The following is a 114,395-nucleotide window of genomic DNA, read 5'->3' on the forward strand; positions in this document are numbered from 1 at the left end:
CGACGTGCTGGGCGCGCTGAAGAGCCTCGGCCGCCAGCACATCCTGATCGAGGATACCGATCCCGCGACCAGCCAGCCGCGCGTGCGCGGCCTGTTCTCGGCCACCCACATCGGCCGCCTGCTCGGCGTGCCGGTGCTCGGTTTCGACCTGCCGCGCACCTTCGCCGAAATCGAGGCGGCGCTGGCGGAATGAAACTACGGCGGCCTGCTGCCGCAGGCCGTTTGTCTCACTCCTTCTGGTCAGTCTCCGGCACATAGATGAAGGAGCCGTCCTTCATCCGGTAGGCCACGCCCGCACGCGAGCCTTCGCCGGTGCCGATCTCGCCGCTGGCCTGGTAGTGCTCGATGACCTCGCCCTTCTTGACGACCATCTCCATGTTGGGCTGGCCGGGGTTCTTGATCACGGTGACGTCCTCCTGGACGAAGGGGTTCATCGGGTTGCTGGCGACCGCGAGCAGCAGCGCGGCGATGATCACCAGGAAGACGTCGATCAGGTTGACCACCGACAGGATCGGATCGTCGGCCTCGAGATCGTCCATCAGGCGCAGGCCGGCACGGCGGGGGCCGCCGGCACCACGTGCCCTGGCGGGCGGAAATGCCGCCGCAGGAGCATTCGGGCGGGCGCTCACAACACGCCCTCCGCAGCCAGCGGCGCGACGGGATCGTCGTGGCCCTCGTCGGGCAGGCTTTCGTGTTCGATCTCGGCCAGCTCGGTGGCCAGCCAGCGCCGCCGCACGCTGGCGATGCCGTAGGTGATCGCGGACGCGATCAGGGCCAGGATCACCGCCGAGAAGGCGACCATCAGGTTGCGGCTGACTTCCTGCAGCTGGCCGTCGGCCAGCGCCATCAGCGCCGGCCCCATCGGGATCATGGTGGCGACGAGGCCGAGCATCGGGCCGACCCGGCTGGCGATGCGCAGCATCTCGAGGCGCTTGACCGCGATCGCTTCGAGCGCGGTGAGATGCAGGCCGGGACGGTCGTTCAGCGCCGCACGCAGCTCGAAGGCACGCAAGTCACCCCGTTGCCGCTGCCTGGCCTGCACGACGAAGCAGCCGAGCGCATAAAACGCATAGAAGAACAGGGCGGCAACCAGCAGCAGCACCGGCAGCAGGAACAACTGGGACAGGCCATACATGGCCGATTCGACGATCTGGGACACGGTTCGTTTGTCTCCGGGAAAGGTTTGCGGTGAATGGAGGCAAGCCCGGCGGGGCAGCCTCCGTCGTCCTGTCAGCGGGCGCGCATCTGGCGCATGCCGCCGGCGGCGAAGGCCAGCAGGGTCAGCGCGGCGAGCAGCAGTTCCAGCCAGGGCGCGGGCGCGGCGCCCTGCTCGGCCTGGACCTGCTCCAGCACCTGGCCGGTGACCTGCGCCGGCGCGGCGGCCCCGGCAGCTTCGCCCTGCGCCGGGTCGCCGGCGGACCCGAGTCCGAAGCCGGCGGCGAGCGACTGCACGTAGTCGCCGACCATGCTGCTGGCAGGCTGGTAGTCGAGGCGTTCGACGGCGTCCCGGTACACCTCCACCAGCTTGCGCAGGGTCTGCTCGTCGGTGTTCCAGTATTCCTTGCGCGCCGCTTCCAGCATGCGCTCGGCGATCTGCGCCCTGGCGGTCGGGTTGTGCTGCTCGAACCACTCGTCCATCTTCATGTCGAGCGAATCGTCGAGATAGACGTCGAAGAAGCTCTGCCACTGGTCGTCGCGCACGATCTCGGGCGCCACCGCGGTCCAGCCCCAGAAGTTGTTGACGGTATCGACCACGTTCATCGTGCCGGCATGGCCTTCCTGCTGCATCGCGCCGATCCACTGCGGATGGAAGTAGCGCGAGCGCAGTTCGCCGGCGAGGAAGCGCGCGGCGGATTCCACCTTGCTGCTGTCGGCGTTGCGCAGGTTGCTGATGTACAGCTCGGGGCTCTTGCCGCCGAGATGGCGCACCGCCAGGCCGATGCCGCCGAGGTACTGGAAGGGATCGTCGGTGGTGAGCATGCCGTAGAGGTTGGACGAGCGCGCCAGCACCGCCGCCTCGACCTCGCGCAGTTGTTCGGCATACAGATTGACCTTCGCCGGCTTGCTGCCCCAGCGCGACTCGGTGGGGCCGAAGGCGTACTGCATGCGCTGCAGGTAGAGCTCGGCGAGCTTGCCTTCGTCCTCCCAGGTGTCGGTGGCCAGCGCGGCGTCTTCCAGGCCGGTGCCGTAGCTGCCGCTTTCGCCGGAGAAGATGCGGGTCAGCGCGTGCTCGCGCGCATCCTCGGCCGAGAAGCCCTGCTCCAGCAGGCGCTTTTCCAGCGCCAGGGTGTTGCTCCGCACCGCGTTGTCCGGCTCGTCGAGTTCGGCGACGAGTTCGACCGCGCGCGCCAGATGCAGCATCACGTTGGGGAAGTGGTCGCGGTACAGGCCGGTGGCGGACAGCACCACGTCGACGCGCGGACGGCCGAGTTCGGCACGCGGGATCACCTGGATGTCGCTGATGCGGCCGAAGCGGTCCCACACCGGCTTAACGCCAAGGGCGTGGAAAGCCTGGGCTTCGAGCACGCCGAGGTGGCGCATCGCTTCCACCGACCACAGCGAGAACGCCACCTTGCGCAATTCGCTGCCGTGCTGGGCGCGATGCGCGGCAAGCAGCTGGGCGAAGGCTTCGGCGCCGGCGGCATAGGCCTGCTCGGTGGGCAGGCGCGAGGGGTCGAAGCCGTACAGGTTGCGGCCGGTGGGCAGGCTTTCGGGGTTGCGCACCGGGTCGCCGCCGTACTGGGTGTCGATGAAGCGGCCGTCCAGCGCCGCCAGCAGGCCGGCGTGCTCGCCGGCGGCCGACAGCGCATCGAGATGGCTGCGGGCCTCGGCCAGCAGTTCGGCGAAGCCGGCATCGGCTGTCGGAGCACCAGCGTCCGCGGCACCGGCTGCCGCAGCCGGTGCCGCGTTCTGGCCGTCGCCTTCGAGCAGATGACGGGCGAGCAGGCGGTAGGACGGCGACTCCGCGAGCTTGCGGAAATCATCGACGAACAGCTCCTTGGGGTCGGCCAGGCCAAGCTTGCCGTACAGGCGTTCGCCCAGCATCTGCATCACCGTGCTCAGGCGATGCTCGGCCTGCGGCGCCTGGCCGAAGGTATGCAGGCCGAGCGGCTGGGCAGTCTGCGCCAAGGCGTGCAGCCAGTCGTGCAATTCGCGCTCGAAGGGCACGAAGTCGGCGCGGGCGCGCTCGGTCGTCCAGCCGATGTCCTCGATCAGGTTCAGCCGCGCGGCTTCGTCGACGACCGCGGTGATGGTGCGCTCCTTCACCGCGCCGTCGTCGAGCAGGCCGTATTCGTGCAGCAGGTCGTGCAGCGGCATCAGCTTCTCGTGCAGGCCTGCAGGGGCGAAGGACGGCGTCTGGTGGCTGATGATGGTGGCCCGTCCGCGGCGCTTGGCCTGGGTGGCCTCTCCGATGTTGTCGACGATGTAGGGGTAAACGATCGGCGTGTCGCCGAGCGTCAGGTAGGGGTCGTCGTGGATCGACAGCCCGCGCTCCTTGCCCGGCGTCCATTCCTGGCTGCCGTGGGTGCCGAAGTGGATCAGCGCGTCGGCGTCGAACTGCGTGCGGGCGTAGAGATAGGCAGCGAGGTAGAAATGGGTCAGCGGCACCTTGGTGTCGTGGTAGATGGCCTTCTCCGCCGGCTCGCCTGCACGGCCGCGCGGCGGCTGCGGCAGGATCACCAGCTTGCCCAGCTGCAGGCGTGGAATCACGAAAGCACGCTCGCCCTCGGCGCCGGTCAGCATCGGATCCGCGGCCGGCGCGCCCCAGTGCGCTTCGACGCGATTGCGCACCGCATCCGGCAGCGCGTCATACCAGGCGAGGTAGTCGGCCAGCGGCAGGCGCGCGGCCAGGTTGCGCGACACCAGTTCGTCCAGGCGGCGCGTGGCGTCGGCGCGGTAGAACGGCGCCAGCATGTCGGCGGCGGCATCGACCATGCCCTGCTCGGCCAGCGGCTCGACCGCGTAGCCGGCGCCGCGCAGCTTCTCGGTCAGCAGCGCCAGGCTGCGCGGCACGTTCATGAACGAGGCCGACAGGTTCTTCTCGCCTTCCGGGTAGTTGTAGAACATCAGCGCGACACGCTTGTCGGCATTGGCCTTGGTACGCAGGCGGATCAGCTTGAACACCTTGTCCACCAGCGCATCGGCCTGCTCGGGGATCAGCACCGCATCGCCGTCCTCGATGGCGGCGACCATCAGCGGATCGGTCAGCCCGGCGAACTCCGGGATCGCAAGGTAGAAGGGCACACCGCTGGTCGGCACGCCGACCGGGTCCGCGCGCCAGTCGTTCGCATCACCGCCGCGCCAGGTCAACGCCTGCAGCACCGGCACGCCGAGGCGCAGATAGTCCTCGCGCCGGCTGCCCTGGTACATCACCTGCAGGTTGACGATGAGGTCCACCGCCGGCTTGCCGTCCTCGCCGTACAGCAGGTCGAGCGCGCCGGCGCCCGCGGTGGCCGGATGGAAATACACCAGCGGCAGCGCGCCGCGCGCTTCGATCCGGCGCACCAGTTCGTCCACATGGGCCATGCCGAGGTTGCCGATGTAGGCGCGATGGATGGCGATGCCGACCGTCGGCCCGCCCGCGGCGCGCTCCGCGCCCAGCCAGCCGCGATAGGCCTCCAGGTCGGCGACCACCAGATCGGGATGGTCGGGGTGGTAGAAGCCGGCTTCCGGATAGATTGCCGGCGCCGGCACTTCGACGCCGCGCTGGCCCGCCAGATGGTGGCGCACATACGCGAACAGACCGGCGAAGTTGCGCTGGCCGCCGTTGCGGTAATAATCGTGCAGCGACTGGCCGTGGGCGGCATCGAGGCCGCCGCCGGCCTGCGGCCCGCGCGCCGACGACAGCAGCCACGGCACCTCCGCCTTTTCCAGCAGCGGCCCCATGCGTTCGAGCAGGCGCCGGCTGTCTTCCTCGCGCGGCGCGTCGATCAGCACCAGATCGGCTTTGCCCAGCGCCGCGCCGATGCGGGCGTCGTCGTCACGGTCGATATTGAGCGCATCCACGTCAACGCCGGCCGCCTTGCCGATCTCGCCCAGCGCGGTGAACTTGCCGGCAAGAACGAAATCGCTGCTCACCACTGCCACGTTCGGCGTGCGGGAGGCGACATTCGCGCCGTAGAAGGCCGCGGCGACGAGCAGCAGCACGGCGACGAATGCGTAAAGCTTGCCGCGGGAGGCCCGCTTGGGCGGATTCGGCTGTTCAGCGGGAGGACGTTGCGAGGATTCCGGATTCATGGGCTGGCAAGACTCGTAAACAAGGCAAAACCGGCGGACGGCTCAACGCGCATCCGCCGGCGGGATGGACGGGTCAGAACGAACCGTGCAGCGACACCCGCAGCGTGCGCGGCGTCTCGGAATAACTGAAGGCGTCGGACTTATCCACCAGGCGGACGTCGGTCAGGTTATCCACACCCAGGCTGACGCCCAGGTGTTCATTGATGCGGTAGCCGGCGCTGGCATGCAGCAGATTGTAGGACGGCGCACGGTCACCATCGAGATACTGGCGGCCGATGTGCTCGACACGCAGCACGGCATCCCACGGCCCCTGCTGCCAGCCCGCGCGGGCATTGAGCAGAAGGCGGGAACGGCCATCGAGCTCGTCGCCGGTCTCCTTGTCCTTGGTGTCGAGCCACTGCGCGTTGCCGCCCAGGTAGAAGCCGTGCCCGAGTTGCCACTTCGCCGCCGTTTCGATACCGATGATGCGCGCTTCGTCAACGTTGTCGTACAGATAGTGGCGCCGCGGGATCGGCAGCCCGCCCGAGGGCGGCGTGATATGAGTCAGCCGCGTGGTGATCAGATCCTTGACGTCGTTGTGGAACAGCGTCGCTTCCCATTCGAGGCGCTCGTCGGCATAGGCGACGCCGAACTCGACCGAGCGGCTGGTCTCCGGCCTGATGTCGGCATTGCCGTAGAAGGAGTGCGGCCCTTCGTGGCCTTCATAGATCGGCGAGATCTGCTTCAGCGTCGGCGCGCGGAAACCTTCGCCGTAGCCGCCGCGCACGGTCCAGCGCTCATCGACGTGCCACACCAGGTAGGCGCGCGGGCTGGTCTCGCCACCGAACATGCTGTGGCGGTCGTGGCGCACGCCGAGCGTCAGCATCACCGAGTCCGACAGGCCGATCTCGTCCTGCAGGTACAGCGCCTTGTGCGTGGCGTCGTCCTTGCCGCCGATCAGGCCGGCGTTCTTCATCTCCTCGTTGCGCACGTCGAAGCCGATCGTCAGGTGCTGGGCGCTGCCGATGCCGAAGCCGACGCGGCCGTCGATGCCGCGCTCCTCCATGCTCTGCGGCCGCGTCGGCGCCACGCCGTTGGTGCGCTTGCTCTTCACCGAGAAGTCCGACTCCCACACCCGCAGCTGGCTGTCGACTTCGCCCCAGTCGCCCTTCCAGGTGGCGATGGACTGGCTACGCTCGATGTCGTAGAGGTCCCTGTAGTAGCGGACGCCACTGATCTGCTGGCGGGTGCGCTCCTCGTCGGCGACGCGGTGCTCCAGGTCGAAGGTGTGGCCGGCCAGCGGCGCCCAGGACAGCAGCAGATGTCCGGCATCCATCTTGGTGCCCTCGATTTCCGACAACCGGCGGTTCTCCTTCAGCTTGAGCGGGTCGCGGTCGAGGTGGGTCGCCGACAGGCCGATGCGCAAGGTCTCGCCGAGCGGGCCGGACAGATGGACGCCGCCGCCCACCGCATCGCCGCCGCCGGCACCGCTTGCATCGCTGCCGGACAGGCGCACGCTGCCCTGCCAGTGGTCGGCAGGACGGCGGCTGATGGTGTTGACCACGCCGCCGAGCGCGTCCGAGCCATACAGCACCGACATCGGCCCGCGCACGACCTCGATGCGCTCGATGTCGTCGACCGGCGTCCAGTCGTACTGGTAGTCGGAGTGCCCGACCCAGTCGTCGGTGGCGATCACGCGCAGGCCGTCGACCAGATACAGCGTGTGCTTGCCGTCCATGCCGCGCAGCGACATCGTCTTGCGCCCGCCGACGCTGCGGCCGAGCAGGCCGATGCCGGGCGTCTCGCGGATCGCGCCGAGCACGTTGTCGGCGCCGCTGCTGCGGATATCCTCGCGCGACACCACCGAGGCGGCGGCCGGCACGTCGCGGATGGCCTGCTCGCGCTGGGTGGCGGTCACCACGATCTCGCCGAGGCGCTGGCCATCGCCGGCCGCCAGCCCGGCCGCAGGCGCCAGTCCGGCAAGGGCCAGCAGCGCGGCGTAGAGCGGCGCCGGGCGAACCGGCGCCTTCGAATCATCACGAGGCCCGGACGCGCGGGCAGACGACAGCTTCAGCATGGGTATCTCCATCGGAATCTGGCTGGCTGCCTAGCCACGTGGGCATCGGTTGCTTGCTGAAAAAATCGGATCGAAAGTTGCGCGCACGGCAGGTAAGGGATCACGCGGCCGAGCAGCTTCCCGTGTGCCGCACCGCATTTGGCAGGCGTCCCACGGAACGGCGTGATTATATCAATTAATGACAATCATTCTCATTTGATCAAAATCAATTCGGAGCTGGCGAATCAGTGCTTCCATTGACCTGGATCAACCCCGTGGAAGAGCCTCGCCAGCGATCTGGCCTACACTGAAAGCGCCCCACGGCACACTCCAGGAGGAAGTCCCATGAGCATGATGAAAGCAACCGTTTTCGTAGCCCCTGGCCGCATCGAACTGGTGGACAAGCCGATTCCCGACGTCGGCCCGAACGACGCCCTGATCCGCATCACCACCACCACGATCTGCGGAACCGACGTACATATCCTGAAAGGCGAATACCCGGTGAAGCCCGGCCTGACGATCGGCCACGAGCCGGTCGGCGTGATCGAGAAGCTCGGCAGCGCCGTGCAGGGCTACAGCGAAGGCCAGCGCGTGATCGCCGGCGCCATCTGCCCGAATTTCAACAGCTATGCCGCGCAGGACGGCTTCCCCTCGCAGGACGGCAGCTACCTCGTGCCCGGCGGCCAGTGCGGCTGCCACGGCTACAAGGCCACCGCCGGCTGGCGCTTCGGCAACATGATCGACGGCACCCAGGCCGAATACGTGCTGGTGCCCGACGCCCAGGCCAACCTCGCACCGATTCCCGACGGCCTCACCGACGAGCAGGTGCTGATGTGCCCGGACATCATGTCCACCGGCTTCAAGGGCGCCGAAAACGCCAACATCAAGCTCGGCGACACCGTGGTGGTGTTCGCCCAGGGCCCGATCGGCCTGTGCGCCACCGCCGGCGCGCGCCTGCTGGGCGCGACCACCATCATCGCCGTCGATGGCAACGACCACCGCCTCGGCATCGCCCGCACGATGGGCGCCGACGTGACGCTGAACTTCCGCAACTGCGACGTGGTGGACGAAGTCATGAAGCTCACCGGCGGCCGCGGTGCCGACAGCGCGATCGAGGCGCTGGGCACACAAGCGACTTGGGAGCAGTCGCTGAAAGTGCTGAAGCCGGGTGGCACGCTGTCCAGCCTGGGGGTGTATTCGGAAGACCTGAAGATCCCGATGGCCCACTTCGCCGCCGGCCTCGGCGACCACACCATCCGCACCGCGCTGTGCCCGGGCGGCAAGGAGCGCATGCGCCGGCTGATGAACGTGCTCGCCGCCGAACGCCTCGACCTCGGCGTGCTCGTCACCCACCAGTACAGGCTCGACGACATCGTCGCCGCCTACGAGCTGTTCGCCAACCAGCGCGACGGCGTGCTGAAGGTGGCGGTCAAGCCTTCCTGAGCCGCCGCAACCCGCAGCAAGGAAGCGTGCCCGCCCTCTCCAGGGGCGGGCATTTTTTCACCGCTTGCACCGCAAGCCTGGCATGAAGGCCAGGACAGCAGCCGGCACAGCGCCGATCACGTCCGGTCGATGCTCAACCCACCTTCGTCCCGAAAACGCCCCCGCACCGCAATCCAGGCGGCAAGGCTGCCGACGACACAGGCACAGCCGCCGGCCAGCAGGGCCGTGGACACGGCGAAGCGCCGGGCGACGTAGCCCATCTGCAGGCCGCCGAGCGCCGGCCCCAGCGCCGACTGCAGCAGCCAGAATGCCGACACCCGCCCGCGCAACGCATCCGGCGTGTGCTGCTGCAGCAGCGCGCCGCGCACGATGTCGCCGACGGTATCGGCGCTGCCGGCCAGCGCCAGACAAGCCAGCATCATCCACAGGCTGCCGGTGAGGCCGGCCGCGGCCACCGCCAAACCCCACAGCACCGCCATCGCCGCCAGGACGCGGCCCGGGCGGCGCAGCGTGCGCGTCCAGCCGGATGACAGCGCAGCCACCAGCGCGCCCAGCGCCGGCGCCGCATGCAGCACGCCGACCAGCGCCGCATCGCCGCCCAGCGTCTCGCTGGCGATCTGGGGCAGCAGCACGAAGGGCATCGCCAGCAGGCTGGCGATGAGGTCGAGCAGCAGCATGCCGGAGATCACCGGGCTGCGGCGGATGAAACGCAGGCCGTCGCGCCATTCCGCCAGCGCGCCCTGCCCGTTTTTTTGCCCCGATTCCTGTCCTTTGCCGGGCGGCTCATCGGCCGCCCGGGCGGCATTCAGCCGCGGCAGCCGCGCAAGCAGCAGCGGCGTGATCGCCGAGGCCGCCATCACCACCGCGTAGCAGCTCGCGAGCCCGGCGCCGGCGATCAGGAACCCGGCCACGATCGGGCCGACCAGCGCGGCAAGCTGCAGGGCGATGGCGCTCAGCGCGCCGGCCGCGGCAAGCTGCTCGCGCGCCACCAGCGACGGCAGCACCGCCATCAGCGCCGGCGCACCGATGCCGCTGCTGAAGCCGCCGGCCAGCGCCGCCAGGTAGATGAGGCCGAGCTGGGCCTGCGGCAGCAGAGTGTTGGCCAGCAGCAGGCCGACGACGCCGACATAGGCGATCCGGCTGCCGACCATCAGCATGCGCCGGTCGTGCCGGTCGGCCAGGCGGCCGCCGAACACCAGTCCGGCGAGCTGGCCGCCGGCCAGGCAGAAGCCGACCAGGGCAACATGCAGCGAGGACTGGGTGAGCGCATAGACCTGCCAGGCCACGGCGACGGCGTTGATGCCGTACACCATCAGCGCCACCGTCCGCGCCAGGTACAGCAGGCGGAAGCCCGGGCTGGTCCGCAGCGGGCCGATGTCCACCACGAATCGGGCCAGGCGCGGCCCGCCGGCCTGGGCCTTTGCAGGCCGGGCCTCACCCGGCAGGGTCTTTCCTGGTCGGAGCTTTTCTGGCCGGGCGCTGCCACCCGGCCCGGGACAGGATTCGCCCGCCGACTCGGGACAGGCGGTGCCCGCAGGCGAGGTGCATGGCGTCCTCGGTTCAGTCATCGGCAGGCACGTTCTTGAACTCGGTCTCGCTGCGCCCACGCCGCCAGTAGGCCACCACCAGATGTTCGGCCGGCGTGAGGCCGCGTTCCTTGCGCACGTACGCACGCACTGCACGGAAGGCGTCGAACTCCAGGCCGGCCCAGACGAACAGCCGCGTACCGGCTTCCGGCCAGGCCACGGCGCGCACGGCGTCCGGCAGCAGGGTCGTGGTGCCCGGCGCCTGTGAGCCGCGCAGCAGCCAGCGCAGTTCGATGCCGGCCGGCGCGCGCAACGCCTGGCGGTCGCTTGCGTCCTGGACTTCGACCAGCGCCACGCCGCGCGCGTCGGCCGGCAGGTTCTCCAGGATGCGTGCGATGGCCGGCAGCGCGGTCTCATCGCCGGCGAGCAGAGTCCAGTCGGCCTCGCGTGCGCCCAGGCCGCCCGGCCCGCGCATGCCGACCCGGTCGCCGGGGCGGGCGCGCTGCGCCCAGCTGCCGCCCGGGCCGGCAGGTTCATGCACCACCATGTCGATCTCCAGCGTGCCCGCCGCCGGGTCGATGTCGCGGATGGTGTAGGTGCGCATGTCCAGCCGCTTGTCGCCCTCCGGCATGCGCAGCAGGCCGTTGGCATCCAAGGTCGGCCATTCCGGCTCGGTGTTGCCCGGCTGCGGCAGCAGCAGCTTGCAGTGCAGATTGTCCAGGCCGGCATAACGTTCGAGCCGCTCGCCGCTCAGGGTGATGCGGCGCATGCGCGCAGTCAGGTCGCGCGCGGCGATCACCCGCAGCACACGGAAGGCCGGCGGCTCGCGCAACTGGCTGCCGTCGCCGTGCCAGCGAATCTCGACCGGCTGGGAAGAAAACTCCAGCAGGTGGCTCGCCACCACGACCTTGAGGTCGTACAGCGCATCCATCGCCGCGGCTTCGGCGCGGATGTCGAGCTGCTCGCCGTCGACGCGGATATGGATCAGGCCGCCGTGGATGGCGAGCTTCCAGTCGGCGCCGTCACGCTGGAATTCGAAACCGTGTTCGCGCATGTGTTCGCCCAGGCGCGTCAGGGTGTGTTCGGCTTCGGCCAGGCGCACCTGCGCCTGCGCAACAAGCTGGGTCATGATGAAGACTCCTCGGTCGAGGGGGGAAATGAATTCAGGCCGGCGGCGCTTCCGCGGGGCCATCGATCAGCACCATCGTGCGGCCACGCTCGCAGCGCTGCACGCGCGCTTCCACGCCGTAGACGGTGCGCAGCATCTCCGGCGTGATCGCGGCCTGGGGCGTGCCGCAGGCGTGCAGACGGCCCCGGTGTATCACCAGGATGTGGTCGGCCCACTGCGCCGCCAGGGCGAGGTCGTGCAGCACCGTGATCACCAGATGGCCGCTGTCGGCCAGCCTGCGCACCGTGTCCATGACCCGCCACTGGTGGCGCAGGTCGAGCGCGCTGGTGGGCTCGTCGAGCAGCAGGATGGGAGAGTCGCGCGCGATCGCCTGGGCCAGCGCGGCCACCTGGCGCTGGCCGCCGGACAGCTGGTCGAGCCGCCGCATCGCGAGGTCGTCGATGCCCAGGCGTTCGAGCACCGCCATCGCCGCGAGCTCTTCCTCGCGCGCCGGCAGGTCGCGGGCCTGCATCGCCGTCAGGGTGACTTCCAGCACGTTCAGCGCGGCGGTTTCCGGCAGGCTCTGCGGCATGTAGCCGATGGTGCGCGCCAGCGCGGCCGCTGGCATGGCGAGCAGGTCCTGGCCGTCCCAGCGTGCCTGGCCGCTGGCCGGCACCAGCCGAGCGAGCGCACGCAGCAGGGTGGATTTGCCGGTGGCATTGGGGCCGACCAGGGCCACCAGCTGGCCCGGCAGCAGCGGCGGCAGGCTCAGGTCGCCAAGCACGGTGTGGCTGCGATAGGACACCGTGAGGTGCTGGATTTCCAGCGCCGGCGCAGCATTCGTGGTGCTCATGAGCTCATCTCCGCCGGTGGCGCCGGGTGATCAGGGCCAGGAACACCGGCAGGCCGACCAGCGAGGTGGCGATACCCACCGGCATCAGCACGCCGGGCACCAGGGTCTTGCTGATCACCGACGCCAGCGACATCAGCAGCGCGCCGCAGACCACGCTGGCCGGCAGCAGGAAGCGGTGGTCCTCGCCGACCAGCAGGCGCGCCATGTGCGGCCCGACCAGGCCGACGAAGCCGATCGTGCCGACCAGCGCCACCGCCGTCGCCGCCAGCAGGCTGGCGCGCACCAGCGCCCACAGGCGCAGCCGGTCGACGTTGACGCCGAAGCTGCGCGCGCGATCGTCCCCCAGCCGCAGCGCGGTGAGGCGGCGCGCGGCGCGCCACGAGAACGGCATCGTCACGACCAGCACCGCGGCCAGCAGGCCGACGTTGGTCCAGTCGGCGCGCGCCAGGCTGCCCATGGTCCAGAACACCAGTTGCTGCAGCGCGTCCTCGCTGGCGACGAACTGCAGCAGCGACAGCAGCGCGCCGGCGGCGAAGCCGATGGTGATGCCGAACAGCACCAGCGTCTCCGGCCCGGCATGGTGGGTGCGCGCAAGCAGTTGCAGCAACATCAACGCGCCGAGCGCGAAGACGAAGGCGTTGGCCGGCACCAGCCAGGACAGATCCAGCCCGGGCACGCCCACGCCGAGCACGATCGCGAGCGCGGCGCCGAGCGCCGCCGACGAGGACACGCCGAGGGTGAAGGGCTCGGCCAGCGGATTGCCGAGGATGGTCTGCATCTCGACCCCGGCGAGCGCCAGCGCCATGCCGACCAGCACCGCCAGTACCGCGATCGGCAGGCGTACCTCCCACAGGATCACGCGCTGGCCGCGCCCCAGCGATTCGGCATCGAACAGCCCGCGCAGCGCATCCGCCACGCCGAGCGAGGACGGGCCGCTGACGAAGTCGGTCAGCGCGCTGGCCAGTGCAAGAACCAGCAGCAAGGCCACCAGGCCGCGGCGGCGCCAGGTCAGCCGGCGGTACTCGTCCAGCGTATCGAGCCCGGCCGTCGACACCATCACGGCCGGATGACAGGCCTCGCGCGTCATCGGCTGCTCCGGCCGGGAACGGCGAAACCGGCGGGCTGCCCCGGCCCGTTGGTCCAGAAGCTGCCGCGCAGCGGCGTGGCGAGGAAGCGGCCGTTGATCTCGTCCATCGTCGCCTGCGGGTCGATGTCGGCATACAAGTCGGGCAGCACCCATTTGGCGACGACTTCGAGCGCGACGATGCTCAGGCCGCCGGTGAGCGGAAACCAGATGCCGTGGGTGCGCCCGTCCTCGATCGCGCGCATGCCGGACATTCCCTTGCGCTGCAGTACCCGGCCCAGCGAGGCCTGCGCGGCGGCCGGCGTGGTATTCACGCCGAGCACCAGCCCGCCGCGCTCGGCGAGGTAGGCGCCGCCCGCACCGATATAGACCTCCGGGTCCTGGTCGAGCACGTATTCCAGGCTCAGCTGGCCGAACATGCCGGGCAGCACTTCCTCGCCGATGTGGCGCCCCCCGGCGATGGTGACGAGGTCGCCGATGCTCTCGCCGCTTCCCACCGAAGTGCAGCAGGCTGCACTGCCCGCGTGCGGTTCGAGCAGCACCACGGGGCGCCGCTGCACGGTCGCGGCGCGGCTGCGGATGCGCTCGAGACGCTCCTGGAAGAAAGCCACATAGGCGTCGGTCTGCTCGCTGCGGCCGATCAGCACGCCGAGCTGCTGCAGGCCGTCCAGCGGCCGCTCGCTGCGGAAGCTGGGCGTCAGGCGCAGGACCACCACGCCGATGCCGGCCGCCTCCAGTTGGCGGATCAGGCGTCCGACGGCCATGAAACGCGGATGCAGCACGACCAGGTCGGGTTTCAGCGCGATGACGCGTTCGAGCGGAAAGTTGTTCGGATCGTCGACGCTGAGCTGCAGGATGTCGTCGAAGGCGGGATCGGCCTCGCGCAGCGCGCCCAGCGTGTCCGCGTCCAGGCGCCAGCGGTTCCACGCCACCAGGCGCTGCGCCGGACGGTCGTCGATGAGGGCAAGGGTGATGAAGTCCGAGGTGTCGGTCAGCACGATGCGCTGCGCGGGCTGGGACAGCACCACGCGGCGGCCGGCCTGGTCGGTCACCGCCACTTCCGCCACCGCCGCCAGCGACAGCGCGGACAGCAGGCCGACCAGAACGGCACGCAGGGCCCGGCACAAGCGCCGCATGCCCATCAGAAGCCCGCGTTCAAGGCCACCCACAGGCGACGGCCCTCGTCCTGCATCCAGTTGCCGTCGAGGCCGGTGGTGCGCGTGCGGTTGTCGATCGCGACCATACGGTCGGTGACGTTGAGCAGCGCGGCCTTCAGCGTCAGCGTGGGGCTGAAGGCGTACTGCCCGCCGATGTCCAGCGTGGCCGAGGCCGGGCGCTCGCGCACGTTCGTCGCGCCGTTGCGGAAACCGGCGTAGTAGGACTTGCCGTAGTAGTTGGCGCGCAGCCAGCCGGAGAAGGCATCATTGGGCGTCCAGTCGAGCTGGGCCTTCAGCATGTGCCTGGGCGTCTTGTCCAGCGGCTTGCCGTCGAGCGAGCTGTTGTCGTAGGAGAACTCGCCGCCGCCCTCGCGCTCGGACTTCACGTAGGTGTAGTTGCCGTCGAAGCCCAGCGTGCGGGTGAGCGGAAAGTTCAGCGCCACTTCCAGGCCGCGGATGGTGACGTTGTCGATGTTGTCGTAGACGTAGATGCTGCGCGAGGGCATGCGCGGATCGTCCACCCCGGTGTCGTAGCTGGCGACCTTGTTCTTGAAGTCGTTGTTGAACACCGTCGCGCTGAGGCTGGAACCCGGCGCCCACTGCCAGGCCACGCCGAACTCCTGCGTCAGGCTGGTTTCCGGATCGAGGTTCGGGTTGCCGCACAGGTTGCCGCGCTTGGGCGTGTTGCCGCCGGTGGTCATGCAGTAGCCCGCCACGCTCTGGCGCAGCGTCGGCGCCTTGAAGCCGCTGGCGATGCCGCCGCGCAGGGTCCACGCCTCGTCGAGCTGATACACCCCGTACAGCCGCGGCGACCAGTGCGAACCGTAGAGTTCGTGGTGGTCGAGGCGCACGCCGGCCGTCAGCGTGAAGCGATCGCTGAAGAAGAAGTCGTCTTCCGCCGACAAGGCCCACGAATCGATGTCCACCTTGTCCACGTTCGGCGCCGGGAAGCCCGGAATGGAATCCTGCTGGCTGATGCCTTCGACGCTGCTGAGCTGATACTGGGCGCCGAGGCGCAGCAGGTGGCGGCTGAAGGGCAGCGACAGCTGGCCGTCGAACACGCGGTTGGTCACTTCCGGGCGGGCGACGTTGCGCACGCCGTTAGTGTAGTCGTTCTGCTTGCCGACTTCCTGGCTGAGCACGACGCGGGAGCTGCCGAAGGACCAGCGCCCTTCGTGCGTCAGCGAGATGTGGTCGCGGCTGTGGCGGGTCTCGGTGCCGTCCGCGGTGGCGGCGATGGAATGGCCCGGCTCGCGCAGATAGCTGAAGTCCTCGGTGCCCACGTCCAGGGTCAGGTCCTGGTTGTCGCTCAGCTTGGCGCTGAGCTTGGCGCCGATCGAGCGGTCGCGGCTGCCGTGGGCGCCGCTGACGAAAGGCAGGGGGTAGTAGATGTCGTCCTCGTAGCGGCGCACGTACTGGCCGTAGACCTGCAGGCCGAGCGCATCGGCCTTGATCGGGCCACCCGCCCAGAAGTCGGCCTGGCGGCTGTCGCCGAGATCGGAATGTTCCTGCTTGGTCGCCGACAGCGTGACCGAGCCGCGCCACGCGGTCGGCACCTTGCGGGTGATGATGTTGATCACGCCGCCCATCGCGTCGGCGCCGTACAAGGTGCCCATCGGGCCGCGCACCACCTCGATGCGCTCGATCGCATCGAGCGGCGGCAGGAAGTTGGCCTGCACGCCGCCGGTGCCGCGGTTCATGGTCTCGCGCGTGCCCTGCCGCTTGCCGTCCACCAGGATCAGGGTGTATTCGCCGGGCATGCCGCGGATCGAGATGTCGCTGGAATTGGGGCTGTCGCCATTGACGTTGACGCCTTCCAGGCGGTTGATGGCGTTCGACCGCGCTGCCGACCGGCAGCTTGTCGATCTCCTCGCGGGTGATCACGGAAATCGACGCCGGCGCGTCCTTGACCATTTGCTGCTTGCCGGCGGCGGAGACGACGACCGCGCTCAGCATGCTCTCTTCCTGAGCGTGGACGGAAGCGCTGCCCGCCATTGCCGCGATGGCGGCCAGGATGCAGCGGGCAAGCGGCAGGACGGAACGATGGGAATGGATGTCGGCGGTGGGTTTCATGGGCGTGGGCAGCTTCGGCTTCGGTAGGATCTGGAGTCGCGCACTGCGCGAACGACAGGCACGCACGGAACCCGAGCGTGCTTCGGCAGGCATTTCAGCATTCCATCGCCTCGCCGTGGTTTGCCGGACACGCACGAATGTTTGCCGGATGCGCTTTGCGGCCACAGCGCCGTTCAGATGCGTGCGCGCACCATCTTGGGCGACAGTCCGAAGCGGCGCTTGAAGGCCGTGGCGAAATTGGCGGCGCTGTTGTAGCCCGCCACATGGGCGGCCTGGGCCACGCTCGAGCCGCGCTGTTCCAGGTCGATGCGCGCCTTGTGCAGGCGCGCATCACGCCGGAACTCGACGATCGAAGTGCCGTAGGCGGCACGGAAGTGGCGCTGCAGCGCGCTGGCGCTGAGCCCCGCCCAGCGGGCGATCTCGTCCAGGCTCAGATCCAGCGCCGCATCGCTGGCGAGGAAATCGCGCAATCGAGCCAGGCGCTCGTGCTGGCATGGGCGCAACCCGGCATTGCCGGCATGCTCCGTCAGGCTGCCCAGCGCCTCGTGGGCCAGTTCGACCGCCCGGCTGTTGATCAGCAAGCGCCCCAGCGGTGCCGGGCCGGCCGTCAGTTGCATCAGTTGCTCGGCCAGCGCCACGGCGCGCGGCGACGGCCGCCAGGGCTGTGTCGCCAGATTGCGGTCGAGAAAGCTGCGCACGCGCGGGTCCGTCCCGGCATCGGCAAGGCCCTGCTGCTGCAGCCATTCGGACGACATGAACAGGCTCACCTTGCGCTCGAGCTTGCCCCGCTGCCAGCGGCGCTCGAAAGTCTCCTGCCGCGTGGTGCCGACCATCATGCCGCATGCGGTGGCTTGCCGCCGCCCCGCCGACAGATCGACGCACTGCGCGCCGAAGGACACATCGACGTTGCCGACCAGCAGTACCGTGACGCGCAAGCCCGGGGCCAGCGAGACCCGTGAGCGCAGGTCGCGAAGATCGCAGACCTGCGAGCAATGCACTTCGAGCCCGTCCTGCGCCCCCAGGCGAGACACCCGGCCGGCGAGCACCGGTTCGTCCGGCGTCATGCGTGCGCCGACGAAGTGGTAATCGCCTCCATTGAACTCGCCGGCCAGCATCATGCCCGGCGGCAGAACGAAATCACGGGCGATTGCCGCACCCATTGCTTGATTCGAGGTCATCCGTGCTTCCAATCGGATGAGCCAGACTCGCAGAACCGTCCGGAGGCTGGTCACTGAAGTTAGTAATGATGTCCATTATCATTTACTTTCACGGAGATCTCTGCAAGCCTTTTGTGCATTGCAACCAGCACGGCGCCTCAGCCTCGCGAGCAAGGCAGCATGACGTCCTGCTGCACGGACCGCGGCGGCGCTTCGCTGCTCAGCGCATGTCGCCGCGCCAGGCTTCGGCGACGACTTCCATCGCAGCGCCGATCGGCGGCTCCTTGACCCTGTCCTTGCGGCAGATGAAGCCCAGCGCCGCCGGCACCACCACGGCATCGGCGATCACCACGCCGTCGGCATGCGCGGCACGCAGCGCCAGGCTGTCGCGCGCCAGGGTCAGCGCGACGCCCGACCTGACCAGATCCATCATCGACGGCTCGAGGTCGACCTGCGCCACGACCTTGAACTCCACCTCCTCCGCCGCGGCAATGCGGCTCAGCAGGCGCTGATGGACCGACTCCGGCGGCGTCCAGATCCAGGGCAGCTGGGCCAGCGCCCGCCAGCCTTTGCCCCGCACCTGCCCACCCCAGCTCGGTGGCGCGACGACGCGGTAAACGAAACCCGTCAGCGCCATGACGTGGAAGCGGTCCTGCAGGTCTTCCAGGCCGGGCGCGCCCAGGGCAAAGGCAGCATCGAGACTGCCCGCCTCCACTTCACGCGCCATCGCACCCGACATGCCGTGGCGCAGCATGAAGGACACGCCAGGATGGCGCTCGGCCAGCAGACGCAGGCAGACACCCAGGCGCAGGAACTCGGGATCGACGATGGTCCCCAGGCGCAGCGTGCCCATCAGGCTGCCCTTGAGGTGGGCTGCCGCGGCCCGGAACTCCGCCGCCGTCGCCAGTGCCCGCTCGGCTGCCGGCAGTAACTGGCGGCCCGCCTGGGTCAGGCGGACTCCGCGCGGCAGACGCTCGAACAGCGTCAGGTCAAGGGATTCCTGCAGCTTCTTGAGCTGCAGGCTCAGGGCCGGCTGGGTGATGCACAGCCGCTCGGCCGCCCGCGTGAGGTTCCCCTCCTGGGCAGTCATCACGAAAGCCCGCAGGCCCGAATAGTCCATTTGATATTAGCAATCGAAATAACTAATCCAATGATAACTCATTGGACCGGATGGTTTTCGGCGGTTTTAAATCCCCCGCGCTGCACCCTTGCGCCCTTTCGCAATGAAGGGGGAATTTTCTTTCGTCATAACCAGAAGAGGAGATACCGTGAGTCTGCTGATCGTCATCGCGGCACTTGCCTTCCTGATGTTCGTGGCCTACCGCGGCTACAGCGTCATCCTGTTTGCCCCAGTCGCAGCGCTCGGCGCGGTGTTCCTGGTCGATCCATCCCTGGTGGCGCCGATGTTCTCCAGCGTCTTCATGGAAAAGATGGTGGGCTTCGTCAAGCTCTACTTCCCGGTCTTCCTGCTGGGCGCCATCTTCGGCAAGGTCATCGAGCTGTCGGGCTTTTCCAAATCGATCGTCTCCACGGTGATCGGACTCGTCGGCCAGAAGCGCGCAATCCTCTCCATCGTGCTGGTCTGCGCGCTGCTGACCTACGGCGGCGTGTCGATGTTCGTCGTCGTCTTCGCTGTCTATCCTTTCGCCGCCGAGATGTTCCGCCAGAGCAACATCCCCAAGCGCCTGATCCCGGGCACGATCGCGCTGGGCGGCTTCACCTTCACGATGGACGCGCTGCCCGGCTCGCCGCAGATCCAGAACATCATCCCCAGCACCTTCTTCAAGACCGACACCTGGTCCGCGCCCTGGCTCGGCGTCACCGGCGCGGTGTTCATCCTGGTCACCGGCCTGATCTACCTGGAAGTGCAGCGCCGCCGCGCCGCGGCCGCCAACGAAGGCTACGGCAGCAGCCTGGTGAACGAGCCCGAGCCCTTCGACCACCACAACCTGCCCCACCCCGCGATCGCGCTGCTGCCGCTGGTGATGGTCGGGGTGATGAACAAGGTCTTCACCAGCCTGATCCCGTGCTTCTACGGCGACACGCACGAGATGACCCTGGCGGGCGCCTCGACGTCGATAACGACCGACGTTTCCAAGGTCGTCGCCATCTGGGCGGTGGAAGCGGCCTTGCTGGTGGGCATCCTGACGGTGATGCTGTTCGCCTTCAAGACGGTGACCAAACACTTCGCCAAAGGCACCCAGCTCGCGATCGGCGGTTCGCTGCTGGCGACGATGAACACTGCATCCGAGTACGGCTTCGGCGCGGTCATCGCCGGCCTGCCCGGCTTCCTGGTGGTGGCAGAAGGGCTCAAGGCCATTTCCGACCCACTGATCAACCAGGCGGTCACGATCACCGCCCTGGCCGGCATCACCGGCTCGGCTTCCGGCGGCATGAGCATCGCACTCGCCGCCATGGCCGACACCTTCATCCAGAACGCGACGGCGGCGGGCATCCCGATGGAAGTCCTGCACCGGATCTCCGCCATGGCTTCCGGCGGCATGGACACCCTGCCGCACAACGGCGCCGTCATCACGCTGCTGGCCGTGACCGGCCTGACCCACCGCCAGTCCTACAAGGACATCTTCGCCATCACCGTCATCAAGACGATCGCGGCCTTCCTGGTCATCGCCGTGTTCTATACCTTCGGCATCGTCTGAGGCGCGTATTCGCGCCTGCCCCGGGGGCTGGCTCCAAAGGCTGGAGATATTAGCGATCAAAATATCGAATCTAATGATAAGTCATTGGACCGGTACCCCCGCAGCCGCTTTAATGCAAGGCTCCAAGCCCCCACACACCACAGCAGGAGAAATCGACATGAGTTTCACCTACGCATCGCCCCAAGGCCGCGTCGGCCACTGGATCGACAACGAATTCCGCCCCGGTGAAGGCGGCCAGGTCCCGGTTTACGATCCCGCCCTGGGCAGGATCTCGCGCCAGGTCGCGCTCGCCACCCGGGCCGAAGTCGATGCCGCGGTCGCCTCCGCCGCCGCCGCCCAGCCCGAGTGGGGCGCGCTGGCCGTCCAGCGCCGTGCCCGCGTGCTGTTCAAGATGAAGGAACTGGTCGAACGCCACACCGACGACCTCGCCCGCCTGATCACCCGCGAACACGGCAAGACCTTCCCCGACGCCCGCGGCGAAGTGCAGCGCGGCCTGGAAATCATCGAGTTCGCCTGCGGCATTCCGCAGCTGCTGAAGGGCCAGTACTCCGACAACGTCGGCGGCGGCATCTCCAACTGGAACCAGCGCATGCCGCTCGGCGTCACCGCCGGCATCACGCCGTTCAACTTCCCCGTCATGGTGCCGATGTGGATGGCGCCGGTGTCGATCGCATGCGGCAATGCCTTCGTGCTGAAGCCCTCCGAGCGCGACCCCTCGCCCTCGCTGCTGCTCGGCGAGCTGTTCCGCGAAGCCGGCCTGCCGGCAGGCGTGTTCAACGTCGTGCAGGGCGACAAGAGCGCGGTCGATGCGCTGCTGAACCACCCCGACGTGCAGGCGATCAGCTTCGTCGGCTCGACTCCGATCGCGAAATACATCTACGAGACCGCTGCCCGCAACGGCAAGCGTGCGCAGGCGCTGGGCGGCGCCAAGAACCACATGGTGGTGATGCCCGACGCCGACCTCGACCAGGCCGCCGACGCGCTGATCGGCGCCGCCTACGGCTCGGCCGGCGAGCGCTGCATGGCGATCTCGGTGGCGGTTGCGGTGGGCCACATCGCCGACGAGCTGATCGCCAAGGTGAAGAGCCGCGCCGAACAGCTCAAGGTCGACGACGGCGAAGCCGACGGCGCCGACATGGGCCCGGTGGTCACGCAGGAGGCCAAGGCGCGCATCGAGGGCTACATCGCCTCCGGCATCGAACAAGGCGCCAGCCTGGTGCTCGACGGCCGCAGCCTCGCCGTGCCCGGTCGCGAGCAAGGCTACTTCCTCGGCCCCACGCTGTTCGACGGCGTCAAGCCCGGCATGAAGATCTACGACGAGGAAATCTTCGGTCCGGTGCTGTGCGTGGTGCGAGTCGATACCTTCGCCGAGGCGGTGGCGATGATCAACGCCCACGCCTTCGGCAACGGCGTCGCCTGCTACACCCGCGACGGCCGCACCGCGCAGGAGTTCGCGCAGAAGATCCAGGTCGGCATGGTCGGCATCAACGTGCCGCTGCCGGTGCCGATGGCCTGGCATTCCTTCGGCGGCTGGAAGCAGAGCCTGTTCGGCGACCACCACAGCTACGGCGAGGAAGGCGTGCGCTTCTACACCCGCTACAAGAGCATCATGCAGCGCTGGCCCGACAGCGGCTCCAAGGGGCCCGAGTTCGTGATGCCGGTGAACTGATCCGGCAAGTCCCTCCTCAGCGGACCGCCCTTCGCCCCCAGGCGGAGGGCGCCACGAAATTCGACCCCCAGGAGTGCCCCATGAAAGACTTCGGTGAATTCGATTACATCGTGGTCGGCGGCGGCGCCGCCGGCTGCGTGCTGGCCAACCGCCTGTCGGCCGACCCCGACGTGACCGTGCTGCTGCTCGAAGCCGGCAACGACGAACAATGGATCTGGACCAGGATCCCGGTCGGCTACCTCTACTGCATCAACAACCCGCGCACCGACTGGTGCTACAAGACCGAGCCCGAGCCGGGCCTCAACGGCCGCTCCATCATCTATGCCCGCGGCAAGGGCCTGGGCGGCAGCACGCTGATCAACGCCATGCTCTACCTGCGCGGCCAAGCGCGCGACTACGATTCCTGGGCCGAAGCCACCGGCGACGCCGGCTGGGCCTGGAAGGAAGTCATGCCGGTGTTCAAGCGCGTCGAGGACCACTGGAGCGGCGGCAACGACCTCCACGGCGGCAATGGCGAATGGCGGGTGGAAAAGCAGCGCCTGCGCTGGGACATCCTCGACCGCTTCGCCGAGGCTGCGGCCCAGGCCGGCATTCCGGCCACGCCCGACTTCAATGGCGGCAACAACCTCGGCGTCAGCCAGTTCGAGGTGAACCAGAAGCGCGGCACGCGCTGGAGCAGCGCGCGCGGCTTCCTCGACCCTGTGCGCGGCCGCGCGAACCTGCGCATCGTCACCGGCGCACTTTCAGACAAGCTGGTGCTGGAAGGCCGCCAGGCGCGCGGCGTCGAATTCCGCCTCGGCAACGAGGCCTGCGTGGCACGCAGCCGCATCGAGGTCGTGCTCGCCGCCGGCGCCGTCGGCTCGCCGGCCATCCTGCAGCGCTCCGGCATCGGCGATCCGGCCCTGCTGCAAAAACTCGGCATTCCGGTAGTCCATGCCCTGCCCGGCGTCGGCCGCAACCTGCAGGACCACCTGCAGATCCGCAGCGTATACAAGGTACAGGGCATCAAGACGCTGAACCGCCAGGCCAACAGCCTGTGGGGCAAGGCCATGATGGGCCTGGAATACGCCCTCATGCGCAGCGGCCCGCTGACGATGGCGCCCAGCCAGCTCGGCCTCTTCGCGCATTCCGACCCTTCGATGCCGACGCCCGACCTGGAATACCACGTCCAGCCGCTGTCGCTGGACAAGTTCGGCGATCCGCTGCACACCTTCCCGGCCTTCACCGCCAGCGTCTGCGACCTGCGGCCGCAGTCCCGCGGCCATATCGACATCCGCGACCGCGACCCGGCCAGCGCGCCGAGGATCGCCCCCTGCTACCTCAGCCATGAGGCCGACCGCCAGAAAGCCGCCCGCGCGCTGCGCCTGACCCGCAAGATCGCCAGCCAGCCCGCGCTGGCGCCGTTCAAGCCGGTCGAGCACCTGCCGGGGCCGGACTTCACCACCGACGAGCAGTTGATCCACGCCGCCGGCAACATCGGCACCACCATCTTCCACCCGGTCGGCACCTGCAGGATGGGGCGCAGCGACGACGACGCGGCCGTCACCGACTCCGAACTGCGGCTGCGCGGCATCGCCGGCGTACGCGTGGTCGATGCCTCGATCATGCCGACCATCACCTCGGGCAACACCAGTTCGCCGACGATCATGATCGCCGAGCGGGGGGCCCAACTGATCCGCGCCGCCCGGCAGCGCTGAAGCACCGCCGCAACCGCCCGCGCCCGGCCTTCTCACGAGGGCCGGGCGCTTCCCGTTTCGGGTGCCGGCTTCAGTTGCAGCCCTGGCTGATGGCGTCCAGCGCCTTGGCGTCGATGATCTGCCAGTTGCGCCGCTTGCCGCTCACATACCCCTGGCGCAGCCAGTCCGACAGCAGGCGGTTCAAGGTCTCGGCCCGCAGGCCCAGGGTCGCCGCCAGTTGCCGCTGGTTCGGCCGCAATTCGATGGCCATGCCCTGCTGCTCGCGCTGCTGGAGCAGGTAGGCGGCAAGACGCTGGGCGCCCGATCCGCGCGCCATCAGCTCGACCTCGTCGATGCGCCGGCACAGACGCTGGCTCGCCCGCGCCAGCAGGCGCATGGCAACCCGGGGTTCGCGTTCGCACAACTGATGCAGCGACTCCCGCTTCATCTGGAACAGCAGGCACGCGCTGCGGGCGCGGATGCTGACCGGATAGCAGCCGGCCGGCGTGAACATCAGCACCTCCGCCACCAGGTCGGGCGCATTGCGGTGACCGAATATCCGCTCCTCGCCGTCGGCGCCATGGCGCATCGCCTCCAGCTCGCCTTCCAGCAACAGCCACCAGGCGCGGGCGCATTCCTTTTCTCGAAACAGGAATTCCTCGGACTCCAGACGGCGGAAAAAGCCGCTGTCCAGCAAGGGCAGCAGGGACGCTTCGGCAATGCCGGAGAACACCTCGTCCTGTTGCAAAACGGGAATCACGTTCTTGATCTGCATCATCGACAACTTGAGAAAAGTCATTTCTGTTTTCGGCAGCGGATGCCACCATGAGCCGCATGATAATCGTTATCACTTACAACTGGTGGTCTCAAATGCGGCATCAAAATTCGAAGCCCAGGTCCGCGCAAGCGGGTGCAGCGCTGCTGGCGCTGGGAACCTGCCTGACGAGCCCCTCGCAGGCGCAGGAAGCGACGGAAACGGTACTGGGCGTGACCGAAATCGTCACCGCCACGCGCTCGGGCGGCGCGGTGGATGATTCGCCGCGCGCAGTCAGCGTCGTGGATGGCGAAACGATCCGTGAGCGCCCTGCCGCTGCGGGCATCCAGGAACTGCTGGCGGAAGTGCCGGGCATCCAGTTCTCCCGTTCCGGCGGGCTGGGCGGGCAGATCGTCATGCGCGGCTTCAACTCCAACGCCACGCGCTCGATCGTGACCGTGGACGGCGACCGCTACCGCGGCCGCAGCACGCTTGAATTCAATATGTTCGACCCGAACGGCATCGAGCGCATCGAGGTGATCCGCGGCCCGGCGTCGGCGCTGTACGGCGCCGACGCGATGAACGGCGTCGTGAACATCGTCACCCGCCGCGCAAGGGTCGACCGTGACCAGCCCTTCGTGCTTGCGCCGCGCCTGCGCGCCCTCGAATACGCCAGCGTGAACGACCTGTGGGGCGGGCGCGTCGAGCTGGCGGGTGGCGGCCAGGGTTTCGACGTGCTCATCGGCGCCCACGCGCGCTCGGCCGGCGACTACGACACGCCGGTCGGCAAGGCATACAACAGCGCTTTCGAAACGAAGGGCGTGGATTTCAACATCGGCTACCGGCCCACGAACGAGTCGCGCTGGGAAATCTCCGGCCGCTACGAAAACGCAAAAACCGAACGGGCAGGCGGCCTGGGCGCCGCGCCCGGCGAACCGGTCCTGAGCGTCAGCGAAAAACCCATCACCGAACGCTATCTGCGCCTGGGCTACCAGGGACGCAACTTCGGCGCAGTGGCCGACAGCCTCGACGCCTCGATGTATGTGCGCAAGTTCGACACCCACATCTGGCAGACCAACCGCGCCAATCCGGCCATGACGGTGGACGCCCACATCCGGGTCGACGCGCCCACCGTGTGGGGCGGTCACCTGGTCGCGATGAAGGCGGTGGACGATCACCTGCTGAGCTACGGCGCGGACTTCTTCAGCGAGGACTTCGAGGGCCGCAACCGCCAGATCACCCGCAGCAACAACACCACCGGCACGGTGACGCCGCTGCCGTGGGAAAAGATCGACCGCGACTCCAAGACCACCAACATCGGAATCTTCGTCGCCGACGAATGGCGGGCGAACGAGCGTTGGGTGCTGTCCGGCGCCGTGCGCGGCGACTGGGTGAAGGCGGAAGTCGGCGGCGCGCTGGCGAACGAGAACGCCGCCCAACGGGCGGCTTACGGCCGCAATCCGGGCAGCACCGAAACGGCGCTGACCGGCAGCATGGGCGCGGTGTTCGCGCTGGACGAGGTGTGGAGCGTGGCCGCCAACCTGAGCCGCGGCTTCCGCGCGCCTTCCGGCATGGACATGACGATCACCTCGACCGCCGGCACCATCACCACGCTGCCGTCTCCCGACCTGTCGCCCGAGGTGAACCGCACGGTCGAACTCGGCCTGCGCTGGGCCTCGGCCCGCCACCAGGGCAGCGTCACAGCCTATCAGAGCAACTACCGCGACCTGATCACGACGACCGTGGTGTCGCCGACGCTGCGCCAGCGCCAGAACGTGTCGAAGGCCGTCATCCGCAGCCTGGAGCTGGAAGGGCGCAGCCTGCTCGACCGCAACTTCAGCCTGAACTACATGCTGACCGCGACCCGCGGCACGGACGAGTCCGAAAGCCGCCCGCTGCCGGGCATCGCCCCCTTGAGCGGCCGGCTCGCGCTGCGCTACACGCACGGCGGCTGGTACGCCGAAAGCGTGCTGCGCGGCTACAAGGGCCGCTCGCGGATCGACAAGACCCAGGAGCGCGGCACCGCGAGCTACGCGATGGTCGACCTCCATGCCGGCACCCGACTGGACGGCCTGCTGGGCGAAAGCTGGAAGGGCTGGAAGGTGGTCGCCGGCATCGAGAACCTGTTCGACCGCGCCGGACGCAACCCCACCGTGGCCGAGGACATCGCCTACCCGCGCGGCACGGTCGGCAATCCGCTGGTCGAGCCGGGCCGCAACTTCGCCATCAAGCTGAGTTCGGACTTCTGACATGGCCGCACTGCAAAGATACCTGGCCCCCGGCCTGCTTGCGGCCGCGCTCTGCGCGCCGGCCGCCGCCGCCACGATCACCGACCAGAACGGCCACGAGGTCGCCATCCCCGAACAGGTGCGCCAGCTCGTCGCGATTCCGATTCCGCTGGCCTCGATGGTGATGGCGGTCGACGGCGGCGTGGCCCGCCTGTCCGGCATCAACGCCGCCGCGCGCAGCGACATCGACGACGGCCTGCTGGGGAAGATGTTCCCCGGCGCCGCCCGCCTGCCGGCGCAGGTCGCCGGCGAGAACTTCGTGCCCAACGCCGAGGCGCTGGCCGCCGCCCGCCCCGATCTGGTCATCCAGTGGGGCGACCGCGGCGACGCCATCGTCGCCCCGATCCGCAATCTCGGCATGCCGGTGCTGACGCTGCGCTACGGCGACAGCCTGCTGGCGGCCGACTGGCTGCGCCTGACCGGCACGGCGCTGGGCAAACGCGAGCGCGGCGAAGCCCTGGCGAACTGGTTCGAGCGGCGCGTGGCGGAAATCGAACACCGGGCTGCCGCCATCCCCGAGCAGAAGCGGCCCCGCGTGCTCTACCTGATGCGCGCGCGCTCCGCCCTCCAGGTCGCCGGCAAGGGCACCAGCATGGACGGCGACATCCGCCGCGCCGGCGGCATCAACCCGGCCGCGGCGCTGCCGAACTTCGCCCAGGTCAGCATCGAGCAGATCCTGGCGTGGAACCCGGACGTGATCCTGCTCAACAACTTCGAGCCCGGCCTGATGCCGGCAGACCTGTTCCGGGACAGCCGTTTCGACGGCGTCGGGGCGATTTCCTCGCGCCGGGTCTATCTCTACCCGAGAGGCGGCTTCCGCTGGGATCCGCCGAGCCAGGAAACACCGCTCGCGGTCAACTGGATTTTCAGCATCCTGCACCCGGATAAGGCCGAACCCGGCCTGCGCCGGCGCATCACCGAGGCCTACCGCGAGCTTTACGGCCATCAAACCGGGGCGGCCGACCTCGACCGGGTGCTGCGGCTGACGGAGAACGGCGCCAGCGCCCGCTACCTGGAACTGTGCGGGCCGGCGCCATGATCGTGGATCATCGCCGTCACTGGCGCGCCAGCGCGTTGCTGCTGCTTGCGCTCGCCCTGTGCCTGCTGGCCGGCCTCGTCCTCGGCCGCTATTCCATCCCGCCGGGGCAGGTGCTGGACATCCTGCTTGCCGGCGGCGGCGCTGACGATCCGGTCGCGGTGCGCGTCATCGAGGCCGTGCGCCTGCCCCGCGTGCTGCTGGCGGCGCTGGTCGGCGCCGGACTGGCCGCCGCCGGCGCGGCGCTGCAAAGCCTGTTCCGCAACCCGCTGGCCGAGCCGCAGTTGCTCGGCGTGTCCTCGGGCGCGGCCTTCGGCGGCGTGCTGGGCATGATGATGCTGGGCGACGGCCCGCCAGTGGTCGCCGGCGCCCTGATCTGGGGCCTGCTGGCGCTGTTCGCGGTGTTCGCGCTGGCCGGGCGGCAGGCCGCCGGGCGCACCAGCGGCACGGTGCTGCTGGTGCTGGCAGGCATCGTCGTCAGCGGCGTGTTCGCCGCCGGGGTTTCGCTGGTCAAGCTCGTCGCCGATCCGCAGAACCAGCTTCCCGCCATCGTCTTCTGGCTGATGGGCAGCCTCGCCAACGCCAACCAGGACAGGATCCTGCTGGCCCTGCCCTGCATCGGCATCAGCCTGCTGCTGCTCTACGGCCTGCGCTTCCAGCTCATGGCGCTGTCGCTTGGCGAGGAAGACGCCCGCGGCCTCGGCATCCGCGTCGGCCGGGCGCGCTTTCTGGCGCTGGCCGCCGTCGGCCTGATCACCGCCGCCAGCGTCGCCGTGTGCGGCGTGGTGGGCTGGGTCGGGCTGGTGGTGCCGCACCTGGTGCGCATGGGCATCGGCACCGACCACCGCAGCTTCATGCTCAACGTGATGCTGGGCGGCGCGGCCTACCTGACCCTGGTCAACACCCTGTCGCGCACCGCCGCCGAGGTGGAAATTCCGCTGGGCGTGCTGACGGCCCTGCTCGGCGCGCCGCTGTTCGCTTTCCTCGTGCGCCGCATCGGCCACGGCCTGGAGCACTGACATGACGGACGACGCAAGAATCGTCATGCGCGCCCACGGCCTGGGCTACCGCCTCGCTACCGAGGATCGCTGGGTGCTGGACGGCGTGTCGCTGGAACTGGCGCACGGCGACCTGTGTGCCGTGCTCGGCCCCAACGGCGTCGGCAAGTCCACCCTGCTGCGCATGCTCGCCGGCGCCCAGCCGCCATCGGCGGGAGAGGTCGAACACCTGGGCCGCGTCGGCTATGTGCCCCAGGCCGTGCATCCGGCGCTGCCCTTGAGCGCGCTCGAAATGGTGCTGCTCGGCCGCGCCGGCGGCATTTCCCTGCTCGGCGCGCCGCGCCGCCGCGACTACGACGCCGCCCTCGCCGCGCTGGCCCGGGTCGAGGCCACGCATCTGGCCAAACGCCCGTTTCCCGCGCTGTCCGGCGGCGAACGCCAACTGGTGCTGATGGCCCGCGCGCTGGCGGCGGAGGCGGACATCCTGATCCTGGACGAACCCACCGCCGCGCTCGACTGGCACAACCAGGCCTTGCTGATGGGAGTGCTGGCCGAGCTGGCCGCCGACGGCATCACCGTGCTGGTCAGCACCCATGCCCCGCAGCACGCGCTCGACTTCGCCAGCCACGTCCTGCTGATCTTCGACGGCAGCCGCCACGGCTTCGGCCCGCCGGCGCAGGTGATGGACGAAGCCGCGCTGTCCGCTCTCTACCGGCTCCCGGTCTGCCGGGTGCCGCTGGCGGCCGTGGCAGGCGGCATGGCCGCCATTCCAGTGTTCAGACCGCCCACCCGAGAAGCAGACCATCCATGAGCTCGATACTTTACGTGCGTGCCGTCGGGCACGAATTCCCTTCATTCCTGCAACTGCCCGAAGCGCAGGGCGTCGTCACCCGCCATGTGCGCGAACTCGGAGCGGCGGATTTCGCCCGCTTCGACGTCATCATCGTTCCGGCCCACATCGACCAGCGCGCCTTTGCCGGCCACAGCGCGGAGCTGGAACGCTTTCTCGACAAGGGCGGCACCCTGGTCTTCAACGGCCACCTCGTCTATCCGGTGCTGCCGGAACTGGCGATGTTCGTGCAGGCCGCCGGCAGCCGCAAGGACGACCTGCTGGTCGAACGCACTGCGGCGCATCCCGTCTTCGACGGCGTCGACGTCCATGACCTGAGCTTTCGCCGCGGCGTCGCCGGCTTCTATGGCCGCGGCGCCAATCCGCCGCCGCCCGGCGCCATCGTGCTGCACCGGCTCAAGGCCGACCGCTCGCCGGTCAACTGGTACTGGGAACGCCCGCAAGGCGGCCGCATCCTGATGCACTCGGGCAACCCGCTGTGGATGTACGTCAACGACGACACCAGCGCCGCCCGCATCGCCCCCCAACTGCTGCGCTGGCTCAAGGCCGGCATCCACCAGGGAGCCTGAAAACATGTCCATCGCCTTCATCGACGGCGGCACCTACTATCACCACGCCACCGTCAACGACCCCGAGTTCGCGCGCTATTTCGCCGCCAGCATCTATGCGCCGGAGCTTGCCGACACCGAGCTGGACGCCTTCGACTGTATCTACGTCGCCAGCCGCCAGGATCCCGAATACCTCCTGCGCGCCAGGCCGCGCCTCGACGACTTCCTCGCCGCCGGCAAGACCGTGGTGGCGATGGGCGACAACCAGGCCGAGGACTGGCTGCCCGGCGTGCGCTGGCGGCCCGCGCCGGTCAATTTCTGGTGGTGGCTGACGCCGGGCGCGGACAGCGGCCTGCGCGTGGCTGCCCCGGAGCACTCGCTGGTCAAGGCCATCGGCCTGGACGCCTTCACCTGGCACCGGCACGGCCATCTTCAGCCCCCCGCGGGCGCGGTTTCGCTGGTCGATGCGGTGGAAGGCGGCTCGATCTTCTACGACGACCGGGTGAGCACGCCGGGCCGCCTGCTGGTGTCAACGCTCGACCCCTGCTACCACCACGGCAGCTACTTCATGCCCGCGACCACGCGCTTCCTGCGCGGCTTCCTGCCCTGGCTCGCCGCCGGCGCGTCCTGAGCAGGAAACCGTCCCCGAATCGCTCGCCGGCAGCCCCCGCCAGGGGGGGTCGCCGTTCCATGTGGCGTCAAACTGTCCGACACTGTCGGCCTGCCCGAACGGGCGACCCAACCGACCCACACATGAGGACACTACGATGAACGACAGCACGATGAAGGACAGCACGACGGGCGACTGCGTGGTCCTGCGTGAATTCGACACAACCTGCGGCCGCCGCTTCGGCCACGCCACGCTGAATTCGCCCAAGAGCCTCAACGCCCTGTCGCTGGCGATGATCGACCGCCTCGCGCCGCAGCTCGACGCCTGGGCGGCCGACCCGGCGATCGTCGGCGTGCTGCTCGACGGCTCGCTGGAGAAGGCCTTCTGCGCCGGCGGCGACGTCGCTGCGCTCTACCACGCCATCAAGGCCGCGCCCGAAGGCGAAATACCGCAGGCCGCCAAGGATTTCTTCGAGCGCGAATACCGCCTCGACCATCGCATCCACACCTATGCGAAGCCCATCCTGTGCTGGGGCCAGGGCATCGTCATGGGCGGCGGCATCGGCCTGATGGCCGGCTCCTCGCACCGTGTCGCCACGCCCACCACCCGCATGGCGATGCCGGAAATCACCATCGGCCTGTACCCGGACGTCGGCGGCAGCTGGTTCCTGCGCCGCATGCCGGGCCGCAGCGGGCTGTTCCTGGCGCTGACCGGCGTGCCGATCAACGCTGCCGACGCCCGCTTCGCCGGGCTGGCCGATTTCATCATCGACGATGCCCAGCGCACCCGATTGCCGGCGCTGCTCGCCGGCACCCGCTGGGATGAACCGGATGCGGCCGGCAATGCCGCCAACCACGCCCGCCTGGGCGCCCTGCTCGACCGCCTAGGGGAATCCGCCGCCGTGCCGGAATCGCCGCTGCGCGCGCACTACGACCGCATCGAGGCGCTGATCGGCCACGACGGCCTGGAAGCCATCGCCCGCCGCCTGGCCGCACTGGCCGACGACGCCGACCCCTGGCTCGCCACTGCCGGCAAGACCTTCGTGCACGGCGCTCCAAGCTCGGCAAAACTGTCCTGGGCGCTGTGGCAGAAAACGCGCCACATGTCGCTGGCCGAGGTGTTCCGCACCGAATACCACGTCTCGGTCGCCGCCACCGCCCACCGCGACTTCGCCGAAGGCGTGCGTGCGCTGCTGATCGACAAGGACCGCAAGCCGCGCTGGCAGTACCCCACCCTGCAGACGGTCGATGACGCCGCCATCGAGGATCACTTCGAGCCTCACTACGGCGGCCCGCACCCGCTGGCCGATCTGGGCGCCTGATTCCGGCCGCCCACATGGAAGGCTGCATCTTCACCCGCGCCTGGCCGCGACCAGATCGTGCACGAAGGCAAGCTTCTGCCGCACCACGTCGGGCAAGGCGAAAGGGTAGAGGTCGGCAGCCCCCATCGAACGGTTCAGCGCATTCAGCGCCACGGTGAGCGGCACCCAGGCGGACAGCAGCCGCTTCACCGCCGCTGCGCGGTAGGGATCGATGTCGATGTCGGCGGACAGCTCGCCTGCCTCATCGACTTCGGGCTCCAGCTCGATGCCGAGCACGGCGGCGGTTTCCAGGGTATCGACCATGTGCAGATAATGCGCCCAGGTCTCGGCCCAGTCTTCCCAGGGGTGCATGGTGGCGTAGGCCGACACGTGGCTCGCCTCCCAGCCTTCCGGCGGCCCCTCGCGGTAGTGGCGGTCGAGCGCCTGGGCGTAGTCGGCGCGCTCGTCGCCGAACATCGCCCGGAAACCGTCCAGCGCGCCGCCGTCGCGCACCAGCAGATCCCAGTAGTAATGCCCGATCTCGTGGCGGAAGTGGCCGAGCAAGGTGCGGTAGGCTTCGCCCATCTCGGCACGCGTCCCTTCGCGCGCGGCGTCGTCGGCCTCTTCCAGTGCGATGGTCACCACGCCGCCGGCATGGCCGGTCATCACCGGCGCGGCGCTGCCCGGCAGTTCGGCGAGAAAATCGAACACCAGCGGCTCGGCATGGCCGTCACCGGGGGCCGGACGCGGCAGCCCGAGCCTGGCGAGCGTGTAGATGAGCCTGCGCTTGGCCACCTCGATCTTCTGCCAGCGCGCGAGCTGAACCGGGTCGTCGAGATTGGGCACGGTGCGGTTGTGGCGGCAGGCCGGACAGAACTCGGCCGCATCGTCCGGCACTTGCGCATCAGCGGCCTCGCCGGCGGGCACCATCCAGTTGCAGGCGCTCAATTCCCAGTTTCGGCAGAAGCGCCAGCGCCGGCCGTCCTCCGCTCCGTCCTCGCCGGGCAATACCCGCCAGCGCGGCCCGTCGGCCTCCACCGCCGCCATGCGGTCCTGTTCCGGCAGATAACCGAGCGTCTGCCCGCAGCGCAGGCAGACGGTATTCTCGAAATGCACCACCTGTTTGCAGCACTGGCACTGGAACAGCTTCATCGCCATCTCCTCGGAAACGGTTTTCCCGGCCACGTCATTGTCTGCCTGCACCGGCGCCGTCCGCAGCGCCATGTGTATCGACTTTTTACCATTTGCCCTTTGGCAGCGCACAGCGCGCCTGCATAATCCGGCTTACGCCGTCATTGCCATGGCGGCGCGCGTTTCCACTGTTTCCACTGATCTGGAGGACGTGCAGATGAGCGACATGGGTGTCGGCTGGTTGGCCGCCGTGATCATCGGCGGCATCGCGGGCTGGATTGCTTCGGGCGTGATGAAGAGCAATACCGGCGTCCTGATGAACATCGTGCTCGGCATCATCGGCGCCTCGGTGGCGAGCTTCCTGTTCGGCATTCTCGGCGTCTCCTTCGGCGGCTGGCTCGGCTACCTGGTGGCCGGCACCGTCGGCGCCTGCATCCTGATCGGCATCGTCAGAGCGGTCAGGAAATGACGTAGCCCGGAGCGTGCCGGCCCGGCACGTTCCGGATACAAGAACCACCGCCCTGCCTCACTCTCCCCTGGCCGGAGGCCGGCCATCCGGCGGCATGCGGCGGCCGTCTCCCGGAGGCGGATCGCCCGGCCCGCCTCCTGGCCCCCTCCCGCCCCGGCGGGCGCCGCTGACCCTGCACAGCGGCTCGTCCATGGCCTGGCGGACCACCAGCGTCTTGTGGGCGAACATCACCCCATCGCCCATGCGCTCGACCTCGAACAGATAGGGTGCCTTGTCGGCTTCCCCGCCGACCACGCCATCGGTCTCCAGCGTGGTGTCCGGCTGGCCGAAGCGCTGGTACAGCGCGTGCTCGTCGAAGATCCGCGCATTCAGTTCATCGCTGAACAGCAGTTGCGTGACGACACTGCTGGGTGCGCGGTCGTCGGCCAGGTATTCGCCGATCTGCACACGCACATGGACATGCACCGCACGGCCGCGATACCAGCCGGGATAACAACTGTCGAAGGCAACGACACCCCGCGCATCGGTGCGCTGGTAACCGCGGAAGAACTGCCTGCCGCGGTCCTCCGGGTCGTTGTTGCACATGCGCATGATGTCCCCTGAATAACCCCCGGTGTAGTTGGTATGCCAGATCTCGACGATGGCATCCGGCACGGGACGGCAGGCCTCGTCGACGACGCGCAGCGCCATGCGCAGCGGGATGCCGTCCCAGCCGTCGCTGACGTCGGCGCGTTCCGGCGAGGCGGTGTGGCAGGGACCGATGGTCGTCGAGCAGATCAGCCGGCATGCCGACTCGAGCGTATCCGTGAACGGGTCCGGAAAGCTCACCGCCCGGCCGATCCGGCGCGTGCCACCGCTGGCCCATGCGCCGAGTGCGGTGCCCGTGCCAGCCGACGGAGTGGCAGCGGCTGCCGCCATCGGCCGCTGCCCGAATAGCGTGGTCAGCAGCAGCGAGCCGGCCGCCAGGCGGAACAGGCCGCGCCGGCTGCTGCTTGGCGGGTCGGCTTGCCGTGACGGCTCCGGAACGGAATGTGCATTCTTCATGGCGGCACCTGCGAGTGATTGGAGAGCGGGCCGGCACTGCCACCGATACGCGGCATCCTGCGCCCGAAGGCGGGCTTCACCTGCGCTTTGCCAGCAGGCTGTCCAGTTGGTTCCCGAAGGCCTGCCGGTCGGCATTGGAAAAGGCGCGCGGACCGCCCGTTTCCACGCCGCTGCTACGCAGGCTCTCCATGAAGTCGCGCATGCTCAGGCGCTCCTGGATGTTGGCGGCGGTCAGGCGCTCGCCGCGTGGATCGATCACCGTGGCGCCCTTGGCGATGACCAGGGCCGCGAGCGGGATGTCGGCAGTAACGACGATGTCGCCCGCTTCGACTTCGCTGGCGATGCGCTGGTCGGCGACGTCGAAGCCGCCCGGCACCTGCACCGCCCTGATCCACGGCGAAGGCGGCACCCGCAGCATCTGGTTGGCGACCAGGGTCAGCAGCGTTTCGGTGCGCCTGGCCGCACGGTAGAGGATTTCCTTGACGACGGCCGGACAGGCGTCGGCATCGACCCAGATTTTCATGGCGACAGTTTCTCCAGATGAAGGCCGACGATAGCACTCAGCCAGCGTGAAATGCAGGAATGGCGCCTGCCAAGGCTCCGGGTGAGCTGCTAAACTGCTCGGCCGGATGCCCGAACCGGGCGATGTCTCAAGCGCCCGCCTGCCAGATACCCGCATGCTGCATACGCACCTTCCCACTACCGTTTCTGCTGCCCGCCATTCAGACCTGGCGCGGGGCGGGCGATGAGCCCTCCTGCGTCCACGGTCTGCCCGCTGCCCGGTGGCGAGGCGGCCACCGACTTCGACCCCGCTACCAGGCCGATGTCGCAGACAATGCCCGTCCTGCGCCATACAGTGGACGGAAGCAGCGGTGATTTCGACGAGGTGATCGAGGAAGTGCCCGTCGCCATGGTGTTCAACGGCATCTCCCACGCGGTGATGCTGGCCTCGCCCGCCGATCTCGAGGACTTCGCGCTCGGCTTCGCGCTGAGCGAGAACATCGTCGCCAATGCCGCCGAAGTGTTCGACCGCGAAGTGTTCTCGCTGCCCGCGGGGCTGGAAGTGCGTATCGAGATCGCCGCGCGCCGCTTCGCCGAGCTGAAGGCGCGCCGCCGCAGCCTGGCCGGACGGACGGGCTGCGGCCTGTGCGGCGTCGACAGCCTGGACGAATTCGAACGCGCGCTGCCCCAGCTGCCTCATCGCACCAGCATCGACACCGCCGCGGTGCAGCGCGCACTGGCGGCCTTCGACGGCCACCAGCCGCTGCGCGAACGCACCGGCGGCGCCCACGCCGCGGCCTGGGTCGGTTCCGCCGGCGGCATCATCGCCGTACGCGAGGACGTCGGCCGCCACAACGCGCTCGACAAGCTGATCGGCTGGCGCGCAGCCCGGCTCGCTGCCGGCGATGCCGCCGCGCACGACGGCTTCGTGCTGGTATCGAGCCGCGCCAGCTACGAAATGGTGCAGAAGGCCGCCCGCGCCGGCATCGGCGGCCTGGTCGCAATCTCGGCGCCCACGGCGATGGCCTGCCGACTGGCGGAACAGAGCGGGCTGGTGCTGGCGGGCTTTGCCCGCGGCGACCGGCTGGTGGGCTACGCACACGCGGAGCACCTGCTGCGCGGCTGAGGCACGGCGCGCACCGGATTCCGGGGCGATCCAAAGCCTCGTCTCCGGCAAGCGGACCGGGGGCAAGGCCCACTCGGGTATAGTCCCCCTGTTGGCCATCCGCCCCGTTCATCATGCCGCCAGTCCTGCAAGCTCCCCTCATCGTCCGCACGCTGCTGCTGTTGATCCTGGCAGCGGGGGCCTATTTTCTCAGCGGCTTTCTCGTCCCCGTGCTCGCCGCACTGATCATCGGCTTCGCCAGCTGGCCGCTCTACCGCCGCGGCGTCGAGCTGTGCAGGGGCAACACCACGCTGGCCGCGAGCGTGGCAATCATCGTCGTCATCTGTGCGCTGATCGTGCCGCTGACCATCGCCCTGCACTACGCACTGAAGGAAGCCGGCAATTTCATCGCCTGGCTGCTGGAGGCGAACCGCACTGGCGCCCCGGTGCCGGAATGGATCAGGGCGCTGCCGATCGTCGGCGAGCGGCTCGCCGAATACTGGAAGGAACACCTCGGCAGCCCCAGCGCGCTCGGCGAATGGGTGCAGATCGTCAGCGGCGAGCATCTCGGCAACATCTACCGCATGGTGCTGAGCGCCACCGGCGACCTGTTCCGCCTGGCGCTGACTGCGCTGTTCATGCTGATCACGCTGTTCTTCGTCTACAAGGACGGCCGGCGCATCGCCGCGCAGATCGACGTCGTCGGCGAACGCATCCTGCCCGCGCGCTGGCAGCGCTTCTCGCGCGTGGTGCCGGCCACCGTCAGCGCCACCGTCACCGGCATGGGGCTGATCGCGCTCGGCGAAGGCGTGGTGCTGGGCGTGGCCTACTGGGTCGCCGGCGTGCCCTCGCCGGTGCTGCTCGGCGTCGCCACCGGCTTCATGGCGCTGATTCCGGGCGGCGCGCCGCTGTCGTTCACGCTGGTGTCGCTGTACCTGATCGGCTCGGGCAACCTCGTCGCCGGGCTCGGGCTGTTCGCCTGGGGCTCGATAGAACTGTTCATCGTCGACAAAACCCTGCGCCCTCGCCTGGTGGGCGGGCCGGTGAAGCTGCCTTTCCTGCCGACCTTCTTCGGTCTCGTCGGCGGCGTGCAGACCATGGGGCTGGTCGGCCTGTTCGTCGGCCCGGTGCTGATGGCGCTGCTGGTGGCGATCTGGCGCGAATGGCTGCATGGCATCGAGGACTCGCCCCCCGCCTACGGCGGACAGCCCTGAGCCGCGCGGCGGCCGGCGCATCCGGCGCCGTGCATGCCGCTGGCCGCCTTTCGCCGCCCGATCCATACGCATCAGTATGGAATGTCCTATAATCCGTTTTTCTTATACGCCCAGAACGACGGGACAGGAGGGTGAGCGCATGTCAGCAGTCCAGACCCTTTACCAGCAGAAGCGCATGATGGCGACGGACGCCGCCGGCCTGGTCCGCGACGGCGACACCGTCGTCGTGCCGACAGGGGTCGCCGAACCTCCTGCGCTGCTGCATGCGCTGTCCGAGCGGCGCCACGAACTGCGCGACGTCGCCGTCAGCCAGATCCTGCCGTTGCGCAAGTTCGCCTACCTGAACTCCGAGACACGGGCCAACATCCGTCACGATGCCTATTTCTTCGGCGGCGCCACCCGCGAGGGCGGCAAGGCCGGCTGGGTCGACTACGTTCCCGCCTATTTCTCCGAACTGCCGATGCTGATCGACCGCGGCCTGACGCCGGCCGACGTCGTCGTGTCGATGGCCTCGCCGATGGACGAGCACGGCTACTTCAGCCTGTCGCTGGCCCCCGACTACACGATGGCGGCGATCCGCCGCGCCCGCGTCGTGCTGCTGGAAGTCAATCCGAACGTGCCCTTCGCCAACGGCAACTGCCACATCCACGTCTCCCAGGTCAGCGGACTGGTCGAAAGCGACGAACCGCTGTTCGAAGTCGGCCTGCCGCAGATCGGGCCGGTGCAGGAAGCCATCGGCAAGTATGTCGCCGACCTGATCGACGACGGCTCGACGCTGCAGATCGGCTACGGCGGCATCCCCGACGCGGTGGTCATGCAGCTGCAGCACAAGCGCGACCTCGGCATCCACACCGAGATGATCGGCGACGGCATCCTGTCGCTGCTCGAATCCGGCGCCGTCACCAATCGCCGCAAGACCTTCATGCCCGGCAAGATGGTCGCCACCTTCGCCCTCGGCTCCAATCGCCTGTACCGCACCCTGCACCGCAATCCGGCAATCGAGATGCATCCGGTCGATTTCACCAACGATCCGTATCTGGCGGCGCGCAACGACAAGCTGTGCGCGATCAACGCCACCCTGCAGATCGACCTGATCGGCCAGTGCGGTTCCGAATCGCTGGGCCACACGCCCTACTCCGGCACCGGCGGCCAGGTGGATTTCGTCCGTGCAGCCAACCGCTCGAAGGGGGGCAAGGCTTTCATCGTGCTGCCGTCGACGGCGAAGGACGGCACCGTGTCGCGCATCGCGCCGATGCTGTCGCCCGGCACCCACGTCACCACCAGCAAGAACGACATCAACTACGTCGTCACCGAGTACGGCGTCGCCGAGCTGCGCGGCAGGACGGCCAGGCAGCGCGCCGAAGCCCTGATCGGCATCGCCCATCCGGATTTCCGCGGCGAACTGCGCGAGGCGGCACGGCGAATGAACCTCGCCTGATCCCGCAGCGGAGATGACGGGGAGCGCGCACCGGCTTGGTGCGCGCGGCGGGCCTGCGCTAAGATCGCTCCCCGCCCCTCTCCCCGGCAGCGTGCCGGGCTGATGCCCTAGTCCGGAACGCCGCGTGCAACACCTGTCTTCCTGGTTGAAGGCCTTCTGGCCTGCCCCTCTCCCGGCCAGCCCGCGCGAACGGCTGCTGGGCGGCATCGGCGCCTTCCTCGGCCTGCTCGTCACCGAAATCGTCAGCCGCTACACGCTGGGCAGCAGCGTGCCATGGTTCGTCGCACCGATGGGCGCTTCCTCGGTGCTGCTGTTCGCCGTGCCGGCCAGCCCGCTCGCCCAGCCCTGGTCCATCGTCGGCGGCAATTTCGTCTCGGCGCTGATCGGCATCGCCTGCGCCCGCTGGATTCCCGATCCCGCGCTGGCGGCGACGCTGGCCGCCGGCGTGGCGATCATCGCCATGTTCCAGCTGCGCTGCCTGCATCCGCCCGGCGGCGCGGTAGCGCTGACCAGCGTGCTCGGCGGTGCCGAAGTCGAGCGCCTGGGGGTGCTGTTCGCCTTCACGCCGGTGGCGCTCAACTCGCTGCTGCTGCTGCTGACTGCACTGCTGTTCAATGCCGCACTGCGCAGGCGCTACCCGCATCGCCCGGCCGAAGTTCCTGCGGCCGCCCAGCACCATACCGCCGACCCCAAGCCCAGCGACCGCCTGGGCGTCCGCCCCGAAGACCTGCAGGCCGTGCTGGAAGAACGGGGCGAAATGATCGACATCAGCGCCACCGACCTCGAGGAAATCCTGCTCGCCGCCGAGCAGCGCGCCTGGCGGCGGCGTTTCGGCGACTTGAGCTGCGCCGACGTGATGTCCCGCGACGTGGTCACGATCACGCCCGATGCGACGCTGGAATCAGCCTGGGCCCAATTGGCCCATCACCGCGTCAAGGCGCTGCCGGTGGTGGAGGATGGAGACCGCCTGGTCGGCATCATCACGATGCACGACTTCCTGCTCGCCCAGGACATGCCCTGGCAGAGCGTGGGCGAAGTGATGAGCGCAGAAGTGTTCACCGCCAGCCCGGCGCAGAACATCATGGATCTGGTGCCCGCCTTCTCCGATCGCGGCCGCCACCACGTGCCGGTGGTGGACGCGGACGGCCGCGTGGTCGGCATGCTGACCCAATCCGATCTCATTGCCGCTCTGTTCCAGGCCGGCCTGGATCAGGCACTGCACGGCGCCTGATCCAGCGGCCGCTTACAGAATGACGGTGATTTCCTCGCGCCGCACCAGCTCGGAGCCGAAATCGAGCGCATCGAGCGCCAGCGCGTCGCGCGCGGTGATGACGCCCAACGGGCAGTTGCTGGCATCGATCACCGGCACGTGGCGCACGCCGTTCTCGTACATCAGATGCAGCGCATGGCCGAAGGGCTTGTCTTCGACCAGCGTCAACGGGTTGTGGGTCATGACTTCGCCGACCGGCGTGGCATCGGCATCCAGGCCGGCGGCCAGCACGCGGAAGGTGGCGTCGCGCTCGGTGAAGATGCCGCTGAGCACGCCATGCTCGGTCACCAGCGCGGCGCTGCTGCGCTGCTCCTGCATCATGCGCGTCACGCTGCGCACGGGCATGTTGACGGACACGCACAGGAAGGGACGATCGGAAAGTACCTGTTGGATGGGACGGTTCGGCATGATCTGTCTCCTTGATGCTTTTTATGGAAAGGCATGATTGCCTAGCGTCAATCGTGCCAGCCTGGGTGCGCGTTGTGAACCAAGTTTTCCGGCTATGGTTTTCACACCCAAGCTATTGTTATAGCGCACCTTTCTTACAGACAAAAGACGATGCCATCATGCTGCAGCGCAGCACAATGACATTGCCCATGCACTCCCCCCGTGCGTGCCCGCCCGCCGCCGCCCCGGAATGGGGCATGGCGCACGCTCAGACTGCCGGCGGACGCCGCCCCATCGCTTCGCCCAGCCTCACCGCCCCCCCGGCCGACCAGCCGGACTCGAAGCGCATCGTGCCTTTCGGAAACAGCATCACCACCGTCGAGCCGAGCAGGAAACGGCCCATTTCATCACCCTTGCGCAGTTCGACTTTGCCCGGCGCGTAGGCATGCTTCTCGATGTCGGGCCGGCGCGGCGGATTGACCACGCCGTGCCAGGCGGTCGCCATGCTGCCGACGATGGTGGCGCCGACCAGCACCATCACGAAGGGGCCGGCCTCGCCCTCGAACACGCACACCACGCGCTCGTTGCGCGCGAACAGGCCGGGCACGCCGCGCGCAGTGGCCGGATTGACCGAGAACAGGTCGCCCGGCACATAGATCATCTGCTGCAGCCGGCCGTCGCAAGGCATGTGGATGCGGTGGTAATCGCGCGGGCTGAGGTAGATCGTGGCGAACTCGCCATCCTCGAAACACGCCGCCAGGCTGCGGTCGCCGCCGACCAGGGTGGTGGTGGTATAGAAATGCCCCTTGGCCTGATAGATCTGGTCACGCTCGATGGGGCCGAACTGGCTGATCGCACCATCGACCGGGCAGAGGTAGTCGACCTCGGCGAACGGCCTCGCGCCTTCGCGCAGCGGCCGGGTGAAGAACTCGTTGAAGCTCGCGTAGCTCGCCGGGTCCGGATTCGCGGCTTCGTCCATATTCACGCCATAGCGCTTGATGAACCAGCGGATCACCGCCGTCGTCGCCTTGCCGCCCCGCAGGCCGGCGAGCTTGCCGGCAAGCTGGGTCAGGGCGCGCTTGGGCAGGAGGTACTGGAGGGCAACGGAGAGGCGTTCGGACACGGCGGAATTCCAGGTTTCAGATCATCGAGCCGCCATTATACCGCCATGGTTTTTTACCCCTTCCCTTCCTTTCAGCCCAGCAGCGCCGCAACTGCCTCCGGGCAGGATGGGAACCAGAAATGCACGTAGGACGCGGTGATCGGGCCGTGGCGATAGATCGGCTCGCCTTCGCCGCCGTCCGGCCGCTGCGCGCGCAGCCAGGGTTCGAGCGGCGTTTCGGCTTTCGAGTAGTGGAAGGTGTGGCCCGTCAGCCGCCCCTGCGGAAAATCCGCCTGCTGCATGCCGAGCGCGGCCAGCCTTTTCTGCATCAGCGCGCGGCCCGGCAGCAGGCCGCCGAAGGCGTGTGAGGAGCCGGCGGCATCAACGATGGTTTCGAGCAGGCTCATCCAGCCGCCGCATTCGGCCAGCACTGGCCTGCCGGCCGCCACATGGGCGCGCAGCCCGGCCCAGAAGCCGGTGTTGGCGGCGAGCGTCGCGCCATGCAGCTCCGGATAGCCGCCCGGCAGCCACACCGCATCGCAGCCGGCAGGCAGGCCGTCGCCCGCCAGCGGCGAGAAGAACACCGGCTCGGCGCCCAGCGCCCGCAGGGTGTCGAGATTGGCCGGATAGATGAAACCGTAGGCGGCATCGCGGGCGACGGCGATGCGCCTGCCGGCCAGCAGCGGCGCAACGGCAGGCGGCGGCACCGCGGGAAAATCGACCGCCGGCGGCAGTTCGGCGGCGCCGGTCTGCGCCAGGTGTTCGGCCAGGCGGTCCAGGCGGCAGCCGAGATCGTCGATTTCCTGCGCCTGCAGCAGGCCGAGGTGCCGTTCCGGCAAGGCCGCGGCGGCATCGCGCATCACCGCGCCGAACCAGCGCATGCCGGCGGGCAGCGCCTCGCGCAGCAGCTCGGCGTGGCGCGCGCTGCCGACGTGGTTGGCGAGCACGCCGGCGAAGGGAATGCCGGGCTGGTAATGCGCCAGGCCATGGGCCACCGCGCCGAAGGTCTGCGCCATCGCCCGCGCGTCGATCACCGCCATCACCGGAATGCCGAAGCGGCGCGCGATGTCGGCGCCCGACGGCGCGCCGTCGTACAGCCCCATGACACCTTCGACCAGGATCAGGTCGGCCCCGCAGGCCGCTGCGTGCAGCCGCCAGGCGATGTCGGCCTCGCCGCACATGCCGAGGTCGACGTTGTACACCGGCGCGCCGCTGGCAACCGCGTGGATCTGCGGGTCGAGGAAATCCGGCCCGCTTTTGAACACCCGCACCCTGCGCCCCAGCCGGGTGTGCAGGCGGGCGAGCGCGGCGGTGACGGTGGTCTTGCCCTGGCCCGACGCGGGCGCGGCGACGAACAGCGCCGGGCAGCGCGCGGCAGCGGCCATCAGCCTTGCCCGTCCGGCGTCCCGGCGCCGGGATGGACGGCGGTACAGCCCGCATGCGGTGCCGGCGCGGCCGGCGGCGGCTCGCCCGGCTGGAACCAGCTCAGGCGCGGATACAGGCTGACGACGTCGCCCACCACCGTCAGCGACGGCGGCTTGATGCCCTGCCGGCGCACTTCCTCGGCCAGCGTGGCGAGGTCGGCCCTGGCGACGCGCTGGGCGTGCGTCGTGCCGCGCTCGATGACCGCGGCGGGCGTGCTCGCCGGCAGGCCGTGGGCGACGAGCTGCGCACAGATCTCCGCCAGCCGCGATACGCCCATGTAGATCACCAGGGTCTGGCCGCGGTGGGCCAGCAGCGGCCAGTCGAGATCGAGCGAGCCGTCCTTCATGTAACCGGTGGTCAGCACGACCGACTGCGCATGGTCGCGGTGCGTCAGCGGAATGCCGGCATAGGCGGCGATGCCCGCCGCCGCGGTGACGCCCGGCACCACCTCGACGGTGATGCCGGCCTCGAGCAGTTCTTCCATCTCCTCGCCGCCGCGGCCGAAGATGAAGGGGTCGCCGCCCTTCAGCCGCACCACGCGCTTGCCGGCCTGCGCCAAGCGCACCAGCAGGGCATTGATCTCGTGCTGCGGCAGGGTGTGGTCGGCCGCCTTCTTGCCGACGTAGATGCGCTCGGCCGCGGCCGGCGCGAGATCGACGATGGCCGGCGCGACCAGGTTGTCATACACCACCGCGTCCGCGCCGGCGATCAGGCGCGCGCCGCGCAAGGTCAGCAGCTCCGGGTCACCCGGCCCGGCCCCCACCAGATAGACATGGCCCGGCAGCGGGCCGGCGCGGAAGACTGCAAGATCAGGGACTGGACTCATGGAACACGGGCTCGGGCAGAGCTTCAATCAGGAACGAAAACGACGCGCCCTTCGTTCTCGAAGCGGCGCAAGGGGTGGCCGAAAGCCTGGCTCAGCAGCTCGGCGCGCATCACGCTGTCGCGGTCGCCAGCGATGACGCCGCCGCGGCCGTCGAGCAGGATAACGTGATCCGCGTAGCGCGCGGCAAGATTGAGGTCGTGCAGCACCAGCACTGCGCCTGCTGCTACCTCGCCGCTGGCGTTCACACCGTCTCCGGCCCCCCGCCGGACGCGGCGGCGGAACAGCTCGAGGGTGGCGATCTGGTGGTGGAGGTCGAGATGGTTCAGCGGCTCGTCGAGCAGGAACAGCCGCGGCGCCTGGGCCAGCAGCGCGGCGATGGCGACGCGCTGGCGCTCGCCGCCGGACAGGGTCAACACGTCGCGCTGCTCGAAACCCTGCAGGCCGACGTCGGCCAGCGCCTGGCGGGCAAGGGCTTCGTCCCGCTCCGTTTCCCAGCCCCAGCGGCCGAGATGCGGATGGCGGCCGATCAGCACCGTTTCCAGTACGCTGGCGGCAAACAGGTCCGGCTGCTGCTGCGGCAGCAGGCCGCGGAAACGCGCCGCCTCGAGCGCCGGCCAGCCGGCGTAGGGCCGCCCGCCGATGCGCACCTCGCCCGCCGAGGGCGCGCGCAGGCCGGCCAGGGTGTGCAGCAGCGTGGTCTTGCCGGCACCGTTCGGCCCCAGCAGCACCAGGCATTCGCCCGGCTTCAGGCTCAGGCTGAAGGCGCAGCACAGCCAGCGCCCGCCCGCCTGCAGGGCAAGGCCTTCGGCTTCGAGCAGCGGCCCGGGCCCAATCATCATCCTGCCGGCCGCGTTCATCGCCGGTGCCTCGCCAGCAGGAACAGGAACACCGGCACGCCGATCAGCGCGGTCAGTACGCCCACCGGCAGTTGCTGCGGCGCGATCACGGTGCGCGCGGCGGTATCGGCCACCGTCAGCAGAGCTCCTCCCGCGAGCGCCGCCGCCGGGATCAGGATGCGCTGGTCGTTGCCCAGCACCAGCCGCACCAGGTGCGGCACGATCAGGCCGACGAAGCCCACCGAGCCGATCAGCGTCACCGCGGTGGCGGTCAGCAGCGACGCCAGCACGTACAGGCCCATGCGCAGGCGGCGCACTTCAACGCCGAGCGCGCGCGCATTCAGCTCGCCGCGCGCCAGCACGTTGAGGTCGCGCGCGAACGGCATCACCGCCAGCAGCCCCAGCGCCAGCACGGCGAGACCGGGCCAGGGCCGCGCCGCGCCGCTGGCGTCGCCCATCAGCCAGAACAGCATCGACTGCACGCGTACGTCGGAGGCCAGCGCCAGCATCAGCGTCACCGCCGCGCCGCAGCCGGCGGCGACGATGACGCCGGTCAGCAGCAGCCGCGTCTGCGTCCAGCTGCCGTCGCCGTGCGCGAGGCCGAACACCAGCAGCATCGCCGTCAGCGCGCCGGCGAAGGCCGCGGCATCGACCCACAGCGAAGCCGCGCCGAACAGGATCGCCACCAGCGCACCCACCGCCGCGCCGCCGGAAATGCCCAGGATGTAGGGGTCGGCCAGCGGATTGCGCAGCAGCACCTGCATCACCGCGCCGGCCACGGCGAGCAGCCCGCCGCAGACGAAGGTGGCGACCGCGCGCGGCAGGCGCAGCTCGCGCACGATGCCGCCGGCCATGCCCTCGCCGCCGGCCAGCGCGGCCAGCACCTCGCCCGCGCCGATCGCCATCTCGCCCGCCATCAGCGCCCAGGCGAAAGCCAGCACGCAGGCCAGCCCCAGCACGCCGATGACGACAAGGATGCGCTGGCGCGGCTTCATCCCCTCACCCGGCCCGGGCAGGCCGGCACGTCAGCGCGGCACATAACGCACACCGACGAACACGCTGGCACCGGGGGTCCGGTAGCCGCGCGCCAGCTCGTAGTCCGCGTCGAGGATGTTGTTGGCCCGCGCCTCGATGCGCCACTGCGGCGACAGGCGGTAATGGGCGTAGGCGCCGAGCAGGCCGTAGCCATGCAGGTCCACGGTGTTGGCGGCATCGTCGTGGCGCCGCCCCGAGCCGTTCCACTCCAGCCCCCAGTCGAGCCCGCCGACGGAGCGCGCCAGGCGCAGGAAACCCGCCTGGCGGGCGCGCCGCGGCAGGCGGCGGCCGTTCTGCTCGTCCTTCGCATCCAGCCAGTCCGCCCCGGCGCTGACGGTCAGGGCGCCGAGCGACAGGTGGTAGGCCAGCTCCGCGCCCCGCAGCCGCGCTTCGGCGATGTTCACCTGCTGCCCGCGCTGCGCATACACCGGATTGCCGGCGATGAGGTCCTTGACCCGGTTGTCGAACAGCGTCAGCTCGGCGCCCTGCCCGCTGCCGCTCCAGCGGATGCCGAGTTCGCGGTTCAGCGCCCGCTCCGGCTTCAGCTCGGGGTTGCCGTGGTAGCTGGCCGGCGAAGTCATCGGCCAGTAGAGCTGGTTGAAGGTGGGCGCGTTGAACGCGCTGGCGATGCTGCCATGCACGCGCCAGGCCGGCGTCAGCTCGTAGCCGTAGGACAGCATGCCGGTGGTCTTGCCGCCGAACTGGGAGTTGTCGTCGCGGCGGACGTTGAGCTGCAGATGGTGGGCGTCGATCTGCGCCGACCAGCCGAGCAGCGCCGAATTCACCCGCCGGCTGTCCTTGTTGTACACGGTGGTGCTGTCGAGCCGGGATTCGACGTATTCATAGGCCAGCAGCAGCGTGCCCAGCGGCAGCGCGATGTCGTGCTGCCAGCTGAGCTGGTCCTGCTCGGTGTCGTGGCGGCTCGGCGCCGCGGCGCTGGCGCGCGTCAGCGATTCGTCCTTGCTGCGGCCCAGGCGCAGCGTACTGGTCCAGCCGGCGCGCAGCTCGTTGCGCACATGCAGACCCAGGGTGGCGGAAGTCTTGTCCATCCACGAATCGAAATAACTCGCCGCCGAAGCGTCGTAGCGGCTGCGGCCATCCGCGTGGGTGAAGCTCAGGCCGGCTTCGTCCTTGTCGCGGAAACCCAGCGTCAGCGAGCCGCTGGCGTAGGTGCTGCGGAAGCCGTCGTCGTCGGCCCAGTACGAGGTCCGCGGCGGCGTCCCGGCCCAGAACGCGGGGTCGCGCTTGGAGTTGAAGCCGTCGGTGTCCTCCGCGCCCGCGCTCAGGCTGTAGCGCAGGCGCTCGGTGCCGCCCGACAGCGCGACCGAGGCCTTGCGCGTGCGCTCGCTGCCGTAACCGGCGAACAGCTCCGGCCGGAAGCCGGACTCGCCCTTGCGGGTGAACACCTGGATCACGCCGCCGATGGCCTCCGAGCCGTACAGCGCACTGGCCGGCCCGCGCAGGATCTCGACGCGATCGATCATGCCCAGCGGAATGTTCTCGAGCGTGGGCGCGCCCGAACTGGCCGAACCGACCCGCATGCCGTCGATCAGCAGCAGGGTGTGGCGCGCCTCGGCGCCGCGGATGTAAACGTTCGCGTTGGTGCCCGGACCGCCGTTGGCGGTGGCGCGGACGCCGGACAGCGCCTGCAGCACCTGGACCAGCGAGGAATGGCCGGCGCGCTCGATGTCCTCGCGTTCGAGCACTTCGACGCTGGCGAGGCTGTCCTCGGCGCGCTGCTGCTGGCGGGTGGCGGTGACGACGACGGGGGCGAGCGCGGAACCACCCTGCGCCGACGCCACGGGAACGGAAAAAGGCGAAGCCGCCAGTACGGCGGCAATCACGGAAAAACGGACGGGGGGCATGGAGAAGCAAGGCATGCGGTTTTCTTGTTCAGCGTATTCGGCGCCAGGAGACACATGGGAAAGGCTGCGGGCAGACGCGGCATCGCCTGCCCGCAACCGCTTTCCGCTCGGGACCCGCGGATCTCAATGCATTGCGTAACGTAGCGCAATGAAGGCATTGGCCCCTTGCGTACCATAGCGCGAGGCAAGCTCATAATCCTTGTCGAGGATGTTGTTCGCGCGCAGTTCGACGCTCCATTCCGGCGCCAGGGCGTAATGCACATAGCCATTCAACAGCCCGTAACCCGCCAGACGGTTGGCCGCGGTATTGGGAATGCTGTCATGGCGCCGCCCCTGGCCATTCCATTCCAGCCCCCAGGTCCATTGCCCCGCGGAGCGCTCGATACCGAGCGAACCACCGATACGCGCACGGCGACTGAGTTCGTCGCCCGTGGCCTTGTCTTCGGCATCGAGGAAATCGATGCTGGCCCGCACCCGGTAATCCCACACCATGGCGCTGGCCGCCAGCTCGAGCCCTTCGATCGACGCACGCGCCACGTTCGCCGGCAGCCAGAACCCCGTCGGATCGGACGGATCGACCGGCGCCCAGGCAATCAGATTCCTGACGCGGTTGTCGAAATAGGTGGCGCTGAAACTGAAGCCCCCGCGCTCCCATACCAGCCCTGCTTCACGATTCAAGGCCTCTTCGGGCTCAAGGTCCGGATTGCCGCTCCAAGGGTAATAAAGGTCGTTGAAGGTCGGAGCCTTGAAGGCCGTGCCGATGCTGACACGGGCACGCCACTCGGGCGTCAGGCGATAGCCGTAGGCGAGCGTGCCCGTCGTCTTGCTGCCGAATTGCGAGTTGTCGTCGTAGCGCGCATTCGCCTGCAGGTGATGACGATCGAACTGTCCGCTCCAGCCGAGCACCAGGGAATTGGTATGGCGCCCCGTCTTGTCGTAATCGTTGCTCGAGTCGATTTCCTGTTCGAGATATTCGTAGGCCGCCAGCAGGGTTCCCCCTGCCAAGCCGATGTCGTGCTGCCAGGTGAGCTGGCGCTGGGTGGTCTCGAAGTCGGTTTTCGAATTGCGCTCGGCCCGATCGTCGGACTCATCCACGCCGTAGCCGAAACGCAGCGTGCTGGTCCAGTCGGCATCGATGCGGTTTCGCATGTGGAGTCCGATCGACTCGGTGCGCTTGTCCATGTGCGAATCGTAGGCCTTGCCCATGTCGTACCAGCTCCGCATTTTCGAATGCAGCATCGTCAGGCCGACCTCATCCGCCTCACGAAAGCCGAGCGAAACCGAGCCGCTGAAATAGTCGTTGCGGAAGCCGTCGTCGTCACGGTCATTGCCGGCAATCGAGGCGGGCTTCGCATTGATGCCGTCGGTGCGTTCATGTCCGGCGGCAAGCCTGTAGCGCAGCCGCCCCGCTCCGCCGGCCAGCGCCGCATCCAGCGTACGCGCACCATCGCTGCCCAGGCCGACACGCGCGCTCGGCTGGAAGCCTTCGCTGCCCTTGCGGGTGAACACCTGGATCACGCCGCCGATGGCATCCGCGCCGTAGAGCGCACTGGCGGGGCCGCGCAATATCTCGATGCGCTCGATCAGTTCGAGCGGGATGTTCTCGAATGCCGGAGCGCCGCTGGTCAGCGAACCCACGCGCACGCCGTCGATCAGCAGCAGCGCATGGCCGGAATTGGTGCCGCGGATGAAGACGCTGCTGTTCGAGCCCGGGCCGCCGTTGCTCGTCACTTGCACCCCCGGACGGCCGGACAGCAGCTGGACCAGATTCGAATTGCCGGCACGGGCAATTTCATCGCGGTCGATCACATCGACGCTGGACAGCACCTCGTCTGCGCTGACGGGCTGGCGTGTGGCAGTGACGACGACGTGATCGAGCTGGGCATCCCCTGACCGGGCCAGGCCAGCAAGCGGATAGGCCAGCGCACAGGCGGAAACGAGCGCGGCAAGACGGATCTTCATGATGACAACTCCCTTCGCCACGACACGCGTCCCCGCATATCCATGGCAATCCCACATGGACACGCCGAAAGGAAGGGAATAGATGGCAGCGCTGCAGACTGCGCCCATCGCCGCCACCCCGCGGCACATCCGCCAATTCGCGTTACGGCCGGTCTCCGGGCTCGTGTGTGTACCAGCCTGCCGGCCGGACGGATGGACCGCCTTCCCAGGTCATGACCCAGTGGCTGCGTGATCCACCTTGCGCACACCTACCGTTGCGGGGGCAGCACAGGCATTGCGGCCTCATGGCGAAATGGGCCGTGCACCTGTTTCCCGTTCAACCCTGGGCGAGATTCGCCCGCGGGCACCGATGACGCGCCGCCCCTTCCGGGGCAGAGGCTGCGGATGATACCGTACCGGCCCGTATCGTGCACTGCACCAGCGCAACGCCCCTGTGGCGAAAAAAGGCAACCGGCACCATGACATACGAACTGATCCTGGGCGGCGCCCGTTCTGGCAAGAGCCGCGAAGCCGAACGCCGCGCCGCCGCCTCCGGCCTGGCCGTCACCGTGATCGCCACGGCCGAGGCGCTCGACGCCGAAATGGTCGCGCGCATCCGCCGCCACCAGGCCGACCGCCCGGCCGGCTGGCGCACCGTCGAAGCGCCGGTGGCGCTGGCGGCTGCACTGCGCCGCGAAGCTGCGCCGGAGCGCTGCCTGCTTGTCGACTGCCTGACGCTGTGGCTGACCAACCTGCTGCTCGACGCCGACAGCCTGCCGCCCGGCGCGGACGCCGAAGCTCTGCCGCTGTTCCGCAGCGAGCGCGACGCCCTGCTCGCCGCCCTGCCGGCGCTGCCCGGCCGCATCATCCTCGTCGCCAACGAAGTCGGCCTCGGCCTGGTGCCGGAAACCCCGCTCGGCCGCCTGTTCCGCGACGAAGCCGGGCGGCTGAACCAGGCCGTCGCCGCGCTGTGCCCGCGCGTGGTGTTCGTCGCCGCCGGCCTGCCGCTGGTGCTGAAGGGCGGCTAAACCGGAAGCCATCGACACGGCACGACGGGAGCCGCCGACAGGCACGCTGCCCCACCCGGCCCATCGCCCAAACTGCGGAAGAAGATGCGATGACACCGGATGAATTCCTCACCTGGGAAACTGATCGGCCGGAGCGCTGGGAATTCATCGACGGCAAAGCCGTCATGAAGGTGGGTGGATCGGACGTACACAACGTCATCGGCATGAACACCGTGCTTGCCCTGCGCAACGCATTCAAGGCTACTCCCTGCACGGTTTTCATGTTCGACGTCCGCCTGCTTCTGGCCGAGGCAGGCGCTCTCTTCTCCCCCGACGTCTTCGTCACCTGCTCGGACGCCGACCGCGAGCGCCGCCAGCTCAAGGAAGACCCGGTGCTGATCGCCGAAGTGCTGTCGCCCTCGACCGAAGCCCATGACCGCGGCGGCAAGTTCGCCGCCTACCGCCGCTTCCCCGGGCTCAAGACGGTGCTGTTCCTGTCGCAGGGCCGTGCCCACGTGGAATGCTATTCCCGCACCGCCGAAGGCGACTGGCTGCTGACCGAAGCCGGCGGCGACGCCGCCAGCCTCGCCCTGCCGGAGTTCGGCTTCACGCTGGCGCTGGCGGAGCTGTATCAGGATCTGCCAGCCAATCCGGCCTGAAATCACTGCCCTGAGGCTTCACCCAGTCTGCGGATCCGTTCCGCCGTCGGCGGATGGGTGGAAAGGTAGCGCCACCAGCCCTCGCCATGGCAGTCGCCGCTCGCCCCGCCGGCCTCCCGCTCCGGCCCGCAGCCTGCAACATGGCTTTTGTCCAGCCGCGCCAGCAGGTCGCCCAGCAGCGTGGGCGGCAGGCCGTGCCGCTGCAGCACCCCGGCCGCGTGGCGGTCGGCCTCGAACTCGAACTCGCGCGAATAGCCCAGCTCGGTGAGGATCACCGGCACCGCCGCGACCACCGACGAGATCGACGACACGTCGCCGGTCAGCACCGTCGCCGCCAGGCCCACGGCCGAGCCCTGGATCGCGCGGCGCAGGGCGTGGCGGTGCTCGACGTGGCCGATCTCGTGGGCGAGCACGCCGATCAGCTCCTCGTCGCTGCCGGCCAGCCGCACCAGCTGATCGGTGAACACCACCGTGCCCGACGGCAGCGCCAGCGCATTCGGCCCCAGGGTGTCGGCTGCGTCGCGGAACTCCACCCGCAGCGGCACGCCGCCACCCGCATCGCGCATGAAGGGCGCGAAGCGCGCGCGCAGCCGCGCCTGCTCCGTTTCGGGCAGCGTGCTGGGCGCAAGCAGGCGGCCATCGAGCAGTTCGAGCACGCCGTCGCCCAGCCGTGCCGCCAGATGCGGCGGCACCGCATGCGCCGCCGACTCGGCCAGCGCCGGAATGCCATGGCGCACCACCGCCCAGGCGAAAACCGCCGTCACCGCCAGGCCGAGCAGCACGTAGCGCAGCCGCGACTCCAGCCGGTGAGCCAGGTCGTGGCGCGGCCGCAGCGGGCTCAGCAATGCATCGACCGCGGTATTGTCGGCGGTCTCGAACGCGCCTTCGGCCGGGAAGCGGACGAAACGCGGCGTGTCGCCCAGGCGTGAACTCACCTCCAGCGCGGCAAGCGGCCGCGGGCCGGCGAGCAGCCCACCATCGCCGGCTTCTATGCGAACGCCGTCGGTGCCGACACGCAGCACGGCCGGCACCCGCGCAGAAGTGCCGGATGCGAACCAGGCGCCGGCCATGCCGCTCGTGGCCGTGCCGCTCTCTTCCATCATGGTTCGGCGCTCACAGCCCGATATCCACGTCGAACAGGTCCGCCACCTCGCCGCCGGTCGCCGATGCCGCATCGCGCTGCGCAGCGACGAAGCCGGCGAGATCGTCCTCGGCAATGAAATCGGTGTGTTCGGCCGCATAGCGCGCATTGCGCACCTTGGCCCAGGGATAGAACAGGCCCAGCGTCAGCACCACACCCAGCGTATTGCCGAGCGCCAGCAGCGCATAGGAACGGAATTTGTAGCGGGTAGCGAAACGATGGCCGCCAAGCACGGTATTGCCCAGCACCAGGTTCGTGAAGCGGACCTTGAACCAGGTAAGCAGGAAGAACCAGATCAGCAGCGGGATCAGACCCGCCAGCCCCGGATCGACCAGAAAACCGACCACCATGCTCGCAACGATGATCACCAGCAGTCCCAGGTACAGGCGATAGAAACCGCGCACACTGGCTTCCAGGCCGAAATGGCTGGTGCCATAGCGCGTGTTCTCGACCAGGAAACGCTGCTGGCGCTGCATCGCCAGCGGCAGCAGGATGCCCAGCGTCAGAAAACCGGCCAGCGGCCACAGCAAAAAAAACCTGGCCGCCTCGCCCAGCTTGCCGTCGAAGCCGAAGCGCACGCCACGCCAGGCGCTGTGATGATTGCGGAAGGCCAGCGAACGCACCACGATCCACGGCATCGCGAGCATCAGCAGCAACATCATCGCGAGACCGAGCAGAGGCAACAGCTGGTTGACGACGGCATAGGTCACAAAAAAGACCAGGGCGATCAAGCGACCTTTCAGAAGCTGCTTCGGCGTCGCCAGGTATTCGAAGCTGCTGCCGTCCAGGCTGGTGTTGCCGTAGAAGTAGCGCTGCGTGCGCACCTTGGCCCAGGCCGAATAGATGCCCAGCGTGACGATGGAGAGCAGCACGTTTGACGATCCAGATGCGGAAGAACTCGCTCCCCTTGCCGGCGAAGGCGAAAGGCAGTACCCGCGGCCCGTCGCCTGCCACGGCCGGAACTGCGGCAGGCGGTACCGGTTCACCGCCTGCCAGCTCTCCGCCGAACCCTTCCGTAAGGACCGCTTCCGTCATTCACGCCTCCTGCAGAGCACATACGATTCGAATCACGATGTGCCGAAGGCAGGCATCGCCGAAAAATCAGGCTGCGATGATACAGGCAATGACAATTGTATTGAATGAGAATCAGTCATGAATTTGCCTCACCATGGTGGGTCGAACCGGACGTGCCGCATCCATCACGATCTGCTACCTTTCGCCCCATGCCTGCGGCCAGCCCCGGCCACAGCCGAACGACAGCCCCCACGACATTCCTCATGCAGACGAACATCATTCCTCCGAACCAGGCGCTCGCCACGGCGCTTCAGCAGAAAATCGACCGCAAGACCAAGCCGCTCGGCGCGCTCGGCCGCCTGGAAGCGCTCGCCTTGCAGATCGGCCTCGTCCAGCAGTCGCTGGAACCCGAACTGAGCCAGCCCCAGATCGTCGTCTTCGCCGGCGACCACGGCGCGGCGCGGGCGGGCGTGTCGGCCTATCCGCAGGACGTCACCTGGCAGATGGTCGAGAACTTCCTCGCCGGCGGCGCCGCGATCAACGTCTTCTGCCGGCAGATGGGGCTGGGCCTGAGCGTGGTCGACGCCGGCGTCAACCGTGACTTCGGCAAGCGCGACGGCCTGATCGACGCCAAGGTCGCCTTCGGCACGGCAAACTACCTCCAAGGGCCGGCCATGACCGCCGGGCAGCGCGACGCCGCCCTGCAGCGCGGACGCGAGATCGCCCATGCGCTGGCGGACAAGGGCTGCAACTGTGTCGGCTTCGGTGAAATGGGCATCGGCAACACCGCTTCCGCCTCATTGCTGACGACCTGCCTGGTCGGCGCCGAACACGGCGCCGACCTCTACACCGTCACCGGCCCCGGCACCGGGCTCGACGACGCAGGCGTCGTGCACAAGCGCGAACTGCTGAAGGAAGCGCTCCACCGCGGCGGCTGGCCGACCGACCCGCTTCAGGCCCTGTCCGAATATGGCGGCTTCGAGATCGCGATGATGGCCGGCGCCATGCTCGGCGCGGCGGAGCGGCGCATGCTGATCGTCATCGACGGCTTCATCGTCACCTCGGCGCTGCTGGTTGCCCACGCCCTCAACCCGAACCTGCTGCCCTATTGCGTGTTCGCCCACCGCTCGCTCGAACCCGGCCACCGCGTGCAGCTGTCCTTTCTGCTGGCGCAGCCGCTGATCGAGCTCGACCTGCGGCTGGGCGAAGGCAGCGGCGCCGCACTGGCCTTTCCGCTGGTGCAGGCGGCGGTGAACTTCCTCAACGACATGGCGAGCTTCGAATCGGCAGGTGTGGACTCCGCCAGCAGCCGCGAACAGCAGGCAGCGAACGATCTGAGCGCGGCATACTGAGGCCGATGCGCCACCAGGCGGAACTGTTCTTCACCGCGCTCGGCTTCTTCACCCGCCTGCCCGTGCCCGCCTGGGTCCCCTGGTCGCCCGGGCGCCTGCGCCATGCGGTGCGCTACCTGGCGCTGATCGGCTGGATCGTGGGTCTTGCCGGCGCTGCGGGCTATCTCGCCCTGTCGTGGCTGCTGCCGCCGGCGCTGGCGGTCGTGCTGTCGATGGCGCTGACCATCCGCCTCACCGGCGCGCTGCACGAGGACGGCTTCGCCGATGCCTGCGACGGCCTCGGCGGCGGCTGGGACAAGGCCCAGGCGCTGGCGATCATGAAGGATTCGCACATCGGCAGCTACGGCGCCATCGGCATCGTGCTGATGCTGCTGGCGAAGGCAGCGGCGCTGGTGGAGCTTGCCGCGATCGGCAGCTTCGACGCGCGAGGCATGCCGACCGGCATCGTCGCCGCGCTGCTGGTCGCCCATCCGCTGTCGCGCCTGGCCGCCACCAGCCTCGTTCACCTGCTGCCTTACGCACGCGACGACGACAGCAGCAAGGCCCGGCCGCTGGCGCAGCGCCTGACGCCGGCCGGGCTTGCCACCGCCTGCGCCTGCGGCCTGCTGCCGCTGGCGCTGCTGACACCGGCCGAAGCCCTGGCAGCCTTCACCACCACCGCCCTCGTCACCGCCTGGTGCGCGCGCCTGTGCATGCGCCGGCTCGGCGGCCAGACCGGCGACCTGCTCGGCGCCACCCAGCAGTTGGCCGAACTGGCCTGCTACGCCGGCCTGCTGGCCGCGCCCCGGCTCGCGGCACTGACGACCACCGCATGAGCAATCGACAGACGATGGAACTCCACCTCATCCGCCATCCCCGCCCCGCGATCGAGCCAGGCATCTGCTACGGGCAGCTCGACATCGGCATCGCCGAAGCCGCGCCCAAGGTCGCCGCGCGGCTGCATCCGCTGCTGCCGGAAAGCTACGAGCTCCATGCCAGCCCGCTGATGCGCGCACGCATGCTCGCCGACGAACTCGGCGCCCCCAGGCTGGACGGGCGACTGAAGGAAATCCACTTCGGCGACTGGGAAGGACGTGCCTTCGACGACATCGGCAAGGCCATCGACGACTGGGTGGCCGATCCGCTGGGCTTTCACGCCCCCGGCGGCGAATCGGCGCGCGAAATGACGGCACGGGTGCTGCACTGGCTGGAAGAACTGCGGGCCGCAGCGCCGGCCGCGCCGGTCGTGGTGGTCGCCCACGGCGGCCCGCTGCGCGTGCTCGCCGGCCACCTGCTCGGCCTGCCGCCCGAACGCTGGCTGGGGCTGGCTTTCGACTGCGGCCAGGTGACGCGGCTGGACGTGGAAAGCTGGGGCGTGGCGCTGCGCTGGTTCAACCGCTGAGACGCTGGCTCAATACCCCATCAGGAAAGGATTGAAACCCGCCCGCTTGAACGGCGTTTCGTCGCGCATCAGCACGTCCAGGCCCATGCTGCCGACGTCGTCGGCGACCGGCTCCAGGCTGGTGTTGCGCACCTGGTAGAGCAGCTTGGTCCAGTGCCCGCATTCCTTGCAGACCTCGGCCTTGACGGTGGCGTCCTCGGTGCCGGCGCTGCGGTAGCTGATGCCCTTGGTGGAGCCGCAGCGCAGGCATTTGATGCGCACCTCGTTCCACTGCGTGGCGCAGCAGCTGCACGTGGCGTAGCGCACGTTCTCGATGTCGCGCAGGCCGATCACCGAGGATGTCACCGGCCGCCCGCCGCAGGCGGGACAGACGCCGGTCGCCACCGGCTTGAACGACTCTGTCGGCAGGCCGGCGGCCAGCCGCGCCATGTGCGCCTGTACCGCGGCGGCGGCAAACAGGTGCGGGGCGACGCTGTCTGCGGGGATCGCATCGCTCAGCACGTTGGCCAGCAGCCAGCGGCGGTCTTCCGCATCCGCGCCACGCAGCGCGTCGAGCGCCTGGCGTGCCGGTTCGGGCATGGCCAGTTCGACGGCGGCATCGCACAAGGCCTGCAGGCAGGCATGCAACCGCTCGTCGTCCACCAGGGCGGCACGATCGATCAGCGGCAGGCCCGCCTGCGCAGCCTGGGCCAGGCGCTCGGGGGCAGGCGACGCCGGCGCAGGCAACTCCCGCACCAGCGTCGCCTGCAGCTCGGTCAGATCGGCCAGAAACTCCAGATACGGCGCCAGCTCGCTGCTCTGCGCCAGGAAGCGGAAGCGCGCGGCACGGGCCTCGAAGACTTGCGCCGGCTCGTGCTGCAGCACGAACGGCGTCTTGGCGATGCCGCCGGTGATGAAGGAAGGATCGGGTTGAAGCGTGCTGTCCGCCATCAGTCGGCCTGTTTCCCGGTGGAGCGTTGCGCCAGTTCACGGAACCACTTGCGGTGGTGGCGATAGGCCCAGCCGCCGGTGACGGTGCCGCGCGTCATCGCGCGGATGGTGCCTCGCGTCCAGATCGCCGCATACACGTGGAGCAGGAACAGCAGGAAGATGCCCAGCGCCGTGGCCGCATGCACCACCACCGCGACGCGACGCACCGGGATCGAGACCAGGAAGGGGAAATGCTCCTCCCAGATCATCATGCCGGTTGCGATCAACACCACGATCGCGCCCGCCATGCCCCAGAACACGGTCTTCTGGCCGGCGTTGTACTTGCCGAGCTCGGGCAGGCTCTCCTCGTTGCCCTGGAGCACGTCACGCGTCTTTTTCGCCCACTCGACGTCGTCGCGGTTCGGCAGGTTCAGGTGCCACATCTGCACGAACATGCCGAGGAAGCTGAAGAACAGCAGCACGCCGATCCAGGGATGGATCCAGCGCGTGGTCTGGCCGCCGCCGAACAGCTCGGTGAGCCAGAACAACGAAGGATGGAAGAACGCGAAGCCGGTCAGCAGCAGCAGGATCATGCTGCCGGCCGTGATCCAGTGGTTGAGCCGCGTGAAGCCGCGGTAGCGTGTCACCAGCACCGGTTTGCGGGAGACGATCTCGTCGCCGGCGGCGGAGTAGACGCGCCGGCTTTCGGCGCCTTGCTGTTTGCCTGCCATCATCGCTCCTTGCCCTGTGCAGTTTCACGCTCGCGCTTGTGCCCGCTCGCGTGATTGATCTCGTCGACCAGTTCCTGCGCCTCTTCCTCTTCGTGCTCCGACACCGCATTGGGGCGGGCGAAGATGCCGTGCAGCACCGCGCCCGCGGTGGCCAGGCCGGCGGCGATCAGGCCCAGCTTCTTGGCCGGCCCCTTCCACAGCTCGACCATCGGCGAGATCTTCGGATCGTCGGGCAGGCCGGCGTACAGCGAGGGCTTGTCGCGGTGGTGCAGCACGTACATCACGTGCGTGCCGCCCACGCCTTGCGGATCGTAGAGGCCGGCGTTCTCGTAGCCGCGCTCCTTCAGGTCTTCGACGCGCTCGGCGGCCAGCGCCTTCATGTCTTCCTTGGTGCCGAAGCTGATGCACTGCGTCGGGCAGGCCTTGGCACAGGCCGGCCCCTGGCCCACTGCCACGCGGTCCGAGCACAGCGTGCACTTCTTGGAGACGTTGAGGGTCTTGTGGATGCGCGGCACGTTGAAGGGGCAGCCCTTGACGCAGTAGCCGCAGCCGATGCAGTTGTCCGAGATGAAATCGACGATGCCGTTGGAGTACTTGACGATGGCGCCGGGCGCCGGGCAGGACTTCAGGCAGCCCGGGTCCTCGCAGTGCATGCAGCCGTCCTTGCGGATCAGCCACTCGAGGTCGCCGCTGTCCGGGTTCTGATACTCGGTGAAGCGCATCAGCGTGAACATGTCCGGCGTCAGGTCGTGCGGGTTCTCGTACACGCCGACGTTCTCTTCCATGTCCGGCTTGGTGTCGTTCCACTCGATGCAGGCCGACTGGCAGGCCTTGCAGCCGATGCACTTGGAAACATCGATCAGCTTGGCGACTTCGACCAGTTGCCGCGTCGGCGGCGGCACGTTGGCGGTGGCCGAAACCATCACCACGTCGGACGGCAGCAGATTGGACGCCATCGGCTGCACCGGCGGGTTGGCCGCCGCGGTGCGGGGTTGGGAGGCGATGGGAAGCGTCATGATGTCAGCCTCTTGATGTCGGCATCGCTGGCCGGCTCGATGTTGACGAGGAAGGCCTTGGATTCGGGCGTGTCGATGTTGGCCTCGCCCGCGAACACGGTGAGGCTGTTGGCACCGAAGCCCTTGCGCGCCGCGCCCTTGAACCCCCAGTGGATCGGGATGCCGACCACATGCACTTCCTTGCCGTCGCAGATCATCGGCCGGATGCGCTTGGTCACCACCGCCTTGGCCCAGATCTCGCCGCGCTTGTTCCACACCCGTACGCGGCCGCCCTTCTTGATGCCGCGCAGCGCCGCTAGCTCCTCGCTGATCTCGACGAAGAAGTCGGGCTGCAGCACCGCATTGACCCGGTTGTGCTTGGTCCAGGTGTGGAAGTGCTCGGTGAGGCGATACGAGGTGCCGACGAAGGGGAACTCGTCGCTGGTGCCGAGCTGCGCCAGGTCGTCCGGGAAGATCCGGCCGGCCGGGTTGCCGCGCATCTTCTTGTTGAAGGGGTTCTCGATCGGGCTTTCCCACGGCTCCATGTGGGTCGGGAACGGACCGTCGCGCAGCAGCTTGCGCGAGAACAGGCGTGCCGTGCCCTCCTGGGTCATGATGAAGGGACGCACCACTTCGGGCTTCGCCACCGGCGAGAAGTCGGGCACGTCGTAACCTTCCCAGCGCTGGGTCTCGGCGTTCCACTCCATCAGCTTGCGGCTCGGGTCCCAGGGCTTGCCCTGCAGGTCGGCGCTGGCGCGGTTGTAGAGGATGCGGCGGTTGGCCGGCCACGACCAGGTCCAGTTCAGGTAAGTGCCGATGCCGCCTTCGTCGTGGTTGTCGCGGCGGGCCATCATGTTGCCCTTCTCGGTCCACGAGCCGGCATAGATCCAGCAGCCGGACATGGTGGAGCCGTCGGCGCGCAGCTCGCCGAAGCCGGCCACCTGCTCGCCGGCCTTGCGCACCAGCTTGGTGGGGTCGGCGGGGTCGTACACGTCCGCCAGCGCGCGGCCGTTCATTTCCCTTGCCAGCTCCGCAGGCTCGGGGTCACCCGGGTTGTGGTACTCCCAGTTCAGGTTCAGGATCGGCTCGGGACACACGCCGCCTTCCTTGCGGTACAGCTCGCGCACGCGCAGGAATATCTGCGCCATGATCCAGGTGTCGTGCCTGGCATCGCCCGGCGGCGTCGCGCCGGTCCAGTGCCACTGCAGCCAGCGCCCGGAGTTGACCGTCGCGCCCTCGTCCTCGGCGAAGCAGGTCGAAGGCAGCTCCAGCACCTCGGTCATGATCTCGGCCGGGTTCACGTCGTTGTAGACGCCGTGGTTCTGCCAGAAGGCGGCGGTTTCGGTTTCCAGCGGGTCGATCGACACCAGCAGCTTGAGCTTGGACAGCGCGCGCGACAGCTTGGCCCGGTTGGGGAAGGCCATCAGCGGGTTGAAGCCCTGGCAGATGTAGAGGTTGACCTTGCCCGCGTCCATCATCGTGAAGATGCGCAGGATGTCGTAGTAAGGCACGTCCAGCTTGGGCAGCCACTGGTAGCCGAACTCGTTCTCCGCCGTCGCCGCCTCGCCCCACATCGACTTCAGGAAGCTCACCATGAACTTGTCGGTGTTCTGCCAGAAGCTGGTCTGGCCGGGGAACATCGGCTTGTTGGTCTTGGTGGAGAGATAGCTCGCCAGGGTCGGCTCACTGTCCTTCGGCAGCCCCATGTAGCCCGGAATCATGTGCGACAGCAGGCCGAGGTCGGTCAGGCCCTGGATGTTGGCGTGGCCGCGCAATGCGTTCACGCCACCGCCCGGCAGGCCGATGTTGCCGAGGATGAGCTGCAGCATCGCCATGCCGCGGATGTTCTGCGCACCCTTGGAATGCTGCGTCCAGCCCAGCGCGTAGCACGAGGTCATCACCTTGTTGGTGGCCGAGGTCTCGCCGATCAGTTCGCAGATCTTGAGGAAGCGGTCCTTCGGCGTGCCGCAGATGTTCTCGACGAACTCGGGCGTGTACACCTCGACGTGCTGCTTGAGCAGGTTCCACACGCAGCGCGGGTGCTCCAGCGTCGGGTCGGTCAGCGGCTGGCCGTTGTCGTCGAACTGGTATTCCCATTCGCTCTGGTCGAAGGCGCGCTTGTCCTCGTCGTAGCCGCTGAACAGGCCGTCCTGCCAGCCGAAGCCGTCCCGCACCAGGTAGCTGGCGTTGGTGTAATGCTTGAGGTACTCCCACTGCACCTTGCCGTTGGCGATGCAGTGGCGGATCACGCCCATCAGGAAGGTGATGTCCGAGCCCGGCCGGATCGGCGCGTAATAGTCCGCCACCGCAGCCGTGCGGTTGAAGCGCGGGTTGACGACGATCAGCTTGGCCTTGTTGTGATGCTTGGCCTCGGTCACCCACTTGAAGCCGCAAGGGTGCGCTTCGGCGGCATTGCCGCCCATGACGATGACGAGATCGGTGTTCTTGATGTCGGTCCAGGCGTTGGTCATTGCGCCACGGCCAAATGTCGGAGCCAGACTGGCTACCGTGGGGCCGTGTCAGACGCGTGCCTGATTGTCGAACGGAAGAGTGCCGAAGGAGCGGATCGTCTTGTAGGTCAGCCAGCCGGTTTCGTTGGTACCGCCCGAGGCGGCCAGGAAACCCAGGCTGGTCCAGCGGTTCACCGTGACGCCGGCCGCGTTCTTCTCGATGAAGTTGGCGTCGCGGTCATCCTTGATGTGGCGGGCCAGCTTGTCGAGCGCGAAGTCCCAGCTCACCTCTTCCCACTTGTCCGAGCCCGGGGCGCGGTAGCGCGGCACCTTGGTGCGGGTCTCGGAGTTGACGAAGTCCTGGATCGCCGCGCCCTTGGGGCACAGCGTGCCCTTGTTGGTGGGGTGGTCCGCATCGCCTTCGATGTGGATGATCTTCGCCTTCTCGCCTGCGTAGTAGTCGCCCTTGGAATACATGATGAGACCGCAGGCGACCGAACAGTAGGTACAGATGTTGCGCGTTTCGGTGGTGGTGGCGAGCTTGAACTGGCGGACGTGGGCCGCGACGCTGGCCTCGGCCGCGCTGAAGCCCATCGCGCTCAGCGAGGTCGCCGCCGCGCTGCCGCCGGCCAGCTTCAGAAAGCTGCGCCGGGAGAGGCTGGGAAGAATGGATTTTTCTTGCATGCTTGTGGATGACGGGGTTCGACTACGCGGCACGGATGCGGCACGCCCGCAGATCACGGCATACCGCCACCCGAAAGGGGAGGTCAGGGTACACCTCAAGCCAATCACGGGAAACCGTAGTTTCCACCATATACAATAAGCGGACAGAGTGCTCCGCCCAGCACCGGACACCCGGACATGGCCATGACCCGCTGCCGGCGCCCATCCCGGTGCCGCCGCACAGCGCGGCTTCGTGGGATAATTCCGCCCCCGCCATCCCTGCGCCCAGCCGAGCCATGACGACTTCCCTGCCCGAGTTTTCCCGCGGTCGCCTCGTGATCGTCGGCGACGTCATGCTCGACCGCTACTGGCACGGCTCGACCAACCGCATCTCGCCCGAGGCGCCGGTGCCGGTGGTCAAGGTCGAAGCCGACGAATACCGCGCCGGCGGCGCCGGCAACGTCGCGCTCAACGCCGCGATGCTGGGCACCAACACCGAACTGGTGGCGCTGGTCGGCCGCGACGAAGCGGCGCAGCGCCTGCGCGAAAAGCTCGAAGCCGGCCAGGTCGCCTGCCGCCTGCTCGAAGCGCCGCAGCACCCGACGATCACCAAGCTGCGCATCATCAGCCGCCATCAGCAGCTGATCCGGCTCGACTTCGAGGACAGCTTCGCGGTACTGGAATCGGCCGGCATCGAACAGGCTTTCGGCGACACCCTGCCCGGCGCCGGCGCGGCGGTGCTGTCCGACTACGGCAAGGGCACGCTGGCCCAGGCCGGCAGCCTGATCCGCAGCGCCCGCGAACGCGGCGTGCCGGTGGTGGTCGACCCCAAGGGCACTGATTTCGGCCGCTACCGCGGCGCCACCGTGATCACCCCCAACATGAGCGAATTCGAAGCAGTGGTGGGCCACTGCGCCGACGAGGCGGCGCTGCGCGAACGCGGCGAAGCGCTGCGCGCCTCGCTTCAACTCAACGCCGTGCTGATCACCCGCTCCGAGCGCGGCATGACGCTGCTGCAAGCCGGCCAGGCGCCGCTCGACCTGCCGACCCGCGCCCGCGACGTGTTCGACGTCACCGGCGCCGGCGACACGGTGGTCGCGGTGCTCGGCGCCGGCCTGGCCTGCGGCCTGGCGCTGGCCGAGGCGACCGCGGTGGCCAACGTCGCCGCCGGTATCGTCGTCGGCAAGCTCGGCACCGCCACCGTCAGCCCCGAAGAACTCGCCGCCGCGCTGCGCGGCAGCGGCACACCAGACTGAAGGAAACCAGCATGATCATCGTCACCGGCGGCGCCGGCTTCATCGGCAGCAACATCGTTCATGGCCTCAACGCCCGCGGCATCCGCGACATCCTGGTGGTTGACGACCTCACCGACGGGCGCAAATGCCTCAACCTGTCGGACGCCGACATCCTCGACTACATGGACAAGGACGACTTCCTCGCTCGCATCCAGGCCGGCGAGGACTTCGGCGCCGTCGAAGCGGTGTTCCACGAAGGCGCCTGCTCCTCGACCACCGAGTGGGACGGCCGCTTCGTCATGAAGGTGAACTACGAATACACCAAGGCCGTGCTGGCCTGGTGCGTGGCGGGCAAGGTACCGCTGATCTACGCCTCGTCGGCCTCGGTGTACGGCATGGGGCCGGTGTTCCGCGAGGCGCGCGAGTTCGAGCAGCCGCTGAACATGTACGCCTATTCCAAGTTCCAGTTCGACTGCCATCTGCGCACCAGGCTGGCCGGCATCGGCAGCCAGGTCGTCGGCCTGCGCTACTTCAACGTCTATGGCCCGCGCGAACAGCACAAGGGCAGCATGGCCAGCGTCGCCTTCCACTTCTACAACCAGCTCGCGGAGTCGGGCCGCGTGCGCCTATTCGAAGGCAGCGACGGCTACGGTCCCGGCGAGCAGCGGCGCGACTTCATCCACGTGGATGACATCGTCGCGGTCAACCTGTGGCTACTCGACAACCCGCAGGTGTCGGGCATCTTCAACCTCGGCACCGGCCGTGCGCAGAGCTTCAACGACGTCGCCCACGCCGCCACCCGCTGGCACCGCGCGCAGGGCCACGAAGGCGGTGGCATCGACTACATCGCCTTCCCCGACCACCTGAAGGGCCGCTACCAGAGCTTCACCGAAGCCGACATGGGCGCGCTGCGCGCCGCCGGCTACGAGCGCCCCTTCATGAACGTCGAGACCGGCGTGCCGGCCTACCTCGACTGGCTCGCCACGCGCGGCTGAGCGGACCGCCGCAGGCATGACGTCCGCCACCTCGCGCAAGATTCTCGTCGTCGGCCCCTCGTGGGTCGGCGACATGGTGATGGCGCAGAGCCTGTTCAAGGCGCTCAAGCAGCGCGGCGCCTGCGACATCGACGTGCTCGCGCCGGGCTGGTCGCTGCCGATCCTGGACCGCATGCCGGAAGTGCGGCGCGGCGTGGTGATGCCGCTCGGCCACGGCGAATTCGACCTCGCCAAGCGCCGTCAACTGGGCAAGTCGCTGGCGGGCGAAGGCTACGACCAGGCGATCGTGCTGCCCGGCTCGCTGAAATCGGCTTTCGTGCCCTTCTTCGCCGGCATCCCGCAGCGCACCGGCTTCCGCGGCGAAATGCGCTACATCCTGCTCAACGATCTGCGCAAACTCGACAAGGTGGCGCTGCCGATGACGGTGCAGCGCTTCACTGCCCTCGCCGCGCCGGCCGGCACGCCGCTGCCGGAACCCCTCCCGATGCCAAGGCTGGTCGCCCAGGCCGACAACCAGCCCCACCTGCGCGAGAAGCACGGCCTGCCCGCCGAAGTGCCGGCCGTCGCCTTCATGCCCGGCGCCGAATACGGCCCGGCCAAGCAATGGCCGATCCCGCACTTCGCCGCGCTGGCGCGCAGCCTGGCCGAACAAGGCTTCCAGATCTGGGTGCTCGGCTCGAACAAGGACCGCGAAGCCGGCAAGGCCATCGCTGCCGGCAACCCGGCGGTGCACAACCTGGCCGGCCTCACCGCACTCGGCGATGCGGTTGACCTGCTGGCGATGAGCGCCGCCGCCGTCACCAACGACTCCGGCCTGATGCATGTCGCCGCCGCGCTCGACGTGCCGCTGGTGGCGATCTACGGCTCGTCCAGCCCGGAACATACGCCGCCGCTGTCCTCACGCGTCTCCATCCAGACCCTGCGGCTCGACTGTTCGCCCTGTTTCAAGCGCGTCTGCCCGCTGGGCCACACCCGCTGCCTGACCGACATCGCGCCGGAGCGCGTATTGGCTGCGCTGGGCGAGCTAGGCCTGCCCTGTACGGCCGCCGGCGGGACCGCACAGGTCATCCCGCTGGTTCGCGGAGCCTGACGCAGCGATGCGCGTGCTGATCGTCAAGACCTCCTCGCTCGGCGATGTCATCCACACCCTGCCCGCGCTGACCGATGCCGCCCGCGCCCTGCCCGGCATCCGCTTCGACTGGGTGGTCGAAGAGGCTTTCGCCGAAATCCCGCGCTGGCATCCGGCGGTTGACCAGGTGATTCCGGTCGCGGTGCGGCGCTGGCGCAAGCATCCCTTGCAGGCCCGCCGCAGCGGTGAATGGCAGGCCTTCCGGCAGGCGATCGGCCTGCACCGCTACGATGCCGTGATCGACGCCCAGGGCCTGTTCAAGAGCGCCTGGCTCGCCCGCCACGCCCACGGCCCGCTGCACGGCCTGGACAGGCGCTCGGCGCGCGAGCCGCTGGCGAGCCTGTTCTACCGCCATCGCCATACCGTGCCCTGGGGCCGCCACGCGGTGCTGCGGGTGCGCGAGCTGTTCGCACAGGCGCTGGGCTACGCCCTGCCGGCCGATGCGACGGCCAGCCTCGGCGACCATACTCCGACGCACGACCCCTACGGCCTCGACCGCAGCCGCGTATTGGCAGGCGCCGGCCAGGCGACCAAGGATGGCGACTCACCTTACGTCGTCTTCCTGCACGGCACGACCTGGGACACCAAGCACTGGCCGGAAGCCTATTGGCGCCAACTGGCCGAGCGTACCTGCGCCGCCGGCTGGCAGGTGCGCCTGCCCTGGGGCAATGCCGCCGAGCACGAGCGCGCAGAACGCATCGCGGCCGGCCTGCCCGGCGTGCAGGTGCTGCCCCGCCTGCCGCTGGCCGGTGTCGCCGCCGAAATCGCCGGCGCCCGCGCCTGCGTCGCGGTCGACACCGGCCTGGGCCACCTCGCCGCCGCGCTGGCGGTGCCGACGGTGTCGCTGTACGGCCCGACCAACCCCGGCTTCACCGGCGCCTGGGGTTTCGGCCAGCGCCACCTGGCAGCGGATTTCCCCTGCGCGCCCTGCCTGAAGAAGCAGTGCAGCTACGTGCCGACGGCGGAGGACAAGGCGCGGCCGGATTTCGCCCACACCCAGCCGCCCTGCTTCACCCAGCTGCCGCCCGACTACGTCTGGCAGGAGCTCGCCCGGCTGCTCGAGCGGCCGGATGCTGTCGCCGGCGCCGCAGAACACAATCGATTGCGCCCGGAAGCGCCGGCACCTGCTGCCAGCCTGCCCCCCGCGGAGGCTCACTGATGCAGCTCGCCTTCTGTCTGTACAAGTTCTTCCCCTTCGGCGGCATGCAGCGCGACTTCCTGCGCATCGCCCAGGCCTGCCAGGCGCGCGGCCACGCGATCCGGGTGTATGTGCTGGAATGGCAGGGCGAGGTGCCGGCCGGCTTCGAGGTCGTGCATGTGCCGGTGCGCGCGCTGTTCAACCACCATCGCTACCGCAGATACACCGACTGGGTGCAGGCCGACCTCGCCCGCCGGCCGGCGGACCGGGTGGTGGGCTTCAACAAGATGCCGGGGCTGGACGTGTATTACGCCGCCGACCCCTGCTTCGAGGACAAGGCCCAGACCCTGCGCAACCCGCTGTACCGGCTCGGCAGCCGCTACCGCCACTTCGCCGCCTACGAGCGCGCGGTGTTCGGGCCGGACAGCCGCACCGAGATCCTGATGATCTCCAGCGTGCAGCAGCCGCTGTTCGTCAGGCACTACGGCACGCCGGTCAGCCGCTTCCACCTGCTGCCGCCCGGCATCGCCGCCGACCGCCGCGCGACGCCGAACGCGGCAGCGATCCGGGCGGAGTTCCGCAACGAGTTCAAGCTGGGCGATGAGGACCTGCTGCTGGTGCAGATCGGCTCCGGCTTCAAGACCAAGGGCGTGGACCGCAGCCTGAAGGCGCTGGCCGCGCTGCCGGACGCGCTCAAGCGCCGCACCCGGCTGATGGTGATCGGCCAGGACGATCCCAAGCCCTTCAAGCTGCAGGCCGCCACCCTCGGCCTGGGCGAGCGCGTCGACTTCCTGAAGGGCCGCAGCGACGTGCCGCGCTTCCTGCTCGGCGCCGAGCTGCTGATCCACCCGGCCTACAACGAGAACACCGGCACCGTGCTGCTGGAAGCGATCGTCGCCGGGCTGCCGGTGCTGGCGAGCGCGGTGTGCGGCTACGCCCACTACATCGAGGATGCCGACGCCGGCCGCGTCGTGCCCGAACCCTTCGTGCAGGCCCAGCTCGACCGCATGCTGGCGGAGATGCTGACCGACGGCGACGCACGCCGGCGCTGGCAGACCAACGGCCTCGCCTTCGCCGAACACGCCGATCTCTACAGCCTGCCCGAGCGCGCCGCCGACGTGATCCTCGACCTGCCGGCGACAGGGCGGAAGGCATGAGCACACTGTTCCTCGACGAACCTTTCCGCAGCCTGTGGCAGGGCCGCAACGCCTTCGAAGCAGTCGAGGCGCTGCAGGGCGAAGTGTTCCGCGAACTCGAAGGCCGCCGCACGCTGCGCACCGAAGTCGCCGGCCGGGCCTTTTTCGTCAAGATCCACCGCGGCATCGGCTGGGGCGAGATCTTCAAGAACCTGCTGTCGCTGCGCCTGCCGGTGCTCGGCGCGCGCAACGAATGGGAGGCGATCGCGCGCCTGAACGAGGTCGGCGTCGCCACGATGCGTGCCGTCGCCTACGGCGAACGCGGGTCCAACCCGGCGCGCCAGCACTCCTTCATCGTCACCGAAGCGCTGGCGCCGACGATCAGCCTGGAAGACTGGTGCCGCGACTGGGCCGAACATCCGCCGCCGCCCGCGCTCAAGCACGCGCTGATCGCCCGCGTCGCCGACATGGCGCGGCGCATGCACGAAGGCGGCATGAACCACCGCGACTTCTACCTCTGCCACTTCCTGCTGCACACCGAGCCGCCGCCCACGCCGGACGCGCTGCGCCTGTCGCTGATCGACCTGCACCGCAGCCAGGTGCGCAGCGCCACGCCGCGGCGCTGGCGCGACAAGGACTTGGCCGGGCTGTATTTCTCGGCACTGAACATCGGCCTGACCCGGCGCGACCTGCTGCGCTTCCTGCGCGATTACTTTCCCCGCCCCTTGCGCGACACCCTGCGCGAAGAAGCCCCGCTGCTGCGCAAGCTGACGCAGCGGGCGGAGAAGCTGCAGGCGCGCTACCTGCGCAAGTACGCGCCGCCGCAGGACAGGCAGCCGTGACGCAGTGGCGCCTCTGCCCCGGCTACGACACGCCCGCGCTGCGCGAGGCCTTCGGCTCGCTGGACCAGTTGACCGCCGCCGGCCAACCCGTGCGGCGGCAGATACTGGCCTACTTCGAGGGACGGGAATGACCACGCCAACCGCCCAGACCGCGAGCTCGCTGCGTGCCGCCGGGCGTGAGCCGCCGCTGCCCTTCGCAGTCACGCTCGACGATGGCCGCGAACTCGTCATGCTCCGCGTCCTGCGCATCCTGCCCAGCAAGCGCATCGTCGGCGAAGCCGAAACCGCCGGCAGCCGCATGCTGGCAAAACTCTTCATCGCCCCTGGCAGCACCCGGCACTGGCAGCGTGAACGCCAGGGCATCGAGGCACTGGCCGCCGCCGGCATTCCGACTCCCGCGCTACGGCACGCCGGCGAGCTCCACGGCGGCGGCCACGTGCTGCTGACGGACTTCCTCGCCGACGCGGCAAGCCTGTCGGACCACTGGCAAGCCGTTGCCGGCCTGCCCGCCAGTCATGCCGACGCACTCGCGGTGCTGGCACCAGCCTTCGCCATGCTCGGCCGCATGCATGCACACGGCCTGGTGCAGGACGACCTGCATCTGGGCAACTTCCTCGTCAGCGGCGGCGAGCTGATGGTCATCGACGGCGACGCAGTGCGCAGCCTCTCACCCGGGCAGGCACTGCAAGCCGACCAGGCCGCCGCCAACTTCGCCATCCTGGCAGCACAGCTGCCGGCCGGCTGGGACGAACACATCGCCCCGCTCATCGACGCCTGGCGCCAGGACGGCGAAGGCCTGCCCACGCTCGACACGGCAGCACTGCGCGAGCGCATCACCCACACCCGCGATGCGCGGCTCAAGGACTTCCTCGCCAAAACACTCCGCGATTGCACACTGTTCAAGGCGGAAAAGACTTTCGACCGGCTGACGATCGCGGTGCGTGCCGAAGCGGACGAACTCGCCGAAGTGCTGGCCGACCCGGACGCCGCCATCGCCCACGGCAGCCTGCTGAAGGACGGCGGCACCTGCACGGTGGCGAAGCTGGAGCATGGCAACCGGCCGCTGGTGATCAAACGCTACAACCTCAAGAACACCCGCCACGCGCTATCGCGGGCCTGGCGGCCGAGCCGGGCCGCGCATTCGTGGGTGGAAGGCCACCGGCTCGCCTTCCTCGGCATTGCCACACCCGCGCCGCTGGCGATGATCGAGGAACGCGCCGGCCCCTTGCGCCGCCGGGCCTGGATCATCAACGCCTGGTGCCCCGGGGAAGACCTGGCCACCCACCTCGCCCCTTACGTTGACAGCGGCCCGCCGCCTGCGGAAGCCGAGGCCCTGCGCACGCTGTTCGCCACCCTGTACCGCGAACGCATCTCGCACGGCGACATGAAGGCCACCAATCTGTTGTGGCACGACGGCCATGTCGTGCTGATCGACCTCGACGCCATGCAGCAGCACCGCAGCGCATCCTCCCACGCCCGCGCCTGGCGCCGCGACCGCGCCCGCCTGCTGCGCAACTGGCCGACGGACAGCGCGCTGTGGCGCTGGCTGGATGCCAATCTGCCGCCTGCCTGAACCGTGATTGGCAGGTTTACCTGCTGCGTTCAGAAATCAGGGATATTCCTGTCTGGCATGCAGTACGTTGAGAACCTTGATGCAGACCAGTTCAACGCGATACACAATTATGTAATTCGGATGGACGACGATTTCACGCGTGCCAAGCACCCGGCCGGGACGAAACAAATGGGGATGTTCCGGCAAAGGCCAAGTGCTTTCTCGAATGGCATCACCCAGCCGCTCTGCTGCCCAAGGGTCACGTTCACCAACGAACTCAATGATCGAGAGAAGGTCTTCCTCCGCCCGAGCGCTCCAGACCACCGGAAGCATCACGCAACCTTCTGATACTTGGCTTTCAGTTCGGCAATGCGCGCGCTCATCCGCGCCATGACTTCATCGTGCGGAATCCCCGGGCGTGGATCATCGATCGCTGCCTGCACCTTCGCACGAAACCATTTGTCATGGCTATCAGCCTGCTCCTTGGTCTCGAACTCGGATACGCGGGGATCTAGAGGGGTGCTCATGGCAAGCTCCTGAATACGGGATTGCGAGCAACACGACAATGGCGCTGCTCGCGATGCGGCGTCGAACACGGTGATCGAGCGTATCACATACGCCCAAGACCTCCAGTTCGAAGTGCAGTTCCGGAGTCCATGTCAAGAAGGATCACCGCGATTGACGGTGTTCATCAAGCTGAAACTGCCGCTTCGCCGGCATGGCGGTTAAGATGTGCCTGTAACATCCTGGTAACAGACATGTCTGACAGCGCAATCGACTACCCCACCCTGCGCGGCGACGCCGAAGTCATCGAGGCCGACGGCCACGGCGAGAAGGTGTTGCGCCATGCCGACGGCAGCTATCTCAAGATTTTCCGCCGCAAGCGGCTGCTGTCATCGGCCGCGTGGTACCCCTATGCACGCCGTTTTGCCGACAACGCCGCTGCGCTCGCCCGGCTGGACGTGCCCTGTCCGCAGGTGATTCAGCTACATCGCTTTCCTGCCATGCGCCGCGACGTCGTCCATTACCGTCCGCTGCCCGGCCTCACGCTGCGGCAGATCATCCACGGCGCGCGGCCCGGGCTCGACATCCCCGCGCTGCTCGGCCAGCTAGGCCGCTTCGTCGCGACGCTGCACCAGTACGGCGTGTTCTTCCGCTCGATCCACCTCGGCAACATCGTCCTCGGTAATGACGGCCGGCTCGGCCTGATCGACATCGCCGACATGCAGATCGGCCGCCGCCCGCTGCCGCGCTTCAAGCGCAAGCGCAATTTCGCCCACCTGCTGCGCTATCGCGAAGACCGCGCCTGGCTGATGGCCGACGGCGGCCAAGCCTTTGCCGAAGGCTATGCTGCACAAGCTGGCAAAGGTTATGAAGCAGCAGATCTGCAGGCGTGGCTGAATGCCACGGCCGGAGCTGGGCGCTGATTCGACATACGCCCAGCCAACCTGTCGCAAGCGGCTTCAGCTGTGACCGGACAGCATCAATCCACATCCTTGAACTGATGCGCATGCAAGCCGGCATAGTGGCCGCCGGCGGCGAGCAGTTCAGCGTGGGTGCCACGTTCGGCGATACGGCCGTGGTCCATCACCAGGATCAGGTCGGCCTTTTCGATGGTCGACAGCCGGTGGGCGATCACCAGCGTGGTGCGGCCGGAGGTGGCGCGATCGAGCGCCGCCTGGATGTGGCGCTCGGATTCGGTATCGAGCGCCGAGGTGGCTTCGTCGAGGATCAGGATCGGCGCGTTCTTGAGCAGCGCGCGCGCGATCGCCATGCGCTGGCGCTGGCCACCCGACAGGGTCACGCCGTTTTCGCCGATCTCGGTGTCGAAACCTTGCGGCAGGCGATCGATGAACTCCCTGGCGTAGGCCGCCTCGGCCGCGGCCTCGATGGCTTCGCGCGGCGCGCCGGCGAGGTCGCCATAAGCGATGTTGTTGGCCACGGTATCGTTGAACAGCGTCACCTGCTGGGTGACGAGGGCGATGTGGCGGCGCAGGTTGCGCAGGCGGTAGTCGCGCGAATCGACGCCGTCGATCAGGATCTGCCCTTCGCTGTAGTCGTAGAAGCGCGGAATCAGGTTGGCGAGCGTGGATTTGCCGCTGCCCGATCGGCCGACCAGGGCCACCATCCGGCCAGGCGGGATATCGACATCGATGTCCTGCAGCACCGGCTGCTCCGCGCCGGGGTAGCGGAAGTTCAGCCCCTTGATCTCGATATGCCCTTCCAATCGGTCGCGCTCGACCGTGCCCTCGTCCACTTCCGGTGCCTCGTCTAACTGCTCGAAAATGCTCTCGGCGCCGGCCACGCCGCGCTGGATGGTGGAGCTGACTTCGGACAACTGGCGGATCGGCTTGGGCAGCAGGCCGGCGGCGGTGATGTAGGCCACCAGGTCACCCGCGGTGGAATCGCCGCGCAGCAGCAGCACCAGGAACAGCACCGCCGCCATTGCGCCATAGGTGACGACCTGCAGGCTGGGCGTGAACACGGCGCCGGTCTTGACCATGCGCAGCTGTTTTTTGGTGTTGTCGACGCTGGCATGCAGGAAGCGCCCGGACTCGTATGGCTCGCCACCAAAGCTGCGCACCACTCGATAACCCTGGATGCTCTCCGACACCACATGGGTCAGATCGCCCATCGCCGCCTGGATGCGCTTGGCCTGCTTGCGAAACTTGCGGCTGGCACGCCCCACCAGCACGCCGATCAAGGGCAGCACCGCGACCATGACGAAGGTCAGTTTCCAGTTCATCCACAACAGATAGCCGAACAGGAAGATCACCGTCAGGCCTTCGCGGAAGACGACCTTGATCGCATCCGTCGCCGCCCCCGTGACCATCGTCACGTTGAAGGTGATGCGCGAAATCAGGTGGCCGGAGTTGTTCTGGTCGAAATAGCGGTTCGGCAGGCTCAACAGGCTGTCGAACAGCTTGACCCGCAAGTCGTGCACCAGCCCGAGAGAAACCCGCGCGAGGAAATAGTTGCCCAGGTAGGAGCCCACCCCCTGCCACAACGCAATCAGCACGATCATCAGCGGCACGGCTTTCATCAGCGACACGCCGTCGAGCAGTTCCCAACCCAGATCGAGCACAGCCGCCGGATCGTTTAGGCCATCGACGAAATACTTCATCACTCCGGCCAGCATCGGCTGCGACGAGGCGAAGATGACGAAACCGAGAATGCTGACCGCGAACGTACCGGTGTAGGGCCGGACGTAGGCCAGCAGGCGGAGGTAGATTCTCAGAGAAGAAGCTGAAGAGGTCTTGTCCTGCGACATATGACGCCGGGTGTTGAAGCGATGCTGCAGTCTAGCATGCGGCTGATGCCGGCCTGCCGGAAACTTGCCCCATGGGAAAAAGGCAAAGCACCCTTTTCATACATTTCACATATTGAGTGCTACACTCCGCCCACTTGAAAGGAGCGTGCCCGATCATGCACGAGAATCCAACTCCTCAACAAATTCTAGAACATATGCTCTCAGCAATGACACAGCGAAAAACTCATCTTCCGGACAGAAGTGAGAACATTTTTTTCATTCTTTCCGCAATATGGATGTCAGGGTTTTTCCTGTTGCCATTCGAAAAGCTTCACCAGCAACTGTTCCACATCTGCTTCACCCTGCCTGGCGTCTGGATTCTGCTAAAAAACAGATTCAATGCAGGAATCCCACCATCGGGAATTCTTTTTTCTTCCATGGCATACGGAGCCTGCTACATCATCAGCCAGGCATGGACACCGCCTGACAGCACCGTCGATCACCTGAGTGAGATCAAGAGAGTCATATATCTCTTCATGTTCTGGATAACATTGAACTACTGGATGAAGACGTCTCCAGAAAAAATGGCATCACTGGCAAAAGTGCTCACAGTCACCGCGCTGGCAGGTATCGTGGCCAATGGCATCATTTTTTACGGCATCGAGGGACACGGCCTTGCAGATCGATTCGTAAGTGCCGGCAAGCTATGGAACGCCCTCTGGTCCGGAGCGGCATATGGTGCTCTTGCGATACTGATATTTGGCCTGATGAACTGGAGAGATGCTGATCTGACAAAGAAGGAAAAAATCCTTTACTCGCTGGCCTTTTTGATTTTTTCTGCCGCAACAATCCTCACGCACAGCAGAGGGCCAATCGGCGCCATGTTTTTCACCTGTACAATCATATTCCTGACCTGCAAGACGAACACGAAGAGGAAAGTAGCCATATTGGCCGCAGCGACCATCCTGCTCTTAGCTCTTTTGTATGCGTCATATGATTATTTTCAGGCCAGCATTGAAAGAGGGCAAAGTTACAGATTGGAGTTATGGCAAGGCTTCTTGGAACGCGCAAGGGAACATCCCATTTTCGGCTTCGGCGCCGGCACGCAGGTTTTCATCCACGCTCCCGGAGAACTCGTCGATGGCTGGACGCACTACCACAGCGTATATGTCGGCTCCCTCGTCGAACTGGGGATCACAGGCCTGCTGCTGCATCTGGCCCTATGCTGTATCGTCATCAGGACAGGATGGAAACACCGACATGACCTTCACGCCCGCATAGCACTCATCCTGTTCATCTACACCATGATCATTGGCACCACCTTCGGCCAGGGCATCATCACGAGACAGAACGTGCAATGGGTTCTTTTCTGGCTGCCGGTCATCATCCTCGCGACATTCCCCCGCACGACACGGGCAGAGGATGAAAGCCCTCGGCACTGATGGCCCAGCATGAACGTGCCGCCAAGTCCGGCTCAGCAACCCGCTGTTCGGGGGCCAAACCTGCCCAAGGATGTCCTTTCCAGACAAGGAAATGGAGATACGGAAAATCGCGTCTGCCATCCCGATCGGTATGAAGCCGTCCATCACGCCACACCCACTGTGCTGGAAAATCGAAACTGCCATCAGTCCAGGGAATGCGCGCATAGGGGGTACTGAACGCTTCGACGAACTCGCAACGCCTGAGCATCGGGCTCAGCGCGCGGCGAAAGCGCCTCAGCGGCTCCGGCCAATTCTTGTTCTTCACGAACAGCTTGCTGAATGCCTTTTCGTCGAAGGCCCGATGCGCCGGGTCAGCCAGTGCCCTCTGCCATCCAGGCACCATCATGAATGCCTTTAGCATTTTTTGATTATTGCGTAATAAGCACAAATGCCCGGAAATCCGGGTCGCATGAGTAAACAAAAGGTCGTAGCGCCCCAGACGCTCGTCGTCGAAATAGCGGCGCAGGTTCCCGTATACCAGATCGATGTCGCCAAACCCCCAGAAATCGAAACCATCCAGACAGTCAGCATGAACAAAGCCGAGCGCAGGTTTCAGATCGCATAGCTTGTAAGGGTTCGGCGGAGCAAACTCAATACCGAGCTGCTCGGAAACCATTTCGCAATACCCGACATAGGACAGATCACGGATCTCGACATTCGGGGGGCAATTCTCCGGAGGACCGCAATCGGAGAAAAAAAGCCACTCGATGCTCGGGTTGTAGCGACAGCTCTGCAGAAAAAACGGCATCCAGAAAGGCCATTTCCCGAAATATGGAATGAGAAAACGAATTCGAGCCTGCCCCATCTTCATGCTCCACCTTAAGCACCACTACACGTTCTTTCTGCCCACACCACGATCATCCAAGCCAGGCACGCAGATGGCGAAACGCCATGAAGCACTGCCGTCCGTACTCATCGGTGAACCTCGCCGGAACATGTATACAACTGTTTGCCGGCCCCGTACTCAGGACGTCTGCGAGCACAGTCGCATTTCCCAAAGGGAAGACCCTGCCTACGCCCTCGACCACCTCGCGCCCGCCACCGCAGTCGCTACAGGCCACCGGCACGCCGGCAGCCATCGCCTCCAGCAACACCATCCCGAAGGGTTCATGGTCCGAAGTCAAGACGAACACGTCGAATGCCTTGAAATAGCGCCGCCCATTGGGCACTTGGCCGAGAAATCGCACCTGCGCTGCGATACCCAATTCATCGGCCAGCCCGCGTAGCCTCCCTTCCAGGCGACCACTTCCCATGATCGCCAGCAAGCTGCCCGCCGGCAGCCGCGGCAGCGCCTCGGCAAAACCGCGGATGAGCGTGGCCTGGTCCTTGTCCGGGTGCAGGCGGCCGACGTTGCCCACCACCCAGGCATCATGCGGCAACCCCAGCGCCTCGCGGGCCACCTCGCACGACACCTGTTCGGCCTGCACGGCACCGACATCGATCCGGTTGTACAGCGTCTGGATGCGCTCGCGGTCCCAATCCGGCAGATACGCTCGCATCTCGTCGCGCACAGCGTCAGACACACCCAGTAGCAGCATGCGCGACTGGAAACGGCTGACGAACCAGCGCCGCATGGCACGCTCGAAGACACCGAATGCGTGGAGGACACCGACCACCGGCAAACGGGTCGCCAGCAGAGCAACGTAGATTGGCTTGAAACGGTGCGCAATGCACAAACGGAAATCCCGACCAGCGACGATCTGCCGCAAGCGCCGCATCGCGCCGAGCTTGAGGCCGCGCACCTCGCGGCTGTCGTAGCCGAGAAAGATCACCTCGTCCGAAGCCGAAGCGCGCTCGACCTCCGCATCCGGCTCGCCGGTCAGGTAAACGGTGCACACCTTGTACGGCGTGCCCTCGAACAATGCCGCGTACTGGCGCGCAACGTCGAGGAAAGGGCCGTCATAGCCATGACAGAATTGCAGCACCCACGGCTGGCTGCTCATGTCAGGCCGCGCCTTCCTTCACCACCAGCACGTCTTCCATGATCAGGTACTGCAGATCCGAGCCGAAGAACATGTTCAGCGCATCCATCGGCGAGCAGATCATTGGCTCGCCACGACGGTTGAGCGAGGTGTTCAATACCACGCCGTTGCCGGTGAGTTTTTCCAGTTCCTTCATCAGGTCGTAGTAGCGCGGGTTGAACTCGCGCTTCAGCACCTGGGCGCGGGCGGTCCCGTCCTCGTGCACCACTTCGGGCACGCGCGTCTTCCACTCCTCCGCCACCTCGAAGGTGAAGGTCATGAAGGGCGCGGGGTGCTCGGTCTGCAGCATCTGCGGACCCACGGTGTCGAGCATGCTGGGGCAGAAGGGGCGCCAGCGTTCGCGGAACTTGATCTGTTCATTGATGCGATCGGCCACGCCGGCCGCGCTCGGGCAGCCGAGTATGGAGCGCCCGCCCAGTGCGCGCGGGCCGAACTCCATGCGGCCCTGGAACCAGGCCACCGGGTTGCCGTCGGCCAGGATCTGGGCGATGCGTTGCGGCACGGCGGTATCGCCGTCCGCGATCAGTTCCCAGCGCGGCTTCGACGGGTGCTTGGCGCAGGCAGCAATCACCTCTTCGTTGGTGTAGCGCGGACCGAGATAGACGTGCTCCATCTTCTCGACCGGCACACCGCGCTGCACCGACACATACGAGGCCGCGCCCACCGCAGTGCCCGAGTCGCCCGAAGCCGGCTGAACGAAGAGCTCCTTCACTTCCGGGCGGGCGATGATCTTCTGGTTGAGCTTGACGTTGAGCGCGCCGCCGCCGGCGAAGGCCAGCCGGCCCGTCTCGCGCAGGATGTCGCCCAGGTAGTGCTCCATCATCTGCAGCGCGAGATCTTCGAACAGCTTCTGCATGCTCGCGGCGTAATGGATGTAGGGATCGTCGGCGATGTCGCCGTGGCGCATCGGGCCGAGCCACTGGATCAGCTTGGGCGAGAAGTAGTAGCCCTTGCCCTGCTCCTTGTAGCGGCGGAAGCCGATCACGTTGGCGTAGTCGGTGTCGATGATCAGCTCACCATTCTCGAATTTCGCCAGACGCGAGAAATCGTACTTGGTCGGGTCGCCATAGGGCGCCATGCCCATCACCTTGTACTCGCCGTCGAGCATCTCGAAACCGAGGTATTCGGTGATCGCACCGTAGAGGCCGCCGAGCGAGTCGGGGTCGTAGAACTCCTTGATCTTGTGGATGCGGCCGTTCTCGCCGTAGCCGAAGAAGGTGGTCGCGTACTCGCCCTTGCCGTCGATGCCCATGACCGCGGTCTTCTCGGTGAAACCCGAGAGGTGATAAGCGCTGGAGGCATGCGCCAAGTGGTGCTCGACCGGCTCGATCTTCACCTTCTTCAGGTCGAAGCCGAGCTGCTGCAGGCACCACTGGATGCGCTTCTTGTAGCGGCGGAAACGGCGGTTGCCGGCCAGGATCGCATCCAGCCCACGATCGGGCGCGTACCAGTAGCGCTTGGCGTAGTGCCAGCGCGCCTTGCCGAACAGGCTGATGGGCGCGAACGGAATCGCCACCACATCCACGTCGGCCGGCTTGATGCCGGCGAAATCCAGGCAGAACTTCGCCGACTCGTAGGGCATGCGGTTCTTGGCATGCTTGTCACGGACGAAGCGTTCTTCTTCCGCCGCAGCGACGAGCTTGCCGTCGATGTAGAGCGCAGCAGAGGGATCGTGGGTGAGCGCGCCGGAAAGGCCGAGGATGGTGAGCGCCAAGGTAGTCGTTCCTGCGTGAAGAGGGTGACCGCCGGACACCGCAGGCCCGGCGCGGGAGCGCGGATTATAACGTGGCCAGCCTTGCCGCCAGCGGCGGCGGTGGCCGACAATGGACGGCAAGCATCTGCGCACGTTCAAGGCAGTACTGCCGTTTCAGGAGACACAACATGAAACCCTCTGCTGCATTGGAGGCAAACCGGGAGCTGATTAGGCGAATCGTCTCGGCTCACCGGGCCAGCAATCCACGCGTGTTCGGCTCGGCTCTCCGCGGCGACGACTCGGAGGAAAGCGATCTTGATCTGCTCGTCGCCCCGGCCCACGACACATCGCTGCTCGATATCGCGCACATCCAGGTCGAGCTCGAAGCCAAACTCGGCGTACCAGTCGATGTCCTCACTCCCGCAGCCCTACCGCTCAAGTTCCGCAACCAGATACTGCAGGAAGCCAGTGCCGTATGAACAAAAAGGCTTTACGGCTGGGCGACTACCTGGAACACATGTGCGACGCAATCGCACGGGTGCAGCGCTACACGCGCGACAAGTCGTTAACCGAATAAGTGCTGCGGTGGAGGCCTCATCTAGGCCTTCGAGTTCCCCCACGAGCTCGCCTGGAACACCATGACCACAACGACCACCTCCACTTATGGCCTGCCTGGCACCGCACTCAGGCAATTGACGTACTGAGCGTACCCCCCGGCGTCGAGCGCATCCTGCTGTATGGCTCGCGCCGCCAAAGGCACGCACCGGCCAGCCTCCGACATCGACATCTGCCTCGTCGCCCCTACGCTGGGGCTGGACATGAAAATCGGCGAACTGCTCAAGCTGCCGCGGAAGATCGACCTGAGCCTCTGACACCAGATCGACAACCCGGCGCTGCTCGAGCACATACAGCGAGTCGGCATCGATCTGACGAACCACTGACAACCCAGAACCGTAGGCAAGTCTAGAAGCCGAAATCCCCCCGACAGCGATCGAACCGATCCATCCGTCATTCGCGGCAACAAACGCAGTACGATCTGGCCAGGAAAAATCTCATTACGGCTACAGGGTTCAGGAACTGTCAGGGCAGTGCGATAATGCCGCCTTGTCAACAGCCATAGCCAGCCATGCAGAACAGCCAGCCAACTCCGCAACCCCAGGTCGATGAAGAGATCAGCCTGTACGAACTCTGGCAGATCCTCGCCAAACGTAAAGCGCTCATCCTAGCCTGCCTGCTTGTCTGTCTTGCCGCAGGGGCTGCATATGCGTTCCTGAAGCCTCCCGTCTATGAAGCCAGCGTCAAGCTGCGCATCGGCCAAGTGCGAGGCAGTGGCGGGCTCCACGAGAATATCGTCCTCGAGAACGCCGAAGAACTCTCCTCCCGCATCCTTGCTCAGTATGGAGAAGATATTGCCGATGGCATCAAACGTAACCGCCCCTTCATCACCGGAGCAAGAGCCGAGAAAGGCGTCACGACTACCATTCAGCTGACTGCCGAGGGCGATGCTCCACAAGATGCAGCACATCTGCTCGAAGAGGTCACTGATACCGTAATCAAGGCTCACTCGGTAATGTACGAAGCGAATATCAAGCCCATCGCCGAACGACTGAAGAACCTCGACGAACAACGCCGAGCATTGCAACAACAATATTCGGACATCACCGCACTGGTGGATCAACTCAAGGCCCGCGACAGTGTGCAAGCCTCACTAGTAATGATCGAACGCGGCCCGATCACCGCCGCACTGGATCAGCAGGGTGCAGAACGATTAAGCCTATCAGCGCAGATGCTGCCGCCACAGACTCGCCCAACTGAACTATTGAGCCCGATCACTGCACCAGCCAAACCATCACAACCTAAAAAAGCTCTCACAATTGTCGCATCAACAATATTTGGCATCATAGCCGCGTTAATACTGGCAATTTTAATGGAGTTCGTTGCGAAACCCAAAGCGCGCAGCGCCCCTTAGCAGCAAACTCATCTGAGGAAACACGCATGCGGCTTGGACAAAGAGAAAGATCTTGCACAATCCTCGTGTTGATGGGACACGCCGCGCTTTGAAACCCTCCCCTATCTAACTTCGCTCAACACCATATGACAACAGGAACATTAATCTTATCTTTTGACTGCGAGGGAAAGTGGGGCATTGCTGATAGCCCAATGTCGCGATTGGGTTTCATCACTCACGAAACCCTCCGCAAAGCATACCGAACCATTCTTGATCTGCACAAAAAGTATCACGTGCAATCAACTTTCGCCTTCGTTGCCGCATTATGCATGAGGAGCTCTGACCTAAAGGATTGGCTCAACACAACTCGCACTTTAGAACATCAAGGGAAGAACTGGCTAGCACCCGCTATCAACCAGATTTCCGCAGGAATAACGGAAGGGTGGTGCGACGAGGCTCTTTCAAGAATGATCCGCGATGAGGGCGATCATGAGCTTTGTAGCCATGGAGGAACACACCTGCCTTACTCTGAAGGCTCGACCCCCATCGAAGCTGTCCTGTCAGACATCTCTCTTACTCAACAAGTCTTTAGCCAACTATCCATCCCAATGGAGAATCTCATTTTTCCGAGAAACATTATTGGCTTTCAAGAGTTACTAGCCAATGCCGGATACCTCGGCTATAGAAACATAGATTCTTGGGAAACGAAAAGTGGGAAAAGCGGCAAGCTATCGCGATACGCTGCAGAATTCTTTCCTTTTGACCGACCATCTCTTCCGACCGGACATGCGAATAAGGACCCATCTGGTCTTTCCGTAATTCCCGCAGCAAAATTTCTTAACGCTGCCCTTGGCGCCAGAAAACTCGTTCCAAAGAGCATGACAAACTTTCGCATTGAATCCCTTCTTAAATTTGCCATCCACAACAATCGTGTTGTGCACTTCTATAGCCATCCACATAATTTCATCACCGACCCGACACTTTCCGAGAAACTAGATTACATGCTGAGAATAGCCACTCAGCACCGAGATCAAGGAAATTTGAATATCCTGACAATGAATCAATGGCGAGCTGCACATGAATAATTCATACAAAATCCAATTTTCAGATGGCATTACCTCGATTGATCGAATTGCAGCGATATTCGAACGAAATGACAATTATAAATCGAGGGCCGATCTTTCTTGGCAGTATTTAGATACCCCTGGAGGGGGGCATATAACGGCTTTCGCAGTTGCACCTAATGGCCAAGATGCTGCGGTATACAGTATTTTCCTCGTACCCTTCCTGCTGAATGGACAGCGAATTCTAGCTGCACAATCTCTGGACACTCTCACCGACAAAAATCATAGAGGCCAAGGTCTGTTCACTCTATTAGCCAAAGCCGTTTACAATCGCTGCACAGAGAAAAATATTCAGTTCGTATACGGCTTCCCTAATAGCAGCTCGGGGCCAGGATTTTTCGGAAAACTCGACTGGCAAGAGCTAGGAGCCCCTCCCTTCCTTATTAAGGTAATGAATTTTGGTTATCTTATCAGGCGAATCACTAAAGGCAAATTCAACCTGGATATCCCTAATATTTTTTCGGGCCCTTTCTCTATCGAAAAGAAACCATCCCCAGAAAAAAATTATTCTGTTTCTGCGATTTCTCGTTTCGACGAAACCTATGATCAACTTTGGGAAAGAAGTACAGCACGAAATAAAGTCACAATCGACCGTACTTCTCAGTACATGAACTGGCGCTATGCAGACTGCCCACGCAAAGACTACAAGATCATCGCAGTACACAAGAACGGCGTACTTGAAGCGCTCTGCGTATCAACTATCCGGAAAAAACATGGCGGAACGATCGGTTACATAATGGACGTTGTGCACGACCCGGAGGCCCCACTAGCAACAAAACTTGCACTTCAGTCGGCACTTAAAAACATGAAGAAGCAGGGTACAGACGTAACGCTGGCGTGGAGCTTTGACAACACAGATTCATATGCTTTGTACATGACGCAAGGCTTCAGAAAGCTACCCCGCTCCCTTCAGCCGATAAAACTCTTCTTTGGTGTAAAAGACACATCCAAAACCTTGATTTCCGACATACATCCTGGCGATTTTTTTATTTCTTACGCCGATTCAGATACTGTATAAACACCTGAAATTAATTTCACAGCCAAAATTAACCCGCCTCATAGCGAGCTAATTTTACTACCTCATCCGCCTTTATTGACAAACAACCGATACCGAGAAACCAATCATTGCAGTAGATAGTATGGCAAGCCTGTAAATTTTCACAACTAAAAAAGACGTTACACAAACTAAGTGGACACCAGCATTAAAACTTTGTTCGGCACGACAAAAATATCCTGCCGAATCGTTCTGTCACAGATCAATAAATGAAGACAGTTAATGATTGGATATAAATAAAACATGAATCAGTTAGCACTACCGGCGGCGGCGCTATTCTTTTTCCTTCATCTTTTATGTGAAACAATAGCAACATTCATAAAATATAACTTCTCAAGCCTAGGCCGCCATATGCTTGGAATAAGTCTAGCAAACATATTCGGCATTTCATCCCGGGGCTTCGTCGCACTTTATGGAATAATTATTTCCATTGTAATTGAAAAGAATATTTCCAGCATCCAAGTTTATGTTTATGTTTACTTTGCCGTTTTACTACTCGGCGCAGGATTCTCTTTAGTCTTAGCAAACATAAAAATCACAGATTCATTTATGGGCGGCATTTCACACAACGAACTTCCTTTATTAAAGCAATTAAAAATGGCCTTTGGTACTAATAATAGCAAATGCGCCATTCCTGTTCGCGGCATTACGGCAATACTGCTCGGAATTCAATTCGTATCGGTCGTCATCGCATACGGGCTATGCTTTTCTTTACCACATAGCCGGCTTTTAATCATCTCTTTTGTTCCACTCGTTAGTATGCTTGGCACTCTTATAGCCATTCTTTGGGTTGAACCAAGGCTCGCCAGGATGATCGATGCGGACAACGCAACTGGTTACGCCGCTGCAAGGGAGTTTCTGAGGGCTCGCGCGATTTCTTTCTTTTTCTGTGCCGTATCGTTGCTGGCACTCCCCTTGCTGACACCCGAGATCGGGGCCTAAGCTCTCCATTCTTATGATCCCCCCATCAATTCAGGCCGGCATTCTATTTCTTACAAGTGCGACAGCTGTCAATATATTCGGCGCTCGACTCAGCGATATTGCAGCACTTCTTTTTCTCTTATTCTTACTCCCTCTCCGATCAAATAGCAATACACAAGAACGGTCCATTGCTAGCGCCTTCCTACTGCTGCTTTTAGCGATATTTACAAGCTTTTATTTCCAACTTCTTAACTCAGACTCCGAACTGATTCTCGCTGGCCTACCCAACGCAACTGCAATACCGTTCGGAATTATTCTAGCGCTCTTTTTTTTAGACCGCTGCCGCGGCCAACGGGCCGTCGGAATAGCGTCTTCTTACTGCCGCATCACACTATTGATCTGCTGGATTCTATTCATTTGGCAACTACTCATCGGTCAACCAGAATGGATAACTCCAGGAGAAGTGGAAGGCCGCTTTTCCGCCCTATCTAACAATCCTAATCAACTTGCTCTTTTTCTGCTTCCCATCCCTTTCTTTTCTCTTTTTTCGTACATGAAAGGAACCAAAGGGCGTACCAGTGTCATTTTCGAAATCGCTGCGGCCGTATTATTGAATTTCTTCATCATTGGCAAGGGCCTACTTGTCTCTTGGGCTCTTGCGCTAATGTTTTTGATGCTTTCAGGCTGCAAACTTGAGGGAACCATCAGAGCCACGTTGAATTTCGTGCTCACTAGATCACTACTAGTCTCTATTTTCGTCCTCGCAATATCACCTATAGCTTTTCTATTATTTACAGGCAATGCGCCAGGAAGCCAAGAAGGGCAAGGCTCAATCCGCCTTTCCCTTTGGAAAAACGGCATTGAAGCCTGGGCCGAAGCACCCATCTTAGGGCATGGGCCGGGGCATTATAGTGGCCTTGAGCGACCTTACTCCGGCATGGAAGCACATAACTTCCTCATAGACTGGGGGTCTGCATATGGTCTTTTTGGATTTTTGAGCCTTCTACTGCTGCTTCTACTTTTCTTTGCGAACGCTTTTAAGAAAGAAAAATGGATTATTTTTGCATTCTATATTGCACTACTTGCACAAATAACCTTCCATTTTTACGGAAGACAGCCTGCATTCTGGCTATGGTGGGCATTCGGTTTCATTTTTTCCATGACAAATTCTAATGGAGCCGCTAACAAATTGAGGCAGTTAGAAGCAATCCCGATAAACGACGAAAGCGAGCTTCCTTCCCGAGCAGCTAAGAGTCAACACCTACATTAATGGCACCACCCGCAATCAGGTTTAGAATATACTCATCTTCACAAATTTAGTTTCCGAATAGGCTCCCATGTGCGGCTTCGCTGGTTTTTATCAAGGAAAATCCCGTTTAGTGTCTCTCGTTGATTCAATCGAGCACATGACCAACAGGATTAGTCATCGAGGGCCAGACGATTTTGGCATCTGGTTCGATCAAGAGCTAGGGCTGGCCCTTGGACACCGTCGTTTGTCCATTCTCGATCTATCACCCGCTGGCCATCAGCCAATGCATTCGGCGTGCGGACGTTACGTCATCGCATTTAACGGTGAAATATACAACCACTTGCTGTTACGCAAACAGTTATCTGCGCAGGCAAGGGCTCCAGATTGGCAGGGGCACGCCGATACAGAAACTTTGCTGGCCTGCTTCTCAATGTGGGGGATCAATAAAACACTGCGTGCGACAGTCGGCATGTTTGCACTTGCTTTGTGGGATCGCCATGACAACGTGCTTACACTCGCACGTGACCGGATGGGCGAGAAACCACTGTATTACGGATGGCAAGGCAGCACCTTACTGTTCGGTTCCGAACTCAAGGCATTGAAGGCTCACCCGGCCTTCAATGGCGAAGTCGACCGTAACGCACTTGCACTTCTGCTCAGGCACAACTGTATCCCTGCCCCATACAGTATTTATCGGGGTATTTCCAAGCTAATGCCTGGTCATTTTCTCAACATTCGTTTAGACAATGCAAGTCTCACCAGATCAGAACAACCTCAACAATATTGGAGCATGAATAATGCAGTCGAAAATGGAATAAAGCATCCATTTTCAGGCAGCGAAGACGAAGCGATTTCTATTTTACAGCGGCAGATATCCGAAAGTATCGCTGACCAGATGCTTGCGGACGTTCCCCTTGGTGCGTTTTTGAGTGGAGGAGTCGACAGCAGCACAATTGTTGCATTGATGCAGGCACAGAGTCAGCGCCCTGTTCGGACCTTCACCATTGGCTTCGATGAATCGGGATACAATGAGGCTGCTCATGCCAAGGCAGTAGCGACTCATTTACAGACCGATCATACAGAACTCTATGTACACCCCGAGGACGCTCTGCAGCTAATCCCAAAGTTACCAGCGATCTATTGTGAGCCATTCAGTGATAGCTCACAGATTCCTACCTTTCTTGTCAGCCAGTTGGCCAGACAACATGTAACGGTTGCGCTAAGTGGCGACGGCGGGGATGAGTTGTTTGGTGGGTATAATCGCTATCTTTCGGCGCGCAAGGTTTGGGAAAAGATGCAGTATCTGCCCAACAGCGTCCGCCATATAGCCGCCCGATTGCTTCAAACCCTCTCGCCATCGGCGTGGGATCAAGTTTTCGAACTAATCAAGCCAGTGATGCCAAAGAGATTGCACCTCGCAACCCCGGGCGACAAGGCGCATAAGTTGGCTGACGTGCTCACGCTGTCGGATGGCCACGCATTCTACCGGCAACTCACCAGCCACTGGAAAGATCCAGCAAATGTAGTAATTGGTGCATTTGAGCCACAAACGCTCCTGACCAACCGAAAAGCCTGGCCGGAGACCGATTGCCTGGAGCACTGGATGATGGCGATGGACGCACAGACTTACATGGCTGATGACATTCTGGTGAAGGTTGATCGGGCTGCAATGGCAAATAGTCTGGAGACACGTGTGCCGATGCTTGATCATCGTGTCATTGAGTTGGCCTGGCGAATGCACATTGGCTTGAAGATCCGTGACGGCCAAGGGAAGTGGCTATTACGGCAGATTCTATACCGCCATGTCCCAAGGGATTTAATCGAGCGCCCTAAGATGGGTTTTGGCATTCCGCTGGATAGCTGGTTACGCGGCTCATTGCGTGACTGGGCCGAGGATTTGCTGGATGAAGGCAAGCTGAAGGCGCAAGGTTTCTTTCGACCGGAGCCGATCCGACATATCTGGGCAGAACACGTTGAACGGGCGACGAAACTGGCAACACCACTTATGGGATGTACTGATGTTTCAAGCATGGCTTCAGGAAGAATAGAGGTGAAATTTCTATTGATAGCGAGCTTCCCCGATTCATTGCTGCATTTCCGGGGCTCCTTGATTGATGCATTGATTGTCAAGGGACAAGATGTTCATGTAGCTGCACCAGACCTACCTCCTCACAATCCGATACGATTGAAACTCGAAGCACGTGGCATCACGGTGCACGAAATCCCGCTATACCGTACCGGAACCAATCCGGTGTCGGATTTTCGCCTACTACTGCATCTAGCATGCTTAATGCGGAAAATTCGCCCTCAGCGCGTTCTCGGCTACACAATCAAGCCAGTAATCTATGGCACACTTGCAGCATGGGTCGCACGTACTCCCCAACGATTTGCTTTAATCACAGGCTTGGGCTACACCTTTCAGACTGAAAGGGAGCGGGGTTTTCTGCGTTCGTTGGTACAAAAGCTGTACGCGTTGGCTCTCCGCTACGCGCACAAGGTCTTTTTCCAGAATCCAGATGATGAAAAACTTTTCCGACAGCTGGACTTGCTCCCATCCGAGGTACCTTCATGCGTCGTTAACGGATCCGGTGTGGATGTTGCCGCTTTTACAGTAGCGCCACTACCGCCCCATTGCCGGTTCTTGCTCATTGCGCGGTTACTTGGTGACAAGGGTGTTCGCGAATATGTGGGAGCGGCCCGTCGAATTCGTGCCCAGCATCCGGATGTAGTCTTCAGCCTAGTAGGCTGGATCGACGAAAACCCCGATGCAATCAAGAACGACGAACTAGAAGCATGGATAACGGAAGGAGTGATCGAGTATCGCGGCCGGCTGAACGATGTCCGATCCGCCATCGCCGATTGCAGCATTTATGTACTTCCATCCTATCGAGAAGGCACGCCGCGGACAGTACTCGAGGCTATGTCTATGGGACGTGCGATCATCACCACCGATGCACCGGGCTGTCGGGAAACTGTAATCAATGGCGATAACGGTATTCTGGTGCCGGTGAAGGCGGTCGATGAACTCGTCAATGCCATGTTGCGCTTCATCGAGGACCCCAAACTCACCGCCCGTATGGGGCAGCGCTCCAGACAAATTGTAGAGAGCAAATATGACGTCCATCGAGTAAATGATGTCATGCTTCAAGAGATGGGAATTCAATGATCAAGCGGTTTTTCGATGTCCTGTCATCGGCACTGGTGCTAATGGCACTGTCGCCGGTGATTATATTGCTGGCATGGGCGATCCGCCGCAAACTCGGCTCCCCGGTATTCTTCCGACAGATTCGTCCTGGTCTGCATGGCAAGCCGTTCCAGATGATCAAGTTCCGCACGATGCGCGACGCCGTTGGCCCGGGTGGCCAACCTTTGCCTGACGCTGAACGGATGACTCCCTTCGGCAGCTTCCTGCGCTCGTCCAGCCTGGATGAGTTGCCGGAACTGTGGAACGTACTCATGGGCGACATGAGCTTGGTAGGACCACGTCCGCTGCTGATGGAGTACTTACCACTGTATTCGTCCGACCAGGCACGTAGGCATGAGGTACGCCCGGGTGTAACTGGCTGGGCCCAGGTCAACGGACGCAACACACTGAGCTGGGAGGAGAAGTTTCGCCTGGATGTGTGGTACGTGGACAATCAGTCGTTCTGGTTGGATCTGAGAATTCTGGTATTCACGGTGAAGAAGGTGTTCGTACGTGAGGGAATTAGTGCCGCAGGTGAAGCTACGATGCCCAAGTTCACAGGTTCGCACGACAAAGACATTTGACAGTACATGGTGATGCTCCGCAATGCCTGTTGAGATGCAGAGCTCGCTAAATCAACGAGACATGCTAAAGGAAGGGCCGTGAATTCGCCTCTTTATGCTGTGTACGGTGCAAGTGGTTGCGGCCGGGGGATCATGCCCCTTGCACGTGAGCAATTGCGCCGCCTGGGAGTGAAGCTGGACCGACTGGTATTCGTAGATGACGGCGTAAGAGACAGCATAGTAAACGGGCAACGAGTGCTGTCATACGCCGACTTCGTTTCCGAACCCGCGAGTGAGCGCCATGCAGTATTGGCTATCGCCAACAGCTTGGTTCGGGAGCGCCTGGCGGCGCACTGCGCAGCGCACGACGTACATGCATGGACAGTAGCAGCAACCAACATGGTTGTGATGGATGAGGTGGAGATCGGTGAAGGTGCAGCACTGAGCCCCTTTGTGACGATCACCTCAAACATCCGGATAGGCAGGCACTTCCATGCCAACCTATACAGCTATGTGGAACATGATTGTGTAATTGGCGACTTCGTTACCTTCGCACCGGGCGTGAAGTGCAACGGCAACATTGTGATCGAGGATCATGCTTACATCGGTGCCGGCGCAGTGATCAGACAAGGACGCCCAGGCAAGCCACTGGTGATTGGCCGCGGCGCAGTTATCGGCATGGGCGCGGTGGTCACAAAAGACGTGCCGCCCGGCGTAACTGTAGTCGGCAATCCGGCAAGACCAATGAACAAGGACTGAACAGTGCTGAACACCCCTTTTTCCCCTTGGCCGAACTTCTCAACGGAAGAGGCTGATGCAGCCCGCGATGTGATCTTGTCCAACAAGGTGAATTACTGGACCGGCCAGGAATGCCGGTTGTTCGAGAAAGAGTTTGCCACCTGGGCCGACACTCAGTTCGCAGTGGCGCTGACCAATGGCACGGTCGCATTGGATGTGGCGTTGAAAGCACTGGGAGTCGGTTCCGGCGACGAGGTGATTGTCACTCCACGAACCTTTCTTGCATCAGTGTCGAGCATCATCAATGCAGGAGCTGTACCCGTATTTGCAGACGTCGATCGGAGCTCACAGAACATCACTGCCGATACCGTGCGAACCGTCCTGACGCCACGGACGAAGGCGGTGATCTGCGTGCATCTAGCCGGTTGGCCGTGTGATATGGATCCGATCATGGCGCTGGCGGCTGAACACGATCTGTTCGTGGTCGAGGATTGCGCACAAGCGCATGGAGCCCGCTACAAGGGGCGCTCAGTAGGATCGATCGGACATGTCGGCGCGTGGTCTTTCTGCCAGGACAAGATCATGACCACCGGGGGAGAGGGGGGCATGGTCACCACCAATGATCATGAGCTCTGGTCGAAAATGTGGTCCTTCAAAGATCACGGCAAAAGCTGGGAAGCTGTTTACGAGCGGGAGCACCCCCCTGGTTTCCGTTGGCTGCATGAGAGCTTCGGCACCAACTGGCGGATGATGGAAGTCCAGGCCGCCATCGGCCGTATCCAGTTGCGGCGCATGCAGGACTGGCATGATGAACGCTTGCGGAATGCGCGCGCCATCTGGAATACGGCGTGTACCTTGCCGGGGTTGAGAGTCCCATCGCTCCCGCCAGAGATCGAGCATGCAGCCTACAAGTGCTATGTATTCATCGAGCCAGAGGCACTGAAACCCGATTGGAGCCGCGACCGCATCCTGCAGGACATCAACGCACTGGGCGTACCTTGTTACTCCGGTTCCTGCTCCGAGGTCTATCTGGAGAAAGCTTTCGACAACACGGGTTGGCGCCCCGAGACTCGTTTGCCAATCGCCGGAGAGCTTGGTGAAACGAGCCTGATGTTTCTCGTCCATCCCGGGTTGTCTGAAGCCGAGATCAAGCTGGCTTGTGGCGCCCTGACCAAGGTCATGAACTCAGCCGCAGCTTGACTGAGCGAACGTTCTTCGAATGAATACCACTGCGCGTTCCGTACTTGTCTTCCTGTTCGACCTCTTGGCCGTCTTTGTGGCATGGGTCGGCGGTTTTCTGCTCCGCTTCAATTTCCAATGGCCTTCCAGCTACAACGAAAAGATCATCGTGGGGCTGGGCATCCTGCTGGCAATTCATGCCATCGCCTGCCGCTGGGCCGGCCTGTATCGCGGCATGTGGATTTTTGCCAGCCTCCCCGATCTGAAGCGGGTCCTGAAGGCGGTCCTGGTGTCGTCGCTTGCGCTTGTCGTCATGCTCGCGCTTGACCGTGGTGCAGGCCCTGCCATTCCGCGTTCCTTGCTCGTGCTGTATCCGCTCCTGCTTCTGGCGATAATGGGCGGCGGTCGCGCTGCATGGCGCATGTGGAAAGAACATCGCATCTATGGCGGCCTGATGGCCGCCGGCAAGCCCGTCGTGATCGTCGGCGCCGGCACCGGTGGCGCGATGCTGGTTCGCGAACTGGAACGCAGCCCGGATTGGCGAGTCGTGGCGCTGGTGGACGACAACCCGTCAAAGCAGGGGCTGGAACTGCACGGCCGCCCCATCGCCGGCAATGTCGAATCGCTGCCGCGGATTCTGCGGGACCACAAGGCCAGCCATGTGATCCTGGCCATGCCGTCTGCAGCCGGCGAAGCCCTCAAACATGCGACCGACGTCGCCATCCGCGCCGGCGCCCAGGTTTTCACCGTGCCCGGCCTGGAAGACCTGATGAGCGGCAAGGTGGCGATCAATGCGATGCGGCCTGTGGACATCGAGGACCTGCTCGGCCGGGAGCCGGTGAAAATCGACTCGAATCACGTCAAGGAGATGATTACCGGCAAAACAGCGCTGATCACTGGTGCGGGCGGCTCCATCGGCAGCGAGCTCTGCCGCCAGCTTGCCCGCTTTGCGCCGGCACGGCTGGTGCTGGTGGAAGCCAGCGAGTTCGCGCTCTACAACATCGAGCAGTGGTTCCGTGTCCAGCAGCCCGGCGTCGAAATCATCCCGCTTGCAGGTGACGTCAAGGATGGCATCCGGATGGACGAGGTATTTTCGACCTGGAAGCCGCAACTCGTATTCCATGCAGCCGCCTACAAGCACGTGCCATTGATGGAGGTGGCCAACGCGTGGCAAGCGGTACGCAACAACGTGCTCGGGACCTTGCAGGTCGCACGTTGCGCCCAGCGCCATGGCGCCGAGCGCTTCGTGCTCATTTCGACTGACAAGGCTGTCAACCCGACCAACGTGATGGGTGCCACCAAACGCCTGGCCGAGATGACCTGTGAAGCGCTGCATTGCTTTGCCGAAGGCCATACGCAGATGGAAATGGTCCGCTTCGGCAACGTGCTGGGCAGCACCGGGAGCGTGATCCCGAAGTTTGCCGAACAGATCGCCCGTGGCGGCCCGGTCACGGTCACCCACCCGGATATCAACCGTTATTTCATGTCCATCCCGGAAGCAGCACAACTTGTGCTGCAGGCGGCTTCCATGGGGCAGGGCGGCGAGATATTCGTGCTCGACATGGGGGACCCCGTCAAGATCGTAGACCTGGCGCGCAACATGATTCGCCTGTCGGGCTATACCGAAGACGAAATCCAGATCAAGTTCACCGGCCTTCGTCCGGGCGAAAAGCTGTACGAAGAACTCCTGGCCGACGCCGAGGAAACCCGTGAGACACCTCACCCCAAGCTGCGCATCGCACGTTCGCGGCCCGTCACAGAGAGCTTCCTGGACGAATTGACACAGTGGTTGGCGCAAACGGGACCGGTCAGTGACGACGACGTACGCGCAGGCCTGAAGCGTTGGGCGCCGGAGTACGAGCCGGCGAAGCATTGAAGACTGGACACGCGGACTGTTCTGTTGGTCCACTTGGCCGAAAAAAGCTTCCCGATACCGTAGAGCAGATGGCAATGGTGTGCCTGGGCATTCGAAAATGACTGCAGTCCTTACAATACGACGCAAAGGCATCATCCTCGCCGGCGGCTCAGGCACACGCCTGCATCCAGCCACGCTCGCCGTCAGCAAGCAGTTGCTGCCGGTGTTCGACAAGCCGATGGTCTATTACCCGCTCAGCACGCTGATGCTGGCGGACATCCGCGACATCCTGCTGATTTCGACACCGCAGGACACGGCGCGCTTTCAGCAACTGCTGGGGGACGGCTCGCAATGGGGCATCTCGCTGCAATATGCCGTACAGCCACAGCCGGAAGGGTTGGCGCAGGCGCTGATCATTGCAGGCTCCTTCCTGGCCGGCGCGCCCTGCACGCTGGTGCTGGGCGATAACCTCTTCTACGGCCACGAACTCCATCGCCTGCTGCGGAGGGCGGCTGCGGCCACCGCCGGCGCAACGATATTCGCCTATCACGTGCAGGACCCGGAGCGGTATGGAGTGGTCGAGTTCTCTGCGGACGGCAAGGTTCTGTCGATCGAGGAGAAGCCTGCCCAGCCGAAATCAAACTATGCCGTGACGGGGCTGTACTTCTACGATGGCAGCGCCAGTGAGCGCGCTGCCACGTTGCGCCCGTCGGCGCGGGGCGAACTCGAGATCACCGACCTGAACCGGCTGTATCTGGACGATGGCCTGCTGGACGTCGAAACCATGGGGCGCGGCTACGCCTGGCTGGATACCGGCACCCACGATTCGCTGCTGGAAGCGGGCCAGTTCATCGCCACACTGGAGCGCCGTCAGGGCCTCAAGGTGGCCTGCCCGGAAGAGATCGCCTATCGCATGGGCTGGATCGACGCCGGGCAGCTTCAAGAGCTGGCAGCACCGCTTGCTCAGAATGCCTACGGCCGCTATCTGCTGCGCCTGCTGAAGGAAGTCCCTGCATGATCGCCGCCAGGCGCACGCCTATCCCCGATGTATGGCTGCTGGAACCCAGGGTGTTCGGCGATGCGCGCGGCTTCTTCCTCGAAAGCTACAACCAGCGGGACTTCGAGGCTGCGACCGGTCGCCAGGCAAACTTCGTGCAGGACAACCACTCACGCTCGCAGCGCGGCGTGCTGCGCGGACTGCACTACCAGATCCATCAGCCGCAGGGAAAACTCATCCGCGTGATCGAAGGCAGAATCTTCGACGTCACCGTCAACCTGCGCCGCAGCTCGCCGCACTTCGGCTGCTGGACGGGCGTCGTACTGTCAGCCGAGAACAGGCACCAGCTCTGGATTCCCGAAGGCTTTGCACACGGCTTCCTGGTGCTGAGCGAAACCGCCGACGTGCTGTACAAGGCCACCGACTACTACGCACCCGAGCACGAGCGCTGCCTGGCCTGGGACGACCCCACGGTCGGCGTGGACTGGCCGCTGGCGGGCAATCAGCCACTACTGTCGGCCAAGGACCAGGCCGGAAGGGCGCTGGCGGAGTGCGAGGTTTTCGACTGACGAGGAAAAGGCGGGCGTTCCACGTCTGCCTACAGATGCGGCATGATGTCAGCGAGGCGTGGCAAGGCAAGAAGCTCGGCGCGGGACTGCTGCGCGATGCTGTTCTGCGGACGCTGCAAGTGGCCGATATTGCTGGGATCTGCGCCTGGCAAGCTCGACCTGGGTCATCTTCAGGGAGGCTCGGTGCTCGGCGACGCTTTGGCGTATCTGCTGGGTGTCCATGTGATGTAAACACCACTTAAAGAGACGCCTTGAAGCTGTGACGAAATGGCGAACCGCTACAGCTCGACATCCTCGTACAGCATTTCCAGCATCAACTCGGCACCAATGCTGTCCAGCCGGATGACGTCACCCGGCCCTGCCGGGTGCAACACCCACAAGCCTTCGTCGTTCTTGCGAAACAGGTCCGCATGCTTGCGGTCCTGCTCGATGAGCAGGTATTCCCCCAGGGTATCGATCTGCTGGTACAGCTCGAACTTGCGGCCACGATCGAAGGCCGCAGTCGCGTCGGACAGCACTTCGACGATCAGGCTGGGATATTGCTTGGCCAGGCTGGCATCGGACTGGCGATCGCGCAGATCACAGGTGACGAAAACGTCGGGGTAGAACACCGCATCGGCGCGGTCGATGCGCAGCTTCATGCCCGAGACGAAAACCCGGCAGGGTTTTCCGGCCAGGGCAGTCTTGAGGCTGGTCGCGGCATTCAACAGGACCGTGTAGTGTGCGTCCGTGCCTCCGGACATGGCGAACACCTCGCCCGCCAGATATTCATGGCGCTCGGCCTGCTCCTCTTCCCACGCCATGTAGGCATCGATGTCGAACTCGGGTTTGGTCATCGGCAAGGGCATGGTGCGGACTCCGAAGGTTTGGGTGAGCATAATCAGTCGAGACCATGGCCTCAAGCTGGACGCTCCAGGCTGATTTATCATTGCACCCTACCCCGCCCCCGATGGAGGCCCGCATGAGCAGCATTCCTGCACACCGCGAGAAAATCAGCATCGAAGACTATCTCGACGGCGAAACCCGTACCGAGATCAAGCACGAATACCTGGACGGCGAAGTCGTCGCCATGGGCGGCGCAAGCGCGAAACACGGCCTGGTCGCCGGTGCACTCCATGCAGCAGCACTCCCCCATGCGCGCCGCAAAGGCTGCCAGCTTTTCATGGCCGACATGAAGGTTCGGGTGGTTCATACCAAGCAGACCTTTTTTTACTACCCCGATCTGCTGCTGGCCTGCGACCCGCAGGACCGCGACCCCTATTTCCGCCGCCATCCCAGCCTGATCGTCGAGGTGCTGTCGCCCAGCACCGAGCGCATCGACCACCGCGAGAAGCTGTTCGCCTACCAGACGATTCCGACACTGCGCGAATACATGCTGGTCGATCCCGAAAAACGCCACGTGGAAATCTACCGCTTCGGCGATCCGGGGCAGTACGAAGTCCATACCCAGGGCAGCATCCGGCTCGACTGCCTGGATGCGGAAATCACCCTGGACGAGATCTACATGGATGCGGAGGCGGTGTGAGGGAAGCCCTCGGGATCAACGTCCCCACAGCGAAGACAGCGGCGCTGCCCACAGGCCTTTGCCCAAGGGCAGGGTTTCCTTGCCGTCGTAGAGCAGCACCCCCATTCTGAACCGGTCGCCAGCCAGACCGGCGAGTTTTCGCAAACCGCGCAAGTCGCTTTCCTGCACCGTGGCCGAAGCCTTCACTTCGACGCCAAGCAGCTCGCCAACAGTGTTCTCGATGACGAAATCGACTTCCACCTTGTCGGCATCGCGGTAATACATCAACTGGTAGTCGCCCTCTGCCCACGCCATGTGCTTGAGCATCTCGCCAAAAACGAAGGACTCCAGGACCTTGCCGAAACGGCCGCGATCCTCAGCCACGCGCACCTCGCCCAGATCCATCAGCGTGGCCAGCAAACCGGAATCGATGAACTGCAGCTTCGGCGTTTTCACCACGCGGCTGAGCCGGTTGCGTCCCCAGGGATCGATCCGCTTGAGCAGGTACATCTGCTCAAATACACCCACATAGCGCAAGGCCGTCTTGCCGTCCAGGCCGATCTGCCCGCCCAGTCGGGTGTAGTTGCACATCTGCCCGGCGGTCTGCGCCAAGGCCCGCAGGAAGCGCGGCAACTGATCCAGACGCTCGATGCCGGCAATGTCCCGGACATCGCGCTGAATGATGGCATCGATGTATTGCCGAGCCCAGGCCACACGCCGGCGCGAAGCGTTTCTGGCGATGGCTTCGGGATAACCGCCGCGCAGCACCCGCCCGGCCAGTTCGTCGCCCAGTGCGAACACCTTTGCCTCAGGAAGGGCACCTTCGAATGCGGCATCGACCCAGTTTGCCGCCCCTCCTTCGATTTCGCCTTGCGCCAGCGGCATCAGAGACAGAGTCTCCATCCTCCCGGCGAGCGAGTCGGCCACGGTCGGCAGCGTCATCAGGTTGGCTGAACCGGTCAGCAGGAAGCGGCCAGGACGGCGATCTTCATCGATGCTGGCCTTGATCGCCAGCAGCAACTGCGGCGCACGCTGGATTTCGTCGATGACGGCCCGATCCAGGCTACGGATCATTCCGGCCGGATCTTCGCGGGCGGACAGCAGGGTCAACTCATCGTCGAGCGCCAGATAACGAAAGCCCTGTTCGGCAAACTGGCGCACCAGTGTCGTCTTGCCGGCTTGCCTGGGGCCGGCGAGCAGCACTGCCGGTGTATCGAGCAGAGCCTCGGCAATGCGAGGGGCGATCCAACGAAGGTAAAGCGGGGCGGAGTCCATGCCTGAACTCTAGCGTAACCCCCGGAATCAGTTCCCGTAAAATTCGGAATCAATCCTCGTAAATTTCGGAATCAGAGCCCGTAAATTCCGGAATCAAGCACCGTCGCGGATGCGCTCGATCAGGCTGGTGGTCGAGTGCCCTTCAACGAACCCCAGCACCCTGACGTCGCCGCCAGCGCGGCGCACGCAGTCGCCGCCGGCGATCTGGTCGGGGGTGTAGTCGCCGCCCTTGACCAGCAGGTCGGGCAGCACGGCGCAGATCAGGCGCTCGGGCGTGTCTTCGGCGAACGGCACCACCCAATCCACACAGCCGAGCGCGGCGAGCATGCGCATGCGGTGGGCCAGCGAATTGACCGGGCGGCCGTCGCCCTTGAGGCGGCGTACCGAGTCGTCGTCGTTGACGGCGACGATCAGGCGCTGGCCGAGCGCGCGGGCCTGTTCGAGGTATTCGATGTGGCCGGGGTGGAGGATGTCGAAACAGCCGTTGGTCATGACCACGCGCTCGCCGGCCTGGCGCGCGGCGCGGACGGTGGCGATGGCCCGGGCTTCGTCCAGCACGCCGGCGGCCGAGGCCTTGGCCGCATCCGCGGTGGCGAGGTGGGCGTCGACGTGGGCGCACCACATGTGGCCGATCATGATGTGGCATTCCTGGATGTGGGCCGTCTCGGCGACGCCGATGATGACTGCCAGGTCCACCAGCTCGCGCAGCTTGCCGCCGTCACGGCCGAGCAGGCCGATGACCTCCACGCCGCGCCGGCGCGCCGCTTCGACCGCGGCGATGACGTTGGGGCTGTTGCCGCTGGTGGAGATGCCGACCAGCACGTCGCCCGGCTGGCCGAGCGCATCGACCTGGCGCGCGAAGACGTCATCGAAGCCGTAGTCGTTACCGACCGCGGTGAGGATGGAGGTGTCGGTGGTGAGCGCGATGCCGGGCAGCGCACGGCGCTCGGCGACAAAGCGGCCGACCAGCTCGGCGGCGATGTGCTGGGCGTCGGCGGCGCTGCCGCCGTTGCCGCAGAACAGGATCTTGTTGCCGCGGTTGAGTGCCGCGCTGATGCGCTGCGCGCCGGCTTCGACCACCTGTTCGATGGCGCGCAGGGCCTCGATGGCGGCCAGGTGCTTGTCGATGTACTGGGTGAAGAAGCTCATGGGTGATCTCGCGGTTCGGCCCCGGCGCGGGCCGGGGCAAGCATTCTGGATGCCGGCGATGCTAGCACGCAGCTTTGCTGCGGGCGGCTATCGGGGCGATTGATTCGCTAAAGCACCGGGTGGCTTCAGCCGCGAAAATAGCGGTTGGGGGTGGCCATGAGGCCCAATTCGCGGCGAGGCGCCCCCAGCTGAAGCCGCTCCTGCGGAAAAATGGGCGGCACGTCGAAAAGATGGACGGTGCAGCAAAGACAACAAAGGGCAACACGTACGCCTAGTGCGCCTCATCCCAGTTGTCGCCCGCCCCCACTTCGACCAGCAGCGGCACGTTCAGCTCCGCGACGCCGCCCATCAGCTTGGGCAGTTCGCTGCGGATGGCCTCAAGCTCGCCCTTGGGCACTTCCAGCACCAGTTCGTCGTGCACCTGCAGCACCAGCTTCGACTTCAGCCCGGATGCGGCCAGCCAGTCGCTGGTGGCGATCATCGCCTTCTTGATCAGGTCGGCGGCGGTGCCCTGCATCGGCGCGTTGATCGCCGCGCGTTCGGCGCCCTGGCGGCGGCCGGCCTGGGCGGCGCGGATGTCGGGCAGGTAGAGGCGGCGGCCGAACACGGTTTCGACGTAGCCTTGCTCGCGCGCCTCGATGCGGGTGCGTTCCATGTAGTCGGCGACGCCGGGGTAACGGGCGAAATAGCGGTCGATCCAGCCCTGGGCCGCGGCGCGCTCGATGCCGAGGTTCTTGGCCAGGCCGTGCGCGCTCATGCCGTAGATGAGGCCGAAGTTGATCACCTTGGCGTAGCGGCGCTGTTCGCTGCTGACTTCGGTCGGAGGCACGCCGAACACTTCGCTGGCGGTGGCGCGGTGCACGTCCTCGCCGTGGGCGAAGGCTTCGAGCAGGCGGGCGTCGCCCGACAGGTGGGCCATGATGCGCAGCTCGATCTGCGAGTAGTCGGCGGAGACGATCAGGTGATCCTTGGGCGCGATGAAGGCGGCGCGGATGCGGCGGCCTTCGGGCGTGCGGATCGGGATGTTCTGCAGGTTGGGCTCGGAGCTGGACAGCCGGCCGGTGACCGCGGTGGCCTGCGAGAAGCTGGTGTGCACCCGGCCGGTGGCGGGGTTGACCATGCGCGGCAGCTTGTCGGCGTAGGTGCTCTTGAGCTTGGACAGGCTGCGGTGCTCGAGCAGCAGCTTGGGCAGCGGGTAGTCTTCGGCGAGCTTTTCCAGCACTTCTTCGTCGGTGGAGGGCTGGCCGGTGGCGGTCTTCTTGACCACCGGCAGGCCGAGCTTGCCGAACAGGATCTCGCCGAGCTGCTTGGGCGAACCGAGGTTGAAGGGCTGGCCGGCCAGTTCGTGCGCCTGCAGTTCGAGTTCGTGCAGGCGGCGGCCGAGCTCTTCGGAGTGCTGGGCGAGCAGGAAGGGGTCGATCAGCACTCCGGTGCGCTCCATCTGCTGCAGCACACGCAGCACCGGCAGCTCGATGTCGCGGTAGAGCGCGGCGAGCCGGGGTTCGGCTTCGAGCTGCGGCCACAGGTGCCGGTGCAGGCGCAGTGTGACGTCGGCGTCCTCGGCGGCGTATTCGGTGGCCCGCTCGACCGCGACATCAAAGAAGCCGATCTGCTTGGCGCCCTTGCCGCAGACGTCGGTGTAGGGGATCGTCGTCAGGCCGAGATGGCGGCGGGCGAGCGAATCCATGTCGTGCGACTTGTCGCTTTCGAGCACGTAGGATTCGAGCAGGGTGTCGTGGGCGATGCCGCGCAGGGTGATGCCGTGGTTGGCGAGCACGTGGGCGTCGTACTTCAGGTTCTGGCCGAGCTTGGCATGGGTATCGGATTCCAGCCAGGGCCGCAGCTTGTCCAGCACCTCGGCCAGCGGCAGTTGCTCGGGCGCTTCGGCGCCGCGGTGTGCCAGCGGCAGGTAAGCGGCTTGACCCGCCGCGACGGCGAAGGACATGCCGACCAGTTGCGCGGCCATCGGGTCGAGGCTGGTGGTTTCGGTGTCGAAGGCGGTGAGTTCGGCGGCGCCGATCCTAGCCAGCCAGGTCTCGAAGCTGTCCCAGTCGAGGATCGTGGCGTAGTTGCCGCGGTGCGATCCTGCTTCGGCCGGCTCCGCGCCCTTGCTTTCACCATCCGGAGCAAAACGGCGCGCTTCGGTAGCGGCTTTCGACGCGGCGACGCTGCTGGCGCCGGCATCAATGTCCTTCAGCCAGGAGCGGAACTCGAAGCGCTCGTACAGCGCGCGCAGCGCCACCTTGTCGTCGCCGCGCGCGGGCAGTTCGTCCAGCGTCACCGGCAGGTCGACGTCGGTGGCCACCGTCACCAGCTTGCGCCCCAGCGGCAGGAAGTCCAGGTGTTTGCGCAGGTTCTCGCCGACCTTGCCGCCGATCTTGTCGGCGTTGGCGACCAGGTTGTCGAGGTCGCCGTACTCGGCCAGCCATTTCAGCGCGGTCTTGGGGCCGCATTTCTCCACTCCGGGCACGTTGTCCACAGTGTCGCCGACCAGGGTCAGGTAATCGATGATGCGCTCGGGCGGCACGCCGAACTTGGCTTCGACGCCAGCCGAATCCAGCACTTCCTCGCTCATGGTGTTGACCCACTGCACGCCGGGGCGCACGAGCTGGGTGAGGTCCTTGTCGCCGGTGGAGATCACCACTTCCCAGCCGCGTTCCAGCGCCTGGCGGGTCAGCGTGCCGATGACGTCGTCGGCCTCGACGCCCTCGACCGACAGCAGCGGCCAGCCTTCGGCGGCCACCGCTTCGTGCAGCGGCTCGATCTGCGCGCGCAGGTCGTCGGGCATCGACGGGCGGTGGGCCTTGTATTCGGGATACCAGTCGTCGCGGAAGGTCTTGCCCTTGGCGTCGAACACGCAGGCACGAAATTCCGCCTTGTAGTCGCTTTCCAGCCGACGTAGCATCGACAGCACTCCCCGTATCGCCCCCGTCGGCTCGCCCTGCGAATTGCGCAGATCGGGCAGCGCATGGAAGGCGCGATAGAGGTAGCTGGAGCCATCGACGAGCAGCAGGGTCGGCATTTCTGGAAATCCTCGGGAACGGGGTCCGGCCTGCTCCGGCCGGGAACATACATGAGAACAACAACATGACCGCGAAAGACAAACTCCCCCGCAGCATCCGCGCCCACAGCGCGCCGGACGGCGGCACACCGCGCTACAACGCACGCGAGTCCTGGCGGATCTTCGGAATTATGGCAGAGTTCGTGGAGGCGACCGACCGCCTGTCGGCCATCCGGCCCGCAGTGTCGATCTTCGGCAGCGCGCGCATACCGCCCGACCACATGTACTACATCCTGGCCGAGCAGATCGCACGCCGGCTGTCGGACTCCGGCTTCACCGTGATCTCCGGCGGCGGGCCGGGCATCATGGAGGCTGCCAACAAGGGCGCCTTCTTCGGCAAGAGCCCGTCGGTGGGGCTGAACATCCAGCTGCCGCTGGAGCAGACCGCCAACCCCTACCAGGACATCTCGCAGACCTTCCGCCACTTCTTCGCGCGCAAGTTCATGTTCGTCAAGTTCGCTGCCGCCTACGTGGTGATGCCGGGCGGCTTCGGCACGCTGGACGAACTGCTCGAAGCGATGACGCTGATCCAGACCAAGAAGAGCCAGAAGATTCCGATCATCCTGGTGCACGGCCCGTTCTGGCAGGGCCTGCTCGACTGGTTCCGCGACCGTCTGGTCGCCGACGGCATGGTCAACCCGGAAGACCTGGACCTGGTGCAGGTCATCGACACACCCGAAGAAGTCGTCGAGGCCATCTTCAAGCATTACGAACGGCGCGGCTTCCAGCCGATGCCGGCCGAGCACGACATGATGCTGAACCTGTAGCCCGCTCGCCCGCGGCAGCAGGCTTCGGCCCAAACGGCTAGAATTACGGCATCTTCTGGAGAACACCATGCGCCGCACCCTGATCGCCCTGCTGCTCGCCGCCGTCATGCCGGCCTACGCCCAGCAGCCGCCCGCCCTCGAGCCGATTCCCGAGCCGCCGCCGATGCCTGCCGAAGGCGATGTCGACGAGCCGCAGGTCACCATCATCCAGCGCGGCGAGGACACCGTCGCCGAATACCGCATCCGCGGCCAGCTCTACATGGTCAAGGTGACACCGCCGCACGGCGTGCCCTACTACCTGATCGACAAGGAAGGCAAGGGCAAGATGGTGCGCGAGGATTCCCTGCCCGACCTGGCGGTGCCGATGTGGGTGATCAAATCCTGGTGAGCACGCCCCCCCGCGTGCGCTGCTTCGCGCCCGCCGTGCGTGCCGACGCGCGGGTGCTGGTGCTCGGCAGCATGCCGGGCCAGGCTTCGCTCGACGCCGCGCAGTACTACGCCCATCCGCGCAACGCCTTCTGGCCGATCATGGGGGCGCTGTTCGGCGCCGGCCCGGAGCTGCCCTACGCCGCGCGGCTGCTCAGGCTGAACGCGGCCGGCGTGGCGCTGTGGGACGTGATCGCCGCCTGTGAGCGCAGCGGCAGCCTCGACAGCGCGATCGCCCCCGGCAGCATCGAGCCGAACGACTTTGCCGGCCTGTTCCGCTCCTGTCCGCAGATCACGCACGTCTTCTTCAACGGCACCACCGCCGAAACGGCTTTCCGCCGCCATGTGCGGGGTCGTGTCGCGCTGCCGCCCGGCCTGGCCTTCACCCGCCTGCCATCGACCAGCCCGGCGCATGCCGCGCGCGGCTTCGACGCCAAGCTGGCCGCATGGCAGGCAGTGCGCGTGGCAGCCGCTTCTGCCAACCCAGCCGCCGTGCTGGCGGCCTGACTCAAACCACTCGGTCAACCCGCCCATCGCCCCTCGGAGTCCGCATGTCCGTCTTCACGCACGTCCCCGAAACCACGCTTGCCGAATGGCTGAAAGGCTATGCCGTCGGCCGGCTGGTGGAGCTGAAAGGCATTTCGGCCGGCGTGCAGAACAGCAACTTCTTCGTCACCACCACGCTCGGCCGCTACGTGCTGACGCTGTTCGAAGACCTGTCTCGCGCCGAACTGCCCTACTACCTGCACCTGATGGCGCACCTGTCGCGCCACGGCCTGCCGGTGCCGGGGCCGATCGCCAACCGCGACAACGAATACCTCGGCACCCTGCAGGGCCGGCCCGCCGCGCTGGTGGTGCGGCTGTCGGGTTCGTCCGAGATGGATCCCGGTCTCACCCACTGCGGGAAGATCGGCGCCATGCTCGCCGGCCTTCACCTCGCCGGGCAGTCCTACGGCCGCCGCCAGGAGAATCCGCGCGGCGCTGCCTGGCGGGCAAGCACCGCGCAGGTGGTGCGCCCCTTTCTGCCTGAAGACGAACAGGCAATGCTCGATGCCGAGCTGGCCTTCCAGGCGAGCGTCGATGCCAGCGCCCTGCCCCAGGGCGCGATCCACGCCGACCTGTTCCGCGACAACGTGCTGTGGGACAGGGACGAAGACGGCACGCCGCGTATCGGCGGCCTGATCGACTTCTACTTTGCCGGCTACGACGTCCTGCTGTTCGACGTCGCCGTGACCGTCAACGACTGGTGCAGCCAGCCCGACGGCCGGCTCGACCCCGCCCGCAGCCAGGCCCTGCTCGACGCCTACCACGCCGAGCGGCCGTTCACCGCCGCAGAGCGCGCTGCCTGGCCGGCGATGCTGCGCGCCGCGGCGTTGCGCTTCTGGCTATCGCGCGCGGCCGACTTCCATCGCCCGCGCAGCGGCGAGATGGTTCTGGTCAAGGACCCGAACGAATACCGCAACATCCTGCGCCTGCGCGCCGCAGGCGTGCCGCCCCTGCCGCTATGACCAGGCAAGGACATCTCCCTCCCGCTCCCGCCCCTGGCGACGTCGCCCCGGGTCACGCCCTGCAATGGCTGGCCGACGGCTGGCGGCTGTTCATGAAAGCTCCAGTGGTGTGGGCGATCCAGGCCTTCATCGTCTTCGTCATCCTCGCCGCGCTGGGCGTGCTGCCCATCCTCGGCTGGGCGGCGGCGCCGATCGCGCTGCCGGTGCTGCTGGCAGGCATGCTGTCCGGCGCCCAGGCGCTCGACCGCGGCGAGACACTGCGCATCGACCACCTGTTCGACGGCATCCGCCGCCATGCCGCCAACCTGCTGCTGGTCGGCACCTTCCACCTGCTGGGCGCGCTGCTGGCGGCGCTGGTGGCGGCAGCGATCAGCGGCAGCGCGATGCTGACCGGCATGGTGGTCGGCAGCGTGCCCGGCGCAGGCATGGCGGCCGGCGGCGTGATGTTCGGCGCCCTGGTGTTCACCGGGCTGTGGGTGCTGCTGCTGATGGCGCTGTGGTTCGCCCCGGCGCTGGTGATGCTGCACGGCGTGGCCCCGCTCGAAGCGATGATGCTGTCCGCCCGCGCCTGCTTCCACAACCTGCTCGCCTTCATCGTGCTTGCCGCGCTGCTGTACGTGCTGGCCTGGGTGGCGCTGATCCCGGCCGGACTGGGCATGCTGGCGCTGCTGCCGGTGACGGCCGGCGCGCTGTATGCGGCCTGGCGGGAAACCTTCGCGCCGCAGTTCCCTGCGCTGCCGGCTCCGGGCAAGAGTTCCGCCGATGCGGCTGGCGCCTCCGGTACGAATACCCCTGCTCCCGGCCCCGATTCCGACTGAAGATCCAACGATGCAAGCAAATACCCTTCGTACCGCGCACGGCTGGAACTGGCTGCGCGAAGGCCTGCAGCTCTGGCGCAAGAACCCCGCACTGATCAGTTTCGCCGCCTTCGGCTACCTGCTGGCGCTGCTGGTGGTCAGCATCTTCCCCTTCGTCGGCCAGATCGCCGCCTCACTGCTCATGCCGGCGCTGTCGGTGGGCGTGCTCAATGCCTGCCGGGCAGTCGATGCCGGCAGGAAGGTCGGGCCGGACGTGCTGTTTTCGGGCTTTCGCGGCAACCTGCCGTCGCTGCTGGCCATCGGCGGCCTCTACCTGGCGGGCTCGGTGCTGGTCCTGCTGGTGGTGTCGATGGTCGATGACGGCACACTGGCGGCGATGATGCGCGGCGACGGCGATGTCAACGAAGCGGCCCTGGCGAACTCCAACATCGGCACCACGCTGCTGGTGGGGACCCTGCTGTCCACGCCGCTGATGATGGCCTACTGGTTCGCGCCGATGCTGGCTTCCTGGTGGAAACTGCCCGCCGCCAAGGCGATGTTCTTCAGCTTCTACGCCTGCCTGCGCAACTGGCGCCCCTTCCTCGCCTACGCGATCGGCGTGATGGTGTTCGGCGCCGTGCTGCCCGGCCTGCTCATCGGCGTGCTGGGCCTGGTTTCGCCCACGATCGCCACGCTGGCGTCCTTTCCGCTGCCGCTGATCCTGGTGCCGGTGCTGTTCGGCAGCTTCTACGCCAACACCCGCGACGTGTTCGGCCTGCCGGGCGATCTCCGCCAATGAGCGCAGCCCGGGACAGCGCAGCGGCGAGCACCCCGCTCGGCCTGCTCGGCGGCACGTTCGATCCGATCCATTTCGCCCACCTGCGGCTGGCGGAAGAGGCGCGCGAAGCGCTGGGGCTGGAGCGGGTACGCCTGATTCCCGCCGGCCAGCCGCCGCACCGCGGCGATCCCGGCAGCACCGCCGAGGACCGCCTGGCGATGACACGCCTGGCCGCCGCCGGCAATGAAGGCCTCGAAGTCGACGATGGGGAAGTGCGTGCCGAACAGAAAAGCTACACGGTGCTGACGCTCGAGCGCCTGCGCACCGACCTCGGTCCGCGGCGCCCGCTGGTGCTGATCCTCGGCGCCGATGCCTTCGAAGGCCTGCCCCAATGGCATCGCTGGCAGGAGCTGTTCTCGCTGGCCCACATCGCCGTCGCCAACCGCCCCGGCTATTCACCCCACGCCCGCCGCTGGCCGGCGACGCTGTCGCCTGAGCTTGCCGCGCTGTGCGAAGGCCGCCACACCTCCGACCCGGCCGAGCTGCGCGCGGCCCCGGCCGGACGCATCATCCCCTTCGACATGACGCCGCTGGCGATTTCGGCCACGCTGATCCGCGACCTGATCGGTCACGGCCACAGCGCGCGCTATTTGCTGCCCGATTCCGTTCTCGACTATATTGGGGCGAATGGGCTCTACACCCGCAACCTGACTGGACACGCTTCCCCTTGATGGACACTCCTGCACTGCAACAAATCGTCGTTTCCGCCCTAGAAGACATCAAGGCGCGCGACATCGAAGTCATCGACACTTCGCGCAACACCCCGCTGTTCGACCGCATCGTCGTCGCCAGCGCCGACTCCGGCCGCCAGAACCCGCGCCCTGGCCCGCAACGTGCATGACAAGGCACGCGAAGCCGGCGCCGACGTGCTCAGCATCGAAGGCGAGGACAGCGGCGAATGGGTGCTGGTGGACCTGGGCAGCATCGTGGTCCACATCATGCAACCCGCCATCCGCGCCCACTATCGCCTGGAAGAGCTTTGGAACACCGCCCCGGCCTCTCGCAAGCCGGCACAGGCCGCCGCGGGAAAGTGAATTGAAGCTTGCCGTCGTCGCCGTCGGCCACCGCATGCCCGGCTGGGTCGAGGCCGGCTTCGACGAGTTCGCCCGCCGCATGCCGCGCGAGCTGCCGCTGCAGCTGGTCGAGGTCAAGGCCGAGCCGCGCACCAGCGGCAAGACCGTGGACGCGATGATGACGGCCGAAGCGGCACGCATCGAAGCCGCGCTGCCGCCGCGCTGCCGCCGGGTCATCCTCGACGAGCGCGGCGCCGACCTGAGCACGCTGGCGCTGTCGCGCAGGCTGGAAGCCTGGCAGGGCGAAGGCCAGGACGTGGCCCTGATCGTCGGCGGCCCGGACGGGCTGGCACCGGCGCTGAAGGCCACCGCCCATGAAGCCATCCGCCTGTCCAGCCTGACCCTGCCGCACGCCCTGGTGCGCCCGCTGCTGGCCGAGGCGCTTTACCGCGCCTTGACGGTGCTGCGCAACCACCCCTATCACCGTGAATGATCCGATGAACCCACGCATCTACCTTGCCTCGAAGAGCCCCCGCCGGCGCGAACTGCTGCGCCAGATCGGCGTCCATTTCGACGTGCTGACCTTCCGCACCGGCGAGCGCGGCGAAGACCCCGACGTCGACGAAAGCACCCTTTCCGGAGAAGGCGTCGAACGCTACGTCGAACGCCTGGCACTGACCAAGGCCCAGGCAGGCGTACGCCGCATCCAGTGGCGCAAGCTGCTGCGCCATCCGGTACTCGCGGCCGACACCGCGCTGGAGCTGGACGGCGACATCATCGGCAAGCCGGCCGACACCGCCGACGCCCATGCCATCCTGCGCCGCCTGTCCGGCCGCAGCCATCGCGTGCTGACGGCGCTGGCGATCAGCGACGGCGAGCGCACGCGCAGCAAGCTGTCGATCAGCACGGTTAGGTTCCGCGAGCTGTCCGACCTCGAGATCCGCCACTACGTCGCCACCGGCGAGCCGATGGACAAGGCCGGCGCCTACGGCATCCAGGGCAAGGCGGCGATCTTCATCGAGGAAATCCACGGCAGCTACTCCGGCATCATGGGCCTGCCCTTGTTCGAGACCGCGCACCTGCTGGAGACCTTCGGCTATCCTCTGTGACCCGCGCAATTCGCCGTAGAATCTCTCGCAGGAGCGGCTTTGGCGCGACCGCTGCTGTCGCGGCTCGGCGCCCCCGGCCAAAGCCGCTCCTGCGAAACACAGGGCCTGCCGATAGCCGGGCCACGATGGATGAGCAATGCGCAAGGGCGGCCCGATCGGGAAGGTGAGCCGCCCTTGCGCATTTCCCATTGACGCAGGCATTCATGAGCACGGAATTCCTCATCAACTTCACCCCGCAGGAAACGCGGGTGGCGATCATCGAACAGGGTGTGGTGCAGGAACTGCACATCGAGCGCACCGCCAGCCGCGGCATCGTCGGCAACGTTTACCTCGGTAAGGTCGTGCGGGTGCTGCCCGGCATGCAGTCGGCCTTCATCGACATCGGCCTGGAGCGCACCGCCTTCCTGCACGTGGCGGACATCTGGAGCGAACGCCAGAACGGCGAGGCCGCGCGCCCGATCGAACGCATCCTGACCGAAGGCCAGAGCCTGATGGTGCAGGTGCTGAAGGACCCGATCGGCACCAAGGGCGCCCGGCTGTCGACGCAGATCAGCTTGGCCGGCCGCCTGCTGGTCTACCTGCCGCAGGAAAAACACATCGGCATCTCGCAGCGCATCGAGGACGAGGCCGAGCGCGAGGCCCTGCGCGACCGCCTGGGCGCGCTGGTGCCCGCCGACGAGCCCGGCGGCTTCATCGTGCGGACGATGGCCGAATCCGCCTCGGATGCCGAACTGGCGGCCGACATCGCCTACCTGCGCAAGCTGTGGGGCGAGATCCGCAACAGCACCACCGGTCTGTTCCCGCCCAAGCTGCTGCACGAAGATCTCGGCCTCGGCCAGCGCGCGCTGCGCGATCTCGCCAACGACGACACCGCGCGCATCCGCGTCGATTCGCGGGAAAACTTCCAGAAGCTCACCGCCTTCGCCGCCGAATACACCCCCAAGGTGCTGCCGCTGCTCGAGCACTATGCCGGCGAACGGCCGCTGTTCGAGCTGTACAACGTCGAGGAAGAGATCCAGAAAGCGCTCGCCCGCCGCGTGGATCTGAAGTCAGGCGGCTACCTGATCATCGACCAGACCGAGGCGATGACCACGGTCAACGTCAACACCGGCGGCTTCGTCGGCGCGCGCAACTTCGACGACACCATCTTCAAGACCAACCTCGAAGCCACCCAGGCGATCGCCCGCCAGTTGCGGCTGCGCAACCTGGGCGGCATCATCATCATCGACTTCATCGACATGGAGAACACCGAGCACCGCGAGATGGTGCTCGACGAGTTCCGCAAGGCGCTGTCGCGCGACCACACCAAGATGAGCATCAACGGCTTCACCGCGCTCGGCCTGGTGGAGATGACGCGCAAGCGCACGCGCGAATCGCTCGCCCACCTGCTGTGCGAGCCCTGCCCGACCTGCGACGCCCGCGGCGAGGTCAAGACCGCGCGCACCGTGGCCTACGAAATCCTGCGCGAGCTGCTGCGCGAGGCCCGCCAGTTCAATGCGCGTGAATTCCGCGTGCTTGCCGCGCCGCAGGTGATCGACCTGTTCCTCGACGAAGAAAGCCAGTCGCTGGCGATGCTGTCGGACTTCATCGGCAAGAAGGTCTCGCTGCACGCCGAGGCCAGCTACACGCAGGAACAGTACGACATCGTGCTGCTATGAGCCTGCCGATGCCCGCCCCGCACCCGGCCGAACCGCAGCCCGGCCGCTTCGGCAGCGCCTTCGCCTGCTACTTCGCCGCAACCCGGCCCGCCTTCCTGTCGGTGACGCTGGTGGCCTGCCTGATCGGGCTGGCCAGCGCCTGGCGCAGCGGGGCCGGCATCGACACTACGACGGCCGTGCTCACCGTGCTGTTCGCTCTCGTCGCCCATGCCGGCGTCAATGTCATCAACGATTACCACGACGCGTTGAGCGGCGCCGACGCAGCCAACACCGAGCGCCTGTTCCCCTTCACCGGCGGCAGCCGCTTCATCCAGAACGGCGTGCTGACGCCCCGCCAGACGGGGCTGTTCGGCTACGTGTTGCTGGCGTCGGTGATTCCGGCCGGGCTGTGGCTGACTTGGCAGGCAGGGCCCGGCCTGCTGCTGATCGGCGCCGGCGGCCTGTTTGCCGGCTGGGCCTATTCGGCGCCGCCCTTGAAGCTGATGAGCCGCGGCCTGGGCGAACTGGCGATCGCCGCCGCCTGGCTGCTGGTGGTGGTCGGCACCGACTACGTGCAGCGCGGCAGCTTCGCCGCATTGCCTGCCGCCGCCGGCCTGTCGTATGCGCTGCTGGTCGCCAACCTGCTGTTCATCAACCAGTTCCCCGACCATGCCGGCGACGCCGCGGCAGGCAAGAACACCCTGGTGGTGAAGCTCGGCCCGCAGGCGGCGAAATGGGGCTACCTGCTGATCGCCATCGTCGCCTACGGCTGGCTGGTCGGCATGAGCAGCAACGGCACCCTGCCGCAGAAGACCGCCGCCGCCGCGATGACGCTGGTGCTGTCCTTCTCCGCCGGCCGCGAACTGCTGCAGCACGCCGAAGACCCCGCCGAACTCGGCCCCGCGATCAAGCGCACCATCCTCGCGGCCAACCTGCACGGCTTGATCCTTGCCGGGGCGCTGGTTTTCGGTTGAAGAAGGCACAAGCGACCCAACGGAATCATTTGGCATACAATCCCATTCGTCATGAAATCGGGATTGTGCGATGCCAGCGCCGAGCCACGACCAGAACTTCAAGAACCTGATCCTCGACTACCCTCGGCAGGCGTTGGCCTTCTTCGCAGCCGACGAAGCCCATGATCTGGACGACGCGGTACGCATCACACCGATCCGGCAAGAACAGCTCAAGGGCCGACTCGGCGATCGCTTCCACGAACTCGATGTGCCGCTGCTGGCCGAATGGCCCGACGGCCGGCGCGAGGCCTTGCTGTTCGTGCTCGAGGAAGAAAGCATGCCTGGGCGATTCTCGATCCATCGCCTTGTATCCTACTGTGCCGCCCTTAGTGAATTGATGGATACCGACCGTGTGGTACCGGTGGTGATCTTTCTGCGTGGTGGGGAACGTGTGCGCCGCCAACTGGTGCAGGGCAGCGAGCGGCACACCTATCTGCGCTTCGACTATCTCGCCTGCATCCTCGCCGATACCCCGGCCGACGCCTGGCTGGACAGCCCCAATCTCGTCGCCCGGCTCAACCTGCCCAACATGCGCTGGCCGCGCGAGCGCAAGCTGGAAATCTACGCCCAGGCCGTGCGCGGCCTGATCGGGCTCGAACCGAGCATCGAAAAACGTATCAAATACATGGACTTCATCGACATCTACAGTCCGCTTGACGATAATGAACGGCAGCTGTACCAACAGTGCTATCCGCAGGAGAACGAGGAGATGCTGACCTGGAGCGAACGTGCCCGCCATGCCGGAATGGAGCAAGGCTTGTTGCAGGGCCTGGAAAAAGGTCGTGAAGAAGGCCGCGAGGACGGTGAGCGTGAGCTGCTGACCCGCCAGCTTTCCCGCCGCTTCGGCCCGCTCGACCGCCAGACCTCCGAACGGCTGCAGCGTGCCACTCGCGCCGATCTCGAACGCTGGGCGGACAGCATCCTGGATGCGCAAACGCTGGAAGACGTCTTCGGCGAACACTAAGCACAGCGTCAGCCTCCCACCACCGCTCATACTCCCAGATAACGGCTCCACAACTCCCGCTGTACATCCAGCTCGGCCGAGCTGCCCTGCCAGACGATGCAGCCGCGCTCGAGGATCAGGTTGCGGTCGGCGAGCGGCAGCAGTTTTTCGACGTATTTGTCGACCACCAGCGTGGTCTGGCCCTGGGCCTTCAGCAAGGCCAGGCAGCGCCAGATTTCGTCGCGGATCACCGGCGCCAGGCCTTCGGTGGCTTCGTCGAGGATCAACAGGCGGGGGTTGGTCGAGAGCGCGCGGGCGATCGCCAGCATCTGCTGTTCGCCGCCGGAAAGCTGGTTGCCCATGTGGCCGGCGCGCTCGGCCAGGCGCGGGAACAGCACGTACAGGCGGTCCAGCGTCCAGGGTTCGGCCGCAGCATTGCGGCAGTCGGCGAAGGCAATCAGATGCTCGCGCACGCTCAGGTTCGGAAAGCACTGGCGGCCTTCGGGCACGATCGCGACGCCGAGACGGGCGATGTGGTCGGCGCGTGCGGCGTGGATGGGCGCACCGTCGAACAGGATCTGACCGCGCTGCGGGCGCAGGCCACCGACCAGGGTCTTGATCGTGGTGCTCTTGCCCATGCCGTTGCGGCCCATCAGGGCGACGACCTCACCCGCGCGGATGTCGAAGTCCAGCCCGAACAGCACCTGGCTCGCGCCATAACCAGCTTCCAGGCCCCGGCAGCTCAGCAGCGGCGTACTCATTGCACGATCCTCCGGCAGCGACGCAGCTTCCTCCTTGCGGCAGCAAGAACGCCCTCGGCGGGCAGGCAGGCGAAGGCGCTCATGTCTGCGCCTCCGTGCCGAGATAGACCGACTGCACTTCAGGGTGCCCCTTGACGTGCGCAGCGTCGCCCGAGGTCAGTACCCGGCCATAGACCAGCACCGAAATGCGGTCGGCAAGCCGGAACACCGCGTCCATGTCGTGCTCGATCAGCAGGATCGCGGTTTCGCTGCGCAGGCGGCCGATCAGTTCGACCATCTGCACCGAATCCTCCGGCCCCATGCCGGCCATCGGCTCGTCGAGCAGCAGCAGCCTGGGGTGAGCGGCCAGCGCCAGGGCGAGGTCGAGCCGCTTCTGCATGCCGTGCGGCAGCACGCCGGCGGGACGGTCGAGCACCGCGGCGAGGCCGGTCCTGTCGGCCAGTGCCAGCGCCGCATCCATCAGCGCGGTCTCGGCTTCGCGCCGCCGCAGGCAGCGGAAGCTGGAGCCGGCCTGGGCCTGCACGGCCAGCAGCAGGTTGTCGCGCACCGAATCGTTGCGGAACACGCTGGTGATCTGGAAGCAGCGCGCCAAGCCGTGGCGCACGCGCTGGTACGGCGCCAGGCCGGTCAGATCGGCGCCGTCGAGCACGATGCGGCCGGCGTCGGCCGGCAGCAGGCCGGAGATCAGATTGACCAGGGTCGACTTGCCGGCACCGTTGGGGCCGATCAGGGCGTGGATCTCACCGCGCTCGACGGCGAGGTCAACATGGTCGGTGGCGAGCAGGCCACCGAACCGCTTGACTAGGCCTTCGGCCACGAACAGGCTCATCGGCCGCCCTCCCGGCGCTCGAACAGCGCCGCCAGGCCCTGCGGCGCATGGAACACGGCGAGCAGCAGCAGCACGCCGAGCGGCCAATGCCAGTAGTCGGTGTGCATCTTCAGCGTTTCTTCCAGCACCAGCCACAGCGCCACGCCGAGCGGTGCGCCCCAGCGCCGGCCGAGGCCGCCGAGCATCACCATCACCAGCAGCAATGCCGACTGCGTCCAGTGCATCATCGCCGGGCTGACGAAGGCGTTGTGGCTGGCGAGCAGGCCGCCGGCCAGTCCGGCCACCGCGCCGGCAGCGACGAAGCCGGCGAGCTTGAGCCGATACACCGGGTAGCCGAGCGCGACCATGCGCGTTTCGTTGTCGCGGATGCCGCGCAGCGCATGGCCGTAGCGCGAATGGGCGACGCGGCTGAAGCACGCGAACACCAGCGCGGCGATGACCAGCACCACCCAGTAGAAGACGTCCGGATGCACGCCGTCCAGCCAGGCGCCCATTTCCAGCGGGGTGTACAGGCCATAGCCGTCGTCGCCGCCATAGGTGCGCAGCGACACCGCCAGGTAGTACAGCATCTGGGCGAAAGCCAGCGTGATCATGATGAAATACACCCCGCGCGTGCGCAGCGACACCGCACCGATGAGGGCGGCGGACAGGCCGGCGGCGACCAGCGCGCCGCCCCAGGCCAGCCAGGCGGACGAGAAGCCGGCCTCGACCAGCGCGACCACGGTGTAGGCGCCGACGCCGATGAAGCCGGCATGCCCGAGCGCGGCCATGCCGCCATAGCCGAGGATGAAGTTGAGGCTGCTGGCGGCGATGGCGACGATCAGCAGCCGGCGCACGAAGCCGACGTAGTATTCCAGCCCGAAGCTCGGTGCCAGCAGCGGGAACAGCGCCAGGATCACCAGCACCAGCCAGGGCAGGCGGCGGGCGAAGCCCGGAAAGCGCACCGCGAAGGGCCGATGTGGGTGTTCGGCCACGGCGCAGGCAGCACCTGTGGTGGCGGCCACGCGCGACGAATCGGCAGCGGGACGATTCACACTGTTCGCCTCATGCCCGGGCCGGGAACAGGCCGGCGGGCTTCAGCGTCAGCACGGCGGCCATCAGCACGTACATGGCGATGCCGGCCAGCGCCGGCCCCAGGTCCGCCGCCACCGAAGGCGGCAGTACCGCGCGCAGCGCCGGCGGCAGGAAGGCGCGCCCGGCGGTATCGACCAGGCCGACCAGCAGCGCGGCGACGAAGGCGCCGCGGATCGAGCCGATGCCGCCGATGACGATGACCACCAGCGCCGGGATCAGGATCGCTTCGCCCATGCCGATCTGCACCGAGCTGATCGGCGCCATCAACGCGCCGGCCAGCGCCGCCAGTCCGGCGCCGAGCGCGAACACGAAGGCGAACACCGTGCCCACGCGCACGCCCATGAACTCGGCCATCTGGCGGTTCGAGGCGCCGGCGCGCACCAGCATGCCGATGCGTGTCTTGTTGACCAGCAGGTAGAGCCCGAGCGCGACCAGCAGGCCGGCAGCGATCAGCAGCAGGCGATAGGACGGGTAAGGCAGGCCTTCGGCCAGCTGCACCGGCCCGGCGAGCGCCGCCGGCGTCGACGCCATCAGCGGCGCCACGCCCCAGATCGCCTTCACCGCGTCGTCGGCGATCAGGATGATGCCGAAGGTGGCCAGCACCTGCACCAGGTGGTCGCGCCGGTACAGGCGGCGAATCACCAGCACTTCGAGCAAGGCCGCGACGACCACGGTGACCAGCACGGCGACCAGCACGGCGAGCGTGAACATGCCGCTGGCTTCATGCACGCGCGCGGCGACATAGGCGCCGGCCATGTACAGCGAACCGTGGGCGAGGTTCATGGTGTCCATGATGCCGAACACCAGCGTCAGGCCGGCGGCGATCAGGAACAGCATCAAGCCGTAGCCGAGACCGTTGAGCAGTTGCTCGAAGACGAAGATTGCATCCATGGAAACAGGGCTGGGGGGGCGGGAATGCTGCC

General features: G+C 65.9%; 105 protein-coding genes, 2 pseudogenes and 1 riboswitch (1 of these 108 cut by a window edge). Of the genes and pseudogenes, 62 read left to right on the forward strand and 45 right to left on the reverse strand.

What is annotated here, in order from left to right:
- Positions 1-193, forward strand: partial view of a CBS domain-containing protein gene (locus QM748_RS13750; protein ID WP_415247490.1) — the end only. Its footprint begins 392 nt before the window's first position; only the last 193 of its 585 coding nucleotides appear in the window; its start codon lies off the left edge, out of view; the stop codon is at positions 191-193.
- Between the two features lie 34 nt (positions 194-227).
- Here the strand turns inward: QM748_RS13750 and QM748_RS13755 are convergent, their stop codons facing one another.
- The 4 genes from QM748_RS13755 to QM748_RS13770 all read right to left on the reverse strand — a co-directional run bounded on the left by QM748_RS13755 (position 228) and on the right by QM748_RS13770 (position 7,294).
- Positions 228-629, reverse strand: coding sequence for a DUF2149 domain-containing protein (locus tag QM748_RS13755; protein ID WP_415247491.1), 402 nt, complete (start codon positions 627-629; stop codon positions 228-230).
- A complete protein-coding gene (locus QM748_RS13760; RefSeq protein WP_415247492.1) occupies positions 626-1,159 on the reverse strand; it encodes a MotA/TolQ/ExbB proton channel family protein in 534 nt (177 codons plus the stop codon). The genes QM748_RS13755 and QM748_RS13760 overlap by 4 nt, the downstream gene beginning before the upstream one ends.
- Before the next feature lie 71 nt (positions 1,160-1,230).
- Complete coding sequence (gene cobN / locus QM748_RS13765; RefSeq protein ID WP_415247493.1) at positions 1,231-5,238, reverse strand: cobaltochelatase subunit CobN; 4,008 nt, start codon at positions 5,236-5,238, stop codon at positions 1,231-1,233.
- A 73-nt stretch (positions 5,239-5,311) separates the two neighbouring features.
- A complete protein-coding gene (locus QM748_RS13770; protein ID WP_415247494.1) occupies positions 5,312-7,294 on the reverse strand; it encodes a TonB-dependent receptor plug domain-containing protein in 1,983 nt (660 codons plus the stop codon).
- A 324-nt stretch (positions 7,295-7,618) separates the two neighbouring features.
- Between QM748_RS13770 and QM748_RS13775 the strand changes: the two genes are divergently transcribed.
- Positions 7,619-8,716 (forward strand): NAD(P)-dependent alcohol dehydrogenase, encoded by a 1,098-nt coding sequence (locus tag QM748_RS13775; protein ID WP_415247495.1) that lies wholly within the window; start codon positions 7,619-7,621, stop codon positions 8,714-8,716.
- 116 nt (positions 8,717-8,832) lie between these two features.
- On the opposite strand, the gene QM748_RS13780 is transcribed toward QM748_RS13775, so the two are convergent.
- Genes QM748_RS13780 through QM748_RS13805 form a run of 6 tightly spaced genes read right to left on the reverse strand, consistent with a single transcriptional unit; the run spans position 8,833 to position 16,273 of the window.
- A complete protein-coding gene (locus tag QM748_RS13780; RefSeq protein ID WP_415247496.1) occupies positions 8,833-10,284 on the reverse strand; it encodes an MFS transporter in 1,452 nt (483 codons plus the stop codon).
- Entirely contained in the window at positions 10,277-11,371 is a 1,095-nt protein-coding gene (locus tag QM748_RS13785) for a DUF2218 domain-containing protein (protein ID WP_415247497.1), read from the reverse strand. Before QM748_RS13785 ends, QM748_RS13780 begins: the two co-directional genes overlap by 8 nt.
- Positions 11,372-11,405: 34 nt before the next feature.
- Positions 11,406-12,203, reverse strand: coding sequence for an ABC transporter ATP-binding protein (locus QM748_RS13790; RefSeq protein ID WP_263462867.1), 798 nt, complete (start codon positions 12,201-12,203; stop codon positions 11,406-11,408).
- A gap of 4 nt (positions 12,204-12,207) precedes the next feature.
- Positions 12,208-13,290 (reverse strand): FecCD family ABC transporter permease, encoded by a 1,083-nt coding sequence (locus tag QM748_RS13795; protein WP_415247498.1) that lies wholly within the window; start codon positions 13,288-13,290, stop codon positions 12,208-12,210.
- Positions 13,287-14,429, reverse strand: coding sequence for an ABC transporter substrate-binding protein (locus QM748_RS13800; RefSeq protein ID WP_415247499.1), 1,143 nt, complete (start codon positions 14,427-14,429; stop codon positions 13,287-13,289). The genes QM748_RS13795 and QM748_RS13800 overlap by 4 nt, the downstream gene beginning before the upstream one ends.
- Positions 14,429-16,273, reverse strand: coding sequence for a TonB-dependent receptor domain-containing protein (locus QM748_RS13805; protein ID WP_415248072.1), 1,845 nt, complete (start codon positions 16,271-16,273; stop codon positions 14,429-14,431). Before QM748_RS13805 ends, QM748_RS13800 begins: the two co-directional genes overlap by 1 nt.
- Between QM748_RS13805 and QM748_RS13810 the strand changes: the two genes are divergently transcribed.
- Positions 16,218-16,544 carry a hypothetical protein gene (locus QM748_RS13810; protein ID WP_415247500.1) on the forward strand — a complete coding sequence of 109 codons (327 nt, stop codon included), beginning with the start codon at positions 16,218-16,220 and terminating at the stop codon, positions 16,542-16,544. The genes QM748_RS13805 and QM748_RS13810 overlap by 56 nt on opposite strands.
- 146 nt (positions 16,545-16,690) lie before the next feature.
- Here the strand turns inward: QM748_RS13810 and QM748_RS13815 are convergent, their stop codons facing one another.
- Both QM748_RS13815 and QM748_RS13820 read right to left on the reverse strand, forming a co-directional pair.
- Positions 16,691-17,695, reverse strand: a complete 1,005-nt coding sequence (locus QM748_RS13815; RefSeq protein ID WP_415247501.1) for a helix-turn-helix transcriptional regulator — start codon at positions 17,693-17,695, stop codon at positions 16,691-16,693.
- Between the two features lie 199 nt (positions 17,696-17,894).
- Positions 17,895-18,794: a LysR family transcriptional regulator gene (locus QM748_RS13820; protein WP_415247502.1), complete on the reverse strand. Its 900-nt coding sequence runs from the start codon at positions 18,792-18,794 to the stop codon at positions 17,895-17,897.
- Positions 18,795-18,942: 148 nt separating this feature from the next.
- On the opposite strand from QM748_RS13820, the gene QM748_RS13825 reads away from it, so the two are divergent.
- From QM748_RS13825 to QM748_RS13835, 3 genes are all read left to right on the forward strand, one after another.
- On the forward strand, positions 18,943-20,334 hold the full coding sequence (locus QM748_RS13825) for a GntP family permease (protein ID WP_415247503.1): 1,392 nt from the start codon (positions 18,943-18,945) through the stop codon (positions 20,332-20,334).
- Positions 20,335-20,491: 157 nt separating this feature from the next.
- Entirely contained in the window at positions 20,492-22,003 is a 1,512-nt protein-coding gene (locus QM748_RS13830; protein ID WP_415247504.1) for a CoA-acylating methylmalonate-semialdehyde dehydrogenase, read from the forward strand.
- A gap of 80 nt (positions 22,004-22,083) precedes the next feature.
- Positions 22,084-23,700 carry a GMC family oxidoreductase gene (locus QM748_RS13835; RefSeq protein ID WP_415247505.1) on the forward strand — a complete coding sequence of 539 codons (1,617 nt, stop codon included), beginning with the start codon at positions 22,084-22,086 and terminating at the stop codon, positions 23,698-23,700.
- A gap of 70 nt (positions 23,701-23,770) precedes the next feature.
- On the opposite strand, the gene QM748_RS13840 is transcribed toward QM748_RS13835, so the two are convergent.
- On the reverse strand, positions 23,771-24,478 hold the full coding sequence (locus QM748_RS13840; protein ID WP_415247506.1) for a Crp/Fnr family transcriptional regulator: 708 nt from the start codon (positions 24,476-24,478) through the stop codon (positions 23,771-23,773).
- A gap of 71 nt (positions 24,479-24,549) precedes the next feature.
- Here QM748_RS13840 and QM748_RS13845 point away from each other — a divergent pair, with 71 nt between their 5' ends.
- The 7 genes from QM748_RS13845 (at position 24,550) to QM748_RS13875 (ending at position 32,084) form a co-directional block, all read left to right on the forward strand.
- Positions 24,550-26,682 (forward strand): TonB-dependent receptor, encoded by a 2,133-nt coding sequence (locus tag QM748_RS13845; RefSeq protein WP_415247507.1) that lies wholly within the window; start codon positions 24,550-24,552, stop codon positions 26,680-26,682.
- Between the two features lies 1 nt (position 26,683).
- On the forward strand, positions 26,684-27,760 hold the full coding sequence (locus tag QM748_RS13850) for an ABC transporter substrate-binding protein (RefSeq protein WP_415247508.1): 1,077 nt from the start codon (positions 26,684-26,686) through the stop codon (positions 27,758-27,760).
- Between the two features lie 2 nt (positions 27,761-27,762).
- Entirely contained in the window at positions 27,763-28,776 is a 1,014-nt protein-coding gene (locus QM748_RS13855) for a FecCD family ABC transporter permease (RefSeq protein ID WP_415247509.1), read from the forward strand.
- A 1-nt stretch (position 28,777) separates the two neighbouring features.
- Entirely contained in the window at positions 28,778-29,566 is a 789-nt protein-coding gene (locus tag QM748_RS13860; protein WP_415247510.1) for an ABC transporter ATP-binding protein, read from the forward strand.
- On the forward strand, positions 29,563-30,174 hold the full coding sequence (locus QM748_RS13865) for a hypothetical protein (protein ID WP_415247511.1): 612 nt from the start codon (positions 29,563-29,565) through the stop codon (positions 30,172-30,174). The genes QM748_RS13860 and QM748_RS13865 overlap by 4 nt, the downstream gene beginning before the upstream one ends.
- A gap of 4 nt (positions 30,175-30,178) precedes the next feature.
- Positions 30,179-30,784: a hypothetical protein gene (locus QM748_RS13870; protein WP_415247512.1), complete on the forward strand. Its 606-nt coding sequence runs from the start codon at positions 30,179-30,181 to the stop codon at positions 30,782-30,784.
- A 136-nt stretch (positions 30,785-30,920) separates the two neighbouring features.
- A complete protein-coding gene (locus QM748_RS13875) occupies positions 30,921-32,084 on the forward strand; it encodes an enoyl-CoA hydratase/isomerase family protein (protein WP_415247513.1) in 1,164 nt (387 codons plus the stop codon).
- A 30-nt stretch (positions 32,085-32,114) separates the two neighbouring features.
- Here QM748_RS13875 and QM748_RS13880 read toward each other — a convergent pair whose 3' ends face one another.
- Positions 32,115-33,215 carry a putative zinc-binding metallopeptidase gene (locus QM748_RS13880; RefSeq protein WP_415247514.1) on the reverse strand — a complete coding sequence of 367 codons (1,101 nt, stop codon included), beginning with the start codon at positions 33,213-33,215 and terminating at the stop codon, positions 32,115-32,117.
- On the opposite strand from QM748_RS13880, the gene QM748_RS13885 reads away from it, so the two are divergent.
- Positions 33,187-33,663 (forward strand): GlsB/YeaQ/YmgE family stress response membrane protein, encoded by a 477-nt coding sequence (locus QM748_RS13885; protein WP_415247515.1) that lies wholly within the window; start codon positions 33,187-33,189, stop codon positions 33,661-33,663. The two genes, QM748_RS13880 and QM748_RS13885, sit on opposite strands and share 29 nt — an antisense overlap.
- Positions 33,664-33,720: 57 nt before the next feature.
- Here QM748_RS13885 and QM748_RS13890 read toward each other — a convergent pair whose 3' ends face one another.
- Together QM748_RS13890 and QM748_RS13895 are read right to left on the reverse strand one after the other, a co-directional pair.
- Positions 33,721-34,707, reverse strand: coding sequence for a hypothetical protein (locus QM748_RS13890; RefSeq protein ID WP_415247516.1), 987 nt, complete (start codon positions 34,705-34,707; stop codon positions 33,721-33,723).
- A gap of 76 nt (positions 34,708-34,783) precedes the next feature.
- Positions 34,784-35,230, reverse strand: coding sequence for a YaiI/YqxD family protein (locus QM748_RS13895; protein ID WP_415247517.1), 447 nt, complete (start codon positions 35,228-35,230; stop codon positions 34,784-34,786).
- 222 nt (positions 35,231-35,452) lie between these two features.
- Between QM748_RS13895 and fdhD the strand changes: the two genes are divergently transcribed.
- From fdhD to QM748_RS13915, 4 genes are all read left to right on the forward strand, one after another.
- Positions 35,453-36,334 carry a formate dehydrogenase accessory sulfurtransferase FdhD gene (gene fdhD, locus QM748_RS13900; RefSeq protein WP_415247518.1) on the forward strand — a complete coding sequence of 294 codons (882 nt, stop codon included), beginning with the start codon at positions 35,453-35,455 and terminating at the stop codon, positions 36,332-36,334.
- A 113-nt stretch (positions 36,335-36,447) separates the two neighbouring features.
- A complete protein-coding gene (locus tag QM748_RS13905; protein WP_415247519.1) occupies positions 36,448-37,527 on the forward strand; it encodes an AI-2E family transporter in 1,080 nt (359 codons plus the stop codon).
- Between the two features lie 139 nt (positions 37,528-37,666).
- Positions 37,667-38,965, forward strand: a complete 1,299-nt coding sequence (locus QM748_RS13910; RefSeq protein ID WP_415247520.1) for an acetyl-CoA hydrolase/transferase family protein — start codon at positions 37,667-37,669, stop codon at positions 38,963-38,965.
- 124 nt (positions 38,966-39,089) lie between these two features.
- Entirely contained in the window at positions 39,090-40,196 is a 1,107-nt protein-coding gene (locus QM748_RS13915) for an HPP family protein (protein WP_415247521.1), read from the forward strand.
- 12 nt (positions 40,197-40,208) lie between these two features.
- Here the strand turns inward: QM748_RS13915 and QM748_RS13920 are convergent, their stop codons facing one another.
- The 8 genes from QM748_RS13920 to QM748_RS13955 all read right to left on the reverse strand — a co-directional run bounded on the left by QM748_RS13920 (position 40,209) and on the right by QM748_RS13955 (position 49,673).
- Positions 40,209-40,643, reverse strand: a complete 435-nt coding sequence (locus QM748_RS13920) for a CBS domain-containing protein (RefSeq protein ID WP_415247522.1) — start codon at positions 40,641-40,643, stop codon at positions 40,209-40,211.
- A gap of 247 nt (positions 40,644-40,890) precedes the next feature.
- Positions 40,891-41,745 (reverse strand): archaetidylserine decarboxylase, encoded by an 855-nt coding sequence (gene asd / locus QM748_RS13925; protein WP_415247523.1) that lies wholly within the window; start codon positions 41,743-41,745, stop codon positions 40,891-40,893.
- A gap of 71 nt (positions 41,746-41,816) precedes the next feature.
- On the reverse strand, positions 41,817-43,109 hold the full coding sequence (locus QM748_RS13930; RefSeq protein WP_415247524.1) for a cobyrinate a,c-diamide synthase: 1,293 nt from the start codon (positions 43,107-43,109) through the stop codon (positions 41,817-41,819).
- A complete protein-coding gene (cobA, locus tag QM748_RS13935) occupies positions 43,109-43,975 on the reverse strand; it encodes a uroporphyrinogen-III C-methyltransferase (RefSeq protein ID WP_415247525.1) in 867 nt (288 codons plus the stop codon). Before cobA ends, QM748_RS13930 begins: the two co-directional genes overlap by 1 nt.
- 23 nt (positions 43,976-43,998) lie before the next feature.
- Positions 43,999-44,832, reverse strand: coding sequence for an ABC transporter ATP-binding protein (locus QM748_RS13940; RefSeq protein WP_415247526.1), 834 nt, complete (start codon positions 44,830-44,832; stop codon positions 43,999-44,001).
- Positions 44,829-45,806: a FecCD family ABC transporter permease gene (locus QM748_RS13945; protein WP_415247527.1), complete on the reverse strand. Its 978-nt coding sequence runs from the start codon at positions 45,804-45,806 to the stop codon at positions 44,829-44,831. Before QM748_RS13945 ends, QM748_RS13940 begins: the two co-directional genes overlap by 4 nt.
- Before the next feature lie 30 nt (positions 45,807-45,836).
- Positions 45,837-47,726, reverse strand: coding sequence for a TonB-dependent receptor domain-containing protein (locus QM748_RS13950; RefSeq protein ID WP_415247528.1), 1,890 nt, complete (start codon positions 47,724-47,726; stop codon positions 45,837-45,839).
- A gap of 108 nt (positions 47,727-47,834) precedes the next feature.
- Positions 47,835-49,673 carry a TonB-dependent receptor domain-containing protein gene (locus tag QM748_RS13955; RefSeq protein WP_415247529.1) on the reverse strand — a complete coding sequence of 613 codons (1,839 nt, stop codon included), beginning with the start codon at positions 49,671-49,673 and terminating at the stop codon, positions 47,835-47,837.
- 128 nt (positions 49,674-49,801) lie between these two features.
- Positions 49,802-50,039: riboswitch (cobalamin riboswitch) on the reverse strand.
- Positions 50,040-50,131: 92 nt separating this feature from the next.
- On the opposite strand from QM748_RS13955, the gene cobU reads away from it, so the two are divergent.
- Positions 50,132-50,680 carry a bifunctional adenosylcobinamide kinase/adenosylcobinamide-phosphate guanylyltransferase gene (gene cobU, locus QM748_RS13960; RefSeq protein ID WP_415247530.1) on the forward strand — a complete coding sequence of 183 codons (549 nt, stop codon included), beginning with the start codon at positions 50,132-50,134 and terminating at the stop codon, positions 50,678-50,680.
- 89 nt (positions 50,681-50,769) lie between these two features.
- On the forward strand, positions 50,770-51,318 hold the full coding sequence (locus tag QM748_RS13965) for a Uma2 family endonuclease (RefSeq protein WP_415247531.1): 549 nt from the start codon (positions 50,770-50,772) through the stop codon (positions 51,316-51,318).
- Between the two features lie 2 nt (positions 51,319-51,320).
- Here the strand turns inward: QM748_RS13965 and QM748_RS13970 are convergent, their stop codons facing one another.
- Together QM748_RS13970 and QM748_RS13975 are read right to left on the reverse strand one after the other, a co-directional pair.
- Positions 51,321-52,421, reverse strand: a complete 1,101-nt coding sequence (locus QM748_RS13970) for a M48 family metallopeptidase (protein WP_415247532.1) — start codon at positions 52,419-52,421, stop codon at positions 51,321-51,323.
- 10 nt (positions 52,422-52,431) lie between these two features.
- Complete coding sequence (locus QM748_RS13975) at positions 52,432-53,331, reverse strand: YjgN family protein (RefSeq protein ID WP_415247533.1); 900 nt, start codon at positions 53,329-53,331, stop codon at positions 52,432-52,434.
- Here QM748_RS13975 and QM748_RS13980 point away from each other — a divergent pair.
- From QM748_RS13980 to cobC, 4 genes are all read left to right on the forward strand, one after another.
- Positions 53,318-53,602 (forward strand): hypothetical protein, encoded by a 285-nt coding sequence (locus tag QM748_RS13980; protein WP_415247534.1) that lies wholly within the window; start codon positions 53,318-53,320, stop codon positions 53,600-53,602. The genes QM748_RS13975 and QM748_RS13980 overlap by 14 nt on opposite strands.
- A gap of 134 nt (positions 53,603-53,736) precedes the next feature.
- Entirely contained in the window at positions 53,737-54,825 is a 1,089-nt protein-coding gene (gene cobT, locus QM748_RS13985; RefSeq protein ID WP_415247535.1) for a nicotinate-nucleotide--dimethylbenzimidazole phosphoribosyltransferase, read from the forward strand.
- A gap of 5 nt (positions 54,826-54,830) precedes the next feature.
- Entirely contained in the window at positions 54,831-55,640 is an 810-nt protein-coding gene (locus QM748_RS13990; protein ID WP_415247536.1) for an adenosylcobinamide-GDP ribazoletransferase, read from the forward strand.
- A 14-nt stretch (positions 55,641-55,654) separates the two neighbouring features.
- On the forward strand, positions 55,655-56,206 hold the full coding sequence (gene cobC, locus QM748_RS13995) for an alpha-ribazole phosphatase family protein (protein WP_415248073.1): 552 nt from the start codon (positions 55,655-55,657) through the stop codon (positions 56,204-56,206).
- 9 nt (positions 56,207-56,215) lie between these two features.
- Here cobC and fdhE read toward each other — a convergent pair whose 3' ends face one another.
- The 4 genes from fdhE to fdnG are packed head-to-tail and all read right to left on the reverse strand — an operon-like array spanning position 56,216 to position 61,975.
- On the reverse strand, positions 56,216-57,136 hold the full coding sequence (gene fdhE / locus QM748_RS14000) for a formate dehydrogenase accessory protein FdhE (protein ID WP_415247537.1): 921 nt from the start codon (positions 57,134-57,136) through the stop codon (positions 56,216-56,218).
- Complete coding sequence (locus QM748_RS14005) at positions 57,136-57,846, reverse strand: formate dehydrogenase subunit gamma (RefSeq protein ID WP_415247538.1); 711 nt, start codon at positions 57,844-57,846, stop codon at positions 57,136-57,138. Before QM748_RS14005 ends, fdhE begins: the two co-directional genes overlap by 1 nt.
- The gene (fdxH, locus tag QM748_RS14010; RefSeq protein WP_415247539.1) at positions 57,846-58,862 is read right to left on the reverse strand and encodes a formate dehydrogenase subunit beta; all 1,017 of its coding nucleotides are present in this window, start codon (positions 58,860-58,862) and stop codon (positions 57,846-57,848) included. The genes QM748_RS14005 and fdxH overlap by 1 nt, the downstream gene beginning before the upstream one ends.
- Entirely contained in the window at positions 58,859-61,975 is a 3,117-nt protein-coding gene (fdnG, locus tag QM748_RS14015; RefSeq protein ID WP_415247540.1) for a formate dehydrogenase-N subunit alpha, read from the reverse strand. Before fdnG ends, fdxH begins: the two co-directional genes overlap by 4 nt.
- A gap of 275 nt (positions 61,976-62,250) precedes the next feature.
- Here fdnG and rfaE1 point away from each other — a divergent pair, with 275 nt between their 5' ends.
- From rfaE1 to QM748_RS14055, 8 genes are read left to right on the forward strand one after another with little or no spacing between them, the layout of a single operon-like run.
- Positions 62,251-63,210, forward strand: coding sequence for a D-glycero-beta-D-manno-heptose-7-phosphate kinase (rfaE1, locus tag QM748_RS14020; RefSeq protein ID WP_415247541.1), 960 nt, complete (start codon positions 62,251-62,253; stop codon positions 63,208-63,210).
- Between the two features lie 11 nt (positions 63,211-63,221).
- A complete protein-coding gene (gene rfaD, locus QM748_RS14025; protein ID WP_415247542.1) occupies positions 63,222-64,184 on the forward strand; it encodes an ADP-glyceromanno-heptose 6-epimerase in 963 nt (320 codons plus the stop codon).
- 16 nt (positions 64,185-64,200) lie between these two features.
- Positions 64,201-65,274 carry a lipopolysaccharide heptosyltransferase II gene (gene waaF / locus QM748_RS14030; RefSeq protein ID WP_415247543.1) on the forward strand — a complete coding sequence of 358 codons (1,074 nt, stop codon included), beginning with the start codon at positions 64,201-64,203 and terminating at the stop codon, positions 65,272-65,274.
- 7 nt (positions 65,275-65,281) lie between these two features.
- A complete protein-coding gene (waaC, locus tag QM748_RS14035) occupies positions 65,282-66,472 on the forward strand; it encodes a lipopolysaccharide heptosyltransferase I (protein ID WP_415247544.1) in 1,191 nt (396 codons plus the stop codon).
- Positions 66,472-67,608: a glycosyltransferase family 4 protein gene (locus QM748_RS14040; protein WP_415247545.1), complete on the forward strand. Its 1,137-nt coding sequence runs from the start codon at positions 66,472-66,474 to the stop codon at positions 67,606-67,608. The genes waaC and QM748_RS14040 overlap by 1 nt, the downstream gene beginning before the upstream one ends.
- Positions 67,605-68,429, forward strand: a complete 825-nt coding sequence (gene rfaP / locus QM748_RS14045; RefSeq protein ID WP_415247546.1) for a lipopolysaccharide core heptose(I) kinase RfaP — start codon at positions 67,605-67,607, stop codon at positions 68,427-68,429. Before QM748_RS14040 ends, rfaP begins: the two co-directional genes overlap by 4 nt.
- Positions 68,426-68,560 carry a hypothetical protein gene (locus tag QM748_RS14050; protein WP_415247547.1) on the forward strand — a complete coding sequence of 45 codons (135 nt, stop codon included), beginning with the start codon at positions 68,426-68,428 and terminating at the stop codon, positions 68,558-68,560. The genes rfaP and QM748_RS14050 overlap by 4 nt, the downstream gene beginning before the upstream one ends.
- Positions 68,557-70,002: a lipopolysaccharide kinase InaA family protein gene (locus QM748_RS14055; protein WP_415247548.1), complete on the forward strand. Its 1,446-nt coding sequence runs from the start codon at positions 68,557-68,559 to the stop codon at positions 70,000-70,002. Before QM748_RS14050 ends, QM748_RS14055 begins: the two co-directional genes overlap by 4 nt.
- Before the next feature lie 36 nt (positions 70,003-70,038).
- Here QM748_RS14055 and QM748_RS14060 read toward each other — a convergent pair whose 3' ends face one another.
- Positions 70,039-70,314 (reverse strand): type II toxin-antitoxin system RelE/ParE family toxin, encoded by a 276-nt coding sequence (locus QM748_RS14060; protein WP_415247549.1) that lies wholly within the window; start codon positions 70,312-70,314, stop codon positions 70,039-70,041.
- Complete coding sequence (locus QM748_RS14065; RefSeq protein WP_415247550.1) at positions 70,314-70,508, reverse strand: hypothetical protein; 195 nt, start codon at positions 70,506-70,508, stop codon at positions 70,314-70,316. The genes QM748_RS14060 and QM748_RS14065 overlap by 1 nt, the downstream gene beginning before the upstream one ends.
- 231 nt (positions 70,509-70,739) lie before the next feature.
- Here QM748_RS14065 and QM748_RS14070 point away from each other — a divergent pair, with 231 nt between their 5' ends.
- A complete protein-coding gene (locus tag QM748_RS14070) occupies positions 70,740-71,408 on the forward strand; it encodes a toluene tolerance protein (protein WP_415247551.1) in 669 nt (222 codons plus the stop codon).
- 56 nt (positions 71,409-71,464) lie between these two features.
- Here the strand turns inward: QM748_RS14070 and msbA are convergent, their stop codons facing one another.
- Positions 71,465-73,252 (reverse strand): lipid A export permease/ATP-binding protein MsbA, encoded by a 1,788-nt coding sequence (gene msbA / locus QM748_RS14075; RefSeq protein WP_415247552.1) that lies wholly within the window; start codon positions 73,250-73,252, stop codon positions 71,465-71,467.
- Between the two features lie 155 nt (positions 73,253-73,407).
- Here msbA and QM748_RS14080 point away from each other — a divergent pair, with 155 nt between their 5' ends.
- Positions 73,408-74,673: an O-antigen ligase family protein gene (locus QM748_RS14080; RefSeq protein WP_415247553.1), complete on the forward strand. Its 1,266-nt coding sequence runs from the start codon at positions 73,408-73,410 to the stop codon at positions 74,671-74,673.
- Here the strand turns inward: QM748_RS14080 and QM748_RS14085 are convergent.
- From QM748_RS14085 to QM748_RS14095, 3 genes are read right to left on the reverse strand one after another with little or no spacing between them, the layout of a single operon-like run.
- Positions 74,615-75,523, reverse strand: a complete 909-nt coding sequence (locus QM748_RS14085) for a DUF6625 family protein (protein ID WP_415247554.1) — start codon at positions 75,521-75,523, stop codon at positions 74,615-74,617. The genes QM748_RS14080 and QM748_RS14085 overlap by 59 nt on opposite strands.
- 46 nt (positions 75,524-75,569) lie before the next feature.
- Positions 75,570-76,655 (reverse strand): glycosyltransferase, encoded by a 1,086-nt coding sequence (locus QM748_RS14090; RefSeq protein WP_415247555.1) that lies wholly within the window; start codon positions 76,653-76,655, stop codon positions 75,570-75,572.
- A gap of 1 nt (position 76,656) precedes the next feature.
- Positions 76,657-78,408: a carbamoyltransferase gene (locus QM748_RS14095; RefSeq protein WP_415247556.1), complete on the reverse strand. Its 1,752-nt coding sequence runs from the start codon at positions 78,406-78,408 to the stop codon at positions 76,657-76,659.
- A gap of 167 nt (positions 78,409-78,575) precedes the next feature.
- Between QM748_RS14095 and QM748_RS14100 the strand changes: the two genes are divergently transcribed.
- From QM748_RS14100 to rfbC, 14 genes are all read left to right on the forward strand, one after another.
- Positions 78,576-78,866, forward strand: coding sequence for a nucleotidyltransferase family protein (locus QM748_RS14100; RefSeq protein ID WP_415247557.1), 291 nt, complete (start codon positions 78,576-78,578; stop codon positions 78,864-78,866).
- Between the two features lie 258 nt (positions 78,867-79,124).
- Positions 79,125-79,259: a hypothetical protein gene (locus tag QM748_RS14105; protein WP_415247558.1), complete on the forward strand. Its 135-nt coding sequence runs from the start codon at positions 79,125-79,127 to the stop codon at positions 79,257-79,259.
- A gap of 254 nt (positions 79,260-79,513) precedes the next feature.
- Positions 79,514-80,356, forward strand: a complete 843-nt coding sequence (locus tag QM748_RS14110) for a Wzz/FepE/Etk N-terminal domain-containing protein (RefSeq protein WP_415247559.1) — start codon at positions 79,514-79,516, stop codon at positions 80,354-80,356.
- A 125-nt stretch (positions 80,357-80,481) separates the two neighbouring features.
- The gene (locus QM748_RS14115) at positions 80,482-81,420 is read left to right on the forward strand and encodes a hypothetical protein (protein WP_415247560.1); all 939 of its coding nucleotides are present in this window, start codon (positions 80,482-80,484) and stop codon (positions 81,418-81,420) included.
- The gene (locus QM748_RS14120; RefSeq protein WP_415247561.1) at positions 81,413-82,477 is read left to right on the forward strand and encodes a GNAT family N-acetyltransferase; all 1,065 of its coding nucleotides are present in this window, start codon (positions 81,413-81,415) and stop codon (positions 82,475-82,477) included. Before QM748_RS14115 ends, QM748_RS14120 begins: the two co-directional genes overlap by 8 nt.
- A gap of 279 nt (positions 82,478-82,756) precedes the next feature.
- Positions 82,757-83,455 (forward strand): hypothetical protein, encoded by a 699-nt coding sequence (locus QM748_RS14125; RefSeq protein ID WP_415247562.1) that lies wholly within the window; start codon positions 82,757-82,759, stop codon positions 83,453-83,455.
- A 13-nt stretch (positions 83,456-83,468) separates the two neighbouring features.
- Positions 83,469-84,704, forward strand: a complete 1,236-nt coding sequence (locus QM748_RS14130) for an O-antigen ligase family protein (RefSeq protein ID WP_415247563.1) — start codon at positions 83,469-83,471, stop codon at positions 84,702-84,704.
- 67 nt (positions 84,705-84,771) lie between these two features.
- A complete protein-coding gene (gene asnB / locus QM748_RS14135) occupies positions 84,772-87,849 on the forward strand; it encodes an asparagine synthase (glutamine-hydrolyzing) (protein ID WP_415247564.1) in 3,078 nt (1,025 codons plus the stop codon).
- Positions 87,846-88,451, forward strand: a complete 606-nt coding sequence (locus QM748_RS14140; protein WP_415247565.1) for a sugar transferase — start codon at positions 87,846-87,848, stop codon at positions 88,449-88,451. Before asnB ends, QM748_RS14140 begins: the two co-directional genes overlap by 4 nt.
- 78 nt (positions 88,452-88,529) lie before the next feature.
- On the forward strand, positions 88,530-89,189 hold the full coding sequence (locus tag QM748_RS14145) for a NeuD/PglB/VioB family sugar acetyltransferase (protein WP_415247566.1): 660 nt from the start codon (positions 88,530-88,532) through the stop codon (positions 89,187-89,189).
- Positions 89,190-89,192: 3 nt separating this feature from the next.
- On the forward strand, positions 89,193-90,368 hold the full coding sequence (locus QM748_RS14150; RefSeq protein WP_415247567.1) for a DegT/DnrJ/EryC1/StrS family aminotransferase: 1,176 nt from the start codon (positions 89,193-89,195) through the stop codon (positions 90,366-90,368).
- A gap of 19 nt (positions 90,369-90,387) precedes the next feature.
- Positions 90,388-92,223: a polysaccharide biosynthesis protein gene (locus QM748_RS14155; protein WP_415247568.1), complete on the forward strand. Its 1,836-nt coding sequence runs from the start codon at positions 90,388-90,390 to the stop codon at positions 92,221-92,223.
- Positions 92,224-92,320: 97 nt separating this feature from the next.
- On the forward strand, positions 92,321-93,220 hold the full coding sequence (rfbA, locus tag QM748_RS14160; RefSeq protein ID WP_415247569.1) for a glucose-1-phosphate thymidylyltransferase RfbA: 900 nt from the start codon (positions 92,321-92,323) through the stop codon (positions 93,218-93,220).
- Positions 93,217-93,768, forward strand: coding sequence for a dTDP-4-dehydrorhamnose 3,5-epimerase (gene rfbC / locus QM748_RS14165; protein WP_415247570.1), 552 nt, complete (start codon positions 93,217-93,219; stop codon positions 93,766-93,768). Before rfbA ends, rfbC begins: the two co-directional genes overlap by 4 nt.
- 278 nt (positions 93,769-94,046) lie before the next feature.
- On the opposite strand, the gene QM748_RS14170 is transcribed toward rfbC, so the two are convergent.
- Positions 94,047-94,616, reverse strand: coding sequence for a Uma2 family endonuclease (locus QM748_RS14170; RefSeq protein WP_415247571.1), 570 nt, complete (start codon positions 94,614-94,616; stop codon positions 94,047-94,049).
- A gap of 113 nt (positions 94,617-94,729) precedes the next feature.
- On the opposite strand from QM748_RS14170, the gene QM748_RS14175 reads away from it, so the two are divergent.
- Positions 94,730-95,293: a Uma2 family endonuclease gene (locus QM748_RS14175; protein ID WP_415247572.1), complete on the forward strand. Its 564-nt coding sequence runs from the start codon at positions 94,730-94,732 to the stop codon at positions 95,291-95,293.
- A gap of 15 nt (positions 95,294-95,308) precedes the next feature.
- Here the strand turns inward: QM748_RS14175 and QM748_RS14180 are convergent, their stop codons facing one another.
- The 4 genes and pseudogenes from QM748_RS14180 to polA form a co-directional block, all read right to left on the reverse strand.
- Positions 95,309-96,547: an ATP-binding protein gene (locus QM748_RS14180; RefSeq protein ID WP_415247573.1), complete on the reverse strand. Its 1,239-nt coding sequence runs from the start codon at positions 96,545-96,547 to the stop codon at positions 95,309-95,311.
- Between the two features lie 93 nt (positions 96,548-96,640).
- Complete coding sequence (gene rfaE2 / locus QM748_RS14185; protein WP_415248074.1) at positions 96,641-97,105, reverse strand: D-glycero-beta-D-manno-heptose 1-phosphate adenylyltransferase; 465 nt, start codon at positions 97,103-97,105, stop codon at positions 96,641-96,643.
- A 36-nt stretch (positions 97,106-97,141) separates the two neighbouring features.
- Positions 97,142-97,696 (reverse strand): annotated as a pseudogene (gene gmhA, locus QM748_RS14190) (D-sedoheptulose 7-phosphate isomerase); the annotation flags it as partial.
- Between the two features lie 271 nt (positions 97,697-97,967).
- Positions 97,968-100,718, reverse strand: a complete 2,751-nt coding sequence (gene polA, locus QM748_RS14195) for a DNA polymerase I (RefSeq protein WP_415247574.1) — start codon at positions 100,716-100,718, stop codon at positions 97,968-97,970.
- A gap of 65 nt (positions 100,719-100,783) precedes the next feature.
- Here polA and QM748_RS14200 point away from each other — a divergent pair, with 65 nt between their 5' ends.
- From QM748_RS14200 to QM748_RS14260, 13 genes and pseudogenes are all read left to right on the forward strand, one after another.
- Positions 100,784-101,524 (forward strand): TIGR00730 family Rossman fold protein, encoded by a 741-nt coding sequence (locus QM748_RS14200; protein WP_415247575.1) that lies wholly within the window; start codon positions 100,784-100,786, stop codon positions 101,522-101,524.
- A gap of 67 nt (positions 101,525-101,591) precedes the next feature.
- Positions 101,592-101,912, forward strand: coding sequence for a DUF2782 domain-containing protein (locus QM748_RS14205; protein ID WP_415247576.1), 321 nt, complete (start codon positions 101,592-101,594; stop codon positions 101,910-101,912).
- Positions 101,909-102,457 carry a DNA-deoxyinosine glycosylase gene (locus tag QM748_RS14210; RefSeq protein WP_415247577.1) on the forward strand — a complete coding sequence of 183 codons (549 nt, stop codon included), beginning with the start codon at positions 101,909-101,911 and terminating at the stop codon, positions 102,455-102,457. The genes QM748_RS14205 and QM748_RS14210 overlap by 4 nt, the downstream gene beginning before the upstream one ends.
- 44 nt (positions 102,458-102,501) lie before the next feature.
- Positions 102,502-103,458 carry a homoserine kinase gene (locus QM748_RS14215; RefSeq protein WP_415247578.1) on the forward strand — a complete coding sequence of 319 codons (957 nt, stop codon included), beginning with the start codon at positions 102,502-102,504 and terminating at the stop codon, positions 103,456-103,458.
- Complete coding sequence (locus tag QM748_RS14220) at positions 103,455-104,276, forward strand: BPSS1780 family membrane protein (RefSeq protein ID WP_415247579.1); 822 nt, start codon at positions 103,455-103,457, stop codon at positions 104,274-104,276. Before QM748_RS14215 ends, QM748_RS14220 begins: the two co-directional genes overlap by 4 nt.
- Before the next feature lie 10 nt (positions 104,277-104,286).
- Positions 104,287-105,054 carry a BPSS1780 family membrane protein gene (locus tag QM748_RS14225; RefSeq protein WP_415247580.1) on the forward strand — a complete coding sequence of 256 codons (768 nt, stop codon included), beginning with the start codon at positions 104,287-104,289 and terminating at the stop codon, positions 105,052-105,054.
- Entirely contained in the window at positions 105,051-105,764 is a 714-nt protein-coding gene (gene nadD, locus QM748_RS14230; protein ID WP_415247581.1) for a nicotinate-nucleotide adenylyltransferase, read from the forward strand. Before QM748_RS14225 ends, nadD begins: the two co-directional genes overlap by 4 nt.
- A pseudogene (gene rsfS / locus QM748_RS14235) lies at positions 105,764-106,127 on the forward strand (ribosome silencing factor). Before nadD ends, rsfS begins: the two are co-directional and overlap by 1 nt.
- A gap of 1 nt (position 106,128) precedes the next feature.
- On the forward strand, positions 106,129-106,599 hold the full coding sequence (gene rlmH / locus QM748_RS14240; RefSeq protein ID WP_415247582.1) for a 23S rRNA (pseudouridine(1915)-N(3))-methyltransferase RlmH: 471 nt from the start codon (positions 106,129-106,131) through the stop codon (positions 106,597-106,599).
- Between the two features lie 4 nt (positions 106,600-106,603).
- Positions 106,604-107,215, forward strand: coding sequence for a Maf family protein (locus tag QM748_RS14245; RefSeq protein WP_415247583.1), 612 nt, complete (start codon positions 106,604-106,606; stop codon positions 107,213-107,215).
- Positions 107,216-107,418: 203 nt separating this feature from the next.
- The gene (rng, locus tag QM748_RS14250) at positions 107,419-108,873 is read left to right on the forward strand and encodes a ribonuclease G (RefSeq protein ID WP_415247584.1); all 1,455 of its coding nucleotides are present in this window, start codon (positions 107,419-107,421) and stop codon (positions 108,871-108,873) included.
- An 8-nt stretch (positions 108,874-108,881) separates the two neighbouring features.
- Positions 108,882-109,826 carry a prenyltransferase gene (locus QM748_RS14255; RefSeq protein WP_415247585.1) on the forward strand — a complete coding sequence of 315 codons (945 nt, stop codon included), beginning with the start codon at positions 108,882-108,884 and terminating at the stop codon, positions 109,824-109,826.
- A 70-nt stretch (positions 109,827-109,896) separates the two neighbouring features.
- Entirely contained in the window at positions 109,897-110,829 is a 933-nt protein-coding gene (locus tag QM748_RS14260) for a DUF4351 domain-containing protein (protein ID WP_415247586.1), read from the forward strand.
- 26 nt (positions 110,830-110,855) lie between these two features.
- On the opposite strand, the gene QM748_RS14265 is transcribed toward QM748_RS14260, so the two are convergent.
- The 4 genes from QM748_RS14265 to QM748_RS14280 form a co-directional block, all read right to left on the reverse strand.
- The gene (locus tag QM748_RS14265; protein WP_415247587.1) at positions 110,856-111,569 is read right to left on the reverse strand and encodes an ABC transporter ATP-binding protein; all 714 of its coding nucleotides are present in this window, start codon (positions 111,567-111,569) and stop codon (positions 110,856-110,858) included.
- A 79-nt stretch (positions 111,570-111,648) separates the two neighbouring features.
- Entirely contained in the window at positions 111,649-112,398 is a 750-nt protein-coding gene (locus tag QM748_RS14270) for an ABC transporter ATP-binding protein (RefSeq protein ID WP_415247588.1), read from the reverse strand.
- Positions 112,395-113,342: a branched-chain amino acid ABC transporter permease gene (locus tag QM748_RS14275; protein WP_415248075.1), complete on the reverse strand. Its 948-nt coding sequence runs from the start codon at positions 113,340-113,342 to the stop codon at positions 112,395-112,397. The genes QM748_RS14270 and QM748_RS14275 overlap by 4 nt, the downstream gene beginning before the upstream one ends.
- 100 nt (positions 113,343-113,442) lie before the next feature.
- Positions 113,443-114,363, reverse strand: a complete 921-nt coding sequence (locus tag QM748_RS14280) for a branched-chain amino acid ABC transporter permease (protein ID WP_415247589.1) — start codon at positions 114,361-114,363, stop codon at positions 113,443-113,445.
- Between the last annotated feature and the right edge of the window lie 32 nt (positions 114,364-114,395).

The organism is Thauera sp. (assembly GCF_047601425.1).
Taxonomy (GTDB): Bacteria; Pseudomonadota; Gammaproteobacteria; order Burkholderiales; family Rhodocyclaceae; genus Thauera.

Excerpts from the sequence above, each read along its gene's own strand:
- QM748_RS13780 (WP_415247496.1), bottom strand. The coding sequence starts at position 10,284 with ATGACTGAACCGAGGACGCCATGCACCTCGCCTGCGGGCACCGCCTGT.
- QM748_RS14065 (WP_415247550.1), bottom strand. The coding sequence starts at position 70,508 with ATGAGCACCCCTCTAGATCCCCGCGTATCCGAGTTCGAGACCAAGGAG.
- QM748_RS13840 (WP_415247506.1), bottom strand. The coding sequence starts at position 24,478 with ATGACTTTTCTCAAGTTGTCGATGATGCAGATCAAGAACGTGATTCCC.
- QM748_RS13775 (WP_415247495.1), top strand. The coding sequence starts at position 7,619 with ATGAGCATGATGAAAGCAACCGTTTTCGTAGCCCCTGGCCGCATCGAA.
- QM748_RS13870 (WP_415247512.1), top strand. The coding sequence starts at position 30,179 with ATGTCCATCGCCTTCATCGACGGCGGCACCTACTATCACCACGCCACC.
- msbA (WP_415247552.1), bottom strand. The coding sequence starts at position 73,252 with ATGTCGCAGGACAAGACCTCTTCAGCTTCTTCTCTGAGAATCTACCTC.
- QM748_RS14090 (WP_415247555.1), bottom strand. The coding sequence starts at position 76,655 with ATGAGCAGCCAGCCGTGGGTGCTGCAATTCTGTCATGGCTATGACGGC.
- cobT (WP_415247535.1), top strand. The coding sequence starts at position 53,737 with ATGCAGACGAACATCATTCCTCCGAACCAGGCGCTCGCCACGGCGCTT.
- QM748_RS14040 (WP_415247545.1), top strand. The coding sequence starts at position 66,472 with ATGCAGCTCGCCTTCTGTCTGTACAAGTTCTTCCCCTTCGGCGGCATG.
- QM748_RS14260 (WP_415247586.1), top strand. The coding sequence starts at position 109,897 with ATGCCAGCGCCGAGCCACGACCAGAACTTCAAGAACCTGATCCTCGAC.
- QM748_RS13810 (WP_415247500.1), top strand. The coding sequence starts at position 16,218 with ATGTCGCTGGAATTGGGGCTGTCGCCATTGACGTTGACGCCTTCCAGG.
- waaC (WP_415247544.1), top strand. The coding sequence starts at position 65,282 with ATGCGCGTGCTGATCGTCAAGACCTCCTCGCTCGGCGATGTCATCCAC.
- QM748_RS13890 (WP_415247516.1), bottom strand. The coding sequence starts at position 34,707 with ATGAAGAATGCACATTCCGTTCCGGAGCCGTCACGGCAAGCCGACCCG.
- QM748_RS13905 (WP_415247519.1), top strand. The coding sequence starts at position 36,448 with ATGCCGCCAGTCCTGCAAGCTCCCCTCATCGTCCGCACGCTGCTGCTG.
- QM748_RS13940 (WP_415247526.1), bottom strand. The coding sequence starts at position 44,832 with ATGAACGCGGCCGGCAGGATGATGATTGGGCCCGGGCCGCTGCTCGAA.
- QM748_RS14200 (WP_415247575.1), top strand. The coding sequence starts at position 100,784 with ATGACCGCGAAAGACAAACTCCCCCGCAGCATCCGCGCCCACAGCGCG.
- rfbC (WP_415247570.1), top strand. The coding sequence starts at position 93,217 with ATGATCGCCGCCAGGCGCACGCCTATCCCCGATGTATGGCTGCTGGAA.
- QM748_RS14120 (WP_415247561.1), top strand. The coding sequence starts at position 81,413 with ATGAATAATTCATACAAAATCCAATTTTCAGATGGCATTACCTCGATT.
- fdhD (WP_415247518.1), top strand. The coding sequence starts at position 35,453 with ATGAGCCCTCCTGCGTCCACGGTCTGCCCGCTGCCCGGTGGCGAGGCG.
- rfaD (WP_415247542.1), top strand. The coding sequence starts at position 63,222 with ATGATCATCGTCACCGGCGGCGCCGGCTTCATCGGCAGCAACATCGTT.
- waaF (WP_415247543.1), top strand. The coding sequence starts at position 64,201 with ATGACGTCCGCCACCTCGCGCAAGATTCTCGTCGTCGGCCCCTCGTGG.
- QM748_RS13965 (WP_415247531.1), top strand. The coding sequence starts at position 50,770 with ATGACACCGGATGAATTCCTCACCTGGGAAACTGATCGGCCGGAGCGC.
- QM748_RS14225 (WP_415247580.1), top strand. The coding sequence starts at position 104,287 with ATGCAAGCAAATACCCTTCGTACCGCGCACGGCTGGAACTGGCTGCGC.
- nadD (WP_415247581.1), top strand. The coding sequence starts at position 105,051 with ATGAGCGCAGCCCGGGACAGCGCAGCGGCGAGCACCCCGCTCGGCCTG.
- polA (WP_415247574.1), bottom strand. The coding sequence starts at position 100,718 with ATGCCGACCCTGCTGCTCGTCGATGGCTCCAGCTACCTCTATCGCGCC.
- fdxH (WP_415247539.1), bottom strand. The coding sequence starts at position 58,862 with ATGACGCTTCCCATCGCCTCCCAACCCCGCACCGCGGCGGCCAACCCG.
- QM748_RS13970 (WP_415247532.1), bottom strand. The coding sequence starts at position 52,421 with ATGATGGAAGAGAGCGGCACGGCCACGAGCGGCATGGCCGGCGCCTGG.
- rfbA (WP_415247569.1), top strand. The coding sequence starts at position 92,321 with ATGACTGCAGTCCTTACAATACGACGCAAAGGCATCATCCTCGCCGGC.
- QM748_RS13920 (WP_415247522.1), bottom strand. The coding sequence starts at position 40,643 with ATGCCGAACCGTCCCATCCAACAGGTACTTTCCGATCGTCCCTTCCTG.
- rng (WP_415247584.1), top strand. The coding sequence starts at position 107,419 with ATGAGCACGGAATTCCTCATCAACTTCACCCCGCAGGAAACGCGGGTG.
- QM748_RS14105 (WP_415247558.1), top strand. The coding sequence starts at position 79,125 with ATGGCTCGCGCCGCCAAAGGCACGCACCGGCCAGCCTCCGACATCGAC.
- QM748_RS13910 (WP_415247520.1), top strand. The coding sequence starts at position 37,667 with ATGTCAGCAGTCCAGACCCTTTACCAGCAGAAGCGCATGATGGCGACG.
- QM748_RS14170 (WP_415247571.1), bottom strand. The coding sequence starts at position 94,616 with ATGCCCTTGCCGATGACCAAACCCGAGTTCGACATCGATGCCTACATG.
- QM748_RS13795 (WP_415247498.1), bottom strand. The coding sequence starts at position 13,290 with ATGACGCGCGAGGCCTGTCATCCGGCCGTGATGGTGTCGACGGCCGGG.
- QM748_RS14140 (WP_415247565.1), top strand. The coding sequence starts at position 87,846 with ATGATCAAGCGGTTTTTCGATGTCCTGTCATCGGCACTGGTGCTAATG.
- cobC (WP_415248073.1), top strand. The coding sequence starts at position 55,655 with ATGGAACTCCACCTCATCCGCCATCCCCGCCCCGCGATCGAGCCAGGC.
- QM748_RS14115 (WP_415247560.1), top strand. The coding sequence starts at position 80,482 with ATGACAACAGGAACATTAATCTTATCTTTTGACTGCGAGGGAAAGTGG.
- cobA (WP_415247525.1), bottom strand. The coding sequence starts at position 43,975 with ATGAGTCCAGTCCCTGATCTTGCAGTCTTCCGCGCCGGCCCGCTGCCG.
- QM748_RS14085 (WP_415247554.1), bottom strand. The coding sequence starts at position 75,523 with ATGAAGATGGGGCAGGCTCGAATTCGTTTTCTCATTCCATATTTCGGG.
- QM748_RS13785 (WP_415247497.1), bottom strand. The coding sequence starts at position 11,371 with ATGACCCAGCTTGTTGCGCAGGCGCAGGTGCGCCTGGCCGAAGCCGAA.
- QM748_RS13880 (WP_415247514.1), bottom strand. The coding sequence starts at position 33,215 with ATGAAGCTGTTCCAGTGCCAGTGCTGCAAACAGGTGGTGCATTTCGAG.
- rfaE1 (WP_415247541.1), top strand. The coding sequence starts at position 62,251 with ATGACGACTTCCCTGCCCGAGTTTTCCCGCGGTCGCCTCGTGATCGTC.
- QM748_RS14080 (WP_415247553.1), top strand. The coding sequence starts at position 73,408 with ATGCACGAGAATCCAACTCCTCAACAAATTCTAGAACATATGCTCTCA.
- QM748_RS14220 (WP_415247579.1), top strand. The coding sequence starts at position 103,455 with ATGACCAGGCAAGGACATCTCCCTCCCGCTCCCGCCCCTGGCGACGTC.
- asnB (WP_415247564.1), top strand. The coding sequence starts at position 84,772 with ATGTGCGGCTTCGCTGGTTTTTATCAAGGAAAATCCCGTTTAGTGTCT.
- QM748_RS14255 (WP_415247585.1), top strand. The coding sequence starts at position 108,882 with ATGCCCGCCCCGCACCCGGCCGAACCGCAGCCCGGCCGCTTCGGCAGC.
- QM748_RS13980 (WP_415247534.1), top strand. The coding sequence starts at position 53,318 with ATGGAGAGCAGCACGTTTGACGATCCAGATGCGGAAGAACTCGCTCCC.
- QM748_RS14175 (WP_415247572.1), top strand. The coding sequence starts at position 94,730 with ATGAGCAGCATTCCTGCACACCGCGAGAAAATCAGCATCGAAGACTAT.
- QM748_RS13800 (WP_415247499.1), bottom strand. The coding sequence starts at position 14,429 with ATGGGCATGCGGCGCTTGTGCCGGGCCCTGCGTGCCGTTCTGGTCGGC.
- QM748_RS14100 (WP_415247557.1), top strand. The coding sequence starts at position 78,576 with ATGAAACCCTCTGCTGCATTGGAGGCAAACCGGGAGCTGATTAGGCGA.
- QM748_RS14125 (WP_415247562.1), top strand. The coding sequence starts at position 82,757 with ATGAATCAGTTAGCACTACCGGCGGCGGCGCTATTCTTTTTCCTTCAT.
- QM748_RS13875 (WP_415247513.1), top strand. The coding sequence starts at position 30,921 with ATGAACGACAGCACGATGAAGGACAGCACGACGGGCGACTGCGTGGTC.
- QM748_RS13815 (WP_415247501.1), bottom strand. The coding sequence starts at position 17,695 with ATGACCTCGAATCAAGCAATGGGTGCGGCAATCGCCCGTGATTTCGTT.
- QM748_RS14155 (WP_415247568.1), top strand. The coding sequence starts at position 90,388 with ATGAATACCACTGCGCGTTCCGTACTTGTCTTCCTGTTCGACCTCTTG.
- fdhE (WP_415247537.1), bottom strand. The coding sequence starts at position 57,136 with ATGGCGGACAGCACGCTTCAACCCGATCCTTCCTTCATCACCGGCGGC.
- QM748_RS13820 (WP_415247502.1), bottom strand. The coding sequence starts at position 18,794 with ATGGACTATTCGGGCCTGCGGGCTTTCGTGATGACTGCCCAGGAGGGG.
- QM748_RS14245 (WP_415247583.1), top strand. The coding sequence starts at position 106,604 with ATGAACCCACGCATCTACCTTGCCTCGAAGAGCCCCCGCCGGCGCGAA.
- QM748_RS14055 (WP_415247548.1), top strand. The coding sequence starts at position 68,557 with ATGACCACGCCAACCGCCCAGACCGCGAGCTCGCTGCGTGCCGCCGGG.
- cobN (WP_415247493.1), bottom strand. The coding sequence starts at position 5,238 with ATGAATCCGGAATCCTCGCAACGTCCTCCCGCTGAACAGCCGAATCCG.
- QM748_RS13930 (WP_415247524.1), bottom strand. The coding sequence starts at position 43,109 with ATGGCCGCTGCCGCGCGCTGCCCGGCGCTGTTCGTCGCCGCGCCCGCG.
- QM748_RS14070 (WP_415247551.1), top strand. The coding sequence starts at position 70,740 with ATGTCTGACAGCGCAATCGACTACCCCACCCTGCGCGGCGACGCCGAA.
- QM748_RS13865 (WP_415247511.1), top strand. The coding sequence starts at position 29,563 with ATGAGCTCGATACTTTACGTGCGTGCCGTCGGGCACGAATTCCCTTCA.
- QM748_RS13955 (WP_415247529.1), bottom strand. The coding sequence starts at position 49,673 with ATGAAGATCCGTCTTGCCGCGCTCGTTTCCGCCTGTGCGCTGGCCTAT.
- QM748_RS13770 (WP_415247494.1), bottom strand. The coding sequence starts at position 7,294 with ATGCTGAAGCTGTCGTCTGCCCGCGCGTCCGGGCCTCGTGATGATTCG.
- cobU (WP_415247530.1), top strand. The coding sequence starts at position 50,132 with ATGACATACGAACTGATCCTGGGCGGCGCCCGTTCTGGCAAGAGCCGC.
- rfaP (WP_415247546.1), top strand. The coding sequence starts at position 67,605 with ATGAGCACACTGTTCCTCGACGAACCTTTCCGCAGCCTGTGGCAGGGC.
- QM748_RS13835 (WP_415247505.1), top strand. The coding sequence starts at position 22,084 with ATGAAAGACTTCGGTGAATTCGATTACATCGTGGTCGGCGGCGGCGCC.
- QM748_RS13790 (WP_263462867.1), bottom strand. The coding sequence starts at position 12,203 with ATGAGCACCACGAATGCTGCGCCGGCGCTGGAAATCCAGCACCTCACG.
- QM748_RS14180 (WP_415247573.1), bottom strand. The coding sequence starts at position 96,547 with ATGGACTCCGCCCCGCTTTACCTTCGTTGGATCGCCCCTCGCATTGCC.
- QM748_RS13850 (WP_415247508.1), top strand. The coding sequence starts at position 26,684 with ATGGCCGCACTGCAAAGATACCTGGCCCCCGGCCTGCTTGCGGCCGCG.
- QM748_RS13990 (WP_415247536.1), top strand. The coding sequence starts at position 54,831 with ATGCGCCACCAGGCGGAACTGTTCTTCACCGCGCTCGGCTTCTTCACC.
- QM748_RS14110 (WP_415247559.1), top strand. The coding sequence starts at position 79,514 with ATGCAGAACAGCCAGCCAACTCCGCAACCCCAGGTCGATGAAGAGATC.
- QM748_RS14270 (WP_415247588.1), bottom strand. The coding sequence starts at position 112,398 with ATGAGCCTGTTCGTGGCCGAAGGCCTAGTCAAGCGGTTCGGTGGCCTG.
- QM748_RS13945 (WP_415247527.1), bottom strand. The coding sequence starts at position 45,806 with ATGAAGCCGCGCCAGCGCATCCTTGTCGTCATCGGCGTGCTGGGGCTG.
- QM748_RS13845 (WP_415247507.1), top strand. The coding sequence starts at position 24,550 with ATGCGGCATCAAAATTCGAAGCCCAGGTCCGCGCAAGCGGGTGCAGCG.
- QM748_RS13895 (WP_415247517.1), bottom strand. The coding sequence starts at position 35,230 with ATGAAAATCTGGGTCGATGCCGACGCCTGTCCGGCCGTCGTCAAGGAA.
- QM748_RS14005 (WP_415247538.1), bottom strand. The coding sequence starts at position 57,846 with ATGGCAGGCAAACAGCAAGGCGCCGAAAGCCGGCGCGTCTACTCCGCC.
- QM748_RS14060 (WP_415247549.1), bottom strand. The coding sequence starts at position 70,314 with ATGCTTCCGGTGGTCTGGAGCGCTCGGGCGGAGGAAGACCTTCTCTCG.
- QM748_RS14265 (WP_415247587.1), bottom strand. The coding sequence starts at position 111,569 with ATGAGTACGCCGCTGCTGAGCTGCCGGGGCCTGGAAGCTGGTTATGGC.
- QM748_RS14280 (WP_415247589.1), bottom strand. The coding sequence starts at position 114,363 with ATGGATGCAATCTTCGTCTTCGAGCAACTGCTCAACGGTCTCGGCTAC.
- QM748_RS13830 (WP_415247504.1), top strand. The coding sequence starts at position 20,492 with ATGAGTTTCACCTACGCATCGCCCCAAGGCCGCGTCGGCCACTGGATC.
- QM748_RS14130 (WP_415247563.1), top strand. The coding sequence starts at position 83,469 with ATGATCCCCCCATCAATTCAGGCCGGCATTCTATTTCTTACAAGTGCG.
- QM748_RS13860 (WP_415247510.1), top strand. The coding sequence starts at position 28,778 with ATGACGGACGACGCAAGAATCGTCATGCGCGCCCACGGCCTGGGCTAC.
- QM748_RS13950 (WP_415247528.1), bottom strand. The coding sequence starts at position 47,726 with ATGCCTTGCTTCTCCATGCCCCCCGTCCGTTTTTCCGTGATTGCCGCC.
- QM748_RS14215 (WP_415247578.1), top strand. The coding sequence starts at position 102,502 with ATGTCCGTCTTCACGCACGTCCCCGAAACCACGCTTGCCGAATGGCTG.
- QM748_RS14205 (WP_415247576.1), top strand. The coding sequence starts at position 101,592 with ATGCGCCGCACCCTGATCGCCCTGCTGCTCGCCGCCGTCATGCCGGCC.